This window comes from Streptomyces sp. NRRL S-378 (assembly GCF_000720645.1).
Lineage (GTDB): Bacteria > Actinomycetota > Actinomycetes > Streptomycetales > Streptomycetaceae > Streptomyces.
Genome location: NZ_JOBX01000032.1, coordinates 1 through 98,090, shown reverse-complemented (window position 1 = coordinate 98,090; position 98,090 = coordinate 1). Strand labels below are relative to the sequence as shown.

At 72.3% G+C, this 98,090-nt stretch carries 83 protein-coding genes, 1 tRNA gene, 1 other RNA gene, 1 pseudogene and 1 riboswitch; of the genes and pseudogenes, 27 read left to right on the top strand and 59 right to left on the bottom strand.

Features of this window, described 5'->3' with window-relative positions:
* Positions 1 to 462: 462 nt before the first annotated feature.
* From IH80_RS0122590 to IH80_RS0122575, 4 genes are all read right to left on the bottom strand, one after another.
* Positions 463 to 1,122 (bottom strand): DUF1707 SHOCT-like domain-containing protein, encoded by a 660-nt coding sequence (locus IH80_RS0122590; RefSeq protein ID WP_030962829.1) that lies wholly within the window; start codon positions 1,120 to 1,122, stop codon positions 463 to 465.
* Positions 1,123 to 1,307: 185 nt separating this feature from the next.
* Positions 1,308 to 2,282 (bottom strand): ABC transporter ATP-binding protein, encoded by a 975-nt coding sequence (locus IH80_RS0122585; RefSeq protein WP_420708829.1) that lies wholly within the window; start codon positions 2,280 to 2,282, stop codon positions 1,308 to 1,310.
* 3 nt (positions 2,283 to 2,285) lie between these two features.
* On the bottom strand, positions 2,286 to 3,188 hold the full coding sequence (locus IH80_RS0122580; protein ID WP_420708828.1) for an ABC transporter permease: 903 nt from the start codon (positions 3,186 to 3,188) through the stop codon (positions 2,286 to 2,288).
* Positions 3,181 to 3,984: an ABC transporter permease gene (locus IH80_RS0122575; RefSeq protein ID WP_030962825.1), complete on the bottom strand. Its 804-nt coding sequence runs from the start codon at positions 3,982 to 3,984 to the stop codon at positions 3,181 to 3,183. The genes IH80_RS0122580 and IH80_RS0122575 overlap by 8 nt, the downstream gene beginning before the upstream one ends.
* Before the next feature lie 188 nt (positions 3,985 to 4,172).
* On the opposite strand from IH80_RS0122575, the gene IH80_RS0122570 reads away from it, so the two are divergent.
* Positions 4,173 to 6,611 (top strand): transglycosylase domain-containing protein, encoded by a 2,439-nt coding sequence (locus IH80_RS0122570; RefSeq protein ID WP_078906692.1) that lies wholly within the window; start codon positions 4,173 to 4,175, stop codon positions 6,609 to 6,611.
* 8 nt (positions 6,612 to 6,619) lie between these two features.
* Here the strand turns inward: IH80_RS0122570 and IH80_RS0122565 are convergent, their stop codons facing one another.
* The 3 genes from IH80_RS0122565 to IH80_RS0122555 all read right to left on the bottom strand — a co-directional run bounded on the left by IH80_RS0122565 (position 6,620) and on the right by IH80_RS0122555 (position 7,800).
* Positions 6,620 to 6,940 (bottom strand): DMT family transporter, encoded by a 321-nt coding sequence (locus tag IH80_RS0122565; protein ID WP_030158619.1) that lies wholly within the window; start codon positions 6,938 to 6,940, stop codon positions 6,620 to 6,622.
* Positions 6,941 to 6,971: 31 nt separating this feature from the next.
* A riboswitch (guanidine-III (ykkC-III) riboswitch) is annotated at positions 6,972 to 7,041 on the bottom strand.
* 53 nt (positions 7,042 to 7,094) lie between these two features.
* Positions 7,095 to 7,436, bottom strand: coding sequence for a GroES family chaperonin (locus IH80_RS0122560; protein ID WP_030852162.1), 342 nt, complete (start codon positions 7,434 to 7,436; stop codon positions 7,095 to 7,097).
* 43 nt (positions 7,437 to 7,479) lie between these two features.
* Positions 7,480 to 7,800, bottom strand: coding sequence for a DUF3618 domain-containing protein (locus IH80_RS0122555; protein WP_030962822.1), 321 nt, complete (start codon positions 7,798 to 7,800; stop codon positions 7,480 to 7,482).
* Between the two features lie 110 nt (positions 7,801 to 7,910).
* Between IH80_RS0122555 and bcp the strand changes: the two genes are divergently transcribed.
* The 3 genes from bcp to IH80_RS0122540 all read left to right on the top strand — a co-directional run bounded on the left by bcp (position 7,911) and on the right by IH80_RS0122540 (position 9,046).
* Positions 7,911 to 8,378, top strand: coding sequence for a thioredoxin-dependent thiol peroxidase (gene bcp, locus IH80_RS0122550; protein WP_030962821.1), 468 nt, complete (start codon positions 7,911 to 7,913; stop codon positions 8,376 to 8,378).
* 435 nt (positions 8,379 to 8,813) lie between these two features.
* Positions 8,814 to 8,960 (top strand): HNH endonuclease, encoded by a 147-nt coding sequence (locus tag IH80_RS46150; RefSeq protein WP_234432345.1) that lies wholly within the window; start codon positions 8,814 to 8,816, stop codon positions 8,958 to 8,960.
* A gap of 11 nt (positions 8,961 to 8,971) precedes the next feature.
* A tRNA-Leu gene (locus tag IH80_RS0122540) sits at positions 8,972 to 9,046 on the top strand.
* Between the two features lie 56 nt (positions 9,047 to 9,102).
* Here the strand turns inward: IH80_RS0122540 and rdgB are convergent.
* The 4 genes from rdgB to IH80_RS0122520 all read right to left on the bottom strand — a co-directional run bounded on the left by rdgB (position 9,103) and on the right by IH80_RS0122520 (position 11,412).
* Positions 9,103 to 9,717, bottom strand: a complete 615-nt coding sequence (gene rdgB, locus IH80_RS0122535; protein WP_030962820.1) for an RdgB/HAM1 family non-canonical purine NTP pyrophosphatase — start codon at positions 9,715 to 9,717, stop codon at positions 9,103 to 9,105.
* 7 nt (positions 9,718 to 9,724) lie between these two features.
* A complete protein-coding gene (locus IH80_RS0122530; protein ID WP_030962817.1) occupies positions 9,725 to 10,105 on the bottom strand; it encodes a hypothetical protein in 381 nt (126 codons plus the stop codon).
* Positions 10,106 to 10,301: 196 nt separating this feature from the next.
* A complete protein-coding gene (rph, locus tag IH80_RS0122525; RefSeq protein ID WP_030962816.1) occupies positions 10,302 to 11,027 on the bottom strand; it encodes a ribonuclease PH in 726 nt (241 codons plus the stop codon).
* A gap of 151 nt (positions 11,028 to 11,178) precedes the next feature.
* Positions 11,179 to 11,412: a glucose PTS transporter subunit EIIB gene (locus IH80_RS0122520; RefSeq protein WP_030662640.1), complete on the bottom strand. Its 234-nt coding sequence runs from the start codon at positions 11,410 to 11,412 to the stop codon at positions 11,179 to 11,181.
* A 229-nt stretch (positions 11,413 to 11,641) separates the two neighbouring features.
* Here IH80_RS0122520 and IH80_RS0122515 point away from each other — a divergent pair, with 229 nt between their 5' ends.
* Positions 11,642 to 12,937: a PTS transporter subunit EIIC gene (locus IH80_RS0122515; RefSeq protein WP_030962815.1), complete on the top strand. Its 1,296-nt coding sequence runs from the start codon at positions 11,642 to 11,644 to the stop codon at positions 12,935 to 12,937.
* Positions 12,938 to 13,203: 266 nt separating this feature from the next.
* Positions 13,204 to 14,478 carry a PTS transporter subunit EIIC gene (locus tag IH80_RS0122510; protein ID WP_030962814.1) on the top strand — a complete coding sequence of 425 codons (1,275 nt, stop codon included), beginning with the start codon at positions 13,204 to 13,206 and terminating at the stop codon, positions 14,476 to 14,478.
* 91 nt (positions 14,479 to 14,569) lie between these two features.
* Here the strand turns inward: IH80_RS0122510 and IH80_RS0122505 are convergent, their stop codons facing one another.
* Positions 14,570 to 15,322: an MBL fold metallo-hydrolase gene (locus tag IH80_RS0122505; RefSeq protein WP_030962812.1), complete on the bottom strand. Its 753-nt coding sequence runs from the start codon at positions 15,320 to 15,322 to the stop codon at positions 14,570 to 14,572.
* Between the two features lie 195 nt (positions 15,323 to 15,517).
* Between IH80_RS0122505 and IH80_RS0122500 the strand changes: the two genes are divergently transcribed.
* Both IH80_RS0122500 and IH80_RS0122495 read left to right on the top strand, forming a co-directional pair.
* Entirely contained in the window at positions 15,518 to 15,937 is a 420-nt protein-coding gene (locus IH80_RS0122500; protein ID WP_030962811.1) for a hypothetical protein, read from the top strand.
* Positions 15,937 to 16,290 (top strand): DUF488 domain-containing protein, encoded by a 354-nt coding sequence (locus IH80_RS0122495; RefSeq protein ID WP_030962810.1) that lies wholly within the window; start codon positions 15,937 to 15,939, stop codon positions 16,288 to 16,290. Before IH80_RS0122500 ends, IH80_RS0122495 begins: the two co-directional genes overlap by 1 nt.
* A gap of 163 nt (positions 16,291 to 16,453) precedes the next feature.
* Here the strand turns inward: IH80_RS0122495 and IH80_RS0122490 are convergent, their stop codons facing one another.
* The 7 genes from IH80_RS0122490 to clpS form a co-directional block, all read right to left on the bottom strand.
* On the bottom strand, positions 16,454 to 17,404 hold the full coding sequence (locus IH80_RS0122490; RefSeq protein WP_030962809.1) for a PLP-dependent cysteine synthase family protein: 951 nt from the start codon (positions 17,402 to 17,404) through the stop codon (positions 16,454 to 16,456).
* On the bottom strand, positions 17,404 to 17,682 hold the full coding sequence (locus IH80_RS0122485) for a MoaD/ThiS family protein (RefSeq protein ID WP_030662661.1): 279 nt from the start codon (positions 17,680 to 17,682) through the stop codon (positions 17,404 to 17,406). Before IH80_RS0122485 ends, IH80_RS0122490 begins: the two co-directional genes overlap by 1 nt.
* 96 nt (positions 17,683 to 17,778) lie before the next feature.
* Positions 17,779 to 17,886, bottom strand: coding sequence for a putative leader peptide (locus tag IH80_RS47180; RefSeq protein WP_310941867.1), 108 nt, complete (start codon positions 17,884 to 17,886; stop codon positions 17,779 to 17,781).
* Between the two features lie 77 nt (positions 17,887 to 17,963).
* The gene (locus tag IH80_RS0122475) at positions 17,964 to 18,386 is read right to left on the bottom strand and encodes a Mov34/MPN/PAD-1 family protein (RefSeq protein WP_030962807.1); all 423 of its coding nucleotides are present in this window, start codon (positions 18,384 to 18,386) and stop codon (positions 17,964 to 17,966) included.
* 122 nt (positions 18,387 to 18,508) lie between these two features.
* Entirely contained in the window at positions 18,509 to 19,948 is a 1,440-nt protein-coding gene (locus IH80_RS0122470) for an amino acid permease (protein WP_030962805.1), read from the bottom strand.
* 318 nt (positions 19,949 to 20,266) lie between these two features.
* The gene (locus tag IH80_RS0122465; protein WP_030962804.1) at positions 20,267 to 20,878 is read right to left on the bottom strand and encodes a DUF2017 domain-containing protein; all 612 of its coding nucleotides are present in this window, start codon (positions 20,876 to 20,878) and stop codon (positions 20,267 to 20,269) included.
* Positions 20,878 to 21,192 (bottom strand): ATP-dependent Clp protease adapter ClpS, encoded by a 315-nt coding sequence (clpS, locus tag IH80_RS0122460; RefSeq protein WP_030852121.1) that lies wholly within the window; start codon positions 21,190 to 21,192, stop codon positions 20,878 to 20,880. The genes IH80_RS0122465 and clpS overlap by 1 nt, the downstream gene beginning before the upstream one ends.
* A gap of 80 nt (positions 21,193 to 21,272) precedes the next feature.
* Between clpS and IH80_RS0122455 the strand changes: the two are divergent.
* Positions 21,273 to 22,589 (top strand): annotated as a pseudogene (locus IH80_RS0122455) (nicotinate phosphoribosyltransferase); the annotation flags it as partial.
* A gap of 275 nt (positions 22,590 to 22,864) precedes the next feature.
* Positions 22,865 to 23,464: a nicotinamidase gene (locus IH80_RS0122450; protein ID WP_030962801.1), complete on the top strand. Its 600-nt coding sequence runs from the start codon at positions 22,865 to 22,867 to the stop codon at positions 23,462 to 23,464.
* A gap of 49 nt (positions 23,465 to 23,513) precedes the next feature.
* On the opposite strand, the gene IH80_RS0122445 is transcribed toward IH80_RS0122450, so the two are convergent.
* Both IH80_RS0122445 and IH80_RS0122440 read right to left on the bottom strand, forming a co-directional pair.
* A complete protein-coding gene (locus IH80_RS0122445) occupies positions 23,514 to 23,816 on the bottom strand; it encodes a hypothetical protein (RefSeq protein ID WP_030825287.1) in 303 nt (100 codons plus the stop codon).
* Positions 23,817 to 23,932: 116 nt separating this feature from the next.
* On the bottom strand, positions 23,933 to 26,284 hold the full coding sequence (locus tag IH80_RS0122440; RefSeq protein WP_051809769.1) for an immune inhibitor A domain-containing protein: 2,352 nt from the start codon (positions 26,282 to 26,284) through the stop codon (positions 23,933 to 23,935).
* Positions 26,285 to 26,758: 474 nt separating this feature from the next.
* Here IH80_RS0122440 and IH80_RS0122435 point away from each other — a divergent pair, with 474 nt between their 5' ends.
* Entirely contained in the window at positions 26,759 to 27,046 is a 288-nt protein-coding gene (locus IH80_RS0122435; protein ID WP_030962795.1) for a hypothetical protein, read from the top strand.
* Between the two features lie 83 nt (positions 27,047 to 27,129).
* Here the strand turns inward: IH80_RS0122435 and IH80_RS0122430 are convergent, their stop codons facing one another.
* On the bottom strand, positions 27,130 to 27,864 hold the full coding sequence (locus IH80_RS0122430) for an RDD family protein (protein WP_030962794.1): 735 nt from the start codon (positions 27,862 to 27,864) through the stop codon (positions 27,130 to 27,132).
* Positions 27,865 to 27,929: 65 nt separating this feature from the next.
* Complete coding sequence (locus IH80_RS0122425; protein ID WP_030962793.1) at positions 27,930 to 29,366, bottom strand: RDD family protein; 1,437 nt, start codon at positions 29,364 to 29,366, stop codon at positions 27,930 to 27,932.
* A 258-nt stretch (positions 29,367 to 29,624) separates the two neighbouring features.
* Between IH80_RS0122425 and IH80_RS0122420 the strand changes: the two genes are divergently transcribed.
* Positions 29,625 to 30,104 carry an SsgA family sporulation/cell division regulator gene (locus IH80_RS0122420; protein ID WP_030962792.1) on the top strand — a complete coding sequence of 160 codons (480 nt, stop codon included), beginning with the start codon at positions 29,625 to 29,627 and terminating at the stop codon, positions 30,102 to 30,104.
* Positions 30,105 to 30,352: 248 nt separating this feature from the next.
* On the opposite strand, the gene IH80_RS0122415 is transcribed toward IH80_RS0122420, so the two are convergent.
* Positions 30,353 to 31,744, bottom strand: coding sequence for an FAD-binding oxidoreductase (locus tag IH80_RS0122415; RefSeq protein WP_030962790.1), 1,392 nt, complete (start codon positions 31,742 to 31,744; stop codon positions 30,353 to 30,355).
* Positions 31,745 to 31,840: 96 nt separating this feature from the next.
* Here IH80_RS0122415 and IH80_RS0122410 point away from each other — a divergent pair, with 96 nt between their 5' ends.
* Positions 31,841 to 33,334 carry a tetratricopeptide repeat protein gene (locus tag IH80_RS0122410; RefSeq protein WP_234432343.1) on the top strand — a complete coding sequence of 498 codons (1,494 nt, stop codon included), beginning with the start codon at positions 31,841 to 31,843 and terminating at the stop codon, positions 33,332 to 33,334.
* Between the two features lie 370 nt (positions 33,335 to 33,704).
* Here IH80_RS0122410 and hppD read toward each other — a convergent pair whose 3' ends face one another.
* Complete coding sequence (hppD, locus tag IH80_RS0122405) at positions 33,705 to 34,859, bottom strand: 4-hydroxyphenylpyruvate dioxygenase (RefSeq protein WP_030962788.1); 1,155 nt, start codon at positions 34,857 to 34,859, stop codon at positions 33,705 to 33,707.
* Positions 34,860 to 35,000: 141 nt separating this feature from the next.
* Between hppD and IH80_RS0122400 the strand changes: the two genes are divergently transcribed.
* The 3 genes from IH80_RS0122400 to IH80_RS0122390 all read left to right on the top strand — a co-directional run bounded on the left by IH80_RS0122400 (position 35,001) and on the right by IH80_RS0122390 (position 37,569).
* Positions 35,001 to 35,480 carry an Lrp/AsnC family transcriptional regulator gene (locus IH80_RS0122400; RefSeq protein ID WP_030962787.1) on the top strand — a complete coding sequence of 160 codons (480 nt, stop codon included), beginning with the start codon at positions 35,001 to 35,003 and terminating at the stop codon, positions 35,478 to 35,480.
* An 86-nt stretch (positions 35,481 to 35,566) separates the two neighbouring features.
* Positions 35,567 to 36,277, top strand: coding sequence for a helix-turn-helix domain-containing protein (locus IH80_RS0122395; RefSeq protein ID WP_078906691.1), 711 nt, complete (start codon positions 35,567 to 35,569; stop codon positions 36,275 to 36,277).
* Positions 36,274 to 37,569, top strand: a complete 1,296-nt coding sequence (locus tag IH80_RS0122390) for an MFS transporter (RefSeq protein ID WP_030962784.1) — start codon at positions 36,274 to 36,276, stop codon at positions 37,567 to 37,569. Before IH80_RS0122395 ends, IH80_RS0122390 begins: the two co-directional genes overlap by 4 nt.
* Here IH80_RS0122390 and IH80_RS0122385 read toward each other — a convergent pair.
* From IH80_RS0122385 to IH80_RS0122315, 15 genes are all read right to left on the bottom strand, one after another.
* Entirely contained in the window at positions 37,499 to 38,296 is a 798-nt protein-coding gene (locus IH80_RS0122385) for a S16 family serine protease (RefSeq protein ID WP_078906690.1), read from the bottom strand. The genes IH80_RS0122390 and IH80_RS0122385 overlap by 71 nt on opposite strands.
* A 191-nt stretch (positions 38,297 to 38,487) precedes the next feature.
* Positions 38,488 to 39,129 (bottom strand): IclR family transcriptional regulator, encoded by a 642-nt coding sequence (locus IH80_RS0122380; protein ID WP_030662724.1) that lies wholly within the window; start codon positions 39,127 to 39,129, stop codon positions 38,488 to 38,490.
* Between the two features lie 393 nt (positions 39,130 to 39,522).
* Positions 39,523 to 41,307 carry a DEAD/DEAH box helicase gene (locus tag IH80_RS0122375; RefSeq protein ID WP_030962781.1) on the bottom strand — a complete coding sequence of 595 codons (1,785 nt, stop codon included), beginning with the start codon at positions 41,305 to 41,307 and terminating at the stop codon, positions 39,523 to 39,525.
* A 245-nt stretch (positions 41,308 to 41,552) separates the two neighbouring features.
* Positions 41,553 to 41,948 (bottom strand): type II toxin-antitoxin system death-on-curing family toxin, encoded by a 396-nt coding sequence (locus tag IH80_RS0122370; protein ID WP_030962780.1) that lies wholly within the window; start codon positions 41,946 to 41,948, stop codon positions 41,553 to 41,555.
* Positions 41,945 to 42,145: a hypothetical protein gene (locus IH80_RS0122365; RefSeq protein ID WP_030962778.1), complete on the bottom strand. Its 201-nt coding sequence runs from the start codon at positions 42,143 to 42,145 to the stop codon at positions 41,945 to 41,947. The genes IH80_RS0122370 and IH80_RS0122365 overlap by 4 nt, the downstream gene beginning before the upstream one ends.
* 58 nt (positions 42,146 to 42,203) lie before the next feature.
* Positions 42,204 to 43,655, bottom strand: coding sequence for an MFS transporter (locus tag IH80_RS0122360; protein ID WP_030962777.1), 1,452 nt, complete (start codon positions 43,653 to 43,655; stop codon positions 42,204 to 42,206).
* A gap of 771 nt (positions 43,656 to 44,426) precedes the next feature.
* Complete coding sequence (gene mycP / locus IH80_RS0122355; protein ID WP_030962776.1) at positions 44,427 to 45,602, bottom strand: type VII secretion-associated serine protease mycosin; 1,176 nt, start codon at positions 45,600 to 45,602, stop codon at positions 44,427 to 44,429.
* A 21-nt stretch (positions 45,603 to 45,623) separates the two neighbouring features.
* Complete coding sequence (locus IH80_RS0122350; RefSeq protein ID WP_051809758.1) at positions 45,624 to 47,087, bottom strand: hypothetical protein; 1,464 nt, start codon at positions 47,085 to 47,087, stop codon at positions 45,624 to 45,626.
* Positions 47,087 to 47,584 carry a hypothetical protein gene (locus IH80_RS0122345; protein ID WP_234432342.1) on the bottom strand — a complete coding sequence of 166 codons (498 nt, stop codon included), beginning with the start codon at positions 47,582 to 47,584 and terminating at the stop codon, positions 47,087 to 47,089. Before IH80_RS0122345 ends, IH80_RS0122350 begins: the two co-directional genes overlap by 1 nt.
* Positions 47,585 to 47,752: 168 nt before the next feature.
* Positions 47,753 to 50,044 carry a xanthine dehydrogenase family protein molybdopterin-binding subunit gene (locus tag IH80_RS0122340; protein ID WP_051809762.1) on the bottom strand — a complete coding sequence of 764 codons (2,292 nt, stop codon included), beginning with the start codon at positions 50,042 to 50,044 and terminating at the stop codon, positions 47,753 to 47,755.
* 50 nt (positions 50,045 to 50,094) lie between these two features.
* Positions 50,095 to 52,251 carry a 2Fe-2S iron-sulfur cluster-binding protein gene (locus tag IH80_RS0122335; RefSeq protein ID WP_051809755.1) on the bottom strand — a complete coding sequence of 719 codons (2,157 nt, stop codon included), beginning with the start codon at positions 52,249 to 52,251 and terminating at the stop codon, positions 50,095 to 50,097.
* On the bottom strand, positions 52,248 to 53,165 hold the full coding sequence (locus IH80_RS0122330) for an FAD binding domain-containing protein (RefSeq protein ID WP_078906689.1): 918 nt from the start codon (positions 53,163 to 53,165) through the stop codon (positions 52,248 to 52,250). The genes IH80_RS0122335 and IH80_RS0122330 overlap by 4 nt, the downstream gene beginning before the upstream one ends.
* A 304-nt stretch (positions 53,166 to 53,469) precedes the next feature.
* Complete coding sequence (locus tag IH80_RS0122325) at positions 53,470 to 55,128, bottom strand: beta-N-acetylhexosaminidase (protein ID WP_030962767.1); 1,659 nt, start codon at positions 55,126 to 55,128, stop codon at positions 53,470 to 53,472.
* 165 nt (positions 55,129 to 55,293) lie between these two features.
* On the bottom strand, positions 55,294 to 55,578 hold the full coding sequence (locus tag IH80_RS0122320) for a DUF3039 domain-containing protein (RefSeq protein WP_030010729.1): 285 nt from the start codon (positions 55,576 to 55,578) through the stop codon (positions 55,294 to 55,296).
* A 28-nt stretch (positions 55,579 to 55,606) separates the two neighbouring features.
* Complete coding sequence (locus IH80_RS0122315) at positions 55,607 to 56,167, bottom strand: YqgE/AlgH family protein (RefSeq protein WP_030962765.1); 561 nt, start codon at positions 56,165 to 56,167, stop codon at positions 55,607 to 55,609.
* Positions 56,168 to 56,429: 262 nt separating this feature from the next.
* Here IH80_RS0122315 and murA point away from each other — a divergent pair, with 262 nt between their 5' ends.
* Positions 56,430 to 57,773: a UDP-N-acetylglucosamine 1-carboxyvinyltransferase gene (gene murA, locus IH80_RS0122310; protein WP_030771691.1), complete on the top strand. Its 1,344-nt coding sequence runs from the start codon at positions 56,430 to 56,432 to the stop codon at positions 57,771 to 57,773.
* Positions 57,774 to 58,122: 349 nt separating this feature from the next.
* Here the strand turns inward: murA and IH80_RS0122305 are convergent, their stop codons facing one another.
* From IH80_RS0122305 to IH80_RS0122270, 8 genes are all read right to left on the bottom strand, one after another.
* Entirely contained in the window at positions 58,123 to 58,404 is a 282-nt protein-coding gene (locus IH80_RS0122305; RefSeq protein ID WP_007264399.1) for an HU family DNA-binding protein, read from the bottom strand.
* Positions 58,405 to 58,704: 300 nt separating this feature from the next.
* The gene (locus tag IH80_RS0122300) at positions 58,705 to 60,141 is read right to left on the bottom strand and encodes an NAD-dependent malic enzyme (protein ID WP_030847449.1); all 1,437 of its coding nucleotides are present in this window, start codon (positions 60,139 to 60,141) and stop codon (positions 58,705 to 58,707) included.
* 450 nt (positions 60,142 to 60,591) lie between these two features.
* Positions 60,592 to 62,910, bottom strand: a complete 2,319-nt coding sequence (locus IH80_RS0122295; RefSeq protein WP_030962763.1) for a HelD family protein — start codon at positions 62,908 to 62,910, stop codon at positions 60,592 to 60,594.
* A gap of 103 nt (positions 62,911 to 63,013) precedes the next feature.
* Positions 63,014 to 63,574 (bottom strand): CGNR zinc finger domain-containing protein, encoded by a 561-nt coding sequence (locus tag IH80_RS0122290; RefSeq protein ID WP_030962762.1) that lies wholly within the window; start codon positions 63,572 to 63,574, stop codon positions 63,014 to 63,016.
* A 160-nt stretch (positions 63,575 to 63,734) separates the two neighbouring features.
* Positions 63,735 to 64,283 carry a GNAT family N-acetyltransferase gene (locus IH80_RS0122285; RefSeq protein ID WP_030962761.1) on the bottom strand — a complete coding sequence of 183 codons (549 nt, stop codon included), beginning with the start codon at positions 64,281 to 64,283 and terminating at the stop codon, positions 63,735 to 63,737.
* Positions 64,284 to 64,292: 9 nt separating this feature from the next.
* Positions 64,293 to 65,474, bottom strand: coding sequence for a uroporphyrinogen-III synthase (locus IH80_RS0122280; RefSeq protein WP_030962759.1), 1,182 nt, complete (start codon positions 65,472 to 65,474; stop codon positions 64,293 to 64,295).
* A gap of 95 nt (positions 65,475 to 65,569) precedes the next feature.
* Entirely contained in the window at positions 65,570 to 66,937 is a 1,368-nt protein-coding gene (locus IH80_RS0122275) for an MFS transporter (RefSeq protein ID WP_030962758.1), read from the bottom strand.
* Between the two features lie 97 nt (positions 66,938 to 67,034).
* A complete protein-coding gene (locus IH80_RS0122270) occupies positions 67,035 to 68,018 on the bottom strand; it encodes a LysR family transcriptional regulator (protein ID WP_030962757.1) in 984 nt (327 codons plus the stop codon).
* Positions 68,019 to 68,105: 87 nt separating this feature from the next.
* Between IH80_RS0122270 and IH80_RS0122265 the strand changes: the two genes are divergently transcribed.
* Both IH80_RS0122265 and IH80_RS40985 read left to right on the top strand, forming a co-directional pair.
* Positions 68,106 to 69,461 carry an MFS transporter gene (locus tag IH80_RS0122265; protein WP_234432341.1) on the top strand — a complete coding sequence of 452 codons (1,356 nt, stop codon included), beginning with the start codon at positions 68,106 to 68,108 and terminating at the stop codon, positions 69,459 to 69,461.
* A 49-nt stretch (positions 69,462 to 69,510) separates the two neighbouring features.
* Positions 69,511 to 70,701 (top strand): SH3 domain-containing protein, encoded by a 1,191-nt coding sequence (locus tag IH80_RS40985; protein WP_158943580.1) that lies wholly within the window; start codon positions 69,511 to 69,513, stop codon positions 70,699 to 70,701.
* Positions 70,702 to 70,877: 176 nt separating this feature from the next.
* On the opposite strand, the gene ssrA is transcribed toward IH80_RS40985, so the two are convergent.
* From ssrA to ftsE, 5 genes are all read right to left on the bottom strand, one after another.
* Positions 70,878 to 71,266: a transfer-messenger RNA gene (gene ssrA, locus IH80_RS41515) on the bottom strand.
* A gap of 82 nt (positions 71,267 to 71,348) precedes the next feature.
* Positions 71,349 to 71,834, bottom strand: coding sequence for an SsrA-binding protein SmpB (smpB, locus tag IH80_RS0122255; protein WP_030962751.1), 486 nt, complete (start codon positions 71,832 to 71,834; stop codon positions 71,349 to 71,351).
* An 18-nt stretch (positions 71,835 to 71,852) separates the two neighbouring features.
* Complete coding sequence (locus tag IH80_RS0122250) at positions 71,853 to 73,031, bottom strand: S41 family peptidase (protein WP_030962750.1); 1,179 nt, start codon at positions 73,029 to 73,031, stop codon at positions 71,853 to 71,855.
* A 67-nt stretch (positions 73,032 to 73,098) separates the two neighbouring features.
* Entirely contained in the window at positions 73,099 to 74,052 is a 954-nt protein-coding gene (gene ftsX / locus IH80_RS0122245; RefSeq protein WP_030962749.1) for a permease-like cell division protein FtsX, read from the bottom strand.
* Positions 74,053 to 74,067: 15 nt separating this feature from the next.
* Positions 74,068 to 74,757, bottom strand: coding sequence for a cell division ATP-binding protein FtsE (ftsE, locus tag IH80_RS0122240; RefSeq protein ID WP_030011324.1), 690 nt, complete (start codon positions 74,755 to 74,757; stop codon positions 74,068 to 74,070).
* Positions 74,758 to 74,993: 236 nt separating this feature from the next.
* Here ftsE and IH80_RS0122235 point away from each other — a divergent pair, with 236 nt between their 5' ends.
* Entirely contained in the window at positions 74,994 to 75,185 is a 192-nt protein-coding gene (locus IH80_RS0122235; RefSeq protein ID WP_030662818.1) for a hypothetical protein, read from the top strand.
* Between the two features lie 136 nt (positions 75,186 to 75,321).
* Here IH80_RS0122235 and prfB read toward each other — a convergent pair whose 3' ends face one another.
* Positions 75,322 to 76,431 (bottom strand): peptide chain release factor 2, encoded by a 1,110-nt coding sequence (prfB, locus tag IH80_RS0122230; protein WP_030962748.1) that lies wholly within the window; start codon positions 76,429 to 76,431, stop codon positions 75,322 to 75,324.
* A gap of 313 nt (positions 76,432 to 76,744) precedes the next feature.
* On the opposite strand from prfB, the gene IH80_RS0122225 reads away from it, so the two are divergent.
* Entirely contained in the window at positions 76,745 to 77,746 is a 1,002-nt protein-coding gene (locus IH80_RS0122225; protein WP_030962747.1) for an isopenicillin N synthase family dioxygenase, read from the top strand.
* A 105-nt stretch (positions 77,747 to 77,851) separates the two neighbouring features.
* Here IH80_RS0122225 and IH80_RS0122220 read toward each other — a convergent pair whose 3' ends face one another.
* Positions 77,852 to 79,102: a serine/threonine-protein kinase gene (locus IH80_RS0122220; protein ID WP_030962745.1), complete on the bottom strand. Its 1,251-nt coding sequence runs from the start codon at positions 79,100 to 79,102 to the stop codon at positions 77,852 to 77,854.
* 159 nt (positions 79,103 to 79,261) lie between these two features.
* Positions 79,262 to 81,022 (bottom strand): serine/threonine-protein kinase, encoded by a 1,761-nt coding sequence (locus IH80_RS0122215; protein WP_030962743.1) that lies wholly within the window; start codon positions 81,020 to 81,022, stop codon positions 79,262 to 79,264.
* Positions 81,023 to 81,458: 436 nt separating this feature from the next.
* Between IH80_RS0122215 and IH80_RS0122205 the strand changes: the two genes are divergently transcribed.
* The 5 genes from IH80_RS0122205 (at position 81,459) to IH80_RS0122185 (ending at position 90,607) form a co-directional block, all read left to right on the top strand.
* Positions 81,459 to 84,497, top strand: a complete 3,039-nt coding sequence (locus tag IH80_RS0122205; RefSeq protein ID WP_030962742.1) for an FHA domain-containing protein — start codon at positions 81,459 to 81,461, stop codon at positions 84,495 to 84,497.
* Positions 84,498 to 84,603: 106 nt separating this feature from the next.
* Positions 84,604 to 85,962 carry an ABC transporter substrate-binding protein gene (locus IH80_RS0122200; RefSeq protein ID WP_051809750.1) on the top strand — a complete coding sequence of 453 codons (1,359 nt, stop codon included), beginning with the start codon at positions 84,604 to 84,606 and terminating at the stop codon, positions 85,960 to 85,962.
* Between the two features lie 4 nt (positions 85,963 to 85,966).
* Positions 85,967 to 87,283 (top strand): carbohydrate ABC transporter permease, encoded by a 1,317-nt coding sequence (locus IH80_RS0122195; RefSeq protein ID WP_051809748.1) that lies wholly within the window; start codon positions 85,967 to 85,969, stop codon positions 87,281 to 87,283.
* Positions 87,280 to 88,206: a carbohydrate ABC transporter permease gene (locus IH80_RS0122190; RefSeq protein WP_030962738.1), complete on the top strand. Its 927-nt coding sequence runs from the start codon at positions 87,280 to 87,282 to the stop codon at positions 88,204 to 88,206. The genes IH80_RS0122195 and IH80_RS0122190 overlap by 4 nt, the downstream gene beginning before the upstream one ends.
* 133 nt (positions 88,207 to 88,339) lie before the next feature.
* Positions 88,340 to 90,607, top strand: coding sequence for a bifunctional glycosyltransferase/CDP-glycerol:glycerophosphate glycerophosphotransferase (locus tag IH80_RS0122185; protein WP_030962737.1), 2,268 nt, complete (start codon positions 88,340 to 88,342; stop codon positions 90,605 to 90,607).
* Positions 90,608 to 92,420: 1,813 nt separating this feature from the next.
* Here the strand turns inward: IH80_RS0122185 and IH80_RS0122165 are convergent.
* Both IH80_RS0122165 and IH80_RS42575 read right to left on the bottom strand, forming a co-directional pair.
* On the bottom strand, positions 92,421 to 96,530 hold the full coding sequence (locus IH80_RS0122165) for a trypsin-like peptidase domain-containing protein (RefSeq protein ID WP_037880778.1): 4,110 nt from the start codon (positions 96,528 to 96,530) through the stop codon (positions 92,421 to 92,423).
* 37 nt (positions 96,531 to 96,567) lie between these two features.
* Positions 96,568 to 96,957 (bottom strand): CU044_2847 family protein, encoded by a 390-nt coding sequence (locus tag IH80_RS42575; RefSeq protein ID WP_234432340.1) that lies wholly within the window; start codon positions 96,955 to 96,957, stop codon positions 96,568 to 96,570.
* Positions 96,958 to 97,190: 233 nt separating this feature from the next.
* On the opposite strand from IH80_RS42575, the gene IH80_RS0122155 reads away from it, so the two are divergent.
* The gene (locus tag IH80_RS0122155) at positions 97,191 to 97,433 is read left to right on the top strand and encodes a hypothetical protein (RefSeq protein WP_158943578.1); all 243 of its coding nucleotides are present in this window, start codon (positions 97,191 to 97,193) and stop codon (positions 97,431 to 97,433) included.
* A gap of 141 nt (positions 97,434 to 97,574) precedes the next feature.
* Here the strand turns inward: IH80_RS0122155 and IH80_RS44885 are convergent, their stop codons facing one another.
* Positions 97,575 to 97,745, bottom strand: coding sequence for a hypothetical protein (locus tag IH80_RS44885; protein ID WP_158943576.1), 171 nt, complete (start codon positions 97,743 to 97,745; stop codon positions 97,575 to 97,577).
* Positions 97,746 to 98,090 lie beyond the last annotated feature (345 nt).

Here is a 98,090-nt window from a genome sequence, read left to right as displayed (position 1 = left end):
CCCCGCAGGACGAGCGCGCAACCAGGGTCGCCTCATCACGACAAAGCCGCACGCGCCGAGCCGAGGAGACACTCCGCCGGGGCACCGCCCCACACCCATCACCCCCGCCCAACCGCAACCATGGCCACCCCCGGCGGGAGCCGCAGGGCACCCCCGCCCCGCAGGAACAGCTCCTATCGCCGAGCCCGCGCAGCGACCCGGCCGAGGAGACACTCCGCCGGGGCACCGCCCCACACCCCATCACCCCCGCCCAACCGCAACCATGGCCACCCCCGGCAGGAGCCACAGGACACCACCGCCCCGCCGGAACCGTGGCCACCCCCGGCAGGAGCCACAGGACACCACCGCCCCGCCGGAACCGTGGCCACCCCCGGCGGGAGCCACAGGGCACCCCCGCCCAGCCGCAACCCTGGCACGCCCGGCGGGAGCCCAGCCACACCGCCGAGCCGCGCAGCGGGAGCGTCACGGATCCTTGCGGAGGGACAAGCCGCCCCGTGGGGGCTTGGGGTGCTTGATCTTGATTTCCACGCCGCCCCAGAAGGCGAAGCCCGTCACCACCACCCGCGGAGCGCCCGGCTCCGTCGGGCCCGGGCTGTCGCGCTGGTCGAAGGCGCCCATGAAGCCGAAGCCCCGCACGTCCACGTCCACCCCCGGCGGCACCGTGATCTCGATGCCGCCCATGATCGCGACGCAGTTGATCACCACCTCGCGCTGCGCGAAGTCCGCCTCGCGCAGGTCCAGCTCCCCGCCGCCCCAGAACGCCACCGCGTCGAAGCGGGCCGGGACCGTCCAGCGGCCCTTGCGCTGGAAGCCCGACATCACCGCGACGGCCAGCGACGACGAGCCCGTCCCGCCGATCCGGCCCGGCCAGGCGGCAGCCCCGGCTGCCGCCGCCGCGGGCGGCGCGGCCGCCGGGCCGGTGGCCGCCGGCAGGTCCGCCGTCAGCGGTTCCAGCTGCGCGTACGTACGGGACTTGTACGCCGCCTCCAGCCGCTCCTCGAACTCCTCCATGTCGAGCCGGCCCTCGGCGACGGCGTCGCGCAGACGCTCCACCACCCGGTCCCGGTCGGCATCCGACGCCCTCAACTCCGGCAACGGCTTCTCCGGCCGCTCGTCACTCATGCGCACCAGACTATGCACGCACGCGCGGGAGTTGTATGGTCCGGCCCCTGAGACCGTCCCCCACCGAACCCTGAGACCACCCCCGAGCCGCGCCCGAACCCTGCGACCACCCCCCGAGCCGCGCCCGAGCCGCGCCCGAGCCGCCCCCGAGCCGCGCCCGAGCCGCCGCCGCGCGCGGCCCCCGCTCAGTCCCGCCCCGCGTACATCCGTGCGATCACGTCCTCGATGTCCGGCTCCCGCACCGAAAGGTCCACCAGCGGGTACTCCGCCGCCACCGCCGACACCAGCGGCGCGGCCGACTGCCCCGCCGGGAACGCCAGCCACTGCCTGGGCCCCTCCACCTTCACCACCCTCGCCCCCGGCACGCTGATCGGCGCCACCTCCCGCTCCAGGTCCACCACCAGCGTCCGCTCGCTCTCCCCCGCCGACCCCGCCGCGTGCAGCCCGCCCAGCGCCCCGTCGTACATCAGCCGCCCGTGGTCGATGACCATCACCCGCTCGCAGAGCTGCTCGATGTCCTGGAGGTCGTGGGTGGTCAGCAGCACCGTCGTGCCGCGCTCCTCGTTCAACTGCCGCAGGAAGCCCCGTACCTTCGCCTTGCTCACCACGTCGAGCCCGATCGTCGGCTCGTCCAGGTACAGCACGTCGGGATCGTGCAGCAGCGCCGCCGCGATGTCGCCGCGCATCCGCTGCCCGAGCGACAGCTGGCGCACCGGCACGTCGAGCAGTTCGGCCAGGTCCAGGCGGTCCACGCACCGCTCAAGATTCTCCTCGAACCGCGCCCTCGGTACCCGGTACATCCGCCGCATCAGCCCGTACGAGTCCTTCAGCGGCAGGTCCCACCACAGCGTGGTGCGCTGGCCGAACACCACGCCGATCCGGTGCGCGAGCCGCACCCGCTCCCGCGCCGGGTCGATGCCCGCGACCCGCAGCCGGCCGCCGCTCGGGTTCAGGATGCCGGTCAGCATCTTGATCGTGGTCGACTTGCCGGCCCCGTTGGGCCCGATGTAGCCGACCATCTCGCCCCGCGCGACCGTGAAGCTGATCCCGTCCACTGCCCTGACCTGGCGTTTCTCCCGGCGCATCAGGCCCACTCGGCGCCGTACGTCAAAGACCTTCTCGACCCCGTCCAGCGAGATCAGCGCATCAACGTCCACCACGGCTCAGCTCCCCGTACTCCGGTACGAACGGACTCCCGCGCGCCAGGCCAGCGACGCGGGCACGAACACCACGAGGGCCACCAGCGGGCTCAGGAACGCGACCCACCCCGGCAGTCCCAGCGGATCGGGCCGCCCCAGCACGTACAGCGCGGGCAGCCAGTTGACGAAGGCCAGCGGGACGATGAAGGTCACCCCGCGCAGCAGCTCCGTCGCGAAGACCGTCGGCGGGTACTGCAGCATCGTGCAGCCGCCGTAGGTGAAGGAGTTCTGGACCTCCGCCGCGTCCCCGGCGACGAACTGGAAGGCGGCCCCGGCCACCATCACCGCCGCGAAGATCGCCGCACCGGACAGCAGCATCACGGGCACCAGCAAGGCCTTCCCGGCCGTCCAGTCCACCTCCAGCGACCAGAGCGCCCAGCCCAGCACCCCCAGCCCCTGCACGACCCGGCCCAGTCGGCGCAGCGCGAAGCGATCGGCCGCGACCTGCACCAGCAGCGGGACCGGACGCACCAGCATGGTGTCGAGCGAGCCGTCGCGGATCCGGGCGCCGATCCGGTCGGTGTTCCCCAGCAGCAGGTCCGCCAGTCCCAGGGACGCCGAACAGGAGCCGTACAGCAGGGCGATTTCGGGCAGCGTGAAGCCGCCGAGGACGTCCACGTGCGAGAACATGATGGAGATCGCGACGAAGTCCAGCAGCGTGATCGCCGCGTTCCCCACCGTCGACAGGACGAAGGAGGTCCGGTACGTCATCGTCGACCGGATCCACATGGCCACGATCAGGCCGTAGCCGCGCAGCCCCTCCCGGACCCGGCCGCGAGCCCGCGGCACCTCCGGACCGGTGAGCTCCCGCTCCCGCAGCGTCTCGGCCGGCCCGGCCGTCCCTGCCCTCCCGGTCGCCTCAGCCACCCTGGACCACCACCTTCCGCGTCGCCGCCGACTGCAACAGCCGCCCGGCGCCCAGCAGTACGAGGACCCAGCCGGCCTGGAAGCCCAGCGCGCCGACCGCGTCCCCGGCTCCCGAGTGCACGCCCAGCAGCACGTCCATCGGCACCTGGAGCATGGCCGCCCAGGGCAGTACGCGCACGAACTCGCCGAAGGCGCCGGGGAAGACGGTCAGGGGCAGCAGCATCCCCGAGAAGAAGATCGAGACGACGGTCGCCATCAGGTTGATCCCGGACCCGTCCATCAGCCAGAAGGCCAGCAGCCCCAGCAGGTAGCGCACGGCGAAGCTGACCACCAGACCGAGCACGACGGAGACCAGGAACAGCAGCCACCGCCACGGGTCCGAGGGCAGCGCCAGCTGGAAGGCCAGCGCCCCCGCCACGAGCGGGACCAGCCCGCGCCCCAGCAGTTGGAAGGCGGACCTGCCCAGGTCGGCCGCGAGCCACCACATCTGCAGGTCCGCGGGCCGGTAGAGGTCGACGGCGATGTCGCCGGTGCGGACCCGCTCCTGGATCTCCTCCTGGAACCCGCCGCCGATGAACGCCCCGGCCGCCAGCAGCGACTGGCTCACCCAGACGAAGGTCAGGGCCTGGGCCCGGTCGTAGCCGCCGAGCCCCGGGCGCTGGTCCCACAAGGCGGCGTACGTGAACGCGACGATGAACCCGAACACGGTATTGGTGAACACGCCCGCCGCGGTCGCCGCGCCGTAGGTGGCGTATCGCCGGAACCCGCCGGCCGCGACCGCCGCGTAGAGGCGCACTCTCTGGCGCACCGTATCCCCTCCGTTTTCCACGTCGTTCCTACGTCGGCCAAAGCGCGCGAGCTTAGTGCGGAGGGGCGAGCCACGCGACCGATTTACCCCTGTCCGGGGCGGTGGTCACCGGCCATCGGGTAGACACCATGAGGTACAGAAGTGGATATTTCGAACAGCGTCGAGGAGTCCTGGAGATGAGCGACCAGTCACCACCCGCGGGCTGGACCCCTCGCGACCCGGACACCCCGCCCGACGATCCCGCCGGTGCCGGTGGACCCTCCGGTGCCGGCGGACCGGGAGGACCCGGCGGGCCCGGCGGGAACGCCCGCCGCAGGCGGACCGCCCGACGGCGCCTCCTCCCCACCTGGCGCATGGTCCTCGGCGCCGTTCTGCTCCTGGCCCTCCTGATCGGCGGCGGCCTGGTGGCCGGCTACCTGCTGGTCGACATCCCGCCGGCCAACGCCGCCGCGACCGCGCAGTCCAACGTCTACCTCTACTCCGACGGCTCCCAGATCGCCCGCGACGGCGAGGTCAACCGCGTCAACGTGCCCCTCTCGCAGATCCCGCTGACCGTCCAGGAGGCCGTACTGGCCGCGGAGGACCGGGACTTCTACTCCGAACGGGCGGTGGACCCCAAGGCGATGGTCCGCGCCGCCTGGAACACGGCCACCGGCAAGGGCACCCAGTCCGGCTCGACGATCACCCAGCAGTACGTCAAGAACTACTACTTGGGCCAGGAACAGACGATCAAACGCAAGGCCAAGGAGTTCTTCATCGCGATCAAACTCGGCCGCGAGAAGTCCAAGGCGTACATCCTCGAGGGCTACCTGAACACCAGCTACTTCGGCCGCAGCGCCTACGGCATCCAGGCCGCGTCCCAGGCGTACTACGGCAAGGACGTCGGCAACCTCACCACCGCCGAGGGCGCCTACCTCGCCACCCTGCTCAACTCCCCCAGCGCGTTCGACGTCGTCTCCCACCCGCAGAGCCGCACCCGCGCCCTCGCCCGCTGGAACTACGTCCTCGACGGCATGCTCAAGAAGGGCTGGCTGCCCGCCGCCGAACGCGCGACCACCCGCTTCCCCGAGCCCGGCAAGGTCCGGGCCGCCGCCGGCCTCTCCGGCCAGCGCGGCTACCTCGTCGAAGCGATCAAGGAGTTCATCCTCGACCGCGAGATCCTCGACGACAAGACCCTCGCCGAGGGCGGCTACCACATCACGACCACCATCGACCGCCGCCGCCAGGCCGACTTCGTCGCAGCCGTCGAGGACCAGATGCTCGGCAAGCTCGACCCCGACGCACGCAAGGCGGACCGGGTGGTCCGGGCCGGCGGAGTCTCCATCGACCCGGCCACCGGCAAGGTCGTCGCCATGTACGGCGGGGTCGACTACACCAGGCAGTACGTGAACAACGCGACCCGGCACGACTACCAGGTCGCCTCCACCTTCAAGCCGTTCGTCTTCGCGGCCGCCGTCGAGAACGGCTCCCGCACCCAGGACGGCCGTCGGATCACCCCCCACACCGTCTACAACGGCGACAACGAACGACCCGTCGTCGGCGGCCGGATCCGCTTCGCCCCGGAGAACGAGGGACAGATCTCCTACGGGAACATCACCGTCACCACCGCCACCGACCTCTCCGTGAACGCCGTCTACGCGCAGATGGCCGTCGACGTCGGCACCGCCAGGGTCAAGAAGACCGCCATCGACCTCGGCATCCCCGAGGACACCCCGAACTTCGTGGTCGGCCCGGCCATGGCGCTCGGCACCCTCCAGGCCAGCGTCCTCGACATGACCCAGGCCTACGCGACCCTCGCCGACCACGGCCGCCGCACCCCGTACACCTTCCTGGAGGAGATCGCGAAGGGCGGCGACAAGATCGCCCTGCCCGAGCGCCACTCCGTCCAGGCCATCAGCCGCGAGGCCGCCGACACCACCACGTCCATGCTGGTCAGCGTCGTGGACAACGGCACCGGTACGGCGGCCCTCACCGCCGGCCACCCGGCCGCGGGCAAGACCGGCACCGGTGAACTGGACCGCTCGGCGTGGTTCGCGGCCTACACCCCGAACCTCGTCACGGTGGTCGCCATGATGGGCCAGGACCCCGACACCGGCACCCTGGAGTCGCTGTACGGGGCGCTCGGCGAGTCCCGCATCGGCGGTGGCGGCTACCCGGCCCGGATCTGGGCCGCGTACACGAAGACCGCGCTGGAGGGAACCGACCCCGTGGACTTCGAACTCGACCTCCAGCCGGGCGCCGCGCAGCACCCGCCGCCGCCCTCCACGCAGTCGGACCCGCCGCAGGAGACGCCGGGCGACGGCACCCCGTCCCCTCCCCGGCGGCCGACCCCGCCGTCCGGCGGCCAGGACTCCGGCGGACAGGACTCCGGCGGCCGCACGCAGGACGGCCGGGACAACGGGGGCCAGAACGGCGGGGGCGGCGACGACGGCGGCCGCACGCAGGGCGGCCGGGACCCCGGAGGCCGGACCCAGGGCGGCCAGGACGACGGCGGCACCAGCCAGGGCGACGAGGGCGGCACCACCACGGGCACCCAGGGCGGGGCCGGTTCGGGCGGCTGGGACGGCGGCGGGGTCTTCGGGGGCCCGCGCCCGCCGTCCGCGTTCCTGGAGTAGCCGCAGACTCAGTGACCGGAGGTCGCCTTCAGCCCCACCACGGCGACCAGCAGCAGGCAGATGAAGAAGATCCGGGCGGCGGTGACGGGCTCACCCAGCACCGCCATACCGAGCACGGCCGCACCGGCGGCACCGATGCCCACCCACACCCCGTACGCGGTGCCGATGGGCAGGGTCTTCGCGGCGTAGGACAGCAGCACCATGCTCGCCACGATCCCGGCCCCCGTGAACACACTGGGCCACAGCCGGGTGAAGCCCTCGGTGAACTTCATGCCGATCGACCAGCCGACTTCGAGCAGACCGGCGACGAGAAGAAGAACCCAGGCCATGACGGCACCTCCGAGACATCGAGCGATACGGGGTGCGTCGTCTTTGCGTACCCGGTACGGCGCGTCTCGTCGGGTTCTCACCCACCGTAGCAAAGGACAGCGAAAAGGGCCGGTGACCCGGGCCACCAGCCCTTGCGCGCAGCCATCGGTCCGGTCAGAGGTACAGCCCGGTGGAGTCGTCCGACCCCTCCAGCCGCTCCGCGGCCACGGCGTGCAGGTCCCGCTCGCGCATCAGCACGTACGTCGCACCGCGCACCTCGACCTCGGCACGGTCCTCGGGGTCGTACAGCACCCGGTCCCCGGGCTCGACGGTCCGGACGTTCTGTCCGACCGCGACGACCTCGGCCCAGGCCAGCCGCTTGCCCACGGCGGCCGTCGCCGGGATGAGGATGCCGCCGCCGGAGCGCCGCTCGCCCTCGGGCAGGTCGGACTTCACGAGCACGCGGTCGTGCAGCATGCGGATGGGCAGCTTGTCGTGGGTGGTGTTCTCGCTCACGCCACGAACCTACCTGCCCGCGCCCGTCCCGTACCGCGCAGGGTCATCCGCGCTTGTGGCGCGCCGAGACGAGGAGCAGCCCGACCAGACCGGCCGCGACCAGCGCCACGGGCACGATGCGCTCCAGACGCGGGCTGCCGTCCGGGTGGCGCAGGCCGTCCCGCACGTCCGTCACGACGCGGTTCACCGTGGCGAACGCCCGCCCCGCGGTCTGGTCGACGGTCGAGGCGACCCGGGCCCGCGCGTCCCCGATGATCGTCTGCGGGTGCATGCGCACGCCGATCTCGTCGAGCGTCTCGGCGAGCTGCTCGCGGCGGCGGACGATGTCCGCCTCGATCTGTGCGGGGGTCCTGGCTTCCGACACCGCGCTGCCTCCGTCGTCGTGGTCGTGATCGTGTGGGGGCGTAGTCCGCCGTGAACAGTCTGTCAGCTTAGTCTCGTGACGTACCGATCCCCTCCCGAGGAGACTGTCAGATGAGCGAGCGACTGCAGCCGGGCGACACCGCCCCCGCCTTCACCCTGCCCGACGCGGACGGCAACGAGGTCTCGCTCGCCGACCACAAGGGCCGCAAGGTCATCGTCTATTTCTACCCCGCCGCCCTGACGCCGGGCTGCACGAAGCAGGCGTGCGACTTCACGGACAACCTGGACGCCCTGGCCACGGCCGGCTACGACGTCATCGGCGTCTCCCCCGACAAGCCGGAGAAGCTCGCGAAGTTCCGGGAGAAGGAACACCTGAAGGTCACCCTGGTCGGCGACCCGGAGAAGGAGACGCTGGCGGCGTACGGGGCGTTCGGCGAGAAGAAGCTCTACGGCAAGACGGTCACGGGCGTCATCCGCTCGACGGTGGTCGTGGACGAGGAGGGCAAGGTCGAGCACGCCTTCTACAACGTGAAGGCGACGGGCCACGTAGCCAAGATCATCAAGGACCTGGGCATCTGACCCCTGCCCCCGTCCTCCCGGAGCGGGCCGCCCCTGACCAGGGGCGGCCCGCTCCGGTTATCGGACGAACCAACACACATCCATAAGGGATCCCCACGCGGACATCGCACCTGCTGTCGCGGAGTCGGAGAGCAGGGCAGCGTCATGCGCGCCCTCGGCCTCCATCCGTTCGACGGAGCCGCGCGCGCCAGAGCACGGCGAAGCATCGAGGAGTACGGCCTGTCGACCGACCACTTCACCGGTCAGGGCCACACCGTCGGCAGCCGCTCTCCTGCACGCCGGTCCGCCGGAGAGATCCTCAGGCGGCTCGAGACCGGTTCCTCACGTACCAAGACGGCGACACTCCGCCGGGCCCTGGATGACGTCGGAGTTCCTCACGTCTGCGCGGAGTGCGGCATCGGGGACATCTGACGGGGCCGACGACTCGTCCTTGAGATCGACCACGTCAACGGCGACAGGCTGGACAACCGCCTGTCGAACCTTCGCCATTTGTGCCCGTCGTGCCACAGCCGGACTCCGAGCTTCGCCAAGCGATCGGGGAAGGCCATCCCTTCGCAACGAACTGCCCTCCACGACCAGTAAGGTGGTCGCACGGGTCCGTACCCCAGCTGGCTAGAGGGCGCCGGTTTAGGTCCGGTGTGTCGTGGGTTCGAGTCCCACCGGGCCCACGACGAAGGGGCGGTATTCCTCCTGCGGGGAACACCGCCCTTCGGCGTATCCGGGGTCAGGGCAGCAGGGCTCGGATGAAGGGGACCAGGGCTCGGAAGGCCTGGCCGCGGTGGGAGATGGCGTTCTTCTCGGCCGCGGTGAGTTCCGCGCAGGTGCGGGTCTCGCCCAGGGGCTGGAGGATCGGGTCGTAGCCGAAGCCGCCCGTGCCCGAGGGGGTGTGGCGCAGGGTGCCCAGGAGGCGGCCCTCCACGACGCGTTCGGTGCCGTCCGGCAGGGCCAGGGCCGCCGCGCAGAAGAAGTGGGCGCTGCGGTTCTCGTCGGCGATGTCGCCGAGCTGCGCCAACAGCAGCTCCAGGTTGGCCCGGTCGTCGCCGTGGCGGCCGGCCCAGCGCGCGGAGAAGATGCCGGGGGCGCCGTTCAGGACGTCCACGCACAGGCCGGAGTCGTCGGCGACCGCCGGGAGGCCGGTGGCCTGGGCCAGGGCGTGGGCCTTGAGGAGGGCGTTCTCGGCGAAGGTGACGCCGGTCTCCTTGACGTCGGGGATCTCCGGGTACGCGTCCGCGCCGACCAGCCCGTGGGGCAGGCCGGCGTCGGCGAGGATGGCGCGCAGTTCGGAGACTTTGCCCGCGTTGCGGGTCGCGAGGATCAGGCGGCTGGGCGTCGAGGTCATGCCCTCATTATCCCGGGGTGCAGACCTTGGAGATCTCGCTCGCCGCGTCCGCGACCGGCTGGATGTCCGGGACGGTGTTGCCGCTGTCGATGGCGGTGCGGACGTTCTTGACGGCCGTGTTCATCGAGTCGATGGCCTTGCCGAGGTCGGCGTTGTCCGTCTGGTCGCCGATCTTCTTGAGGTTGGTCTCGATCTGGTCGAGTGCGTTCTTGGCGTCCTGGGGGCTGTTGCCCGCCTGGGAGACGGCCTGCTGGAGGTCGTTGGCGCCGTCCGTGATGGCGACCGCCGTGTTCGCGCAGTCCATCGCCGTGGAGATGGCGTCGCAGGCGGTGAGGGCCGGGACGGTCAGGACGGCTGCCACGGCTACTGCCGCTATGCGGAGCTTCATGCGGTTCTCCCGAGTGGACGTGTACGAGTACGTGGGCGGACGGCGGCGGACATGGGCGGGCGCACGGTGGTGTCACCGTGCGCCCGCGCCCAGGTCCCCGCGCCCGTTGCCCGTAGGGACGCCGGGCGGTGTCCGGCGGTTGCCGACGGGGGCCGACGGGTGCTGACGACTGCCGGCAGTTGCCGACGGGTGCCGACTACAGGCCGAGCGCGCCCCGCTGGATGGCTTCGAGGTCCGCGCAGCCGCCGGCGGCGAGGTCGAGGAGGGCGTTCAGTTCCTTGCGGTCGAAGGGCTCGCCCTCGGCGGTGCCCTGGACCTCGACGAAGCGGCCGTCGCCGGTGCAGACCACGTTCATGTCGGTCTCGGCGCGCACGTCCTCCTCGTAGCAGAGGTCGAGGAGCGGGACGCCGTCGACGATGCCGACGCTGACGGCGGCGACGGTTCCGGTGAGGGGCTTGCGGCCGGCCTTGATCAGCTTCTTCTGCTGGCCCCAGGCGACGGCGTCGGCGAGGGCGACGTAGGCGCCGGTGATGGCGGCGGTGCGGGTGCCGCCGTCGGCCTGGAGGACGTCGCAGTCCAGGACGATGGTGTTCTCGCCGAGGGCCTTGTAGTCGATGACGGCGCGCAGCGAGCGGCCGATGAGGCGGGAGATCTCGTGGGTGCGGCCGCCGATCTTGCCGCGGACGGATTCGCGGTCGCCGCGGGTGTTGGTGGAGCGCGGCAGCATCGAGTACTCGGAGGTGACCCAGCCCTCGCCGCTGCCCTTGCGCCAGCGCGGGACGCCTTCGGTGAAGGAGGCGGTGCAGAAGACCTTGGTGTCTCCGAAGGAGATGAGGACGGAGCCCTCGGCGTGCTTGCTCCATCCGCGTTCGATGGTGACCGGGCGGAGCTGTTCGGGCGTACGGCCGTCGATGCGAGACATGTTTCCGAGCCTAGTGGGTGGCGGGGTGGTGTCCTGCCGGTCGGGCCGGATCGGGACACCCCTGCGCGAAGACCCCGTCCGGGGTGCGGGACGGGGTCTTCGGGAGCTCGGTTTCGTTCGGGCCGAGCGGCCCGGACTCAGGGAGTCCGGATCACATCATGTCTTCGATGTCGGCGGCGATCGGGTCGGCGTCGGTGCCGATGACGACCTGGACCGCGGTGCCCATCCGGACGACGCCGTGGGCGCCGGCGGCCTTGAGGGCGGCTTCGTCGACGAGGTCGGGGTTGATGACCTCGGTGCGCAGGCGGGTGATGCAGCCCTCGACCTCTTCGATGTTCTCGATGCCGCCGAGCCCGGCGACGATCTTCTCAGCCTTGGTGGCCATGTGTTTCTCCCTGAGTGATACGAAGAACGAGTCTCAGCGGCCGGAACCTGGAGCCCTCCGCACGGCCCGCTTTGTCACGGTAACGCACGGTTGGCCCATCTACGCGAGCGCGTGTCCGGTCCCTGTCGAATGATGACGATCAGCAGCAACCTGCCCACAACTGGTCTACACCAGTGTGCACGCAACTGCTGCCGCTTCCAAAAATCCGGGGCCGGTCAGGGAGACGCCGATGAGTGCGAGCAGCGCCGCCGCAGTACCGCGACCGTCGCGGCGCAACACCCTTTACCAGGGGCTGCAGAAGATGGGGCGGAGCCTGCAGCTGCCCATCGCGGTCCTGCCGGCGGCCGGCATCCTGAACCGGCTGGGGCTGATCGACGCCGAGGGCACCGGTGTGTGGCCCCAGATCGCCAAGGTCATGGCCGCCGCGGGTGGCGCGCTGCTCAACGCGGACCTCGGTCTGCCGCTCCTGTTCTGTGTCGGCGTCGCGATCGGGATGGCCAAGAAGGCGGACGGCTCGACGGCGCTGGCGGCGGTGGCCGGCTTCCTCGTCTACCGCAGTGTGCTGCGCGCGTTCCCCGTGCCCTGCCCGGACGGCACGAAGGACGTGGGGGGCGGCTGCCTGGGGCCGGACGACACCTTCGCCCAATACACCTTCCAGAACCCGGGGGTGTTCGGCGGCATCGTCATGGGCCTGCTGGCCGCCTGGTTCTGGCAGCGCTACCACCGGGTGAAGCTGGTGGACTGGCTCGGCTTCTTCAACGGCCGCCGGCTCGTCCCGATCATCATGGCCTTCGTGGCGATCGCGTTCGCCGCGCTCTGCCTCTGGGTCTGGCCGCCGATCGGTGCCGCGCTGGAGGCCTTCTCCGACTGGCTGGTGGGCCTGGACTACTGGGGTGCGGGAATCTTCGGCATCGCGAACCGCGCGCTGCTGGTGATCGGCCTGCACCAGTTCCTGAACGTGCCGGTGTGGTTCCAGTTCGGCAGTTACACCAAGCCCAACGGCGAGGTGGTGCACGGCGACATCAACATGTTCCTCAGCGGCGACCCGGATGCGGGCCTGTTCCTGACCGGTTTCTTCCCGATCATGATGTTCGCCCTGCCGGCGGCGGCCCTGGCGATCACGCACTGCGCGAAGCCCCAGCGGCGCAAGGAGGTCGGCGGGCTGATGCTGTCGGTGGCGCTGACCTCGTTCGTCACCGGGATCACCGAACCGCTGGAGTACTCCTTCCTCTTCGTCGCGCCGGCGCTGTACGCGGTGCACGCGGTGCTGACGGGCGTGTCCATGGCGGTGACGTGGGCGTTCGGCGTCCATGACGGCTTCAGCTTCTCGGCGGGTCTGATCGACTACGTCATCAACTGGGGGCTGGCCACCAAGCCCTGGCTGATCATTCCTATCGGACTGGGCTTCGCCGTCGTCTATTACGCGGTCTTCCGCTTCGCGATCACGAAGTTCGACATCCCCACTCCGGGCCGGGAGTCGGACGAGGAGATCGAGGCGATGCAGGCCGAGAACACCAAGGCCTGAGGGCGCTTCGGAACAGGGCCCCGACCCGCCCGTCAAGGGCCCTCGGATCACGATCCGGGGGCCTTTCGCACGCCCCGTCACATGTGACCCAGGCCACAGGAAAACGAAGGTTCCTTATCTATCCCTCACCGTGCTACAACTGGTCTACACCACGATTGGTGTAGACCACGACCGCTTCCCCCGGCGGCGTGTTCCCCCCTTTCTGAGACGTCGCCGTCCCCCAGGCTCCAGGCCCCTTGGCGGCGCCTTGCTCCCCGGAGGAAGTTATGAGTACGGCTACTGACGCCGCTGCGCCGCCCGCCAAGAAGCGAGGAGCGGGCCTGATCCAGGGTCTGCAGAAGGTCGGCCGCAGCCTCCAGCTGCCCATCGCCGTCCTGCCCGCCGCCGGCATCCTGATGCGTCTCGGCCAGCCGGACGTCTTCGGCAAGGACGGCCTCGGCTGGGGCAAGGTCGCCACGGTGTTCGCCACCGCCGGTGACGCCGTCTTCGCGAACCTGCCGCTGCTGTTCTGCATCGGTGTGGCCATCGGCTTCGCCAAGAAGGCGGACGGTTCCACGGCGCTCGCCGCGCTCGTCGGCTTCCTCGTCTACAAGAACGTCCTCACCGCCTTCCCGGTGACCGAGGCCGTCATCAACACGACCGAGAACAAGGGTGTCGACGTCGCCGCGACGTACAACAACCCGGGTGTTCTCGGCGGCATCGTCATGGGTCTGCTCGCCGCGGTCCTGTGGCAGCGCTACCACCGCACCAAGCTGGTGGACTGGCTCGGCTTCTTCAACGGCCGTCGGCTCGTCCCGATCATCATGGCCTTCGTCGGTGTCTTCGCCGGTGTGTTCTTCGGTCTGGTCTGGGAGCCGATCGGCGAGGTCATCTCCAACTTCGGTGAGTGGATGACCGGCCTGGGCGCCGCGGGCGCCGGTGTCTTCGGTGCCATCAACCGTGCGCTGATCCCGATCGGCATGCACCAGTTCGTCAACACCGTCGCCTGGTTCCAGATCGGTGACTTCACCAACGCCGCCGGCGAGGTCGTCCACGGTGACCTGAACCGCTTCTTCGCCGGTGACCCGGACGCCGGTCTGTTCATGACGGGCTTCTTCCCGATCATGATGTTCGGCCTCCCGGCCGCCGCCCTGGCCATCGCGCACACCGCCCGCCCGGAGCGCCGCAAGGCCGTCACCGGCATGATGGTCTCGCTCGCGCTCACCTCGTTCGTCACCGGTGTCACCGAGCCCATCGAGTTCTCCTTCATGTTCATCGCGCCGGTGCTGTACGCGATCCACGCGATCCTGACCGCCCTCTCCATGGCGATCACCTGGGCGCTCGGGGTCCACGCGGGCTTCACCTTCTCCGCGGGTCTGATCGACCTCGGCCTCGGCTGGAGCAAGGCGACCAACCCCTGGATGATCATCCCGATCGGTCTGGTCTTCGGAGCCGTCTACTACTTCGGGTTCCGCTTCGCGATCACCAAGTTCAACCTCCCCACGCCGGGCCGCGAGTCCGACGAGGAGCTGGCCGAGATGGAGAAGGCCGAGGCCAAGTAGGCCCCGCACCATCGCCGAAGCCCCCGCTCTCCCTTCCGGGAGGGCGGGGGCTTCTTCGTACTGCAGCGCGGTGGGGCGGTGTTGCGGGTGCTCAGACCTCGTAGACCGCGCCCGCGTACGCCAGGTCGACCGGGCCGTCGTAGACCGCGCGGGCGTCGGCGAGGTTCTGCGCGGGGTCCGTCCACGGCGGGATGTGGGTGAGGACGAGCCGCCCGACGCCGCCGGCGTGCGCGTACTCGCCGGCCTCGCGGCCGTTGAGGTGGAGGTCCGGGATGTCCTCCTTGCCGTGCGTGAAGGACGCCTCGCACAGGAAGAGGTCGACGCCCTCGGCGAGCCGGCCCAGCTCGGGGCAGGCGCCGGTGTCCCCGGAGTACGTGAGCGAGCGGCCGCCGTGCTCGACGCGGATGGCGTACGACTCGACGGGGTGCGCGACCCGCTCGGTGCGGACCTGGAAGGGGCCGATCTCGAAGGACCCCGGCTTCAGGGTGCGGAAGTCGAAGACCTCGCTCATCGACCGCTCGTCCGGGACGTCGTCGTAGGCCGTGGTCAGGCGCTTCTCGGTGCCCTCGGGACCGAAGACGGGGATGGTGCCGCAACGGCCGCCCTCATGGCGGTAGAAGCGGGCGACGAAGTACGCGCACATGTCGATGCAGTGATCGGCGTGCAGATGGCTCAGGAAGATCGCGTCGAGGTCGTAGAGCCCGCAGTGGCGCTGGAGATCGCCGAGGGCGCCGTTGCCCATGTCGAGCAGCAGCCGGAAGCCGTCGGCCTCGACGAGGTAGCTCGAACAGGCCGATTCCGCGGACGGGAACGACCCCGAACAGCCGACGACGGTGAGCTTCATGGAGCGTGAACCTCCGTGGACGGTCCGTGGACGGAATGCGGGCCGTGCGTGGGTCGAGCGTAAGGCGCGAAACGTCCGGTCGCTCCTCCGCGGCAGGCCGTTGTGGGGGGAATCACCTGCGCTGTCACCCGGGGGAGCGACGGTGGGCTCGGACGTTGCCGTGCCGGGGCCTTCCCGCACGGCTACGGTCGAAACATGGACACGTCCTGGTGGCCCGCCGTGGCCGCGGTCGTGGCCCTGGCATTGGTGATGCTGATCGCCGGGGGGCGCCTGGGCGTCCCCCGCCGCCCCCCGCCCGCGCACGGCACCGGCCGGCCGCCGCACCCGCAGCCCGGTGAACTGTGGACCCTGGCGGACGGCCGGACCTGCCTGGTCCTGGGAGTGGGCCCGGTACGCGAGCACCGGGCGCGGGTCGCGTGGATCACCGCGAAGTACCACGACCGGCGGGCCGGGGTGATCCCGCTGCCCCCGGGGACGGTGGGGGCGCAGGGGCGGGCGGCCTTCCTGGAGGCGGACCGGCCCGACGAGGTGTCGCTGTGGGACTTCCGGACGCGGCTGGGGATGCTGGACCCCGCGATCTGGGACGAGGTCAAGGGACTGGGAGGCGGTCGGTGATGCCGGAGATCCGCTTGCGGCGCGTGTACGACCCGCCGGAGCCGGAGACGGACGGGCTGCGGGTCCTCGTGGACCGGCTCTGGCCGCGGGGCCTGTCGAAGGCGGCGGCGGAGGTGGACGAGTGGCCGAAGGCGGTCACTCCGTCGACGGAGCTGCGCAAGTGGTTCCACGACGGGGGCTCGGCCGGTGAGTTCCGGCAGCGGTACGAGGCGGAGCTGGCGGAGCCGGAGGCGGTGGCGGAGCTGGATCGCCTGCGCGGGCTGGCCGGGGGTGGACCGGTGACCCTGCTGACTGCCGTCAAGGACCCGGGCTCCAGCCACGCCGCCGTCCTGGCGGAACACCTTTCGGGCTGACCGGCCCGGCCGCTGCGCGGAGCTCCTCCCCGCCCCGCCCTGCGCGGAGCTCCGCCCCGCCCTTCCGCGCCGTCCCGGGCTCCGCCCGGACCCGGTCCTCGAACGCCGGACGGGCTGGAATTCGAGCCCGGGGGCGTTCGAGGCGCCGGGTCAGCGGTGTGGGCTAGGCCCAGAGCTGGCCCTGGAGGACTTCGATGGCTTCCTCCGTGGTCGCCGCGGTGTAGACGCCGGTCGAGAGGTACTTCCAGCCGCCGTCGGCCACGACGAAGACGATGTCGGCGCTCTCGCCCGCGGCCACCGCCTTGCGGCCGACACCGATCGCCGCGTGCAGGGCGGCGCCCGTGGAGACGCCCGCGAAGATGCCCTCCTGCTGGAGCAGCTCCCGCGTACGGGTGACCGCGTCGGAGGATCCCACCGAGTAGCGGGTGGTGAGCACGGAGGCGTCGTACAGCTCGGGGACGAAGCCCTCGTCCAGGTTGCGCAGGCCGTACACGAGGTCGTCGTAGCGCGGCTCGGCCGCGACGATCTTCACTCCGGGGACGTGCTCGCGCAGGTAGCGCCCGACGCCCATCAGGGTGCCGGTGGTGCCCAGGCCGGCCACGAAGTGGGTGATCGACGGGAGGTCGGCGAGGATTTCCGGGCCGGTGGTGGCGTAGTGCGCGCCCGCGTTGTCGGGGTTGCCGTACTGGTAGAGCATCACCCAGTCCGGGTGCTCCGCGGCCAGTTCCTTGGCCACCCGGACTGCGGTGTTGGAGCCGCCGGCGGCCGGCGACGAGATGATCTCGGCTCCCCACATGGCCAGCAGGTCGCGCCGCTCCTGGCTGGTGTTCTCCGGCATCACGCACACGATGCGGTAGCCCTTGAGCTTGGCCGCCATCGCCAGGGAGATGCCGGTGTTGCCCGAGGTGGGCTCCAGGATGGTGCAGCCGGGTCGGAGCCGGCCGTCCTTCTCGGCCTGCTCGACCATGTGGAGCGCGGGGCGGTCCTTGATCGAGCCGGTCGGGTTGCGGTCCTCGAGCTTGGCCCAGATCCGGACGTCGTCCGAGGGCGAGAGCCGGGGCAGCCGGACGAGCGGCGTGTTGCCGACCGCGGCCAGGGGGGAGTCGTAGCGCATTACTTCGATCCGCCGGCCACGGCCGGGAGGATGGTGACGTTGTCGCCGTCCTTGAGGGCGGTGGAGATGCCGTCGAGGAAGCGGACGTCCTCGTCGTTGAGGTAGACGTTCACGAAGCGGCGCAGCTGGCCGCCGTCGACGATGCGCTCCTCGATGCCCTTGTGCCGGGTCTCCAGGTCCGCGAAGAGGTCGGCGAGCGTGGCGCCCTCACCGTTCACGGCCTTCTCGCCGTCGGTGTAGGTGCGGAGGATGGTGGGGATGCGGACCTCGATGGCCATGGCTGGGCTCCAGTCGTCAGGGCGTGGGCGTGGCAAGTGTGCGTGGGAAAACGGGCGCGCGTTCGTGCGGGCCCCCGCGCGAGAGGGCTCTGGTGCTCAGGCGGCAGGACAGATGGCGCTGGCGAGGCGGCACAGGTCGACGTGCAGCCGGGCCACGAGCAGCAGCCTGCCGGGCGTCTCGATGCTCACGTCGTGGGGAACCATGCGGTCATGTTAACGATTCCCGGTCCCCGGTTTGGAGTGTGATCCCGCATCGTGGACGCCATCTGCTCACATGGTGGTCAGTAGGCTGCTACGACCTGCACTTCTTCCTCGGTGATCACGCCGTCGACGATCCGGTACGAGCGGAACTGGAAGTCTCCGAGCCCGTCCTTGTCGGCCGTCGAGACCAGCACGTAGTGGGCTCCGGGCTCGTTCGCGTACGTGACGTCGGTGCGCGAGGGGTAGGCCTCGGTGGCGGTGTGCGAGTGGTAGACGATCACCGGCTCCTCGTCGCGGTCGTCCATCTCGCGGTAGAGCTTCAGGAGGTCCTTCGAGTCGAACTCGTAGAACGTGGGCGAGCGGGCCGCGTTGAGCATCGGGATGAACCGCTCGGGGCGGCCGGTGCCCGCCGGGCCGGCCACGACACCGCACGCCTCGTCGGGGTGGTCCTGGCGGGCGTGCTCGACGATCCGGTCGTACAGGGCCTGGGTGAGGGTCAGCATGAGCGACAGGATAAGCAGACGGGCCCTCCCGTACCGAGGAGTGGTACGGAAGGGCCCGCATGGTGGACAGGGTGTCCACGGGAGCAGGGCCCCCGGCCGCGGCAGGCGGCCGGGAACCGCTGCTAGGAGGCCTTGGTGAAGGCCGCGCCGCGCGGGTCGCGGTTCTTCATCACCAGGTAGGAGACGCCCAGGACGGCGCCCCACAGCGGCGCGCAGTACAGCGAGACGCGCGCGTCCTTGTCGGCGCCCATCATCACGATGACCATGCCGATGAAGGCCAGGGCGAACCAGCTCGTGTACGGGGCGCCGGGCGCCTTGAACTTCGAGCCGGGCAGCTCGCCGCGGTCGGCCTTGGCCCGGTAGCGGATCTGGCAGACCAGGATCATGATCCAGGCCCACATGCCGGAGATGGTGGCGAAGGAGACGACGTAGTCGAAGGCCTTGCCGGGGGCGACGTAGTTGATCCAGACGCCCACGAGCATCAGCGCGGCGGAGAAGGTGGTGCCGATGAGCGGGGTGCCGCTCTTGGTGAGCCGGGTGAAGACCTTCGGGCCCTGACCGTTGAGCGCGAGGTCGCGCAGCATGCGGCCGGTGGAGTACATGCCGGAGTTGCAGGAGGACAGGGCGGCGGTCAGGACGACGAAGTTGACGATCGCGGCGCCGACGCCCAGGCCCATGCGCTCGAAGGCGGCGACGAAGGGCGAGACGCCCGGCTGGAAGTGCGTCCACGGGACGACCGAGAGGATCATGATGAGCGCGCCGACGTAGAAGACGGCGATGCGCCACGGCACGGTGTTGATGGCCTTGGGCAGGGTCTTCTCGGGGTCCTTGGACTCGCCGGCGGTGACGCCGACCAGCTCGACCGCGAGGAAGGCGAACATCACGATCTGCAGGGTCATCAGCGTGCCGCCGATGCCCTTGGGGAAGAAGCCGCCGTCGTTCCAGAGGTTGGCGACGGTGGCGGTCTCGGCGGCGTCGGAGAAACCGATGGTGAGGATGCCGGCGCAGATCAGGATCATGCCGACGATGGCGGTGACCTTGACCATGGAGAACCAGAACTCCAGCTCACCGAAGAGCTTCACGGAGATCAGGTTGGCGCCGTAGAGGATGACCGTGAAGATCAGCGCGTAGGCCCACTGCGGGAAGCTGTCGTGGGTCCAGTACGCCATGTACTGCGCGGCGGCGGTGACCTCGGTGATGCCCGTGACCACCCAGAACAGCCAGTACGTCCAGCCGGTGACGTAGCCCCAGAACGGGCCCAGGAACTCGCGGGCGTAGTCCGAGAAGGAACCGGAGACGGGCCGGTACATGAGCAGCTCGCCCAGGGCCCGCATGATGAAGAAGATGACCAGGCCCGCGATCGCGTACGCCAGGATCAGGCTGGGGCCGGCCTTCGAGATCGCCTTGCCGGCGCCCAGGAAGAGGCCGGTGCCGATGGCTCCGCCGATCGCGATCATCTGGATCTGGCGGGCGCCGAGCGTGCGGTGGTACCCCTCGCCGCCGTCGCCCTGAGTGCCCTCGCCGGGCGTGTTGCCGTGCTGCTCGACCTGCACTGAGGTCATGTCTGGTGCGCCTTTCTCCACGCCGACCCGCGCCTTCATTGGCTGCGGATCGGGTCCTCGATCCCCCCGGATACGGATGGAGTTGCACGCCGGCGGTCTGCCGGTTCAAGCGGGCCGGGAGACATGGGTGGCGTCCCGTCGGCGGTCGTGAAGATTTATCACGTGCTTACGGCCGCCCGAGGGGGAGAAATGTGGTGCACAGCATCAAAATTTCCGGACAAACTTCTGTGATCATGACAGATCACCGCATGGCGGTGATCTGATCGTTATCCGGATTTGAGGATCCGCTGAGCGAACACCGTTCCCTCTTGAGGTTCCTCAGAGGGTTTCGATCAAGGATTCCTGGAGTCCGCCGAGCCACAGGTACGCCATCACCATGGGCTTGCGCGGGTCGTCGTCCGGCAGCCGGAAGAGGGCCGCACTCTCGTCGTCCTCGGTGATGTCGAGCCGGGCGGCGAGGGTCAGGCGCAGGTCGTTGAGCCCGCCCAGCCAGCGCAACGGCAGCTCACCGGTCAGTTCCAGCACGGCGGCCCCGTCGGCGGCCGGGGTGAGCGCGTCGAGGCTGCGCACGAGGGCGAGGGCGTCGTCGCGCTTGCGGGCGCGCAGGTCGTTCTCGGTGTAGCGGCGGAACTCCGCCGACCGGGCCCTGGTCTCGGCCGGGTCCACGCCCTCGTCGCCCGCGCCGTCCGGGGAGCCGTAGGCGTCGGGGAAGAGCCGGGCCAGCGCCGGGTCGGACGGGGGCTCGGTGGGGCCTTCGGCGAACAGCGCGGCGAGGGGATCGGCGTCCTCGGCGGGCTCGGGTTCGCCGGGACCGATCAGCTCCAGCATCTGGACCGCCAGGGAGCGCAGGATGGAGATCTCGATCTCGTCCAGCGCGATGGCGGCGCCGCCGTCCTTGAGGGACTCGAACATCCCGGTGGACCGGCCCATCAGGTGCGGTCCTGGGAGAGGGTCGCCCACAGGCCGTAGCCGTGCATGGCCTGCACGTCGCGCTCCATTTCCTCGCGGGTGCCGCTCGAGACGACCGCCCGCCCCTTGTGATGGACGTCGAGCATCAGCTTGTGCGCCACGTCCTTCGAGTATCCGAAGTACGCCTGGAACACGTACGCCACGTAGCTCATGAGGTTGACCGGGTCGTTGTGCACCAGGGTCACCCAGGGAACGTCAGGTTCCGGGACCGCGAAGGTCTCTTCGGCCGACTCAGTGCGTTCGATCTCAATGGGAGCAACACTCACTCGTCCCATGCTGCCACCGTGACGGGCCCGTTGCACAAACGGGACCCACATCTCGTCACTTTGACGAAATGTGCGCTAGCATCGCCGCCATGAACCCTGCGGACCTGGGCCTGCCGGTGGACGTGCCGTCGACAGCGCTCTTCACGGACCATTACGAGCTCACGATGTTGCAGGCCGCCCTGGCCAACGGCACCGCCGACCGCCGCTCGGTCTTCGAGGTGTTCACCCGGCGGCTCCCCGAGGGGCGCCGCTACGGGGTGGTCGCGGGGACCGGCCGGGTGCTGGACGCGGTGGAGAACTTCCGCTTCGACAGCGCGGTGCTGGAGTTCCTGCGCGAGCGGGCCGTCGTCGACATGCGGACGCTGGACTGGCTGGCCTCGTACCGCTTCTCCGGCGACATCTGGGGCTACCCCGAGGGCGAGGTCTACTTCCCCGGCTCTCCGGTCCTGCGGGTGGAGGGCAGCTTCGCCGAGTGCGTGCTGCTGGAGACGGTGATCCTGTCGATCCTGAACCACGACTCGGCGATCGCCGCGGCCGCCTCCCGGATGTCCTCGGCGGCCGGGGACCGGCCGCTGATCGAGATGGGCGCCCGGCGCACGCACGAGCTGGCGGCCGTGGCCGCGTCGCGGGCCGCGTACGTGGGCGGCTTCACCTCCACCTCGGACCTGGCGGCCGGCTTCCGGTACGGGATCCCCACCGTCGGCACCAGCGCGCACGCCTTCACCCTGGTCCACGACAGCGAGCGGGACGCCTTCACGGCGCAGGTGGCCTCCCTGGGCCGCGGCACCACGCTCCTGGTGGACACGTACGACGTGGCCGAGGCCGTGCGCACCGCCGTCGAGGTGGCGGGCACCGACCTGGGAGCCGTGCGGATCGACTCCGGGGACCTGCTGCTGGTGGCCCACCGGGTGCGCCAGCAGCTGGACGAGCTGGGGGCGACCTCGACGAAGATCGTCGTCACCTCGGACCTGGACGAGTACGCCATCGCCTCGCTGGCGGCCGCTCCGGTGGACGCGTACGGCGTGGGCACGCAGCTGGTCACCGGCAGCGGCCACCCGACGTGCTCGATGGTCTACAAGCTGGTGGCGCGTGCCACCTCGGCGGACCCGAAGGCGGCACTGGTCCCGGTGGCCAAGAAGTCCACGGGCGGCAAGACGTCCATCGGCGGCCGCAAGTGGGCGGCGCGGCGGCGGGACGCCGACGGGGTGGCGGAGGCGGAGGTGATCGGCGTGGGCCCGGTTCCGTCGGCCCTGGCCGACCGGCAGCTGCTGACGCACCTGGTCAAGGCCGGCGAGGTGGTCGCCCGCGAGCCGCTGGAGACGGCCCGCGACCGCCACCGCGCGGCGCGCGCGGGTCTGCCGCTGTCGGCGACCCAGCTGTCGAGGCGGAGGGCCGCGGCTCGTACTGGACGTACGTGCGCGGTCCGACAACGCGGCGAGGTGCCGTGCCGGGCGTCGCGACCCGGTGAACTGTCCGGTCACAGCACTAGCCCTGCGGGCGCCCGGCAGGAGGGGCGGGGGCTCCCCACCCGGACCCCCGCGCCCCCCTCTCCCCCGGCCACCGCTGGGAGGCGCCCGTGCCGAGGCTCCGTGTGAGCCCCCGTTTCGGGAAGGGGCGGGGTGGGGGAAGAGCCTCCCGCAGGGCCCGCCGCAGCACACCATCAAGCCGAAGGGCACGCGAAATGCACCGCGCACTGATCGTCGTCGACGTACAGAACGACTTCTGCGAGGGCGGCAGCCTCGCGGTCACCGGCGGAGCCGACGTCGCCGCCGCCATCACCGAGCTGATCGGGCAGGCCACCGCCGGGTACCGGCACGTCGTCGCCACCCGCGACCACCACATCGACCCGGGTACGCACTTCGCGCACCCGCCGGCCGAGCCGGACTACGAGACCTCATGGCCGGTGCACTGCGTGGCCGGCACCGAGGGGGTCGGGTTCCACCCGAACTTCGCGCCCGCCGTGGCCTCGGGTGCGGTCGCCGCCGTCTTCGACAAGGGCGCGTACGAGGCCGCCTACAGCGGCTTCGAGGGCGCGGACGAGAACGGCGAGGGCCTCGCCGCCTGGCTGCGGGAGCGGCACGTCGGCGAGGTCGACGTGGTCGGCATCGCCACCGACCACTGCGTGAGGGCCACTGCCCTCGACGCCGCCCGCGCGGGCTTCACCACGCGCGTCCTGCTGGACCTGACGGCGGCCGTGGCCCCGCAGACCACCGAGCGGGCCCTGGAGGAGCTCCGCGCGGCCGGTGTGACCCTCGTGGGCACGACCCGGCCCCGGTCCTAGAACGCCGGGGACCCGGCCGCGCCGCGGTCCCTCTCGCCCGCCCCGGGGTCTACGTGCCCAGCAGGGCCCGGATCGGGTGCCAGAGCTCCTGGGCCCGGTCGGGTGCGCCGCGCCACAGCAGGCCGTCCGGATGGTGCAGGACGGCCGTCACCTCGTCGGGTGTGGGCGGCTGTGCGTTGCCCCGCAGGTACACCGCCCGCATCCCGAGGTTCCGCAGCCTGGTCAGGGCGCGGGCCCGGTTCGCGGCGTGCACCAGCACGCGGACATTTCCGCCCTCACCGGACGGCCTCGGCAGCGTGAGCGCAACGACCACGCTGCCGCCTGGCAATCTGACGAAACCTCCACCGGGCATGTCTGTCATCTCCCCCGTCAATAAGAACCTCGTACCGGGGCATCTAAACGCGATCGGCCGCCGCCCGCTAGAGGGCGACGGCCGATCACGCTTTGACCTGCAGCTTTACCGAAAAACTACTTCGAGGGGCCGACCTCGACGGTCATGACCTCACCGTCGTAGGTCTCCTTCAGGATCTTGATCTTGGTGTTGGTGTCAGTGACCTTCACCGATCCGGTCGGGTTCTCGTCGTAGTAGTACTTGCCCTTACGGTCGTCGAAGACGAGGTTCGCGGGCTTCGGCTTCAGGAACAGCTCCTCGCCGTTCTTGTGCAGCGTGAAGGCGTCCGTCGAGTACGCGCTGAAGGTGGCGTCGTACGGCTGGATCTTGTTGCGCAGCAGCGTGCCGTCGGCCCACTTCATGGGCTTGGCGTTGGCGTCGATCGGAAGGATCAGGCCCTGGCCCGGGTGCTGGCTGGTGTTGTTGTCCTTCTGGCTGGTGTCCCACTGCCAGATGAGCAGACCGTCCTGGTACGGGTAGTGCTCGACCCAGTCCGGACGGGTGTTGCCGAAGCCGAAGTTGTACGGGCCCACCTTGAGGGTGGAGTCGTACGAGACGTAGCGGCGGTTCTCGGCCAGGTAGTACTGCGCGTACTCCTTGGTGAAGCTGGCACCGATCCGGGAGAAGCCCTTGCCGGTCCAGCCGTTGTCGCCGTTCTCGGCGCCGTCGGTGAACAGCGCGGAGCCGTCCGCGGTGATGGTGAGGGCGTCGGCCGTGAAGCCCTTGCCGCCCGCGCCGCCGTCCGTCTGGTAGCGGAAGCGGAGGTCGACCTTCTTGCCCGCGTAGGCGTCGAGCGAGAAGTTCAGGTTCTTCCAGGCGCCCGAGACACCGGTGAGCGACGGGCTGCCGGCGGCGTCGACCGGGATGGCCGTGCCGTCGGCGGTGCCGGCGAGGGCGGTCCAGTTGGCGCCGCCGTCCGTGGACACCTCGGTGTAGAGGTAGTCGTAGTCGGCCTCGATGTCCCACCAGCCCTTGAGGGACAGCGCGGCGGAGGACTTGCCCGTCAGGTCGACGGAGCGGGTCAGGGTGTTCTTGAGGTCGTCACCCATGTTGCTCCACCACTGGGTGGAACCCTCGGCGGGCGCGACGACGTCCGTCTGCACCTTCTTCTTCGGCAGCTCGACGACCAGGGCCTGCTTGTCCTTGGTGTTGAACTCCGCCACACCGAGCTTGTGGGTGGACTTCGTCGCGGCCTTGGCCGTGTCGTAGTTCAGCCAGCCCAGCTGGAGCTTGTCCCAGGCGGTCATGTCGCCCGGCATGTCGCCTATGGAGTCCTTGCCGGTGCCGAGCCAGGAGCCGGCCGACATCAGGGACCAGAAGCCGACGCCGTTCTCGCCGCCACCGGAGGTGTCGTAGAGGTCGGGCAGCCCGAGGTCGTGGCCGTACTCGTGGGCGAAGACGCCGAGGCCGCCGTTCTCGGGCTGCATCGTGTAGTCGCCGACCCAGATGCCGGAGTTGCCGATCTGGGTGCCGCCGGCCTTGTTGTTGTCCGGGCCGGTCTTGCCCGCGGAGGTGCCGTAGGCGTACCAGCGGTGCGCCCACAGGGCGTCGGGGCCCTGCACGCCGCCGCCGGCCGACTCGTCCTCGCCCGCGTGGACGATCTGGAAGTGGTCGATGTAGCCGTCGGGCTCGTTGAAGTTGCCGTCGCCGTCGAAGTCGTAGCGGTCCCACAGGTCGTACTGGGCCAGCTTCGCCTTGATCTCGGCGTCGGTCTTCCCGGCCTTCTTCTGGGCCTCGACCCACGCCGTGACGCCGTCCTTGACGGTGTCCCAGACGTTGGAGCAGTTGCTCTGGCCGCAGAAGTTGGAGCCGTAGCGGGCCTCGTTGTACGGGACCTTGACCCAGTCGGCGACCTCACCCTCGACCGAGTAGCGGCCCGAGGAGGTCTTCTCGTAGTACGTCTTCAGGGAGTGCTTGCCCTCGCCGGTGGCGAAGTACAGGTCCTGGAAGTACTGACGGCTGAAGTCCTTGCGCCAGGCGGTGCTGTTGTCCTTGGCGCGGTCGGGCTGGGCGATCGTGTTGTGCAGCGGACCGGGGGTGCCGCCGTACTTCGGAACGGCCGGCTTGGGGCCGGGGCCGTCCGGGTCGTGCATGGTGGTGGAGTCGACCTGGTCACCGAACTCGACGAGGATCGTGAAGATCTTGTCGGTCTTCTCGCGGCCGAGCTCGACGTACTTCTTGTCGTCCAGCTTGACGACCTTGGAGGCGCCGCGCTGCTCGACGCCCTTCTTGCCCTGGAGGACCTGGTCCAGGGCGGCCTTGCGCTGCTGGGCCTGCTGCTCGCTGAACGGGCCCTTGAGGTCGTGCTCGACGACCTTGGCAGGAGTGGTCGGGTCCTGCCGGTCGGCCACCGGGGCGGCCGGGGCCTTGCCCTCGGCCTGGGCCGCGGTGACGGTGAAGAAGGTGGCGCTGGTCGCGCAGGCGGCCATGGTCACGGTGACGGCGGCAGCGCGGATCGCACGCCGTCGGGCGGAATTGCTGGTCACTTGATGTGTTCCCCTCCCGCGGCCGCAACGTCTGAGTTCGGAACTTCTCCATAGGAGTGGGGGGTTCCGCGCGGCGCGCGTCTCAAGTGACGACATTTGACCGGAGAGACGCGAGAAAAGACAGACCTTGACTTGAACCTTACAACTGCACTATGCGGTCAGGGAGTTCCGCTATCCGGACGTTCTGCTGCCATACGGGGCGAAGGGCCCTTCCCGACCCCGGAACGGGTCCGTAGCGTCCCCTTTCTCCCCCCTGCAGGGCGTGAGAAATGACCCCGTGCGCCCCCTGTGCTCCGGCACCGTGTGTTAGGTCACGCTTACCGGCGGGCCTCCCCGGGCATCCCGTCATGGAGTCACTTGACGCGCGAAGTTGGTTGAGCCGACTCCCCCTCCCCCTCACCGAGGACGGATATCGCCATGCCGCGTCCGACTGCCGCACAGCTCGCGTACGGGTCCGCCACGGTCATCGTGTCGACGATCGCCATGCTGCTGCTCTCGCAGACGAGCACCGGGCTCGGCGTCGCGGTCATCTCCGCCGCCGCGCTCGCCCTGGGCCTGCTCGTCGCCCTCACCGTGCCCGTTCCGAAGCGCCACGGCCGCCACGCGGCGCGTACGGGTGCCTCCGCGTCCGCCGCGGAGGCGACGCCGGGCGCCCGGCCCGCCGGACCGCGGACGGCCTCGGCCGAACACCCCGTCCACCACTGACCCTCCTCCCTCGGCGCGGGCACGACGCGACGCGGGCGGCCTCCCTCGGGGGGAGGCCGCCCGCGTCGCTCACCTGCCCGTGACTAGGTCGCCTGGACCACCACGGTCTTGGCGGCCTTGTCGTGCAGGCCCTGCTTGTAGGGCTTGTCGACGAGGATCGAGATGATCAGCGCGATCGGCCACAGGCAGAAGCAGCAGATCAGCGTCGGCAACCAGAGCACGGCGGCCCGGGTCAGGGCCGCGCCGGACTGCGGCACGGTGCCGTCGTTGAGCATGGCGACGCGCAGGCCCATCGCCTTCTTGCCGATCGTGCGGCCGTCCTTCTTGGTGAACCACCAGTCGTAGCCGACGTACGCGACGATCGAGATGAGGGTCATCACCAGCCCGCTGCCGCTGTACGACTTGGTGAAGACCTCGCTGACGTCCTCGCCCCGGTCGGTCTCGACCGTGTAGCGGTTCGCGCCGAAGGCCAGCTGGATGAGGAACAGCGGGACGGCGACGATCACCACGTCGATGACGCGCGCCGCGAGCCGCTTGCCGAAGTCGGCGAGCGGGGGCATGCCGGCCAGCGGGTCGGGCATGCCGTAGCCGCCGCTGCCGCCGTACGGGTCGCCTCCGCCGCCGTACGGGGGCGGAGGGGGCGGGTAGCCCCCGCCGCCGGAGCCCGGGCCTCCCGGGGGCGGAGGGGGCGGGCCGCCGCTCCCGGGCGGCGGCGGCCCGTACGGCGAACCGCCCGACGGGGGCGTCGGCTCCTGGGGCTTCTTGAGGAACGGGTCTTCCTCGGGCGGCTGGCCCGGCGGCGGCTGGTCGGTACTCATGGCCCGAGTCGAACCCGGGTCCGGCTCCCCCGCAACGGGACCGCGTCCGTTCGGGGGGATGCCCCCTAGCGGGCCACGTACGTACCGGCGGCCTTGTCGTGCCAGGCCTGTCGGCGCGGGCGGTTCACGAGGCACCACAGGCTGCCGGGCAGGCCCAGGAAGGCGTACACGAGCCAGCGGCGCAGGGCCGCGCCGAAGGACGGCGGGCGCAGGGTCGCGGTGGCCAGCACCCGGACGCCCAGCAGCTTCTTGCCCGGGGTGCGCCCCCAGCGGGCGGTGGGCAGCACCTCGTAGAGGACGCCGAAGAGGAGGACGGCCCCGAAGACCATGCCGAGGCTGCCGGCGATGGTCGAATCGAGCAGCCAGACGGTGGTGGTGCGGCCGCTCGCCCGGGCGGCGTCCACCTTGGCCCGGACGTGGGCCTCGGCCCCGGGCAGGAGGGGCCGGGCCACGGTGGCGGCGACGGCGCCGAACACGAGGGAGTCCAGGGTCCGGGCGAGGAGCCGGCGCACCAGCCCGGCCGGGCGCACGGCCCGTTCGGCCATCCGCTCGAACACGGCTCTGGACGTGGCGGCGCGGTCGGTACGGGCACCCGTACCGGCCTCCTCCGGTCCGCGCGGCTCCCGTCCCGCGGGCGCCGGCGCCGGCTCCGCCCGGGCGGCGTCCGCGGCGGGCAGCGGATCCTTCGGACGGACCCCGGCGGGCCGGGGCTCCCACACCTCGGAGTCGGCGGCGGGAGCGGCCGCGCGCGCGGGGCCGGTTGCGGGAGTCGCCTCGGGCCAGGAGGAGGTGACCCCGGTGGGGCCGGTGCCGCCCGCTCCGGGGGCGTCGGGCCATGCCGGGGCGGCGGGGGCCGCGGGGGCCGCGGGGGCATGCGCGGCCGGGGAGCGCGCCGACAGGATGCCCGGGGAGGCCTGCGCGGGGAGCCGCGCGGGCGCGGCCGCGTCGGACGGCGTACGGGCCAGGGAGATCCCTGCGGGCCGGGCCTGGGGCTGCCCGGGGGCCGGGGTCGGCTCCGGGTCCGGTTCGGGCGCCGGAGCCGGTGCGGGGCGGGGCGCGGGCTCCGGTTCCGCCTCCGCTTCCTTGGGGCTGCCCCATGACACCCGGCGGTCGCGCGGCCCGCCGAAGCCGGCCTGGTGCAGGGGATCGGCCTGCCAGGCGGGGGCCGGCGCCTGCGCGGCCGCGGGTTCCGGCCCGGGGCCGGGTTCCGGCAGCGCCTCGGTCACGGAGGTCTCGTCCAGGAACACCGGTCCCGTCTCCTCGGCGCGGGGGACGGCGGGCGCGGCGACGGGAGCGGGAGCGGGGGCGGGGAGCGGGCGGACCGGAGCGGGGGCGGGCACGGGGACGGGCGTGGGGACGGGTGCGGGCGCCGCCGGGGCAGGGCGGCTCGTGCCCGGGACCCAGGCCGCGCCGTTCCAGTACCTGATGTACCCCGGGATGGACGGATCCGGGTAGTAGCCCTCGCGGGCCGCGTGCTCGCCGTCACCAGGGGAGGCCGTCATGTCCCCAACTCCGATCGTGGCTTGAGGCTTGTGCAAGGGGAGGACCATAGCCAAGAACCGTGGCCCGACAGGTCCGGTAACGGGAGAATCCAAGCCATTGAGCGAACGTCACCCCCCACGGTGGTTTTCAGTCAGCCGACAAGATTCGGCCAATCTCGCGCTCCTCGTCGAAAGTCGCGTCATACCGGGGCACACGGATGCTCTCCGCAGGTGTGGGGCGCCATCAGGCCCCATCGCACCGACCGAAGCGAGGCCGTCATGCACCACCCCGTCATCGAGCGCGAGCTGGAACTGAAGCTGGTCCTTTCCCCAGAGCGCAGCATCCCCGTCCCGGCGCGCCTGCTCTACCTCACGGAAGACCCGTACGCCGTCCACATCACCTTCCACACCGGCTCCAGCACCCCGGTCCACTGGACCTTCGCCCGCGAGCTGCTCGTCGAGGGGGTGTTCCGCCCGTGCGGTCACGGCGACGTCCGGATCTGGCCCACGAAGGTCGACAACGAGGCCGTGCTCTGCATGGCGCTCAGCTCCCCCGACGGGGACGCCCTCCTGGAGGCGCCCTCCCTCGCCGTGTCGGCCTGGCTGGAGCGGACCCTGCGCGTCGTGCCGCCCGGCAGCGAGTCCGAGCGGCTCGGCCTGGAGGCGGCGCTGGCCGAGCTGCTCACACCGACCCCGGCCGACGACCTGTGGCTGCGCGATCCGTGGCCGTCGGACGAGCCGGCGGACGGGGACCTGTGATGACGCACGGTCCCCGGACCCCGGGCGGGCGCCGCAGGCCGGGCGGCCGCCGGCCCGGGGGGCACCTCCGCCTCATACGGTCGGAAGAGCCCGCCCGCGTCCTGGAAGAGCCCGCCCGCGTCCTGGAGGAGCCCGCCCGCGTCCCGGAGGAACTCACCCGGGTCGCGGAGGAACTCCCTTGGCTCCCGCGGGAATTCGCCCTGACGCCGGAGGCATCGGCCCGCGTCTCGGAGGAACTCACCCGGATCTCAGAAGAGCTTGCCCGGGTTGAGGATCCCCAGTGGATCGAAAGCCTGCTTGACGGAGCGCTGCATCTCCAGTCCGACCGGGCCGAGTTCACGCGCGAGCCATTCCTTCTTCAGGACGCCTACGCCGTGTTCGCCGGTGATGGTGCCACCGAGGGAGAGGCCGAGCGCCATGATCTCGCCGAAGGACTCGCGGGCCCGCCGCGTCTCGTCCTCGTCGGCGGGGTCGAAGCAGACGATCGGATGGGTGTTGCCGTCCCCGGCGTGCGCGCAGACGCCGATGAGCAGGTCCTGGGCGCGGGCGATGGCAGCGGTCCCGTCGAGCATCTCGCCGAGCCGCGAGCGCGGCACGCACACGTCGTCGATCATCGTGGCGGGCCGGAGGGCCTCCAGCGCGGGGAAGGCCGTCCGGCGGGCCTGGAGCAGCAGTTCCGACTCCGCCTCGTCCTCGGCGGGTACGACGGCGGTGGCTCCTGCGGCGGTGCAGAGCTCCGCCACGGCGGCGAGGTCCTGGGCGGCGTGCGGGGTGTCGAAGGCGGCGAGCAGCAGGGCCTCGGTGGCCTCGGGCAGGCCCATCCTGGCGAGGGCGTTGACGGCGTGGACGGTCGTACGGTCCATCAGCTCCAGCAGCGAGGGGGTCAGACCCGCCTCCATGACGGCGCAGACCGCCTCGCAGGCGGCGGCGACGGAGGGGAACTCCGCGGCCAGGACCAGTTGCCGGGGCGGCGCCGGTTTGAGGGCGAGGACGGCCTGGACGACGATGCCGAGGCTGCCTTCGGAGCCGACGAAGAGCCGGGTGAGGTCGTATCCGGCGACTCCTTTGGCGGTGCGCCGGCCGGTGCGGAGCAGCCGCCCGTCCGCGAGGACGACGTCGAGGCCGAGCACGTACTCGGCGGTGACGCCGTACTTGACGCAGCACAGGCCGCCCGAGGCGGTGCCGATGTTGCCGCCGATGGTGCACTGTTCCCAGCTGGAGGGGTCGGGAGGGTAGTACAGGCCCCGTTCGGCGACGGCACGTGAGAGGACGGCGTTGACGACGCCCGGTTCGACGACGGCGATCCGGTCGACGGTGCTGATCTCCAGGATCCGGTCCATCTTGACCAGGGACAGCACGATGCAGCCGTCGGAGGCGTTGGCGCCGCCCGACAGGCCCGTCCGGGCGCCCTGCGGGACCACGGGGATCCGCAGGGCGGTGGCGGTGCGCATGACGTGCTGGACCTGTTCGACGGTCCGGGGCAGGACGACGACCGCCGGGGTGCCGGCGGCGCAGAAGCTGGCCATGTCGGTGGCGTAGGAGGCGGTCACCTGGGGGTCGGTGAGGAGGGCCTCGGCGGGGAGCCCTTCGAGGAGGCTCGCGCGCAGACGTGCGGACAGGTCGGAGAGGTCATCATCCATGGGGCCAGCGTGGCAGCCGGGGCCATCGGTGTGAACACGCCCGCGCACGTCTTCGGACATCTCGGCGCGCTCTTCATATTGACGCACAGTGACCCCATGGACCGTATCGACGAGGATTCGCAGACGCCGGCGCCGCCCGTGACCTTCACCGGCCGCAAGACGCTCGTGGCCGCCGGGGTGGCGGTGGTCCTGATCGCCGGGGCCCTGTTGATCCGGCCGGCCCGGACCGGTGACGACGCGCGCCCGCCGGGGCCGAGCGAACGCGCCGCTTCGGCGGTGGGCATGGGTGCGCCCGCTTCGGCGACGGACGTGGTGGCGCTGGTGGCGGACCGGGAGAGGTGGGTCGCGGCGCACGCCGACGACGACGCCTCGTGGGCGGTCCTCGGCTCCGCCTATCTCGAACAGGCCCGGCGGACCGCGGATTCGGCCTGGTACCCGAAGGCGGAGAAGGCCCTCAAGCGGTCGCTGGAGGTGCGTCCGGCGGAGAAGGGCAACTTCGAGGCCATGACGGGCATGGGCGCGCTGGCCAATGCCCGGCGGGACTTCGGCACGGCCAGGAAGTGGGGCGAGCTGGTACGGGCGCAGTCGCCGAAGCGGTGGACGGCGTACCCGGTGCTGGTGGACGCGTACACGGGGCTGGGCGACTACAAGGGCGCGCAGAAGGCGATGGAGCGGCTGCTGGAGTTGCGGCCGGGGCTGGTGGCGCACGTCCGGGCCTCGCAGGTGTACCGGGACCGCGGCTGGCGCGAGGACGCGGTGGTGTCGATGGAGGCGGCGGCGGCCTCGGCGAAGTCCCCGGCGGAGAAGGCGTACGCGTTGTTCCGGCTCGGGGAGCTGTCCTGGGAGCGGGGCGACGCGGCGGAGGCGCTGCGGCAGTACGAGGGGGCGCTGCGGACGGATCCGGCTCAGGGGGAGGCCCTGGCGGGCCGGGCCCGGGCGCTGGGGGCGCTGGGGCGCGGCGGGGAGGCGGTGCGGGACTACCGGATGGCGCTGGGGCGGACCCCGGTGCCGCAGCTGGCGCGGGAGCTGGGTGAGCTGCTGGAGTCGCTGGGGCGGGCGCAGGAGGCGCGCGAGCAGTACGCCGCACTGACGACGATGGCGGCCCGGGACGGTGCGAACGGGGTGGACGAGGACGTGGTCCTGGGCCTGTACGAGGCGGACCACGGTGATCCGGCGGCGGCGGTGCGGCGGCTGTCGCAGGAGTGGGAGCGGCACAAGAGCATGCAGGCCGCGGACGCCCTGGGGTGGGCGCTGCACCGGGCGGGCGACCACACGGCGGCTCTGGAGTACGCGAAGAAGGCCACGGAGCCGGGGCTGCGCAATGCGGACTTCGCCTACCACCGGGCGATGATCGAGCGGGCGCTCGGCGACGAGGCGGGGGCGCGGCGGCACCTGCAGGAGGCGCTGCGGACGAACCCGCACTTCTCGCCGGTGCGGGGGCCGCTGGCGAAGGAGGCGCTGGCGTCGATCGGCCAGCCGCCGCCGGGCGGCCCCGAGCACCTGCAGCCGGTCACGCCGTGGGTCGAGCCGGAACTCCCGAAGCCGAACCCCCAGCCGAAGCCGTCCCCGTCCGCGTCGCCCCGCCGCTGACGGTTCGCACCGGGCCGGCCGGGCGCCCTCGGCCGCCGGACCGGTGCCCAGCGGGCAGCCGCTCGCCCGCGCGGCGGCACGTCCTCACGGCCATGCCGGGCGCAGCCCGGCATGGCACGGCGCAGCCGCAGGTCGCGGCCCGGCGGGGCTGGGTGCACTCCTGTCGGTCCGGCGGTCCGGCGGTCCGGCGGTCCGGCGGTCCGGCGGTCCGCCGTGGGGCCGCGCGTGCGGCCCGGTGCGCGGGCGGGCGCCGCGCCGGCCCACTCCCCTCCGGAGGGCACCACGCGGCGGCGTGTCCGTACGCGCACCGGGCCGACGGCAGCCCGAGGCCCCCGGCCGGGGCCGGGGGCCTGAAGGCACGCGTGCGGCCTCAGAGGTTGCCGCGCTTCTCCTGCTCGCGCTCGATGGCCTCGAACAGCGCCTTGAAGTTGCCCTTGCCGAAGCCCATCGAGCCGTGTCGCTCGATGATCTCGAAGAAGACGGTCGGGCGGTCCTGCACCGGCTTGGTGAAGATCTGCAGCAGGTAGCCGTCCTCGTCGCGGTCGGCGAGGATCTTCAGCTCGCGCAGCTCGTCGATCGGCACGCGGGTGTCGCCGACCCACTCGCCGAGCGTGTCGTAGTAGGTGTCCGGGACGGACAGGAACTGCACGCCCGCCGCCCGCATGGAGCGGACCGTGGAGACGATGTCGTTCGAGGCCAGGGCGATGTGCTGGACGCCGGGGCCGTTGTAGAACTCCAGGTACTCGTCGATCTGCGACTTCTTCTTCGCGATCGCCGGCTCGTTGATCGGGAACTTCACCTTCTTGGTGCCGTCCGCGACCACCTTGGACATCAGCGCCGAGTACTCGGTCGCGATGTCGTCGCCCACGAACTCCTTCATGTTCGTGAAGCCCATGACCTTGTTGTAGAAGGCGACCCACTCGTTCATCCGGCCGAGTTCCACGTTGCCGACGCAGTGGTCGATGGCCTGGAAGGTGCGCTTGGCCGGGCCCTCGACCATCGGCTCGACTGCCACGTAGCCCGGCAGGTAGGGGCCGGTGTAGTCGCCGCGCTCCACCAGCGTGTGACGGGTCTGGCCGTACGTCGCGATCGCGGCCAGCACGACCGTGCCGTGCTCGTCCTTGACCTCGTACGGCTCGTCCAGGCCGCGGGCGCCCTGCTCGACGGCGTACGCGTACGCCGCGCGGACGTCGGGGACCTCGATGGCGAGGTCGATCACGCCGTCGCCGTGCTCGGTGACGTGCTCGGCGAGGAAGCGGCCGTGGTCGGTCGTCGCCTTGATGACCGAGGTCAGCACGAAGCGGGCGGAGCCGTTGGTCAGGACGTAGCTGGCCGTCTCACGGCTGCCGTTCTCCGGTCCCGAGTAGGCGACGAGCTTCATGCCGAAGGCGGTCGAGTAGTAGTGCGCGGCCTGCTTGGCGTTGCCGACGGCGAAGACGACCGCGTCCATGCCCTTGACCGGGAAGGGGTCGGCCTCACGCGCCGTGTGCGGGGTGGTTTCGAGGTTCGCCAGAGACTCAGTCATGAGCGCAGAGTCCCGCCGATCCACAAGCTGCGCAATAGTTTCCTGAATGACTGTACAAAGTGCACAGTGACGTCGGAGGATGGCTGAAACATCTGTGCACTATGACCACCCACGAGCACGCGTGGGCACCCGGAGGCGTCCATGGGCATCGACGAACTCGACGGCCGGCTCATCGTCCTGCTCGCCCGCGAGCCCCGGATCGGGGTGCTGGAGGCCTCGCGCCGGCTGGGCGTGGCCCGCGGGACGGTGCAGGCGCGCCTGGACCGGCTGCAGTCCAGCGGGGTCATCCGCGGGTTCGGCCCGCAGGTCGATCCGACGGCGCTCGGGTATCCGGTGACCGCGTTCGCCACGCTGGAGATCAAGCAGGGGCAGGGGGCCGACGTACGGGCGCACCTGGACGGGGTCCCGGAGGTGCTGGAGCTGCACACCACCACCGGGCACGGCGACATGCTGTGCCGGCTGGTGGCCCGCTCGAACGCCGATCTCCAGCGGGTGATCGACCGCGTCGTCGGCTTCGACGGGATCGTCCGGGCCTCGACGGCGATCGTGATGGAGAACCCGGTGCCCTTCCGGATCATCCCGCTGGTGGAGCAGGCCGCGGAGGACGACAACCGGGCCTGAACGCACGCGCGTTGGACCCGGACTTCCGAAGAAGAGGTTGCAAAGAAACCCTTGCACAGGTTTCTTTGCAACTCTACGGTGGGGTCATGCCCGAGAACAGCGAACACAGCGAACACTTAGAGCCAGCAAGGCCGTTGGAGCCCCGGCAGCCCGTGCGGCCGGACGTCCGCTCCCTCGACGCCCGCTCCCTGCGCGGCCTCGCCCACCCCCTGCGCATGCGCCTGCTGGCCACGCTGCGCCAGGACGGCCCCGCGACCGCCTCCCGGCTGGCCGAGCGCCTCGGCGAGTCCAGCGGCGCCACCAGCTACCACCTGCGCCAGCTCGCCGCGCACGGCTTCGTCGAGGACGCACCGGAACGCGGCAAGGGCCGCGAGCGCTGGTGGCGGGCCGCCCACGAGGGCACCCGCTTCGACGAGACGCTGGTCGACGACGGCGACGAGACCACGCGCGCCGCTGCGGACGTCTTCCTGCGCCAGATCGCCGCGACGCACGCGCAGGAGGTCGACACCTGGCTGGCCTCCTCGCACACCTGGTCCCCGCAGTGGCGGACCGGCTCCGACTTCAGCGACTTCACGCTCCGGCTGACCGCCGCGCAGACCGACGAACTGGTCCACAAGCTGCACGACGTGATCAACGGCTACCGCGACGTGCCCGCCGAGGAGGGCACGGAGACGGTCCGCTTCCACACGCACGCCCTCCCGCGCCGCACCCGTGAGCTGCCGGGCGGCGCCGACCACCGCAACGCCGACCACCGCAACGCCGACCACCGCAACGCCGAACGAGCCGGCGCCGAATGAGCCGGCGCCCGCTGGCCGCCGTCCTGGCCGCCAACACCGTCTCCATCGCCGGCAGTTCGCTCACCCTGATCGGCGTCCCGTGGTTCGTGCTCCAGACCACGGGCAGCGCCGGCCGGGCCGGGGTCGTCGCCTTCTGCGCCACCCTGCCCGTCATCGTGGCCGCCCTGGTGGGCGGACCAGTCATCGACCGGCTCGGCCGCCGCCGGGTCTCAGCCGTCTCCGACCTGATCTGCGGCCTGTCCGTCGGCGCGATCCCGCTGCTGCACCACCTGGGCGTGCTGGAGTTCTGGATGCTGTGCGCGCTCATGGCCGTCGGCGGGCTCGTGCACACCCCCGGGCTGACCGCCCGGGGCGTGCTCCTGCCGAACCTCGCCGAGCACGCCGGCACCACCCTCTCGCGGGCCGCCAGCCTCTACGACGCGGTCTCGCGCGGAGCACGGATGGTCGGGGCCGCGGTGGCCGGCGTACTGATCGCGGCGTTCGGCGCCGAGACCGTCCTGCTGCTGGACGCGGCCACCTTCGGGATCTCGGCGCTGCTCGTCCTCGCGTTCCTGCGCGGGGTCCCGGCCGCCGAGCCGCAACGGGCCGCGGGCAAGGTCTCGTTCACCGCCTACCGCGCCGAACTCGCCGAGGGCTGGGCCTTCCTGACCCGCTCCCGGCTGCTGCTGGGCATCACGGCGATGGTCATGATGACCAACGGCCTGGACCAGGGCTGGTCCTCGGTCCTGCTGCCCGTGCACGGCCGGGACGTCCTCGGCGGCGCCACCACGATCGGCCTGATGATCTCCCTCTTCGGCGGCTTCGCCCTGCTGGGCGCCCTGCTCTACGGGGTGTGGGGCGAGCGCTTCCCGCGCCGCGCGGTGTTCGCGGCGGCCTTCCTGCTCTCCGGAGCGACCCGGTACGTGGTGGCCGCCCTCACCGACACGACGCTGCCGCTCGCGGTGACGATGGCGCTGGCCGGTCTGGGCGTGGGCGTGCTGAACCCGATCCTGTCCACGGTCATGTACGAGCGGGTCCCGGAGGAACTGCGCAGCCGGGTCGCGGGAGTGACCACCGCGGGCTGTGAGCTGACCATGCCGATGGGCGGCCTGGCGGCGGGCCTGCTCGTCGACGGCCTCGGGGTGGGGACGGCGCTGCTGCTCTTCGGCGGCACGTACCTGCTCACGACGCTCGCGCCGATGGTCTTCCCGGCGTGGCGCGCGATGGACGGGGGCCCGGACCTCAGCAGGACGGGGCGGACTCTCCCCGGTTCAGCGCACGAAGAGCGTTCACCGCATCCGTCAGCGAAGTGACGGGGACGAGCTGCAGCCCCTCGGGCAGCTCCGACTGCGCGTCCGCGCACTCGTCCTTCGGTACGAGGAACACACTGGCCCCGTCCCGCCGCGCGGCCTGGGTCTTCAGGGCCACCCCGCCGACGGCGCCGACCTTGCCGTCGGCGGTGATGGTGCCCGTGCCGGCGATGTTGCGTCCGCCGGTGAGGTCGCCGCCGCGGCCGTCGCCGTCGAGCTTGTCGATGATGCCGAGGGAGAAGAGGAGCCCGGCGCTCGGGCCGCCGACGTCGGCGAGGTTGAGGTCGACCTTCACGTCCTTGGGGTCCTTGTGGAGGAAGCCGAGGGCGGCGACGGCGGCGGCCGACTGCGACCTGGCCATTTCCTCCAGATTGTGCTTCTCGATCTCCTCGTCGCTTCCGCCCGACGAGTAGACCGCCTCCCGCGGCATGACCGCCTGATCGGTCTTGAACCAGTGGCCGACGAGCTCGTGCAGCGTCATCGTCGAGGACGGCCCGGTGGCGCGGATGGTGGTCATCCGCAGCTGGCCCTTGGTGTCCCGGACCGGGGCCCCCGAGACGGTGATGACGGGCTTGCCCTGGTCGGACCCCAGCACGTCGGCCGTGAGCCCGGGTACGGCGACCACGAAGGGCAGCGGCGCGAGGGCCGCCGCGGCGAACAGCCCGAGCACGGGCACGGCGCAGACGGCCAGGGCGGCGGGACGCGGCAGACGAGTCAGACGAGAAAGCACCCGCCCAATCTATCCGCCCCACCCCGCCGGCCCCACGCACCGTCCAGCCCCGCCGCGCTCCCAGCCCCTCCGGCGTTCGAGGCGCGGGGGCCGGGGGCGGAGCCCCGCAACGGGGCCCGGGGGCGGAGCCCCGCAACGGCGCCGCAGCCGGGTACGGGCCCGGGCACGCCCGGATCCGCCGAGCCCGCGGCCTAGCGGAGGGCGTCGGCGACCTCACGCGCCGCGTCGACCACCCGCGGCCCGACCCGCTCCGGCACGGCGTCGGCGAGCATGACCACGCCGACGCTCCCCTCCAGCCCGCTGATGCCCACCAGCGGCGCCGCGGCCCCACTGGCACCCGCTTCGAGCTCGCCGTGGGTCAGCGTGTATCCCGGCTCGATGAGGGAGCCCTGACGGGCGGCCAGAATGGCCCGCCCGGCGGCACCCCGGTCCAGCGGGTGACGGAAGCCGGCCCGGTAGGCCACGTGGTAGTCCGTCCAGGTCGGCTCCACGACGGCGACGGCGAGCGCTTCGGTGCCGTCGACGAGGGTCAGGTGCGCGGTGGCGCCTATGTCCTCGGCCAGGGACCGCAGCGCGGGCAGGGCCGCCTCGCGCACGAGGGGGTGGACCTGTCGGCCCAGCCGCAGCACCCCGAGCCCGACCCGCGCCCGGCCGCCGAGGTCACGGCGGACCAGGGCGTGCTGTTCGAGCGTGGCGAGGAGCCGGTAGACGACCGTGCGGTTGACGCCGAGGCGGTTGGAGAGTTCGGTGACGGTCAGACCGTGGTCGGTGTCGGCGAGCAGTTTGAGGACTCTGAGCCCTCTGTCGAGCGTCTGGGAGGTTTCCGCGGTCACGACGCCTCTCCCTCTTTCGGTGAGCGGCGGTGACTCTCGGGGTGGCGCGCGCCGGTCCCACGGCGGCGCACAGGAGAGGCCGCCGGTAGCGGCCATTGCACCGGCTGCGCTCCCGCGGCGGCGCTGCCACGGTGCGTTCGATGCGGGGAATGTAGCGAGCAGGTCCGCTCAGCGGAAGGGCTCGTCCAGAATCCGGGCGCGTGCTACCTGTTTGTGCCGTTTCCTGATCGGGTCAAGTGTCGTTTCGTGACAACGATTCACACGGCCGCGGAAACGACGGAACGAGAACGGGGTCCGTGCGAACCTCCGCACGGACCCCGTCCCACGTTCTGGGCGAAGTCACCGAACACACCACACTCGCGGCACTCCCGGCACTCCACCCACTCCCGGCACTCACCTCATACGGGTGGCCCACTCCTGGACCTTCTTGATGCGCTCGCGGATCTGCCCCGCCGTCGCCTCCGCGCTCGGCGGCCCGCCGCAGACGCGGCGCAGCTCCGTGTGGATCACCCCGTGCGGCTTCCCGCTCTGGTGGACGTACGCGCCCACCATCGTGTTGAGCGACTTGCGCAGCTCCAGCAGTTCCTTGTGGGAAACCACGGGCCGCCGGTCGGCCGGCAGCTCCAGCAGGTCCGCCTCGGCGTCCGGCTTGCGCCGGCTGTGCGCGATCTGCCGGGACTGCCGCTTCTGCAGCAGCATCTGCACCTGGTCGGGCTCCAGCAGGCCGGGGATGCCGAGGTAGTCCTGCTCCTCCTCGCTGCCCGGGTGCGCCTGCATGCCGAACTCGGCCCCGTCGTAGAGCACCCGGTCGAAGACGGCGTCGGACTCCAGCGCCTCGAAGGACATCTGCTCGTCCTCGCCGGTGTCCTCGTCCTCCTGCCGGTTCGCCTCGTCCATCTCCTTCTCGGACTCGGCGTACGGATCCTCCTCGCCCTGCTTCTTCGGCTTGTCGAGCACGTGGTCGCGCTCGACCTCCATCTCGTTGGCGAAGCCGAGGAGGTAGGGGATGGTCGGAAGGAACACGGAGGCCGTCTCGCCGCGCCTGCGCGAACGCACGAAACGTCCGACGGCCTGGGCGAAGAACAGCGGGGTGGAGATCGTGGTCGCGTACACGCCGACCGCGAGACGCGGTACGTCGACGCCCTCGGACACCATGCGGACCGCGACCATCCAGCGGTCGTCGTTCGCGCTGAAGGTGTCGATGTTCTTCGACGCCCCGGTGTCGTCGGAGAGCACCAGGGTCGGCTTCGTCCCGGTGATCTCCCGGATGAGCTTGGCGTACGCGCGCGCCGAGTCCTGGTCGGAGGCGATGACGAGGCCCCCCGCGTCGGGGATGCCCTTGCGGACCTCCGTGAGGCGCTGGTCGGCGGCGCGCAGCACGTTGGGCATCCAGTCGCCGCGCGGGTCCAGGGCGGTGCGCCAGGCCTGCGAGATGGCGTCCTTGGTCATCGGCTCGCCGAGCCGCGCCGCGATCTCGTCGCCGGCCTTGGTCCGCCAGCGCATGTTGCCGCTGTAGGAGAGGAAGATGACCGGCCGGACGACGCCGTCGCCGAGCGCGTTGCCGTAGCCGTAGGTGTAGTCGGCGGAGGACCGCCGGATCCCGTCGTTGCCCTCTTCGTAGGTGACGAACGGGATGGGGTTGGTGTCGGACCGGAAGGGCGTACCGGTCAGCGCGAGCCGCCGGGTCGCCGGGTCGAACGCCTCCAGGCAGGCCTCGCCCCAGGACTTCGAGTCACCGGCGTGGTGGATCTCGTCGAGGATCACCAGGGTCTTGCGCTGCTCGCAGCGGTTGCGGTGGAGCATCGGTCGCACGCCGACACCGGCGTAGGTGACGGCGACGCCGTGGTAGTCCTTGCTGAGCGGGCCGGCCGAGTACTCGGGGTCCAGCCGGATGCCTATCCGGGCCGCCGCCTCCGCCCACTGCTTCTTCAGGTGTTCGGTGGGCGCGACGACGGTCACCTGCTGCACCACGTGGTGGTGCAGCAGCCAGGAGGCGAGGGTGAGGGCGAAGGTGGTCTTGCCTGCGCCGGGGGTCGCGACGGCGAGGAAGTCCCGGGGCTGGTTCTGGATGTAGCGGTCCAGCGCTCCCTGCTGCCAGGCACGCAGCTTGCTGGCGGTGCCCCACGGGGCACGGCCGGGGAAGGCGGGTGAGAGGTGGTGGGAGGCGGTAGTAGTCACGGTCTCCGGTTCGTGCTCTCGGCGGCGGTCGTACGTAGGACAACCGGGCCACCCTACCGGGGCGGGCCCGCCCCTGGCGGAGGGACAGGCCCGTGACCTCGGGCGGTGCGGCGAGCGTCACACGAAGCCGTCGTGTGACGCCGTCCCGCCGCCCCGCGCGACGCCGTCACATGGCACCGCGTGGTGCCGGCACCTGGGACCGCGCAACGCCGTCACATGGCACCGCGTGGTGCCGCGCGGCGCCGTCACAGGGAGCGCAGCCGCCCGGCGATCCGCGCGATCTCCGTCTCGTGGCCCGCCGCCACGTCGATGACCAGGTCGTGGGCGAGCTCCTGGTCCGCGTCGGCGAGGTCGACCCCGTTGACCGCGAGGAAGGTCGCGGCCGCCAGCCACGCGGTGCGCTTGTTGCCGTCGACGAGGGGGTGGTTCGTGGCGATGCCGTGGAGCAGCGCGGCAGCCTGTTCGTACGGGTCCACGTACGCCGGGGTCCCGAACATGCGCGCACGGGGCCGGTGCACCGCCGACTCCAGCAGGCCCGGGGCGCGCAGCTCGACGGGCTGGTCCCGGGCCAGGCAGGCGTGGCGGGCGAGGTCCAGGACCTCGGCGAGCGTGAGGTGCCGGCGGGCTTGGGTGGTGTTCACCGGCCGAGCCTCCGCAGGAGGGGGGCGTGCCGGTCGGCGATCCGCCCGGCCGCTTCGGCGACCTTCTCCCGCTCGGCCCGCAGGTGGGCCCGTACGGCCTCCAGTACGACGTCCTCGGGGGTGCGCCCGGTGGCGTCGGCCAGGTCGCCCAGCTCCGCCCGCTCGACGCCGGACAGCCCGATGGTGAGCTCGTTCATGGCCGAAACGTAGCCGCCGGGCCGGGGACTCGGCACCAGGGTTTTTCGTGGGCTCGGCTCAGCCCTTCGCGGGCTCCAGCCGGGTCGCGACCCACGCCCCCACCAGCGCCACGCACGCCATCGGCAGGAACACGACGGCGAAGGCGGCGGGGTGCGAGGCGCCGCCCGCCCCGCCCGCGGTCACCGCGTGGGCGGCGCCGACCGCGCCGCCGCCGAGCGCGGCGAAGGCGGCGCCGCCGGCGGCCAGCAGGACGACGTTCGCGAGCGCGTCGGAGATCTGCAGGGCGGCGGAGTTGGCGCCGACCTCCTGCGGGGCGGACAGCTTCAGCAGCAGCACGCTCGTGGAGCCGATCACCAGGCCCATGCCGAGGCATCCCACGGCCCAGGCCAGCGCCAGCGTCCAGACGGGCACGGACTCGATGAGCACGGCGGGCGCGGCCGCGATGGCCAGTGCCACCAGCACCATGCCGATCACCATCAGCCGCTCCCGGTAGGGGGCCGTCCGCCCCTGCGACTGCACCCACGAGCCGCCGGCCCAGGTCACCCCGCCCAGCGCGAGGGAGAAACCGGCCATGGTCGGGCTCAGCCCCCGCTGGGTGACCAGCATCAGCGGTACGAAGCTCTCGGCCGCGATGAACGACCCCGCGGCGACCCCGCGCAGCAGCACCACCGACGGCAGCCCGCGCCGGGCCAGGTACGTCCCGCGGGGCAGCAGCCCGAGCACGGCCGGCACCAGCAGGGCCGCGCCGGCGATGCCCGGCAGGAGCGAGAGCCAGCGCAGGTCCTGGGCGGCGTACTGGAGCAGGCCCGCACCCACGGAGATCATGAGCGCCAGCCGGATCCTCCGCCGGTCGACGGCCCGGGGCTCGCCGCCCACGGGGCCGGAGGCGGTGCGGCGGATGGCGGGCAGCGCGACGACGAGCGGTACGACGACGAGCACGGGTATGCCGAGGAACACCCACCGCCAGCCGAGGTGCTCGGTGACCGTGCCGGAGGCCAGCGGCCCGACGATGGAGGGGACGACCCAGCTGGCGGCGAAGGCGGCCATGATCGCGGGCCGCAGCCGCTCCTCGTAGGCCCGGCTGACGACGACGTACAGCGCGACGATGACCAGCCCGCCGCCGAGGCCCTGCACGGCGCGGCCGATGACGAACACCCACATGGCGCCGGCGGTCCCGGAGACCACGAGCCCCGAGGCGAACGCGGCGATCCCCGCGGTCAGCGGCTTGAGCGGCCCCTGCCGGTCGGCCCACTGCCCGGACAGGACCATGCCGAAGAGGCTGGTCGTGAAGTAGGCGGAAAAGGCGAAGGCGTAGAGCCCGATCCCGTCGAGCTCGCGGGCGGCGACGGGCATGGCCGTACCGACGGCGGTCGCCTCGAAGGCGATGAGGAAGACGACGGAGATGATCCCGATGCTGAGCGTCCGGTACGCGGGCCCCATGACCCCGCCCCCGGGCGGGGGCGGGAGGGGTGCGGTTCTCTGGGGCACGCGGGGTTCGAGGGCGCTCATCGCCCCAGCGTAAGGTGCACAGCCCGGTTTCGACCCTGTCCGTTCGGCGGATCCCCGCCTCGGCCCCGGGTCCTAGGACCACCGCGGTCCACGCACCGGTGAACGCGGCATGCCGACCCTGTTGCAGCCGGTCCACGCACCGGTGAACGCAGCATGCCAACCCTGTTGCAGCTGGCCCCCTCGCCTTCCCCGGCTCGCGGCCGCCCGCGTACGGTCGGGGACATCACCCCGGCCATGCGCCCGGGCTCCGGACCACGGCCGCGGGCGAAGCCCGGCCTGGGGCAGGCGCACCCCCCGGCCGGGCGCCGCCCTTCCCGCCTCGGCCAGGCGCCGCACCGGGTCTGCTGCCGCGCCGCCCCCTTGAGCTTCTTCATCAGAGCGGCGAAAGCCGGGCGACGCTCCTCCTGCTCGACCCCGTCCGGCACGGCATCGATCGAGGCCACGCCCCACCGCACCCGGCCCTCCTGGACGCTGTTGGCCTTGAGCAGGGCGGCCCCGCTCGCGAACCCCTCCCTACGGCCCGGGCGTTGGTGAGGGCCCCGGCGGCCTCGACGTTAGCGGTGGCGGCGGTACTCGCCGTCGGCCTGGAGGGGGTGTGCAGCCTGCCCGCCCCGGAGCCGACGGCGCCGATCCGGTCCTGGTCGAGCGCGAGGTCGGGGCCGCCGCCTCCGGGGGGCGGGGGCCTGGTTGAGCCGCATGGCGGCGTGGGAGGTGGCCGTGGCGCGAACCGCCGACCATCTCCGAGCAGGAACCGGTCGGATCAGGGGCGGGTCAACGGTTGCGGCGTACGACGACCGCGGTCACGGCCCCACCGATGAGCACACACGCCCCGAGCCCGAGCCCCACCCAGAGCAGGGAGCTGCCGCCCTTCTTCTCTTCGGCGGCCTGGGGGGCGGGCGCGGACGGCGTCGCCGCCCCGGGCGAGGCGGGCTTGGCCCCAGCCGCCTGGGACGCGGCGGCCAGATCGGGCAGCGGGTACACGTCGGCCGGCCCGGGATCCCCGGGCGTCTGCAACGCGATCCGGGGCCGGACCACGCCGTAGCCGACGTAGTCATTGCGCTGCGACCCGTCGACGGGCTTCCCGGCGGTGTTCAGCAGTACGCGCAGCACCTGGTTGTTGGTCCACTCTGGGTGGGCGGACCAGAGCAGGGCGGCAGAGGCGGAGGCGAGGGCAGTAGCGTCACTCGTGCCGTGGGTTTTGCAGACCCCAGTCTTGCCCTTGCAAGCCGTAACGATGTCCATGCCGGGTGCAGCCAAATCCACCTGGGGGCCATGCTGCGACTCGTTTGTAGGCTCGCCCTTGGAGTCCACTGCCCCGGCGCCTACCACGCCAGGAGTTCCTGCAGGGTAGAGAAGCTCGTTGGTCGAATTGCCGTAGTTGCCTACACCAGCAAAGATCAGCTTCCCTTTGGAGAGGGCGTACTTAACCGCTGCCGCCCGTTCCAAATCGTTCTCTGGCTTGCCGCCAGTGGCCAGGGAGATGTTGATGACCTTGGCCTCCGAGTCTGCCGCGTACCGGATGGCTTCGACCATGGACGGCGTCGATGCCGCTTCCAGCATGTCTGGGATGCGGATAGGGAGGATCTTGACGCCCGGTGCGAGGCCATACGCACCATCACCCGTCGGGTGCTTCCCCGTAGCCGCGATCATTGCGGATACACCAGTGCCGTGGCCGAAGTAGTCGTTGTCCCGACCCGTTTCGGCGTCACCTACGGGGAAGGCCTTTCCGGGAAGAACCTGACCTTCGAGCTCCGGAACCTGGTTTACCCCGGTATCAATCACCGCCACGGTGATGCCCTTGCCCGTACTGATCTTCCAGATCTCATCGGCCTTCATCGCGTCGAGATGCCACTGCTGCGATCGAATGGTCTCCGCATGGGCCGGGGTCGCGGCGACCCCGGCCAGCAAGAGGCCCACCAGGGCCGCGGTTGCCTTGCGCGTGTGCATCCCGTACAACGTCCGTTCTGCTCAGTCGATCACGGGCGGGGCAACACGACGGTTGCCCTGCCAGGTCTCTTCGTCCTCGGTCAGGTAGTCGGGACGTTCGCCCCCCTGGTTCTCCCCACGCTTGCCCGGAGTCTGCACCCCTGCGCCCGCGTGGCCCACGGGACCGACACCGTTGCGGACGAGGCCGGAACCGCCCTGGGTGAACGGCTGGCCCGCCGTGATCGGACGACCAGCCGCACCGGTCTGACGCCCGGCCATGACGCCGCCCGGCTCCGTGGCCACTCGACGGCCGACTGGGAGCCCTGCCTGGGCGCCGCCGTAGTGGCCGCCGGCGCCGTGGCCCATACCGCCACCCATGGGGCGACCGGCCTGAGTGCCTTCACCGATGACCGTGCCGCGCGGGATGCCGGAGATCGGTCCGGTGGACGTCACCGGACGGCCGCCCGTGATGCCGGCGTCACGCGGGAGCAGGCCAGGCGTGCCGATGACCTTGCCACCAGGGGGAACGCCAGGGCCACCCAATCCCGGGTACGGGCCGATGCCGGGGCCGGTACCGAAGGGGCCGGGCGCCTTCAGGCCGCCGACGGGCGGGACGGCCACAGGCGGCACGAAGGGGCCGGGGGTGGGTCCGACAGGACCTGTGGTCGGTGGGAGACCGGGCGTGGTTGTCACCGGCGGCGCGGTCGGAGGCGGAAGAGTGCCAACGCTGTCGAGGTCCACGTCCACTTCGCGATCGGGGATCGACGGAACGGAAACCGACGGGACCGTGTTGTCCGGCCTTGGCTGGTTCCCGGGCATTGAGTCCGACCCGCTCGACCGCGAACCGTTGTCCGAGCTCGTTGGAGTGTACGAGGAACCAGACGATGCGGCTCCTCCGCCGGGCCCCCCGCCAGACCTTTGCACGTCCTGCGAGTCATAGACAGCAGGCGGCACCAGAACCGGCGGCGGCGGCGGAAGCCTCGGGGCTTCCGCCTTGCCCATCTGCACCGCGGACTGGTCGTACGCCCCGGCCAGCTTGTTCATCGCGTCCACGGCTCGCGCGTGGTCGCCGCTCAGCTTCGACCAGGCCTCCTGGCCCAGCTTCACCGCATCCGGGTCGTTGTGGTACTCGCGGGACGTCGCCAGGTTCTCCCTGAGCTTCGCGTCCGCAGCAGCGTCGTACGGGGGGAAGTTCCCCGCGCCGTCCTTGGACGGCTTGACCTCGCGCATGACCTGCGCCGCTTCGGCCATGTACTTGCCGCCGACCTTGCTGTATTTGGCCAGTTCCAGCGTGGCGCTGCCCGCGCGGCTCACCCAGTCCTGGAACGCCGTGGCAGCTTCACCCTCCCAGCCCTTGACCTTGTGGTCCTTGAGCTTGGTGCCGATCTGCTCGATCGTCGTGGCGGCCTCGGTGAGCTTCGTACCCAGCGCCGCGACCTTCGTCGGATCGAGCGACTCGATCATCGCGTGCAGCTGTGCGTGCGTGTAACCCTCGAAGTCCGTCATCAGATGACACCACCCTTCGGCTTCGGGCTGTCGCTCTTCTTCTCCGCGTCGGGGCCACGATCCCGGCCGTACTCGTCTTCGGCCTGCTTGGCGATGACGACCATGCGCCGCTTCTGCTCCTCGTCCACCTCGGCGTAGCCGCCGCCCGCGGACAGGACCGCGATGCCCAGGGCCTCGATCAGCTCCGCCAGCCCCTTCGACAGCGTCTGCAGCTCCGAGTGGACGGTCTTGTACGCCCCGTACAGCTTGTCCGCCTCCGGAAAGCCCTGCCCCAGGGCGCCCGTCGGCAGCGTGCCGTCGGCCAGTTTGTTGTGGTGCGCCGGGGATTCCTGAAGCTTGGTCAGGAGGCCGTCCACAAGGGACTTGTAGCCCTTCAGGTCGTCGTACTCGACCCGCAGGGCCGCAGCCCGCGCCTGCGCGTCCGCCTGGGCCCTGATCGACGCCGCGACGTCCCCCGACAGGCCTACCGCCAGAATCCCGCCGTTGTCCTCTGCCACGTTGGCCTCCCCGACTCCCCGTCTCCCCGCGGGCGCGGCGCTCCGCGCCGCCCCCCGTCCCCGTTCGCACCCGTTCGCACGTGCGCGCGCACCATCTCGTCGATCACTCTAGCGACCGGCACCGACAGCCCCAAGTCCGGGGTTGCACGTGCAATGCGGGTCACACGGTCACGAGTTGGGCGCGGCCACCGCCGCCGACGGGCGGATCGGGAGCCTGTTGACCGGGCGGCCCGTCGCCGCGCGGACCGCCGAGGCGATCGCCGCCGGGGTCGTCACCACCGGGACCGCGCTCGCCGCCTTCGCGCCGAACGGGGCCACCACGTCGCGCTCCTCGACCAGTTTGACGATGCGGACCGTCGGGGCGTCCAGCGCGGTCGGCAGGGCGTAGCCCGTCAGGTCGGGGTGGCGGACCAGGCCGGCGACGGTGCGGAGGTTCTCCGTCAGGGCCGCGCCCACGCCCTGGGTGACGCCCGCTTCGATACGGGCCTCGAGCTGGCGGGGGTTGAGGATCCGGCCCACGTCCTGGGCCACCGCGAGTTCCACCACCCGTACGGAGCCCAGCTCGATGTCCACGTCCACCACCGCGCGGACCGCGCAGAAGGCGAGGCCCACGAACGCGTCGCCCTGGCCGTCCGCGTCCAGCGGTTCCGTCGGGTGGGGGCGGCACTGGGCGGTCGCCCAGAGTTCCTTGCCCGCCATGGCCTCCGCGACCGACATCGAGAACGCGCCGTCGTACGACGTGATCCGGCCGTCCTGGATCTGCAGGAGTTCCGTCGACATGCCCAGCTTGTGCGCCATGGGCTGCAGCAGCTGGGTGCGGACCATCTTGGCGGCCCGCTCCACCGCGCCGCCCGACACCCAGGTGTGGCGGCCGTGCGCCGCTGGGCCGGCCGGGGGCTGGTCGGTGTCCACCGGGGCCACCGCCACCTCGTCGACGCCCAGCACCTCCTGGACGATCTGGCGGGCCAGGGTGCCGAAGCCCTGGCCGGTGTCGACCGCCGCGCAGATGACGGTGGCCGCGCCGCCCACCACCTTCACGGTGGCGGTGGAGACCTCGTCGGTCCCCTCCGCGCCGAGCATGTGCACCATGCCGACGCCGTAGCCGACGCCGCGCCGCACCGCGCCGGGCTCGCCCGCGCCCTCCGGGCCGCCGGGCAGCAGCCACTCGTCCTCGGGAGCGTCCTTCGGGAGGGCGGGCAGTTCGAAGTCCCGGACCGAGCGCAGGAGTTCGGCCACCGGGGCCGGGCAGGTGACCGTCTGGCCGGTCGGCAGGAGGTCCCCCGTGGCCAGGACGTTGCGCATGCGCAGTTCCGCGCCGTCGATGCCGAGGGCGGCCGCGAGCTTGTCCATCTGGCCCTCGTACGCGGCGCAGACCTGCATCGCGCCCTCGCCGCGGACGTGGCCGGACGGCGGGTTGTTGGTGCGCACCACCCAGCCCTCTACGAAGGCGTGCGGGACGACGTACGGGCCGCAGGCGAAGGCCACCGCCGCCGCCAGGGATTCGGCGGAGGCGTCGGCGTACGCGCCCGCGTCCATCAGGATCTGCGCCTCGACCTTGACCAGACGGCCCTCGGCGTCCGCGTGGTGGCGGTAGCGCAGCAGGGTCGGGTGGCGGTGGGTGTGGCCGAGGAAGGACTCCTCGCGGGTGGCGGCCAGCTTCACCGGGCAGCCGGTGCGCAGCGCGAGCAGGCCGAGCGGGAGCTGGAAGGCGGCGTCCTCGCGGTCGGCCGTGGCGCCCGGCACGCCGGTGACGACGACGCGCACCCGGTCCGGTTCCAGGCCGAAGCAGGCGGCGGCCAGGTCGCGGTCGGTGTGCGGGTCGGTGGAGGCGGTGTAGAGCTCGACGCCCCCGTCGGGGCGGGGCACGGCCAGCCCGGCCTCGGCGCCGATGGGGGCCGGGTCCTGGCGGCCGATCCGGTACAGGCCCTCGACGACGACCTCGCCGGTGGCTTCCGGGTCGCCGTAGCGCAGCGGGATGTGCCGGATCAGGTTGCCGTCGGGGTGCAGGGCGGGGGCGCCGAAGGCCTGCTCGGGGTCGGTGACCGGGTCGAGCAGCTCGTACTCGACGGCGATCGCGGCCGCGGCGAGCCGGGCCGTGTCGGGGTGGTCGGCGGCGACGGCGGCGATGGGCTCGCCGTGGTGGCGCACGACGTCGTGCGCGAACACCGGCCGGTCCGCGATGCGGCGGCCGTGCGTGGTGGCGCCGGGTACGTCGGCGTGGGTGACGACGGCGCGTACGCCGGGCATCTCCGCGGCCGCCGTGGTGTCGATGGAGAGGATCCGGGCGTGGGCGTGCGGGGAGCGCAGCACGGCGGCCCACAGGAGGCCCTCGGCCCACAGGTCGGCGGCGTAGGGGAAGGTGCCCTCGGTCTTGGCGCGGGTGTCGGTGGCCTCGACGGAGGCGCCGATGCCGCGCGGTACCTGCTGTTCGGAGGTCTCGGGCCCCGGTGCGGCGGCCATGGCCGTCACCGTGGTGTTCACCGTCGTCGCGGTCGCCGCGTCCTGCCCGCTCACGCCGTGCCTCCGTGGTGGATGCCGCCCTCGCCGGGCGCTGCCTGGTGCGGGATGCGCGGCTCCGCCGCCGCCTCGCCCTGCGCCTGCCCGTGGCCGTGCCCCTGTGCCTGCGCCTGGAGCTGTGCCGCGTCCGCGGAGGCCGACGCCTCCCGCCCGGCCACGACCTCGCGCACGGCCTCGACGACCCCCGCGTAGCCGGAGCACCGGCAGAGGTTGCCGCACAGCGCCTGACGGGTTTCCAGCTCGCTGGGGGCGTGGTTGCCCTCCAGCAGGTCGTGGATGGTCATGGCCATGCCGGGCACGCAGAACCCGCATTGCACCGCGCCCGACCTGCACAACGCCTGCTGGACGTCCGAGAGTTCCCCGCCCGTCGCGAGACCCTCGACGGTGCGGACCTCGCTGCCGGCGGCCGTGGCCGCCGGAACCAGGCAGGAGGCGACGAGCCGTCCGTCGACCTGTACGGCGCAGGCTCCGCACTCGCCCTGCGAGCAGCCGTCCTTGGCGCCGGCCAGGCCGAGGCGCTCGCGCAGCACGTAGAGGAGCGACTCCCCGATCCAGGCCCCGGTGACGGGGCGGTCGGCGCCGTTGACGCGCAGGACGTAGGAGGCGTGGGGGTGCTCGTGGTGGACGACGGCCGCGGCGCGGTCGTCTTCCTCGTACGCCGGCACCTCCGCCGGGATCCCTTCCCCGGTGTCCTCGGCCGGGAGCTCCGCCGCACCGTCGGCCGTGTCCGCGGTCGGCGCGGGTCCGTCCGGGATCTCGGCGGGGGTCGGGGCGGCCTCGGCGGACGCCTGCCCTTCGGTGGCGGCCCGGTCCGGTGCGGGCGCGGCACCCGGTTCCGCGAGGCCGCGGCGGTCCGCCGGGGCGGACTCCGCCTGGGGGGCCCGGCCGAAGGCGGCGAAGCCGTGCCCGTCCGTGTCCGCGGGGTCCGCGGGATGCGCGGGGTCCGCGGGGCGCTCTGCGTTGACGTGACCGATATGCCCCGCATGCTCGGTGTGGCCCGCATGGCCGGTGTGACCCGCATGCCCGGTGTGGCCCGTGTGGCCCGTGTGCCCGAAGTGGTCGGGGCGCGCACCGTGTTCGGAGCGTTCGGCGTGTTCGGCGTGCTCCGCGTGCTCCGCGTCCGCCCCGTGTTCGGCGTGGCCTGCGTACACGGGCTGCGCCGGGTGCTCCGGCTCCGCGGCGTCCGCGGCCGGCTCGTGCGCCGCGGCTGCCGGGTGCGGCCGCTCCCCCGCGGGCGCGGTCGCCGCCGGTCCGCGCGCGGCCTCGATGTCGTGCGGTGCCTGGTGGTGTGCGGGCTCGGCCTCCTGGAGCGCGGTGCCCACGCCGGGGCCGCCCAGCACCCGCGGCCCGCGGCCCGCGGCGCCCACACCGGGTCCGCCGAGCAGGCGTCCGGCGGCGTGCGCCGTGGCGGTGGCGGCGGCGGCCGAAGCTGCGGCGGCCTCGTCCGTGCCCGGCAGGACGCCCGCGTCCTGGCCGGGGTCCGGGTCGGCGGCGGGCTGCTGCGTCAGGTACGCCCACGGGGCCGGGGCGCCGCCCGGCAGGGTTGCCGGGGCCTGGCTCCAGTCCGCGTCCAGGCCACTGCCCGTGCGGAAGTCGCCCTGCTGCGCGAAGTCGGGCACGGCCCACTGGCCGGTCGTCGACGGTGCCTCCTCGGGCTCGTGCACCGCCTCGGGGAAGCGCCACTCCGCCGTCGCACCCGGATCGTGCTCGGGCTCGGGCTCCGGCTCCGCCTCGGCGAACGCGGCCGCCACCGACGCCGGGATGGGGATCGAAGCGGGGATCGGACCGCCCACGGAACCACCCATGGAACCGCCCACGGAACCGGACCCGGACCCGGAACCCGTGCCGAGCCCGGAACCGGACGGATCGGCGCCGCCCGCCTCCGGCCACTGCGCCGGGATCGCCCACGTGCCCGTGGCCGCCGGGTCCGTACTGGCCGAGCCCAGCGGCACGATCATCGGCGGCGGCACGTAGCCGTGTCCGGGTGCCGCGAGCGGCTCGCCCGTGCCGAGCGCGTCCAGCATGTCCTGCGGCAGTTTCACGAAGGCCGTGGCGTCCGAGTCGTACTCGCCGCCCTGCGGGACCGGTTCCCAGCCCCAGCCCGCCGTGCCGTTCCCCTGGGTCACGTTCTCGTTCTCGTTCTCGCTCATGAGCTCAGCGCCCTCCCGAGGGCCCTCCGTGCCAGTACGGCCACCGTCCGCCGCAGGTGCAGTACGCCGGGAGCCACCGGTTCCCCCTGGTCGGGGACGCAGGCGGCCGCGACGTACTCGCCGAAGGCCTCCAGCGCCTCGGGGGCCAGGCTCCGCCCGCCGTCCCAGTCGATCAGCGAGGCCACCCACTGCTCGGCCTCCAGCGGCCGCAGCGGCATCGGGGCCACCGCGCCGATGGCGCAGCGCACGCCCCGGCGCGCCGGGTCCAGTACGAGCCCCACGGACGCCACCGCGCGCCCGGGTCCCGTGCGCCCGGTGGCCTTGAGGAACACCTGCGGGGCGTGCAGCAGCGGCACCCGTACGAAGCCGATGAGCTCACCGGGCCGCAGCATCTCCCGCCCGGCCAGCAGGTGCGAGACCGGGATCTCGCGCTGCCCGCCCGGGCCGACGATGACGAGTACGGCCTCCAGCGCGGCCAGCACGGGCAGCGCGTCCCCGGTGGGCGCGGCGGTGGCGATGTTCCCGCCGAGGGTGCCGGCGTTGCGGATCTGCGGGGGGCCGGCGGCGCGCGCGGCGGCCGCGAGCGCGGGGATCAGCGCGGCGAAGTCCGGACGCCCCATCCGGGCGTGGGTGAGGCCCGCGCCGAGCAGCGCGTGACCGTCCTGGTACTGCCAGCCGCGGATCTCGTTGATCCGGCCCAGGCCGACCAGCGCGGCGGGCCGCAGCAGCCCGGCGTTGACCGCGGCCATGAGGTCGGTGCCGCCCGCGACGGGAACGGCGGCGGGCATGGCGGTGAGCGCCGCGACGGCCTCGTCGAGCGAGGCCGGCAGCGTCACGGACTGCGCCGCCTGCTGCCCCTGAGCCCCCTGAGGTGAATCAGGTGCGTGCGGTGCGTGCGGTGCGTGCGTGGTCAACCCAGCTGCCCCTTCCCGATGTCCCGGTCCTGGCGCTCACGCCTGTCCGCCGTACGGTACGTGCTCACCGCCGGGACGTGGCAACTCTGGCACATCTTCCGGGCCGCCCGGCGCGAGGGTCTCCCCGTACCGCCACCGTCGCGCGCGGTGTCCCGTACGGGGTGGAGAGCCCCGTGGCACCGCCTTCGACGGCCCTCCTCCCGTATTGCCCGGTTTTCCCCGTATAGCGGGAAATCCAGCGAGAGTTCCGTACCCGTTCCCTTTCCGTTCAGGCCGGCCCCGGGCCGGCCCGCGTGCCCCCGTGTCACACGTTCGGGGGCGCGCCCTCGACGGGACGCCCGAGCACCCCCGGCCGCCGCTGCCAGGGCAACGGGCCGCCGGGCGGCCGGTAGCCGACGCCCAGGGCGTCCAACCGCGGGTAGTGCGCGGCCATCCGCTCCTCGAACCACGCGAAGTCGCGCTCCTCGGGCGCCGGCTGCCGCGACCACACCACCTCCGCGAAGGCCGCCAGCCGCGGGAACACCTGGTAGTCGACCCGGCCCTGGTCCTCCGTCACCTCGGTCCACATGTTGGCCTGCGCGCCCAGCACATGGGCCACCGCCTCCGGAGACAGCTGCGGCGGCACCGGCTCGAAGCGGTAGACGTCCTCCAGCGAGCGCACGTACCCGATGGGCATCGGCTCGTCCGGACCGCCCGCCTGACGGTGGTCCAGGTACACCTGTTGCTCGGGGCACATCACCACGTCGTGGCCGGCCTCGGCGGCGGCGATCCCGCCCGCGCAGCCGCGCCACGAAGACACGGCGGCGCCCGGCGCGAGCCCGCCCTCCAGGATCTCGTCCCACCCGATCAGCCGCCGCCCGCGCTCGGCGAGCCAGCCGTCGAAGTGCCGGATGAACCAGGACTGCAGCCCGTCCTCGCCGTCCACGCCCAGCTCCCGGATCCGCTCCTGCGCGGCCGGGGAGGCCTTCCACTGCGTCTTGGGGCACTCGTCGCCGCCCACGTGCACGAAGGGCGAGACCTCCGCCGGGAACAGCTCCAGCAGCTCCTCGAAGACCCCCTCGTAGAAGCGCAGCACGGCGTCGGTCGGGGCGAGGACGTTCTCGCAGATCCCCCAGTCGTCCCAGACGCCGAGGGCCGCCGTGTCGACCACGTCGGTGTTGCCCAGCTCCGGGTACGCGGCGATCGCGGCCTGCGAGTGCCCCGGTACGTCGATCTCCGGGACCACCCGGACGTGCCGCTCGGCGGCGTACGCGACGATCTCGCGGACGTCGTCCTGGGTGTAGAAGCCGCCGTGCGGGGTCTCGTCCCACAGCGGCGAGGCCCGGTGGCCGCGGCGGCTGCGCGCCCGCCAGCCGCCGACCCCGGTCAGCCTCGGGTACCGCCGGATCTCGATCCGCCAGCCCTGGTCGTCGGTCAGGTGCAGGTGGAGCACGTTGAGCTTGTGGGCGGCGAGCAGGTCGATGTAGCGCAGCACGCCGTCCTTGGGCATGAAGTGCCGGGCGACGTCGAGCATCATCCCGCGCCAGCCGAAGCGGGGGCCGTCCACGACGCCGGCGTACGGCAGGCTCCACGTGCGGCCGGGCAGCGGCGCCTTGCGGTACGCGTCGGGCCCGAGCAGCTGGCGCAGGGTCTGGGCGCCCCAGAAGAGTCCGGCCGCCGTCGCGCCCGTCAGCTCCGCCCCGGCCTCGCCGACGTCGATGCGGTACGACTCCGGCCCGCGGTCCCCCGCGACGTCCGGGTCGATCCGCAGCCGCAGCTCCGCGACCGCGCCGGAGCCGGTCCCCGCGGGGGGCAGCGCCCAGCCGGTGGCCGCCCCCAGCTCCCGCCGCATCCAGCGGGCGACGGATCCGGTGCCGGGCCCGGCGTCGAGGGCGGGCTCGGGGCCGAACGCGAAGCGGCGCCCGCCCTCGTCGAGGAGTACGACCCGGGGTGCGGGGATCAGGCCCGCGCGGATCAGGTCCATGCGTCACAGCCCTTCGCGGCAGCGGTTGCGCCCTGCGCAACACACGTTCCGCCGGGTGCTCGTGGCGCCGACCCTAACGCGCCCCGCAGGCACGGCAAAGGCCCCCGGACGCACGGTGGTGCGCCGGGGGCCCGGTCCCGCGAAAGGCGTGTGAGCGGGCTCGGACTACTTGTCCTTGCCGCCCTTGTCCTTGTCCCCGCCGGGGCCCATGGACTCGTAGATCTCCTTGCACATGGGGCAGACCGGGTACTTCTTCGGGTCCCGGCCCGGTACCCAGACCTTGCCGCAGAGCGCGACGACGGGGGTCCCGTCGAGCGCGCTCGCCATGATCTTGTCCTTCTGGACGTAGTGGGCGAAGCGCTCGTGGTCGCCGTCACCGTGCGACACCTGCGGCGTCGGCTCTACGAGGGTCCCCGTGCCAGTCCCGCGCTCGGGCTCAAGAGTGCTCATGGACCCAGGGTACTTAACCCCGCGCCAGTCAGTTGAGCGACGGGTCGTCCGGATAGGTGGCGACCATCGCGAGTTCGCTGCGCTGGCGGCGCAGCACCGACCGCCACAACCGCTCCGGATCCGGCGACGACACGTCTCCGGGCTCCGACTCGACCACGTACCAGGCGCCCTCGCCCAGCTCCTGCTCCAGCTGGCCCGGCCCCCAGCCGGAGTAACCGGCGAAGATGCGCAGGCCCCCCAGCGCCGGGGCCAGCAGCTCCGGCGGCGTCTCCAGGTCGACCAGCCCGATCGCGCCGTGCACCCGGCGCCAGCCGAGCGGCCCCTCCTCGCCCGGGACGACGGCGAGCCCCAGGGCCGAGTCCAGCGCCACCGGCCCGCCCTGGAACACCACGCCAGGGGCTCCGGCCAGCGGCGCCCAGGGCAGCAGGACGTCACCGACGCCCACCGGGGTCGGCCGGTTGAGGACCACGCCGAGGGAGCCCTGCTCGTCGTGGTCGAGCAGGAGCACCACCGCGCGGTCGAAGTTCGGATCCGCGAGGGCGGGGGTGGCCACGAGCAGCCGCCCTGTGAGGGAGGACACCTCGGTCATGCCGCCATGATCCCGCACAACCGCCCTTCGCGGGGAGCGGGCGGACAGATCGGATCGCTCGCAGCTCAGGGCGCACGGCGTCAGCGAGGAGCGCGTACGGACGAACGGGGCGGAACGCAACACTCCGCCATGCGGTGGATACGGAGGGTGTTGTGCCGAATTCATGACAGTCCTACGGCCACGTCGGCCTTACGAACAAGGGGGTGATGGCCCTTACCCTTTTCCCTGGTCCCCTGCCCACCCTCTCCGGAACGCGAGATTCATGACCGGCATCAGTGACGATGTACTGCTTGTCCACGGCGGTACCCCGCTCGAGGGCGAGATCCGTGTCCGCGGTGCGAAGAACCTCGTGCCCAAGGCCATGGTCGCCGCTCTGCTCGGCAGCGAACCCAGCCGGCTGCGCAACGTTCCCGACATCCGTGACGTGCGTGTCGTGCGCGGGCTGCTCCAGCTGCACGGGGTGACGGTCCGTCCCGGCGAGGAGCCGGGCGAGCTCGTGCTCGACCCCACCCACGTCGAGAGCGCGAACGTCGCGGACATCGACGCCCACGCGGGCTCTTCGCGCATCCCGATCCTCTTCTGCGGGCCCCTGCTGCACCGTCTCGGCCACGCCTTCATCCCGGGCCTCGGCGGCTGCGACATCGGCGGCCGGCCGATCGACTTCCACTTCGACGTGCTCCGCCAGTTCGGCGCGACCATCGAGAAGCGCGAGGGCGGCCAGTACCTGGAGGCCCCGCAGCGGCTGCGCGGCTGCAAGATCCGCCTGCCCTACCCCTCCGTCGGCTCGACCGAGCAGGTGCTGCTGACGGCCGTCCTGGCCGAGGGCGTCACCGAGCTCAGCAACGCCGCCGTGGAGCCGGAGATCGAGGACCTCATCTGCGTGCTGCAGAAGATGGGCGCCATCATCTCCATGGACACCGACCGCACCATCCGGATCACCGGTGTGGAGCGGCTCGGCGGCTACAACCACAAGGCCCTCCCGGACCGCCTGGAGGCCGCCTCCTGGGCTTCCGCGGCGCTCGCCACCGGCGGCAACATCTACGTGCGCGGCGCCCAGCAGCGTTCGATGATGACCTTCCTGAACACGTACCGGAAGGTGGGCGGCGCCTTCGAGATCGACGACGACGGCATCCGCTTCTGGCACCCGGGCGGCCCGCTCAACGCCATCGCGCTGGAGACGGACGTGCACCCCGGCTTCCAGACCGACTGGCAGCAGCCGCTCGTGGTGGCCCTGACGCAGGCCTCCGGCCTCTCGATCGTCCACGAGACGGTCTACGAGTCCCGGCTCGGCTTCACCTCGGCGCTCAACCAGATGGGTGCTCACATCCAGCTGTACCGCGAGTGCCTGGGCGGCTCGGCCTGCCGTTTCGGCCAGCGCAACTTCCTGCACTCGGCGGTCGTCTCCGGCCCGACCAAGCTGCAGGGCGCCGACCTGGTCATCCCCGACCTGCGCGGCGGGTTCTCGTACCTGATCGCGGCGCTGGCCGCCGAGGGCACCTCGCGGGTCCACGGCATCGACCTGATCAACCGCGGCTACGAGAACTTCATGGAGAAGCTCGTCGAGCTCGGTGCGAAGGTCGAGCTGCCGGGCGGCGACCTCGTCTAGCCCGTCCGTCCGTACGCCCGTACGGACATCGAAGCCCCCCGGGCCCCGCAAGGGCCCGGGGGGCTTTCGCATGCGCTGCCGGGTCCCCTGCGGACCGGGGAGGGCCCTGACGGGCCGTGACGGGCCCTGACGGGGCCTCACAGGGCCGGGCCGGGGCCCCGCGGGCCGGGCGAGGCGGCGCCTGCCCTCGGTGCGCCGGCGCCGGGCCCGGCGCCGGCGCACCGAGGGCAGGCGAAAGGGCGGCCACCCCGCCCGGGGTGGCCGCCCTTCACCGTTCTGCGTACTGCTGCTGCATGCAGCCGTGCTCGACGTCCCGAGGGCCTGCCGGCCCCCGGCGCCGGGGCAGGACTTACTTGCCCTTGGCGGCTTCCTTGAGCTTGGAGCCCGCGGAGACCTTCACGCTGTAGCCGGCCGGGATCTGGATGGGGTCGCCGGTCTGCGGGTTGCGCGCGGTGCGAGCGGCACGGTGGGTGCGCTCGAAGGTCAGGAAGCCGGGGATGGTGACCTTCTCGTCGCCCTTGGCGACAATCTCGCCGACGGTCTCGGCGAGCGCGGCCAGAACGGCGTCGGCGTCCTTGCGGGTCACCTCGGCGCGCTCGGACAGAGCGGCCACCAGCTCACTGCGGTTCATGTTGTACTCCCGTGTTCAACTTGCCTTAGAGGCGTGAGATCGAAGCCGATGCTGCCAGGGCCCTAGGACAGTCCCCGGACCCGGGTCTGAACGTCAGACCCTCTCGCCCGGTTACGCATCCTGCCCCCACCAGCGGCGGGAAAGCCAATCCGGCACCCGCCGGGGTCACACGAAAAGCGCCACAGTCACGCCCCGGTGACGCTCCGTCCGCACCCGTGGGATGCGAACAGCGGAGCTCGTTGGCATCCCCGCAACCCTAGAGGCGGCCCCGCGGGCCCGCATCTCGCGACGCGCCGGGGATCAGGGAGCCGTGAGGCCCGTCACAGGCCCGTTCTGCGCGGCCGAGGCGGCCTTGCGGACGGCGCCGGCCACCGCGCCGGCGACCTTGTCGTTGAACACCGACGGGATGATGTAGTTCGCGTTCAGCTCGTCCTCGCCGACGACGTCGGCCAGCGCGGTCGCGGCGGCGAGCATCATGCTGGTGTTCACCGTGCGGGACTGCGCGTCCAGCAGACCGCGGAAGACGCCGGGGAAGACCAGCACGTTGTTGATCTGGTTCGGGAAGTCGGAGCGGCCGGTGGCCACCACGGCGGCCGTCTGGCGGGCCACGGCCGGGTCGACCTCGGGGTCCGGGTTCGCGAGCGCGAACACGATGGCACCCTCCGCCATGGCGGCGACGTCCTCGCCGGACAGCACGTTCGGGGCCGAGACGCCGATGAACACGTCGGCGCCGACCACGGCCTCCTTCAGAGTGCCCGTGTAGCCCTCGGGGTTGGTGTTGTCGGCGATCCAGCGCAGCGGGGAGTCAGCGGCCGCGTCGACGAGGTCGGGGCGGCCCGCGTGCACGACACCGTGGATGTCGGCGCTGACGGCGTTCTTCACACCCGCCGCGAGGAGCAGCTTGAGGATGGCCGTACCGGCCGCGCCGGCGCCCGACATGACGACCTTGACGTCCTCAACTGCCTTGCCCACCACGCGCAGTGCGTTGGTGAGGGCCGCGAGCACGACGATCGCGGTGCCGTGCTGGTCGTCGTGGAAGACGGGGATGTCGAGGGCCTCGCGCAGCCGGGCCTCGATCTCGAAGCAGCGCGGCGCGGAGATGTCCTCCAGGTTGATGCCGGCGAAGCCCGGGGCGATGGCCTTGACGATGGCGACGATCTCGTCGGAATCCTGGGTGTCGAGGCAGATCGGCCAGGCGTCGATGCCGGCGAAGCGCTTGAAGAGGGCCGCCTTGCCCTCCATGACGGGCAGCGCGGCCATCGGGCCGATGTTGCCCAGGCCCAGCACGGCCGAACCGTCCGTCACGACTGCGACGGAGTTGCGCTTGATGGTCAGGCGGCGCGCGTCCTCGGGGTTCTCGGCGATGGCGGTGCACACGCGGGCGACGCCCGGGGTGTAGATCATCGAGAGGTCGTCACGGTTGCGGATGGGGTGCTTCGACGACATCTCGATCTTGCCGCCGAGGTGCATCAGGAACGTACGGTCGGAGACCTTGCCGAGGCTGACGCCCTCGATGCCGCGCAGCTTCTCCACGATCTCGTCGGCGTGCGCGGTGGAGGTCGCGGCGATGGTGACGTCGATCCGCAGCTTCTCGTGGCCCGAGGCGGTGACGTCGAGACCGGTGACCGACCCTCCGGAGGACTCCACGGCGGTGGTGAGCTGGGAGACCGCGGTTCCGCTCGCGGGCACTTCCAGGCGGACCGTCATCGAATACGAGACGCTGGGCGCCGTTGCCATGGCCGTGTTTCCTCTTCTGTCCCTGGTTCGCTTAACACACAGGGCCCACGCTCCACAGCAGGTGCGGCAGGACCTGTTGTCCGATCGTCCCACCTACCAGCCGGTACAAGGTAACCAGCTACAAAATTCGGAAAGACTCTTCCACCATACGAGATATGAGGGGGGTTCGGAAGGGTGGGGTCATACGAAACAGGTCCGCGCCCCCCACAGGTGGAGGGCGCGGACCTGGTTCTTCATACGTCTATGACACCGACCCGCCATGCTCGCCTCGCGGCAAGTGGTCGCTCTGAGCGACGAAGGTTGGGCCCGGGGGCTTGGATCGAATCGGTGCCGTACCCAGGCTAACAAAGGATCGCCGATTGTGATCCCCCTGGTCGCGGTCGGTTCCCGGGACCACGCGCCTGGCCGCGGACCATCCGGCCGTACGCGGCCCCGAGCGGGCCCCGGCCCCTACGGCAGCAGCAGCTCGGGCACCCCGTCCGCGTCCGGCTTGTCCGCTTCGGCCGCGACCACCGTCAGCTGCTGCGTGGCACGCGTCAGCGCCACGTACAGCACCCGCAGGCCCGCCGGGGACTCGTCCGCGATCTCCGCCGGGGAGACGACCACCGTGGCGTCGTACTCCAGGCCCTTGGCCTCCAGACTGCCCAGTGCCACCGCCCGTTCGCCCAGGTCGGCGAGCCAGCCCGCGGCCTCCGCACGCCGGTCCATGGCCACGACCACACCGACGGTGCCGTCCACCTGCTCCAGCAGCCGCCGCGTCTCCTCCCGCACCACGGCGCCCAGCTCCCCGTCGGCAGCCGTGAACCGCGGCTCCAGCCCCGTGGAGCGCACGGCCGACGGCGGCTCCATGCCGGGCATCGCCCGGCGCAGCACCCGGGAGGCGACCTCGGCGACCTCGGCCGGGTTGCGGTAGTTGACCGTGAGCGTGAAGCGCCGGCGCGGCCGGGACCCCAGCGCCTCGTCGCGGGCGGCCGCCGCCTCCTCCGGATCCGTCCAGGAGGACTGCGCCGGGTCGCCGACGACCGTCCACGTGCCGTGCCGGCCCCGGCGGCCCACCATCCGCCACTGCATCGGCGTCAGGTCCTGGGCCTCGTCCACGATGACGTGTGCGTACTCGGTGCGTTCCGCAGCGAGCCGCTCGGCCCGCTCCCACTGGGTCTCCTCGCGGGTCGGCATCAGCTCCTCCAGCCCGCTGAGCTGGTCGAGCGGGTCCATCTCCCGCTTCCGCTTCGGCCGCGCGGGGGCGCCGAGGAGCTGCTGGAGCTCGTCGAGCAGCGCCACGTCGTGCACCGACAGGGGGCCCTTGCCGTCCGGACCCACCCGGCGCAGCGAACGGGCCAGCTGGCGGGTCTCGCGCGGGTTGAGGTCCCGGCGCGACCAGCGGCCGAGCTTGCGCTCGTCGGCCATCGCGGCGAGCACCCGGCGCGGGGTCAGCTCGGGCCACCAGGCGTTCAGGAAACCGATGAAGTCGTCCTCGGTGGAGATGTCCTCGTCGAACGCGGACCGCAGCTCGGCGGCGAGCTCCGGGTCGCTGTGCCGGCCGGCGGCGCCGGTCTTCGCGTACAGGGCGTCCAGCAGCAGCTTGCGGGCGCGCGGACGCAGCAGGTTCACGGGCGCGGTGCCGCCGAGCACGTTCTGCCGGATCCGGTTCAGCTCGTCGGCCTCCAGCTCCTGGCGGTGGCCGAAGGCCACCACGCGCAGCCGGTCGGGCGCCGGGCCCCGGTCGTCGCCGAGCTCCAGGGTGCCGCGCACGGCCTTGCGCAGGACCTTGAGCATCCGGGACGAGCCCTTGATCCGGGCCACGGCCGGGTCGTCGTACGTGGTCGCCTCGGCGCCGTCGACCAGCGAACCGAGCGCCCGGATGGCGACCTGGCCCTCCTCGCCGAGGGAGGGCAGCACGCCCTCGGTGTACGCGACGAGCAGCGGGGTCGGGGAGACGATGAGGATGCCGCCGGAGTAGCGGCGGCGGTCCTGGTACAGCAGGTAGGCGGCGCGGTGCAGGGCGACGGCGGTCTTGCCGGTGCCGGGACCGCCCGCGACCTCGGCGACGGAGGCGGCGGGGGCCCGGATGACCAGGTCCTGCTCGGCCTGGATGGAGGACACGATGTCGCGCATGGAGTGCGTACGGGCCCGCCCGAGCGCGGCCATGAGCGCGCCGTCACCGATGGCGGGGAGCTCACGGCCGTCGAGGAAGGCGGTGACCTCGGGGCGCATCAGGTCGTCCTCGACACCGAGCACCTTGCGGCCCTTGGAGCGGATGACGCGGCGGCGCACGACACGTCCCGGCTCCTTGGGCGTGGAGCGGTAGAAGGGCGCGGCGGCCGGCGCACGCCAGTCGATGACCAGCGGCGCGTAGTCGGAGTCCAGGACTCCTATGCGGCCGATGTGCAGGGTCTCGGCGATGTCGGCCGTGAGGTCCTCGCGGATCGCCGCGTCGGCGGGCTCGACGGAGGTGTACGCGCCGTCCGGCCCGCGCTCCCCGTCCTTGCCGAGCACCAGGTCGATGCGGCCGAAGAGGAAGTCCTCGAACTCGTTGTTCAGCCGGTTCAGGTGGATGCCCGCCCGGAAGACCTGCGCGTCGCGCTCGGCCAGGGCTCCGGGCGTACCGACCTGGCCGCGCTGCGCGGCGTCGTTCATGAGGAACTCCGCCTCGTGGATCTTCTCCTCGAGGCGTCGGTACACCTGGTCGAGATGCGTCTGCTCGACCGCGATCTCCCGATCGCGGACGGAATCCGCCGTGCTGTCGACAGCGGCATCCTGCGCGGCCACCAAGGCCCCCTTCTGACGTGCATGGGCGACCGTCAACCGTACGCGAACCGGCCCCCTGTCCGCACGCCCGTTCCGCAACGGGTCTCGCTCAGTGGTACGCCGACTACCGGGATCCGGACGCCAGGAGCCGTCGGCGGTGGCGGGCGACGCGTTCGCGGTTGCCGCACAGCTCGCTGGAGCACCACCGGCGGCGGTGGCCGCGGGAGGTGTCCAGGTAGACGCGGGTGCAGCCGTCGCCCGCGCAGGCCCGCAGGAGGGCGCGGTCACCGGGGTCGGTGAGCAGCTCGACGGCGTCGCGGGCCACCGCCGCGAGCAGCGCACCGCATTCCACGCCGCCGCACAACTCCCGCACGAGGTGCCCTTCCTGGTCCCGTACGGCGCACAGACCCGGGGGTGGTCCGGCGGCCAGCGCGTTGACCCGGGCCAGGGCGTCCTCGTCGGGCCCGCCCCCGGCCAGTTCCGCCCGTACGAGGGTCTCCACGTCGGCGCGCAGTGCGCGGAAGGCCGCGGCCCAGTCGGCGCCCACCCGGGCCAGCGGTGTCCGGTCGGGCACGAGCCCTGCCCCGGCGAGCCACAGCCGCAGTCCGTCGCCGTCCGGGATCCCCTCGTGGGGGGTGAAAGTGGCCACCAGGTCCAGGCAGACCCGCCCGGAATCGAACCGCATGCCCGTCACCGCCTCGCGTCGTGGGGCGCCTCCCCAGAGTGCCCGTACGCTGCCCGCTGGGGAAGCCCCCGAACCGGTGGGTCCGCCACAGGCCCCGCTCCTCGAACGCCGGAGGGGCTGGACGTGCCGGGCGGGGCCGGGATGCGGCAGTGCGCCCCGCTCAGGGGGCCGGCGGGTCGTCGTGGAGGATGCGCTGGAAGAGGCGGTGGTCGCGCCAGGCGCCGTTGATGTGGAGGTAGCGCGGCGCGAGTCCGTACTGCTCGAAGCCCGCCTTCGCCAGCACCCGCTGCGAGGCCGTGTTGTCGACCAGGGTCCCGGCCTCGACCCGGTGCAGCCCCACCTCGTCACGGGCGATCCGGCAGACCTCCTGGGCGCCGGCCGTGGCCAGCCCCTTGCCCCGGCAGGCCTCGTCGACCCAGTAGCCGAGGCCGCCGCTGCTCAGCGGTCCGTGCTGGATGTTGCCGAGGTTGATGGTCCCCAGCGGGGTGCCGCTCGCGAGGTCCACGAACACGAACGGCAGCAGCCGGCCGGCGTCCCGGGACTCCAGCTGCTGCCCGATCCGCTCCCGCTGCCCCCGCTCCGTGTAGAAGGAGTCGGGCCGGAACGGCTCGAACGGCGCCATGTTCACCCGGTTCCGCGCGAACGCCTCGGCCAGTGCGGCGGCGTCGTCCAGCGCGACGCCCCTCATCTCCACCCCGTCAATGATCATCCCGGCACGCTAGCCCAGGACTCCCCTGGCCGTCACCGCGGCGTCCTGCGGGAGCTCCCCGTACTTCTCCTCGCCGCCCGCGTCCAGCGACAGCCGGTACCCGCGCTTGACCACCGTCTGGATGAGGCCCGGCGCCCCGAGCGCCGCCCTCAGCCGGGCCATGGCCGTCTCCACGGCGTGCTCGTCGCGCCCCGCGCCCGGCAGCGCCCGCAGCAGTTCCGCGCGGGCCACCACCCATCCGGGGCGCCGGGACAGGGCCCGCAGCAGGGCCATCCCGGCCGGGGGAACCGGCCGCAGTTCCTTGTCGACGAGGACCGCGTGGCCCCGGATCTCCAGCCGGTGCCCGGCCACCGGCAGCACCCGGGCCCGGCCGGGCAGCTCCCGGCACAGCAGTTGCACCAGCGGGCCGAGCCGGAACCGTTCGGGCTGCACGGTGTCCACGCCGAGCGCCTGGAGCGGCAGCGCCGTCACCGGCCCGACGCACGCGGTCAGCGGCCCGCCGCCGCGCAGCGCGTCCAGTACGGCCTCCCGCATCCCCCGCTCCTCGGCCCGGGACAGCAGCGAGGCCGCCGCGGGGGCCGAGGTGAAACTGACGGCGTCCACCCCGCCGCCGACGACGGCGTCCAGCAGCCGGTCCAGCGGGGCGAGGTCCTCCGGGGCCATCCACCGGTACACCGGGACGACCACCACGTCGGCCCCGCCGGCCCGCAGCGCCTCGACGAAGCCGGGCAGCGGCTCGCCGTGCAGCTGGAGCGCGATCCGCCGGCCGTCGACCCCGGCCGCCAGCAGCCGGTCCAGTACCTCGGCGAGCGATTCCGACTCCGGGGACCACTCCTCCACGAGCCCGGCGGCCCGGATGGCTCCCTTGACCTTCGGCCCGCGCGCGAGCAGTTCGGTGGAGCGCAGCGTCTCCAGCAGCTGTTCGCCGATCCCCCACCCGTCGGCGGCCTCGACCCAGCCGCGGAAGCCGATCGCGGTGGTGGCGACGACCACGTCCGGCGGGCAGCCGATCAGTTCCTTGGTGGCGGCCAGCAGTTCACTGTCGTCGGCGAGCGGCACGATCCGCAGCGCGGGCGCGTGCAGCACCGCCGCCCCGCGCCGCCGCAGCAGGGCGATGAGCTCGTCCGCCCGCCGGGCGGCGGTGACCCCGACGGTGAATCCCGCGAGCGGGCCGGTGTTCCTGTCGTCCATCGTGACCTGCCTACTGACGCATGGGGGGGCGGTACGGGTGGACCGAGCCTGCCAACTCGGCGTGTCGGACTCGGTTCACCCGTATTTCGCCCCGGTTACACCGACGTGAGCTGCGGTTTCGCCGGGGCCTCGGCCGCCTCGACCGTCACTGCCGCCGGGCGGCGAAGGTATACCGCCCAGGTCACCGCGCAGCACAGCGCGTAGAAGCCGAGGAAGGTGACGAAGGCGGTCGTGCCGGACCCGGAGGTGCGGAACGCCTCCCGGAAGACCAGGTTGATGCCCAGCCCGCCGAGCGCGCCGATCGCGCCGATGAGCCCCATGGAGGCGCCGGAGAGCCGCCGCCCGTACGCCGCGGCGCTCTCGCCGCTCATACCGCGGGCCAGCGCCTTCGCCTGGAAGATGCCAGGGATCATCTTGTACGTCGAGCCGTTGCCGAGCCCGCTCAGGACGAACAGGGCCACGAACCCGACGAGGAAGACCGGCAGCGAGGAGCGCTGTGAGGCGAGCACGACCACTCCGGTCGCCGCGGCCATCGCCAGGAACGTGCCCAGGGTGATGCGGGCCCCGCCGAAGCGGTCGGCCAGCGCCCCGCCCACCGGCCGGATCAGCGAGCCGAGCAGCGGTCCGATGAAGGTCAGCGAGGCCGCCTGGAGCGGGGTGCGCCCGAACTGGGTCTGGAGGACGAGGCCGAAGGCGAAGCTGTAGCCGATGAAGGACCCGAACGTCCCCACGTAGAGGAACGCCATGATCCAGGTGTGCGCGTCCTTCAGGGCCTCGCGGACCGCACCGGTGTCGTTGCGCACCGGTGCCAGGTTGTCCATCCGTACGGCCGCCAGCACCGCGGCGAGCACGATCAGCGGGATGTAGGCGCCCAGCAGCAGCCGCGGGTGGCCGGCCCCGGCGGTGGCGATGACGAGCAGGCCGGCCAGCTGGACCACGGGCACGCCGATGTTGCCGCCGCCCGCGTTCAGGCCGAGCGCCCAGCCCTTCTTCCGGAGCGGGAAAAAGGCGTTGATGTTGGTCATGGAGGACGCGAAGTTGCCGCCGCCCACCCCCGTGAGGGCGGCGACGAGCAGGAAGGTCCCGTAGGAGGTGCCCGGTTCCATGACGACGATCGCGGCGACCGTCGGGGCGAGCAGCAGCAGTGCGCTGAGGACGGTCCAGTTCCGGCCGCCGAAGCGGGCGACGGCGAAGGTGTACGGCACCCGCACGAAGGCGCCCACACAGGTCGCCGTCGCGATCAGGAAGAACTTTCCGGCCGGGTCGATGCCGTACTCGGGGCCCATGAAGAGGACCATCACGGACCAGAGGGACCAGATGGAGAATCCGATGTGCTCGGAGAGCACGGAGTACAGCAGGTTGCGGCGGGCGACCCGCTCCCCGGTCTCTTTCCAGAAGGTTTCGTCCTCGGGATCCCACTGCTCGATCCAGCGGCCCCGCTTGCGCGGTGCGGTTCCGGTCATCACACGCCTCCACAGCTGTCGCGTCCGTGGAACCGACCGTAGGAAGGGCGCGTTTCGGCCCCGGTCCCCACCGGATGACCGCCGGGAAACCTTGCTCTCACCCGCCGCCCGGGCGGTGTGTGAGCGGGGCCGGCAGCCAGCTCCCGGCCGGGGGCCGGAGCCAGCCCCGCTCGGCCGCCAGGCCGTCGGCCGCGGCGTGCAGGGCGTCCAGTCCGGGGTGGCTGAAACCCTTGCGCCACACCATGGACAGCGGTGACAGCGGCACCGGGTCGGTCAGCGGCAGCTTCACGCACCCCGGCATGTCCAGGAACCCCACGGTCGCCAGCACCGGGTTGCCGGTCTTGACCATGACCCGGCGGAACTCCTCCTTGCCGATCGCGACCGGCGCGGGCGGCGCCATGAGGATCCCCCGTCCGGCGAACAGCTCGCGCGCCAGCCCCGTCCACTCCAGGGTCCGCGGGTTTCCGGCGCCCGCGTACACGGTCTCCCCGGCCAGCGCGTCGAGCGGTACGGATTCCCCCGCGGCCAGGGCGTGCCCCTCGGGCAGCAGCACGGCGAGCGGCTCGTACCGTACGGGCCGCTGCGCGAGCGGGGCCCGCAGCGCGGGGTCGAGGCCGTCGGCGTACCCGAAGGCGACGTCGAGCCGGCCGGCCGCGACCTCGGCGGCGGCGTGGGTGAGTCCGCTCTCGAAGCGGGCCATCAGCTCGCAGTCCGGGGCGAGTTCGCGGGCCCGTTCCAGCACGGTGCGCGCGGTGCCGGGGCCGTCGGTGTTCAGGTCGACGAGGAGCGGCCGGGGTGCCGCGCCGGCCGCGGCCCCGGCGGCGAAGGCGTCCGTCAGCTCCTCGTGGGCGCGCAGCACGCGCCGGGCCAGGGGCAGCAGGCGCTGCCCGTCGGCGGTCAGCTCGACGGCACGGGTGGTGCGGACGAACAGCGCCGCCGCCAAGGTCTGTTCGAGCCGCCGGACGTCCCGGCTCAGCGCCTGCTGGGCGACGTACAGGCGGGCGGCGGCACGGGTGAAGTGCAGCTCCTCGGCAACGGCGACGAACCCGCGCAGCAGCCGGGGTTCCACATCACGGGGCATCACCCCCGGAGACTAACAACAGGAACGGGTGAATGGCTTCGGAACAGGTGTTGGACGGTGCACCCCGCCCCGGCCGAGGGTGGGTCCATGCCCCTCACGACCGTCACCGGCAGCACCCTCGTCCTCACCGCCACCGACACCGCCCCCGGCAGCGCCACCGTCCCCGGCGCCGGCGCCGTTCGTGACGCCGTTCGCGACGCCGCCCCCGCCGCCCGGGCCCGTACCGCAGGGCGGGCACCCGGCCCCTACCGCCGGCTGTTCGCGGTGCCCGGCGCCCGGGGCTTCACCGCCGGCAACCTCATCGCCCGCCTCCCGATGGGCATGTTCGGGGTCAGCGCGGTCATGATGATCGCCGGCCAGCGGGGCTCGTACGCGCTCGCCGGTGCGGTCACGGCCACCGGGCTGGCGGCCACGGCGGTGGTGGCGCCCTGGACCGCCCGCCTGATCGACCGCCACGGCCAGGCCCGGATCGCCGTACCGGCCACCCTGATCGCGGTCCTCGGCTCGCTGTCCCTGATTGCGTGCGTCCGTACCGGCGCTCCCGCCTGGACGCTCTTCGCCTCGTACGCGGCGACCGCCACGACCCCCAACATCGGGGGCATGTCCCGCGCGCGCTGGACGCACCTGCTGCGCGACTCCCCCGCCGCCCACCACACGGCGATGTCCTTCGAGCAGGCCGCGGACGAGCTGTGCTACATGCTGGGACCGGTGCTGGCGGCCTTCCTGTGCGGAGCCGTGTTCCCCGAGGCGGGCACCCTCGCCGGGGCGGCCCTGCTGCTCACCGGCATGCTGGTCTTCACCTCCTGCCGCGCCACCCAGCCCCCCGTGACGTCGACGCCGCGGCAGGGCTCACCGCTGCGGGCGCTGGGCCCGCTGCTGCCGCTCTTCCTCGTCACGGGCGTGGTCTTCGGCTCGATGGAGGTCGCCTCGATCGCCTACCTCGACGTCCAGGGCCTGGGCGCCGCCTCCGGCCTGGTCCTGGCCCTCCAGGCGGCGGGCTCGTGCGCGGCCGGCCTGCTCTACGGCACCCTGCGCGCCCGCTCGTTGAAAGCGTGCGTGTGCGTCCTGGCCGTCCTGATGACCCTCCCCTGGGCCGCGGCGGCCACCGGCTCCGTGACCGCCCTGGCCTGCGCCCTCCTGCTGGCCGGCATGGCCACGGCGCCGACGATGGTCTCGGCGATGTCGCAGGTCCACGCCCGTATCCCCGAGGGGCGGCTCAACGAGGGCATGACCTTGGCGGTCACCGCCATCTTCGCTGGGATAGCGGCCGGTTCGGCGAGCGCCGGCTGGGTCGTGGAGGGGCCGGGCCCGGTCGCCGCGTACGCGGTGCCGGCGGCGGCCGCGCTGGTCGCCCTGGCGATCGCCCTGACAGGGCGATCGATCCGGCGCCCGAGTGATCATTCCCGCGTGGTACGCACGGCCACCGCCGGGGATCCGCAATAACTGGGGGTGCTCCCCCCTCAGCACCCTTCCCTTTGTGCAGGAACCACCCGTGCCTGCTCACCGTTCCGTGCCCGCCGCCCTGTTCGTCGCAGCCGTCACCGCCGCCTGCCTCGCGCCGACGGTCCCCGCCTCCGCCGACTCGGCGGACATCCGCTTCCACCAGCCCTATGTGCCCTCCATCGCCCCCGGGGCCACGGGCCGCGTCGTCATCGCGGCCCGGGGCGGGGCGGAGCCGGTCGTCAGCGGCACCTTCCGCATCACCGCTCCGGAGCGCACGACCTTCCCCGAGACCCGCTTCTACTGGAACGGCACCCGCACGGCGGCGCCGTGCACACGGTCGTCCGACGCGCGCCTGCTGACCTGCGAGGCCGGAACCCGCGCCGGCTTCCGCTTCGCGGCGCAGGAGCAGACCCAACTGTCCGTGGCGGTACGGGTGGACGCCGACGCCCCCCGGGGCACGACGCTGACCGGCGGCGAGTGGGCGACGGACGTGGACGCACCGGCCCTGTTCGCCGTGGCCACCCCGCTGTCGGGCCCCCAGGGTGACAAGGGGGACAAGGGAGACGACGGCAAGCCCGGAAAGCCCGGGAACCACGGCAAGCCCGGAAAGCCCGGCCCCAAGGGCGACAAGGGGGACAAGGGAGACCGCGGCGAGCCCGGCCCGAAGGGCGAGAAGGGCGACACCGGCAAGCGCGGCCCGAAGGGCCACGACGGCCCGCGCGGACCGCAGGGCGAGCCGGGTCCCGCGAACGGCCCGAAGGGAGACACGGGTCCCGCGGGTCCGCAGGGCCCGAAGGGCGACACCGGCAAGCAGGGCCCGAAGGGCCACGACGGCAGGCCCGGCCGGGACGGCAAGCAGGGCCCCGCCGGCCCCCAGGGCCCGAAGGGTCACCCCGGCAAGCCCGGCCCGGCGGGCCCGCAGGGCCCCAAGGGCCCGAAGGGCGACACCGGGAAGCCCGGCAAGCCCGGCGACTGCAAGTGCGGCGGCAAGGGCAAGGACCACCACGAGCACCCCAGGGCCAAGATCGTCTCACCCGGTAAGGGCCTCGGCGTCCGCTCCGGCCCCGGCACGCGGTACGCGCAGAAGGGCAAGATCAAGACCGGCTCGGTCGTCGCCCTCCAGTGCAAGGTCAACGGCCAGAAGGTCGACGGCAACTCGATCTGGTACAAGCTCGCCGACGGCAGCGGCTGGATCGCCGCCCGCTACGCCCTGAACCTCAACAAGGTCCCGTTCTGCTGATCCCCGCCCCCGCCCGACCCGGGCCCCGGCCGCACGGCCGGGGCCCGTTGCCGTACCCCACCCCCGCGCACCGGCCTCCCTCCGGTTGACGCCCCGGATGCCGACCGGCGCCGGTGGCGCGGGAAAGCCGAAGGCCCCGCAACCGAGGGGCTGCGGGGCCTTCGCCCACATGGGATGAGTGGAGATGGCGGGAATCGAACCCGCGTCCAACGGTGCAGAAGCAGGGCTTCTCCGAGCGCAGTCCGCTGCGCTTTTCTCGGCCCCGGAGATCACACGGACAAGTCTCCGACGGGCTCAGTCACTGTTTGATTTCCCTCCGACCCCCGTGACCGGGGTTAGAGGTTTAGATCCCTAGTTGACGCCAGGATCCGGACCGGGACCACTTCCGGGCTGACGCTCCTCACAGAGGCTTCAGCTCACTGTTATTAGGCAGCGAGGGTGAAGCGGGAGTTATCGCTCTTGGAGTTGGCGATTATTTTTTGCGACATGTGGTTAGCGAGATCATTGCCGCTTCCTCGGCTCGCTTCCCCTGCATCGACATCCGCTGTCGAAACCGATCATCCCCATGTTCTTTTAACAATGTGCTCCACCCCGGGGGGTGGTGCTGACGCCATGGTACGCGAAGTGGACCACCGCGTGCCAGGTGATTAAACCGTGCCGCGCTGCTTGCGACGGATGGCCGAGATCACCCGGTTCGTCTCGCGGGTGTCCTGCTTCTCCCGCATCGTCTGCCGCTTGTCGTACTCCTTCTTGCCCTTCGCCAGCGCGATCTCGACCTTCGCCCGGCCGTCCTTGAAGTACAGGGAGAGGGGCACGATCGTGTGGCCCGACTCGTCGGCCTTGCGCTCCAGCTTGTCGATCTCCTCGCGGTGCATGAGGAGCTTGCGCTTGCGCCGGGCGCTGTGGTTCGTCCACGTGCCCTGGCTGTACTCCGGCACGTGCACGTTGTAGAGCCAGGCCTCCCGGCTCTCCACCGACACGAAGCCGTCCACCAGCGAGGCCCGGCCCTGGCGCAGGGACTTCACCTCGGTACCGGTGAGCACGAGACCGCACTCGTAGGTGTCGATGATCGCGTAGTCGTGCCGCGCCTTCTTGTTCTGGGCGATCAGCTTGCGCCCTTTTTCCTTAGCCATAGTGCGGTCATTTTCGCACTACGGACCCACCCCGAGGCCACCCAATACCGTGACGGCCCGCTCCTCGGCCCGTTCGCCGGCCGGGACGTCCGGGGTGATGCCGCTGCCGTCGAGGCTGCGGCCCGCCGGCGTGCGGTACGTGCCCACCGTCAGCTCGGCCACCGAGCCGTCCGGGAGCTCGGTCGGCATCTGCACCGAGCCCTTGCCGAAGGTCCGGCTGCCCACGGCCACCGCCCGGCCCCGGTCCTGGAGCGCGCCCGTCACCAGCTCGGCGGCGCTCATCGTGCCGCCGTCGACGAGGGCCACCAGCGGCCGGGTCGTGTCCCCGCCCGGCGCCGCGTTCAGCACGCGCTGCTCGCCCCGTACGTCGTAGGTCGCCACGAGCCCGCCGTCCAGGAAGGCGGAGGCGGCCGTGACCGCTTCGGCGACCAGCCCGCCGCGGTTGCCGCGCAGGTCGAGCATGACCCCGCCGCCGGGCGGGGCCGCGCGGACGGCCGCCCTGACCCGATCGCCGGAACCGCGGGTGAAGGAGGTCACCTTGATGACGGTGACGTCGCCGGCGAGTCGCCGCACGGTCACCGGCTCGGTGTGCAGCCGCTCGCGCACCACGGTCTCGGTGAGGTCGGCGCCGTCCCGGCTGAGGTTCAGCACGACGGGGGTCCCGGCGGCGCCGCGGAGCAGGGCGACCACGTCGGCCACGGCCAGCCCGGTCACCCCGTGGCCGTCGACGCTCAGCAGGCGGTCCCCGGCGCGCAGGCCGGCCCGCGCGGCGGGGCCGCCGGGCTCGACATCGTCGACCGTGATCATGCCGTCCTGGGCGCGCACGGCCCAGACCCCGACACCGGTCCAGTGCCCGTCGAGGCCCTCGGCGAAGGCGGCGTACTCGCCCCGGTCGTAGACCGTGCCCCAGCGGTCGCCGCTGCGGCTGACCACTTCCTGCGCGGCCTTCTTGCCGGACTTGCCCTCGGCGACGGCCTCGGCGGCGGCGCGGGCGACCGCCTCGCGGTCGGCGGTGCCCTCCGGGCGCGCGGCCCCGGGCCCGGGTGCGTCCGTACGGGCCACGACCGCGGCACCGTCCGCACGGTCCCAGCAGCCGGTGAACGCGCCGACGGCGACGACCGCGGCGAACGTTAACGTCAAAACGGCCCCGCGACGTGGGTCGCGGGGCCGGAGACAGAAGGCGGGCAGACCCGGCATGGCGCCGAGTCTAGGACAAGCCCCGTGCCGGTACGGATGGTTGACCGGACCGCTTGCGGGGCGCTTGTCACACCTTCAGGTACTTGCGCAGGGCGATGAAGGCGGCCATGGAAGGCATCAGGAGGCCGATGAACAGCACGTACGGGAGCTTGGCCAGCACCGATCCCCAGCCCATGAAGTCGATGAGCTGGATCTTCTCGCGCAGGCCCACGCCGTGGTCGATCACGAAGTACTGGCCGGAGACGAGCATGGCGCAGGCGAAGAGCGCGCCGATGAGCCCGGCGACGGCGGCCTCCATGATGAAGGGGACCTGGATGTAGAAGCTGGAGGCACCCACGAGCCGCATGATCCCGGTCTCCCGCCTGCGGCTGAACGCCGAGACGCGCACGGTGTTGACGATCAGGAGCAGCGCCACGACCAGCATGATCAGCATGATGCCGATGGCGGCCATGTTGAGGTAGTTCAGGATCCGGAACAGGTCGTCGATCGCCTGGCGCTGGTCGTCGACGGTGTGGATGCCGTCCCGGCCCGCGAAGGCGGAGGTGACCACCTTGTACTTCTCCGGGTCCTTCAGCTTGACCCGGAAGGACTCCTGCATCTGGTCCGGGGTGATGGAGGAGGCGAGGGCCGTGTTGCCGAACCGCTCCTGGTAGTGCTTGTAGGCCTCGTCCGCCGATTCGTAGGCGACGGACTTCACCAGGGACATCTGCTTGAGCTCGGCCTCGATCTGCTTCTTCTGGTCCTCGGTGACCGCGCCCTTGGCGCAGGTGGCCACGCCCGGGGTGCCGTTCTTGGCGGCGGCCTCGCCCGCCTCCTGGGCGTCCTGCTTGTTGCAGAGGTAGAGCGTGACGTTGGCCTTGTCGTACCAGAAGCCCTTCATCTTGCTGACCTGCTCGCTCATGAGCAGGGAGCCGCCGAACAGGGCCAGCGACAGGGCCACGGAGATGATGACCGCGAAGGTCATGGTGAGATTGCGGCGGAGGCCGACGCCGATCTCGGACATGACGAACTGGGCGCGCATGACTCTGGGGGCCTTTCAGTGCTGGTAGCCGTAGACGCCGCGCGACTGGTCGCGCACGAGTCGGCCCTGTTCGAGTTCGATGACGCGCTTGCGCATCTGGTCGACGATCTGCTGGTCGTGCGTCGCCATGATCACGGTGGTGCCGGTCCGGTTGATCCGGTCCAGCAGCTTCATGATCCCGACGGAGGTCTGGGGGTCGAGGTTGCCGGTGGGCTCGTCCGCGATCAGCAGCGCCGGGCGGTTGACGAAGGCGCGGGCGATGGCCACGCGCTGCTGCTCACCGCCGGAGAGCTCGCCGGGCATGCGCTCTTCCTTCCCGCCCAGGCCGACGAGTTCGAGGACCTGCGGGACGGCCTTGCGGATCTCGCCCCTCGGCTTGCCGATGACCTCCTGGGCGAAGGCCACGTTCTCGGCGACCGTCTTGTTGGGCAGCAGGCGGAAGTCCTGGAAGACGGTCCCCAGCTGGCGCCGCATCTGCGGGACCTTCCAGTTGGAGAGCTTGGCGAGGTCCTTGCCGAGGACGTGCACCTGGCCGTGGCTGGCCCGCTCCTCGCGCAGGATGAGACGCAGGAAGGTGGACTTGCCGGAGCCGGACGAGCCGACCAGGAAGACGAACTCGCCCTTCGCGATGTCGAGGGAGACTTCTCTGAGTGCGGGGCGGCTCTGCTTCGGGTAGGACTTGGAGACGCTGTCGAATCGGATCACGGGTGCACCATGGTCGCCGGGAGTAGGTGTGCGTGACCATACGCGAACGGGCGCGAGGTGTGGACCCGGCATCCGGAGTTGTCCGCTTTGTCCCATCGTCCTGGAGGGTCCGGACCGCGATTGCCCGGACGGGCCGCGCCGAATGTCGGCGGAGCTGGCACAGTGGTAGGGGGAACGCTCCGGTTCCCCGCGCCGTTAGGCAAGAAGGACGACCGAGGGGACGAGAGGAGGAGCGCATGACATATGACCGGCTCGTGTGCGCGAACTGCGCCGCACCCGTCAGCCAGGGCCGCTGCCCTGTGTGCCGGGCGAACCGGGAGCGCCTCCAGCAGGAGGGCCCCTTCTCCGGCCTGAACCCCGTGGCTCTCATCGTGCTCATGGTGGTGCTGGTGGCAGCTCTGGTGCTGGTGGCCCAGCAGACCGCCTAGGAGGCACTGTCCGGCGGGATCCGGCGCCGGTACTCGTCGGTGCCCGCGCCGCGTACCGATCACATGCAGCGGAAGGGCCCGGACACCTCAGGTGTCCGGGCCCTTCCCGCGTCCTGTGCGTGCGCGCGTGCGCGCCTTACGCGGTCTGCTCCTGCTGCTTGCGCCAGCGGATTCCGGCCTCAAGGAAGCCGTCGATCTCGCCGTCGAGGACCGCCTGCGGGTTGCCGACCTCGAACTCCGTGCGCAGGTCCTTGACCATCTGGTACGGGTGCAGGACGTAGGAGCGCATCTGGTTGCCCCAGGAGCTGCCGCCGTCCTTGAGGGCGTCCATCCTGGCCTGCTCCTCCTGGCGCCGCCGCTCCAGCAGCTTGGCCTGGAGGACGTTCATGGCGCTGGCCTTGTTCTGGATCTGCGAGCGCTCGTTCTGGCAGGAGACGACGATGCCGGTCGGGATGTGCGTGATGCGCACGGCCGAGTCGGTCGTGTTCACGCCCTGGCCGCCGGGGCCGGAGGCGCGGTACACGTCGACGCGCAGCTCGGACTCGTCGATCTCGACGTGGTCGCTGGTCTCGACGACCGGGAGGACCTCGACGCCGGCGAAGGAGGTCTGGCGGCGGCCCTGGTTGTCGAAGGGCGAGATGCGCACCAGGCGGTGGGTGCCCTGCTCGACGGAGAGGGTGCCGTAGGCGTACGGGGCCTTGACGACGAAGGTGGTCGACTTGATGCCGGCCTCTTCCGCGTACGAGGTCTCGTAGATCTCCGTGGAGTAGCCGTGGCGCTCGGCCCAGCGCAGGTACATGCGCTGGAGGCGCTCGGCGAAGTCGGAGGCGTCGACGCCGCCGGCCTCGGCACGGATGTTGACCAGGGCCTCGCGCTCGGCGTACTCGCCGGAGAGCAGGGTCCGGACCTCCATCTCGTCCAGCGCCTTGCGCACGGACGCCAGCTCGGTCTCGGCCTCGGCGAGGGTGTCCGCGTCGTCCATCTCCTGGGCGAGCTCGAACAGCACCCCGAGGTCGTCGATGCGCCCGCGCAGGGTCTCGGCCTTCCGGACCTCTGCCTGGAGGTGCGAAAGCTTGCTCGTGATCTTCTGGGCGGCTTCCGGGTCGTCCCACAGGGACGGCGCGGCGGCCTGCTCCTCGAGCACGGCGATATCTGCCCTCAGCTTGTCGAGGTCCAGGACGGCCTCGATCGACCCCATGGTCGAGGAGAGGGACTTCAGCTCTTCGGAAACATCGACGACTGCCACGGGTCCAGCGTAGCCGGTCCGCGGGCAAGCCCGTCCGGGCAGGCCGGATCACCCGTTCTGATGAAGGCTCGCACGGGCGTACGCTCACCGTATGACCGTTCACCTCGTCAAGCGCCGCCATGTGGACTTCATGCGCGTCACGACGACGAGTTGTCTGCCGCCGGACCGAACCCAAGCCTGATCCACACCGATCCGACTTGGTCCTGTACGCGAGCCAAGCGGCCCCGGCGCCACCCCTGCCGGCGGCCCCACCCCACCCGCACCCCTCCACCTCTGGGGAACAGGACCCCGTGACATCCGAAACGGAGCCGTCATGCCGTCCGCGCACTCTCTCCCCGTCCTGGACCTCTCCCAGGCCGACGACCCGGCCCAGCGGGCCGAATTCCTGAAGAAGCTGCACGCAGCAGCCAGGGACACCGGTTTCCTGCACCTGACCGGGCACGGCGTCACCGCCGCCGAGAGCGCCCGCATCCTGGAGGTCACCCGGGCCTTCTTCGCCCTCCCGGAGGCCGACCGGCTCGCCGTGAGCAACCTGAACTCCCCGCACTTCCGCGGCTACACCCGCATCGGCCACGAACTGACCGGCGGCGCCTCCGACTGGCGCGACCAGCTGGACGTGGGCGCGGAGCGCCCGGCGCCGGAGGTGGGCCCCGGCGACCCGCCGTACCTGTGGCTGGAGGGCCCGAACCAGTGGCCGGCCGCCCTCCCCGAGCTCCGTACGGTGGTCCTCGACTGGCAGTCCCGCCTGGCGGCCGTGGCGCACCGCCTCCTGCAGGAGCTGCTGGTCTCGATCGGCGCCCCGGCCGACTTCTTCGACGAGGCCTTCGCCGACCGCCCCCACCTGCACACCAAGCTGATCCGCTACCCGGGGTCGGCCCCCTCCGGGGCCGACCAGGGGGTCGGGGCGCACAAGGACTACGGCTTCCTCACGCTGCTGCTGCAGGACTCGGTGGGCGGCCTCCAGGTGGTCCGGGACGGCGGCTACGTGGACGTGCCGCCGATGCCGGGGGCCTTCGTGGTGAACCTGGGCGAACTGCTGGAGATCGCGACCGAGGGCTACCTGACGGCGACCGACCACCGGGTGGTCAGCCCGCCCGGTGCGGTGGAGCGGTTCTCGGTGCCGTTCTTCTACAACCCGCGGCTGGACGCCGTGATCGACACCGTCCCGGGCGACTACCTGCGCTCGGCCCCCGGGGTCGCGCACGACGCGTCGAACCCGCTGCACGCCGAGTACGGCCGCAACGAGCTGAAGGGCTGGGTCCGCGCCCACCCGGCCGTCGCGCGGCGCTGGCACCCGGAACTGGCCGCGGCCTAGCCCCTCCCGGGCCGGGCTGGTTCCAGACCGGCCCCGGAGTCGAGGACCGGGGTTTCGGGGCGCGGGGGTTCGGGGGCAGGGCCCCCGACCGCGGCGACGCCACGGCTACGGGTGGCGGGGGCCCGACTGCTTGTTGTCCTGCCGGGGCTCCGGCTCGTCGCCCCCGGACAGGGCCAGCCAGCTGCCCAGGCCGACCGCGGCGGCCAGGGCCACCGCCACCGCGGACAGGGTCAGCCGCCGCTTGCGGGCGGCCTCGGCGCGGTGCCGGGCCGAGCCGGGCCGGTGCCCGCCGGCCGGGCGCGGCACGCGGGCCGTGCCCAGCGCCCCGCCCGCCAGCTCGTCCGGCCCCGGCACCCGCATCGAGGTGTGGGTGTCCCGGTTGGAGTCGGTCGCCGACCCCGGCACCAGGGGGACCACGCTCCGCCGTCGCACCGGATCGGCGGAGGGCTCCTCCGGGGCGGCGGGTTCCGGCTCCGCGTCGTCGGGCTCGTCCACGTCCAGCGGCGGCATCCCGGCCAGCATCGGCAGCAGGTCGCGCAGCCGGACCGACAGCTCGGAGGCCCGCAGCCGCGAGGCCGGGGCCTTGGCCAGGCACTGCACGACGAGCTGCCACAGCTCGTCCGGGATCCCGGGCAGCGGGACGACCGTCTCGGTGACGTGCCGCCGCAGGACCGCGCCCGGGTGGCCCCCGCCGAAGGGCGTGAATCCGGCCAGCAGCTCGTACAGGACGGTGGCCAGGGCGTATATGTCGACGGCCGCGCGCGGGGGCAGGCCCTCGACGATCTCCGGCGCCAGGTAGTCCGGGGTGCCGATGATGCGCGTCGTCGGTGCGGTGGCACGGCCCGCGGGGGCCCGCCGGGGGGAGTCGATCAGCTTGGCAACGCCGAAGTCGGTCAGCAGGGCGGGGTGCGAACCGCCCGGGCCGAGCGGGCCCTGCATGTCCAGCAGGACGTTCTCCGGCTTGACGTCGCGGTGGACGACCCCGGCCGCGTGCGCCGCGGCCAGCGCGTCGGCCACGTCCGCGACGATCGCCACGGCCGCCTCGGGCGCCAGCCTGCGCTCGCGGTCGAGCCGCGTGCGCAGGTCCGTGCCGCGGACGAGGTCCATGACGAGGGCGAGGTCGTTGCCGTCCACGACGAGGTCGCGGACGGAGACGACGTGCGGATGGTCCAGGCCGAGCAGGGCGCTGCGCTCCTGGACGAAGCGTCCGACCAGTTCCTGGTCGGACGCGAGGTCCTCGCGCAGGAGTTTGACGGCGACGGGCCCGTCGGGCCCCTCGCCCAGCCACACCGTGCCCGCGCTGCCGCGCCCCAGGATCTGGTGCGCGGTGTACCGGCTGCCGATCTTCCGTGCCACGACTGCTCCCTCAGTGGCTGGCGTACGCCCCAAAGCTACGCGGCCCGGCGGGCTCCGGAGGCCAGCAGGGGGCCCGATTCGCGACGACCTTCGCTTCTGGGGGCGAAATCACGCCCTGGATGTCGACAAATCCACGAAGTCGTCGCTACGGACCCCGTCTCAGGGGTTGGCGGGGCCGGAGGAGCCCGAGCTCGCCGAGTCCCCGATCGTGGTGACCCAGTCGACGACTCCGGAGCCCCAGGCCCAGACCTGGTCCCACCATCCCTTGCCGGTGCCGACCCATTCCTGGAGCGGGGTGAGCTCCCAGATCAGCCAGCCCGCCACGAAGAACACCAGGATCAGCACCAGGCAGCCCTTGAGGCAGCCGAGGCCGGGGATCCGCACGGGGTTGGCGCTGCGGCGGCGCGGCTCGCGCGGCTCCCGGGGGGCCGGCGGCTGCGGCGGGGCCTGCTGGGGCTGCTGCGGCTGGCGGTACTGGGGCTGTTGCGGCTGCTGGTACTGCTGGGGCTGGCGCTGCTGCGGCTGGTAGTGCTGCGGCGGCGGGGGCGGGGGCGCGTACTGCTGCTGCGGAGGCTGCTGCGGCTGGCGGTACTGCGGCTGCTGGGGCTGCTGGTACTGCTGCTGCGGCGGTCCCTGCCGGTACTGCGGAGGCTGCTGGGGCCGGTGCTGCGGCGGCGGGGGCGCCTGGCGCTGCGGGCGGCGGCGCAGCGGGTCGTCCTCCGGGTCGAGGTACTGGATCTGCGTCTGCTCGTTGCGGTCCCGGGCGGCCCGCATCTGGGTCTGCCACGGGTGCGGCGCGTCCGGCTGCTGCACGGGCGGCATGACCGAGGTCGGGTCGGCCCCGGCCCCCGCGGTGCTCGGCAGCACCGAGGTGGCGTCGGCCGCGCCGACCGGCGGCATGACGCTGGTCATCGCGTTCGGGTCGTAGGCGCCCGCCGGGGAGCCCGCTCCGGACGGCAGCACCTGGGTGGGGTCCGCGGCGCCGGGTGTCTCGGGGACCGGGGCGGGCGAGGGGTCGGGCGCGAGGAGGGCGCCCACGCCGAGCGCGGCTTCCACGTCGGCGGCCGAGGAGTGCACGCCGATGCCGGCGGCCACCACGCGCAGGGCGCGGGCCAGGCTCAGCGCGCTGGGCCGCTCGTTCGGCTCCTTGCGCAGGCAGCGCTCGACGACCGTCCAGAGCGGCTCGGGCACGGTCGAGGGGCGCTGCGGCTCCTCGCTGAGGTGGCGGTGGAGCACTTCGAGCGCGGTGCCCCCGGCGAACGGCGGGCGGCCGGTGAGCAGCTCGTAGAGGAGGATGCCGGCGCCGTAGATGTCGACGGCGGAGGTCTGGGGCCGGCCCTCGGCGGACTCGGGGGCGACGTAGGCCGGAGTGCCGACGAACTCGTGGGTGCGGGTCAGCCCCGGCGAGTCGGCGAGGCGGGCGATGCCGAAGTCGGTCAGCATCGGCTTCATCTGGCCGCCGCGCTCGTCGAGGAGCACGTTGGCGGGCTTCAGGTCGCGGTGCACGACGCCGTCGGCGTGGCTCGCGGCGAGCGCGTCGGCGATCTGGGCGGTCAGCAGGCTCGCGGCGACCGGCGTGAAGGGGCCGTTCTCGCGCAGGTACCGGTGCAGGTCCGGACCGTCGATCAGGTCCATGACCAGGGCGAGCAGGTCGCCCTCGACGACGAGGTCGCGGGTGCGCACGATGTTGGAGTGCGTCAGGCGCAGCAGGACCGAGCGCTCGCGCAGGAAGCGCATGACGATGTCCGCGTCCTGGGCCAGCTCCTCCTTGAGGACCTTGATGGCCACGGTCTCGCCGGGCTGTCCCGCGACGGCCGCCTCCGCACCGGCGGTCTCCCTCTGGCGGGCGCGCCAGACGGTACCCGTGGCGCCGCGCCCGAGCGGCTCCTCGAGCAGGTATTTACTGCCGACTGGCCGCACGTCTCGCGCTCCCCTGCTGTCGTCTGCTGTGGTCGATCCGTCGAGTGGTTTTTCCGGCCCACTCTAGGGGGTGTCCCCCGGGAAGACGCGGGTCCCCGGAGGTTGGTTGCCGCACGTATGTACGGAGGGTGACGTTTTCGGGGTATGCCGGAGGCGATTTTCACCTTGTTTCCCCCGCTCGCGGTCCGGATTGGACCGGGCCCCGGCGCACCCCGCCACAGATCAAGATCATTTCTTGCCGGGTGCCGGGCGTGTTGTCCGCGACAGGTGCGAGGATGCACCCGTACGGAACGGCACGGGACGGGAGCCGCGCCTTCCGGGCAGACCTGACCGGACGACGCGTCCGTGCCGGGCGGGGGCGATCGGGCAGTCATGTCACGGGGTCCCCTGCCGGGCGCACACACCGCGCACCGCGCAGAAGGGACCGCTGACGGCGATGCAGATCCGGCTGACCGTCCTCGGGTCGCGCAGCGGCCACCAGGCCGCGACCGCCCCGGCGAGCTGTGACGTGCTCGTCACCGCGCCCGTCGGTACCGCGCTGGCCGCGGTCGCCTCCGGGCTCGCGGCCACCGTCGGCGGCCCCGACACCGGGGGCACGGTCGTGCTGTACGCGGGCTCCGAGCGCCTCGACCTCCAGCGGCGGGTGCTGGGCGAGCCGCCGCTGGTGGACGGCGCGGTGCTGGCGCTCCACGCGCCGATGCCGGACGTGCTGCCCGAGGACGGTCTCGGCGCACCCCAGCTGCACGTCGTGGCCGGACCCGACGCGGGCGGGGTGCACCTGCTGCACGGCGGGCAGATCCGGGTGGGCCGGTCCGGCGACGCCGACGTCCCGCTGGACGACCCCGACGTCTCCCGGATGCACTGCGCGGTGACGGTGGTCCACGACGGCCGGGTCGCGGTGGCCGATCTGAACTCGACGAACGGCACCACCCTCGACGGCTCCCCGGTCGGGGCCCAGCCGGTCGCCCTGCCCCCGGGGGCCCTGCTGCGGGTCGGCGAGTCCACCCTGCGGCTGGCGCCCGCGGGCACGCCCTCGCTGCCGGTGACCCCGGACCAGGAGGGCCACCTGGCCCTCGCCGCACCCGCCGCCGACGGCCCCGCGGGTGCCTTCCCCGACGCCCCCGGCACGGCGGCGGGCGCCCGCGGCCCGGCCGGCCCCGGGGCGTACGCCCCGCCCGCGCCGGCCGCCGCCCCCGGCACGGCGGCGGGCGCCTCCGACACGCCCGCGGGGGCCGCCCGGCCCTCCGCAGGGGCCGGCGTGGCCCACCCGGAACCCCCCGGCCCCTCCGGCGCCCCCGACGCGGCCGGACCGGACGGTGCCGGGCCCGGCTCCGGCCGCCGCAAGGGCCTCGGTGCGTGGGCCCGCAAGTGGGTGCGCGGCGAGGACGCCGTGGAGGCCCTGCCGGAGACCGTGGTCACCGCCGCCGCACCCCACCCCGACGACCCGGCCGCGCTGCTGCTGGCCGCGATGGGGCCCACCGGGCGCCTGTGGTCCCGTACGTCCGGGCGGGCCGGCCGTGACGCGCTGCTGGAGGTCGGGCTCGGCGCCGGGAGCCGGGTGTCCCTGCCCGCCGTCGGCGCCCTCGGCATCGCCGGCCCGCGGCCCCGGCTGTCCGGGGCCGCCCGCTGGGTGGTCGCCCAGCTCGCAGGGCTGCACGCACCCGGACAGCTGGAGATCGTGCTCGTCAGCGCCGACCGGGCCCGTCCGCTCGCCGACCGGCGGCGCGACTGGGGCTGGCTGGGCTGGCTGCCCCACGTTCGGCCCGCGCACGGCCAGGACTGCCGCCTGCTCCTCGCCTACGACCGCGACCAGGCCGCCGCCCGCACGGCCGAGCTGACCCGGCGCCTCGACGACGGCCCGCTCGGCGCGCACTGGGCGAGCGCCCCCGCCGAACAGGTCCGCGAGGCGGCCGACGCCCACTCGGGCCCGTACACGCTCCTCGTCCTGGACGGCGACCCCGGCACCGGCGCGCTGCGCGACATCACCGGCCGGCTCGCCTCGCACGGCCCCGCCGCCGGGATCCACGTCCTGGCGCTCGCCGAGGCCCCGGCCGCCACCCCCGCCTCCCCCGTCTCCGACACCTACGAGACCGCCTGTGCGGCCGTCCCGGCCTTCCGGGACTGCGGTGCCGTCGCCCTCCTCAGCGGGGACGTGGCCACGGCCGTACGGACCTTCGAGGTCCGGGGCGGCCGGCCGGTCCCCTCCGGCGCCACGGCCGTCTCCGACGCCGTCTCCACGGCCTGGGCCGAGCGGTTCGCCCGCGCGCTGGCGCCCCTGCGGCCCACCGACGGCAGTGCCGGCGGGCCGAGCCGTCCCACGGCCGCCACCCTGCCGGCCACGGCCCGGCTGCTGGACGAGCTGGGTCTGGCCCGGGCCACTCCGGCCTCCCTGATGGCCCGCTGGGCGGCCGCCACCGACCAGGGGCAGGGCCAGGGCGGCCTGGCCGAGATCGTGCTGGGCAGCGGACGGCGCGGCCCCGTCGGCACCGAGCTGGTCCACGACGGCCCGCACCTGATCGTCGAGGGACCCGCCGGGAGCGGGCGGACCGAGCTGCTGCGGTCGGTGGCCGCGTCGCTGTCCGCGGGCGCCCGGCCCGACCGGCTCGGGCTGGTCCTCCTCGACGGGGCCGGCGGCGAGCGCGGCGACGGACTGCTGCCCTGCACCGAGCTCCCCCACGTCTCCGCCCACCTGGTCGCCTCCGATCCGCTGCGCATGCGGGAGTTCGCGCAGGCGCTGGGCGCGGAGCTCAAGCGGCGCGCCGAGCTGCTGGACGGCGTGCCCTTCGCCGAGTGGCACGCCCAGCGCGAGGTGTCCGGCCGGATGGTGGCGCCCCGCCGGCCCGCCCCGGGCGAGGTCCGCGGCGACGGCGGCCCGGCCGCCGGCCGGCCCGGCCAGGGCGAGCCCGTACGGACGGGGACGCTCCGGCTGCGCGCCGCGGCCACCCGTACGGATCCGGTCGGCCCGAGCCCGCTGCCCCGCCTGGTGGTGCTGGTGGACGACCTCGACGCGCTGGTCGCGCCCGGGCTGGGCAGTGCCGGCCGCCCCGCCGCCGGTTCGGTGGTCCGGGCGCTGGAGGCGGTGGCCCGGGACGGCGCCCGGCTCGGCGTGCACCTGGTGGCGAGCACCTCCCGCCCGGACCGCACGGCCGACACCGGTCCGGCCCGGATGGCGGCCCTGCGGGTGGAGCTGGAGGCGCCGGACCAGCCGGGGCCCGGCCGCGGCGTGCTGCGCTTCGCGGACGGCCGTACGGTCCCGTTCCAGGCCGGCCGGGTCACCGGGCGGATCCCCCGGACGGCGACCCTGCGGCCGACGGTGGTCCCCGTGGAGTGGGAGCGGATGGGCGATCCGCCGGCCCGCAGGCCGGTGCGCGAGCTGGGCAACGGACCGACCGACCTCGCGCTGCTGGCGAGCGCCCTGGACCGGGCCGCGCACCTGGTCTCGGCGATACCCGTGCTGTTCCCGCCGGCTCCCTGAGTCAGCCCGGCCTCGCGCCCGTCACCACGACGCGGTATTGCGGGGCCGCGCGGGTCGGCGTAGACCTTGTGGTCCGGGACACACCACGGGTATCGGGGGCAGAGCCATGCGCGAGCACGGAACGAGCCGTACGCATCTCAGGTGGGCGGCGCTGGCCGCGGCGGGCGCACTCGCGCTGACCGCGTGCGGCGGCGACGCCGAGAAGGAGCCCCGGCCGCCCCGGGGCGGCACGGCCTCGCCAGGGGTGCAGTTACCGAGGCTGGACGGCGAGAAGCTCCAGGTCGCGGCGGTCTGGACGGGCCCCGAGCAGGAGAACTTCACCAAGGTCCTCAAGGAGTTCGAGAAGCGGACGGGTGCCACCGTCACCTTCGTCCCGGCCCAGGACCCCATCGTCACCTTCCTCGGCACGAAGATCGCCGGCGGGGCCCCGCCGGACGTGGCGCTGCTGCCGCAGGTCGGAGCGCTGGTCTCGGCGGTGCAGAACAAGTGGGCGCAGCCGGTGGGCCCGGAGGCGCAGGCGCAGCTGGACAAGAACTACTCGGCGGGCTGGAAGTCGCTGGGCGCGGTCGGCGGCACCCAGTACGGCGTCTACTACAAGGCCGCCAACAAGTCGCTGATCTGGTACAACGCGAAGGCGTTCGAGGCGGCGGGCGTCACACCGCCGACGACCTGGAAGGAACTGATCACCGCGGCGGACACCCTGTCGGCTTCGGGCACCCCGGCGGTCTCGGTCGCGGGCGCGGACGGCTGGACCCTCACGGACTGGTTCGAGAACATCTACCTCTCCCAGTCGGGCCCGGAGAAGTACGACCGGCTGGCCAAGCACGAGATCAAGTGGACCGACGACAGCGTCAAGCAGGCCCTGACCACGCTCGGCGAGCTGTTCGGACGCAAGGACTTCCTGGCGGGCGGCACGAGCGGGGCGCTGGCCACCGAGTTCCCGAAGTCGGTGACGCAGACCTTCACGGGCGGCGACCGGCCGGCGGCCGCGATGGTCTTCGAGGGCGACTTCGTCGCGGTGAACATCGCGCAGACCGAGGCGAAGATCGGCGAGGACGCCCTCGTCTTCCCCTTCCCGGCGGTCGGCGCGAAGCCGCCGGTGGTCTCGGGCGGTGACGTGGCCGTCGCGCTGAAGCCGTCGAAGGGCGCGCAGGCGCTGCTGACCTTCCTGGCGTCGCCGGACGCGGCCCAGATCCAGGCCCGCGAGGGCGGTTTCCTCTCCCCCAACAAGTCGGTCGACCCGGCGGTCTACCCGAACGACATCCAGCGCGGCATCGCCAGGTCGCTGATCGCCGCGGGCGACGACTTCCGCTTCGACATGTCGGACCAGGCACCCGCGGCCTTCGGCGGTACCCCGGGTGCGGGCGAGTGGAAGGCGCTGCAGGACTTCCTGGCCAACCCCTCCGACGTGGCGGGCACCCAGGCGAAACTGGAGGCGGACGCGGCCAAGGCCTACGGGAACTGATCCCGTGACGGCCTCCGCCGCGCACGGCCCGTCCGCCGAGGCACGGCGCCGCCGCCTGGTGGCGGCGGCGTTCCTCCTGCCGGCCCTCGTGCTGCTCGGCGCGCTCGTCGTGCAGCCGATCGGCTACTCCCTCTACCGCAGCTTCTTCGACCGCTCCGGCGACGTGTTCGTCGGCGGCGACAACTACCGGGAGATCTTCGCCGACGACGGCATCCGCACCGCCCTGACGAACACGGCGGTGTGGGTGGTGCTCGCCCCGGCCACGGCCACCGCACTCGGGCTGATCTTCGCGGTGCTCACCGAACGGGTGCGCTGGGGAACGGCGTTCAAGCTGCTGGTGTTCATGCCGATGGCGATCTCGATGCTGGCGGCGGGCATCATCTTCCGGCTCGTCTACGACCACGACCCCGACCGGGGCGTCGCCAACGCGGTCTGGGTCGGCGTCCACGACACCTTCGCGCAGTCCTCGGCCTTCCCCAAGGCCCGGCCGGGCCGTGACTCGCCGCTGGCGGACGCGGGCGGGGGCGCCTTCGTGACCCGCAAGCCGGTGCGCACCGGGGTTCCCGTGCTGCTCCCGCTCGTGGGCGTGGCCCCGGAGTCGCTGCCCGGGGGGACCCGTACGGCGGGCACCCCGGCGGCCGTGCCGGGGGAGGTCACCGGCACCGTCTGGCAGGACTTCACCCGGGGCGGGGGCGGCGCGACGAACGTCGTCGACCCGAGCGAGCAGGGCTTCGCCGGCATGCGGATCGAGGCGGTCCGGGACGGCCGGGTCGTCGATGCGGCGACGGCCCGGGCCGACGGCACCTTCACCCTGTCCGCGAAGGCCGACGGGGCCCTGCTGCGGCTGCCCGCAGTGAACTTCCGGGAGGCGTACGGCGGGGTCCAGTGGCTCGGCCCGGCGCTCGTCACCCCGGCTGTCATCGGGGCGTACGTGTGGATGTGGGCCGGGTTCGCGATGGTGCTGATCGGGGCCGGGCTGGCGGCCGTACCGCGCGAACTGCTGGAGGCGGCGCGGGTGGACGGGGCGAACGAGTGGCAGGTGTTCCGGCGGATCACCGTCCCGCTGCTGGCTCCCCTGCTGGCGGTCGTGCTCGTCACGCTCGTCATCAACGTCATGAAGATCTTCGACCTGGTCTTCGTGATCGCGCCCGGCGCGGTCCAGGACGACGCGAACGTGCTGGCGCTCCAGCTGTACCGGACGTCCTTCGGCACCGACGCCGATCCGGGACTGGGCAGCGCCATCGCCGTGCTGCTGCTGGTGCTGGTGATTCCGGTGATGCTCGTGAACATCCGCCGTCTGCGGAAGGAGGGGGCCCGATGACCCGTTCCGACGCCGCCACCGACGCCCACGCGGGGCCGGCCCCGCGGCCGGCTGCAGGGGCCGCGCGCCCCGGGGGCGGCCTGGCCGGGCGGGCCGTCAGCCGGCTGGCCGGCGGGGCCGTGCGCGTCTTCCTGGTCGTGGCGGCGCTCTTCTGGCTGCTGCCCACCCTGGGCCTGCTGGTCTCCTCGCTGGTCTCCCCGACCGATCTCAACGACGGCGGCTGGTGGCAGGTGTTCGGCGCGCCCTCGCGGCTGACCGCCGAGAACTACGAGCGGCTGCTGGCCAACGAGACGATCACCTCCTCGCTGCTGAACACGTTCGCGATCGCGGTGCCGGCGACCCTGCTCGTGCTGGCCCTCGGCGCGTTCGCCGGATACGCCTTCGCCTGGCTGGAGTTCCCCGGCCGGGACTGGCTCTTCCTCGTCGTCGTCGGGCTGCTCGTCGTACCCGTGCAGGTGGCGCTGATCCCGGTCTCGGAACTCTTCGGCACCATCGGGCTGTTCGAGACCACGGCGGGCGTGGTGCTCTTCCACACCGCCTTCGGGCTGCCCTTCGCGGTGTTCCTGCTGCGCAACTTCTTCGCGGAGATCCCGCGCGAGCTGCTGGAGGCGGCCCGCCTCGACGGGGCGGGTGAACTGAGGCTGTTCACCCGAGTGGTGCTGCCGCTGGGCGGCCCGGCGATCGCCTCGCTCGGCATCTTCCAGTTCCTGTGGGTGTGGAACGACATGCTCGTGGCGCTGGTCTTCGCGGACTCGGCGCGTCCGCCGATCACGGTCGCCCTCCAGCAGCAGGTTCGGCAGTTCGGGAACAACATCGACGTGCTGGCGCCCGGCGCGTTCCTGTCGATGGTGGTCCCGCTGGTCGTCTTCTTCGCCTTCCAACGGCAGTTCGTCTCGGGGGTGATGGCCGGCGCGGTCAAGTAGCCCGGTCCCGGGCGGCGTCCCGGCCCGACGTGGGGCGTTGACGCTCCGTAACCCGAATGCCACACGCTGCGTAACCCGATCGCCACGCCGGGGGTTCCAGGGCGACATGCCCGCGCCGACCCCTGGATGTCCCGTGCCCCGGTTCAGCGTCATCGTGCCCGCGTACAAGGTCCAGGCCTATCTCGGGGAGAGTCTGGAGTCGGTCCTGACGCAGTCCTGCCCGGACCTGGAACTGATCGCGGTCGACGACGCCTCCCCCGACGCCTGCGGTTCGATCATCGACGAGTACGCGGCCCGCGACCCGCGGGTGACCGCGTTGCACCTCGCGCACCACCTGGGGCTGGGACCGGCCCGGAACGCGGGCCTGGCCCGGGCCACCGGCGACTACCTGATCTTCCTCGACGGCGACGACACCCTCGTCCCGGGCGCCCTGCAGGCGCTCACCGACCGGTTGAAGGCCACCGGCTCCCCCGACGTCCTGATCTACGACTACGCGCGCGTCTACTGGTCCGGGGAAGTGGTGCGCAACCGGCTCTCGCACCGGCTGTCCGAGGAGGGCCCGGCCAGCTTCCGGCTCGCCGACCGCCCGGCCCTGCTCGCGATGCTGATGGTGGTGTGGAACAAGGCGTACCGCCGTGAGTACGTCGAACGCGAGGGCCTCGCGTTCCCGCCGGGACTGTACGAGGACGTCCCCTGGACCTACCCGGCGCTGCTGGCGGCGGAGTCGGTCGCCGTGCTGGACCGGGTCTGCGTCCACTACCGCCAGCGGCGCACCGGATCGATCCTGACCACCTCCACCCCCCGCCACCTGGAGATCTTCGACCAGTACGACCGGGTCTTCGGCTACCTCGCCGGACGCCCCGAGCTGGAGCGCTGGCGCTCCACCCTGCACCGCCGGATGGCCGAGCACTTCTGCGCCGTCCACGCCGACACGCGCCGCCTCCCGCGCGCCAGCCGGGCCGAGTTCTTCGCCCGCGCCTCCGCCCTGCTGCGCCGCCACCGCGCCCCGGGCGCCCGCAGTTCGCTGCCGCTGTCCCTGTCGCGGACCGACCGGATCCGGCACGCCCTGATGCGGCTGGGCGCCCGGCGCTGCTACCGGCTGCTGTCGGAGCTGCGCTCGGCGGGACTGGCGCTGGGCCGGGCCGCCTCGGCGCTGCGGCGGGGCCTGGGGGAGTCCGCGCTGCGGCTGCACTACCGGATCCAGCGGCTGCTTCCGCTGCGCCCGGAGCTCGCGGTCTTCTCCGCGTACTGGCACGGCGGCTACGCCTGCAACCCGGCGGCGATCGAGGCCAAACTGCGGGAACTGGCGCCCGGGATGCGGACGGCGTGGATCTGCGACCCGGCGCACGCGGCGACGCTCCCGCGGGAGACGGTGGCGCTGCGGCCGGGTTCGGCGGCGTACTGGAGCGCCCTGGCCCGGGCGGGATATCTGGTCACGAACGTCAACTTCGACCGTGCGCTGGTCAAGCGGCCCGGCCAGGTCCTGCTGCAGACGCAGCACGGGACCCCGCTCAAGCGGGTCGGCCTCGACCTCCAGGACCGGCCGGCGGCCACCCCCACCACGGACTTCGCGGGGCTGCTGCGCGGCGCCGACCAGTGGGACTACCTGCTCTCCTCGAACCGGCACTCCACGCTGGTCTGGGAGAAGGCCGTCCCGTCCTCCTACACCACCCTCGAGTACGGCTACCCGCGCAACGACGTCTTCCACCGGGCGACCCGTTCGGACGTGGTGGAGCTGCGCGAGCGGCTGGGGATCCCGGCGGGCTCGACGGCGATCCTGTACGCGCCCACCCACCGCGACTACCGCCGCAGCCGGCCCGACCACCTGGACTTCGAGCGGCTCCTGCAGGAGCTGGGCCCGCGCTTCACGGTGCTCGTCCGCACGCACCTGACGTACGCGGACTCCGACCGCCCGTGGGAGCCCCACCCGCGCCTGCTGGACGTCTCCGCCCACCCCTCGGTGGAGGAGCTCTGCCTGGCCTCCGACGCGCTGGTCACGGACTACTCGTCCCTGATGTTCGACTACGCGGCGCTGGACCGGCCGATCGTGATCCACGCGGACGACTGGGAGGCGTACGAGGCGGCCCGGGGCACGTACTTCGACCTGCGGTCGTGCCCGCCGGGCGCGATCGCCCGCACCCAGGACGAGCTGGTGGACATCTTCACCACGGGCCACTGGCAGGGCTCGCGCTCCGCACAGCTGCGCTCGGCCTTCCGCGCCCGCTTCTGCAGTTACGACGACGGCCACGCGGCGGAGCGCGTGGTCCGCCGGGTCTTCCTGGGCCAGGCGACCCCGGTCCCGCCGATCGTCCCCCTGCCGGACCGCCGCCCGGCCCCCTCGGCCCCGGCCCCGGCCCCGGCGCCCGTCCCGGAGCCGACCCTGGCCCACGTCTGGCCGTAGGCCGAGGAATCAGCCGGGCCGTCCCTCGCAGACCACACGGGGCTTCCGGTGCTGTCACCGAGGGCGAACCGCTGCGCCCACAGGACCTCGGCGAACCGCGTCACGGTCGCCCGCTCAGGACCCTCGGGCCCGGCCTGAGGGCAGCTGATCTCGTCGGGCGGAGCCACCGTCTCGACGACGGCCTCGGACGTCCATACGAGCTTCGGCGGCCTCCAGGCGTTCTACCAGGCGCCGGAGGCGGACCAGCTGTTCGCGACGACGAAGCCGGTCTCCGACCTCGGCCTGAAGCTCAGCTCCGACATGTGGAACAGGCACGGCAACGGATCCCGCTCGACCGGGATCCGGCGGGTCTGGACGCGCTGGACGCGAGTTGAGCCCGCCGACCGCCGACGTGCCAGGGCCGCCCTCGTCGGGACTCCGGGGTCGCATCGGCTCCCGGACCGCCACCCGGCCCCGCTGGTGACGGCGCCGGAACCGGCCCTGGCCCACGCCTGGCCGTAGGGCGAGCCTGCCAGGCCGCCGCGAGGAAGCGGCTGTCCGGTTGCGCCATGACCTCGTCGAGCAGAGCCGTCACATCGGCGGGCAGGCGGCTTACGAGGCCCTCGAGTACGTCACGCGCTGGAGCCGCTCGCGACAGGGACCCGTGGGCGCGCCGGGCGGCAAGGTGTCCGTGCCGACGGTCGCGTCGAGGGAGATGTGGCAGGAGGCGGAGCGGCGCGTGCGCGCGGCCGCGGATCACCTGGGCGCGGGCGGACTGAACCAGGGAGCCGGAGATGTCGCCGCGCTCGGCGACCTGATCGTCATCGCTGCGGTCATCTCGCCGCGCATGGTGCGCGACCGGCTAAAGGACGCGGCGTACGAGTTCGAGCGGGCGGCGCGGGCCGCCGGCGACCGGGCGATGGAGGGTGAGGCGAGCAGGCTCTACCGCGAGTCCAACCAGCTCCTCGCGCGGTCCGCTGCGGCGGTCGGCCGCAATGATGCGGTGGCCGCACTGGGCTTTCTGCTGGCCTTGGTGCAAGCGGTTGAGGCAGCTCGCCGTTGGCACGATGCACAGGAGCACCGTGCCCAGGCCGAGGCTTCCGGGAAAGTGGGACGGCTGCTGCGCCAGGTGGACGAGGTCACCGTCGGCGCGGCCGCGGCCCATGAGTACCAACCACGCCCGAAGCGCACCACGACGCGGCTCCCGACCGGACAGCGCCGAGCCGCCGCACCTGGGGAGCGTCTGATGGCCGGCGTGGTCCAGGAGGCCGTTCCTGAGCATGCTCGGGCGGTGCTTGCCGACCCAGCATGGCCAGCGCCGCGCCTTCGCCGGCTACCACGACCGCGCCGCCGCCTTCGACGAGGAGCTGAACCCGCTGTACGGCATCGGCCTGTAGGCGCGGCCGGGACCTTCCCCGGAGGCAGGCAGCTCTCTTCACATCGGCGACGTAGATTCCGCTTATGGCGCGAAGGGGGTAGAGGTCTACACCTGTTGGGGAGATGAAGCCGCACTCTCGTTGCAAACGATGTGATGCACATCACTTTTTCGCAAATGCTGCATATCGTCGTAAACGGTTGTGGCGTACGCCATAACCGTGCGACTCGGACGCCCGATGGGCTCTGGCCGCCGCAAGTGACCCATCGTGCCGGAGTACCGCAAGGACCCAGGAGGTGGAGTGAGCGGCAGCTCAAGTCGCGCGGTTTCCCCCTCCGGTTGGGTGAGATCTTCTGCGAGCACGCGGCGCCGCAGCACGGTGTGGAGCATGTCCTCGGTGACAACCGGTGGCCGGCCACCGTGCTTACCCAAGTGCCCGCGCTTCCATACCTTGGCGTATCAGCCTGATGGGCAGGCGTGCCCATCAGATTGTCCGGACAGGTAGGACGCCCGTTCGTCTGCGGCCAGATCGCGATGGACGGCCTGGCAGATCTTCCGGATCGCTGCCTCGGGATCGGGAAGGACCGCGTTCCACAGCCGCACGGTGGTGTCCCCGCTGCCGCTGGCGAGGGTGTGCCCGTCGGGGCTGAACGCCAGCGACGTCACTGCGTTGGTGTGGCCGGTGAGGGTGGCGCGGGTCTTTCCGGTGTGTACGTCCCACAGCCGAACCGTGAAGTCGTTGCTGCCGGAGGCGACGCTCCGCCCGTCGTGGCTGAAGGCCACGGAATAGACCTTGGCGGTGTGACCCGTCAGGGGAGCCCTTGCCTTGCCGGTAGCGACGTTCCACAGCCGTACTGTCTTGTCGGTGCTGCCGGTGGCGAGGGTGCTCCCGTCGGGGCTGAACGCCACGGATGTCACCGTGTCTGTGTGGCCGGTCAGTGGGGCCCGGGCTGTTCGAGTGGCGACGTCCCACAGCCACACCGTCTTGTCATCGGCGCCGGCGGCGATGGTTTGGCCGTCGGGGCTGAATGCCACGGACCACAAACCGCTGGTGGCGTCCGGCAGAGTGGCGCGGAGCTTTCCGGTGGCCGCGTCCCACAGTCGCACTTTCTTGTCCCCGCCGGCGGTGGCGAGGGTGTTCCCGTCAGGGCTGAACGCCACGGACAAAACTGTGTTGGGGTGACCGGTGAGTTTGGCCCGCATCTTTCCGGTGGTCAGATCCCACAGCCGGGCCGTGTTGTCGATGCTTCCGCTGGCGAGGGTGCGCTTGTCGCGGCTGAACGCCACGGATGTCACCTGGTCGGTGTGGCCGGGCAGTGGGGCCCGGGGTTTCCTGGTGTCCAGGTCCCACAGCCGTACGGTCTTGTCGGCGCCGCCGGTAGCGAGCGTGTCCCCATCGGGACTGAACGCCACGGACATGATGGGATCACTGTGATCACTGAGGGGGGCGCGGGCAGATCCGCTGGTCAGGTCCCACAACCGCGCCGTCGCGTCCACGCTGCCGGTGGCGAGGCTGCTCCCGTCGGGACTGAACGCCACGGATGTCACCTCGTCGGTATGGCCGCTGAGAACGGCACGGGCCTTCCCCGTTTTCGCGTCCCACAACCGGGCCGTCTTGTCCTCGCCCGCCGTGGCGAGGGTGCTGCCGTCGGGGCTGAAGGCCACCGAGACCTCACGCAGGAGTTGGTCGGACAGTGTGACACGGGGCTTCCCGGTGGTCAGGTCCCATAGCTTCGATGTGTAGTCATGGCTGGTGGTGGCGAGGGTTCTGCCATCGGGGCTGAAGGCCACCGAGAACACGGGATCGGTGTGGCCGATGAGCGCGGCGCGCTCTTCTCCCGATTGCAAGTCCCACAAATGCACCATCGTGTCGGCGCTGCCAGCGGCGAAGGCGGTTCCGTCGGGGCTGAAAGCCACCGACGTCACGGTGTAATCGTCGCTGACGGGGAGTTCGGAGATACCTACTTCCTTGATCACGTCCCAGAAGCGCACGGTGGCGTCGTTGCTGCCGGTGGCGAGGGTGCTGCCGTCGGGGCTGAAGGCCAGCGACGTCACGCCCTGGGTGTGGCCGGTGAGGGTGGCGCGGGATTCCTCTGCGTCCAGGTCCCAGAGCCGCACCGTCTTGTCGTCGCTGCCGGTGGCGAGGGTGCGTCCGTCGGGGCTGAACGCCACGGAGGAGACCTTGTCGGTGTGGCCGGGCAGTGTGGCGCGGAGTTTCCGGGTGGACAGGTTCCACAGCCGGACCGTTGTGTCTTGGCCGGCGGTGGCGAGGGTGCGCTTGTCGGGGCTGAATGCCACCGCCGCGACCTCACCCGTATGGCCCGGCAGGCGCTGCTTCAGTGGCAGGGCTGCCGCGTTTTCCAGGCTGGCGTGGGCTTCAGGGGTGGGGCTGGCGCGGTAGGCCCGGATGGCGAGCAGCGAGGCGAGGTCGGGGTTCGTGTCGATGAGGGTGCCGGACTGGGTAGCGAGCTGTCGGGACAGGGCTGCCTGTCGCTCGTCGACGGCTGTCCGCCACTGCCAAAGTGCGCCTGCCGCGGCGAGGAGCGTGAGGACGAGGAAGGACGCGAGGATGGCGTTGAGGCGCCTGCTGCGTCGGATGACGGCCTGCTGCCGCTGCTCGCTGGCCGTGAGGAAGGCTCTGATGTCGCCTGGCAGGCGCCATTCGCGTGACCAGTCGAGCCCTGCGTCGAGCGCTGCTCCGCTGAGGAGCTCTCCCGGGTCGGATGTCGCCGCCCAGAGGGCTCGCCGCTCACGGGTCCGGTTGAACCATTCATGGAAGAGACGATCCTGGGCGACCCATTCGCGCAGAGTGCCCCACTCACGGATGAGTGCGTCGTGGACCAGTTCGGCCACCGGCTCGCCCGGAGGCGCATCGGGTCCTTCAGGAGAGCGCAGTTGGGTGGTGATGATGCGATGGAGGGTCAGGACGCCGATGACGTCGTCGACGTGCCCGTCGGCCGCATCGTCGGGGTCTGCCGCCAGGTCGCGCAGTTCGTCGAGGGGCACCTGGGCACGTACGGCAGGTACGTTGCGGCTGGGATCCTCCGGGTGCACCAAAGAGGTCAGGATGCGCCGCGCGATCGGGTGTTGCTCGGGAGGCATCCCGTTGAGGGCGTTGTCACACCATGTGGTCAGGCTTCCGCTGACAGCTCCGATGCGCCGGTAGGCCTCGTGCGTGAGGTAGCCGTCCTCCCGCCGGGACCACAGTTGGCTCAGTGCCAGCTCCAGCAGGGGCAGCACCGTGACGGGTGCCTGGCGGGCCATGTCAGGGGTCACGGCCAGGACATCCGTGACGATCTGCTCCACCAGACCCGGCTGGAAGCGGAGTCCCACGTCCTGGGCGGGCAAAGTGATGATGTCGGACAGGTCCTGCTGGCTCAGGGTGCCCGGCACATTCAGGAGACCTGGCATTGCGGTGTCCAGAAGCTCGGGGGCCAGAGCCGCCAGCTGTGGGTAGAAGTCGTCCCGCATGATCAGGATCACGCTCAGCCCGACCGGGGAGCCGACGGCCGCGGTGATCTGTTCCATGGAGGCCAGGCCGTCCTGCCGTTGCCCATGGCCAGGCTGGGTGAACAGCTCTTCGAACTGGTCGATGACCAGGAGAACGCGCTCGTAACCATCCTCCGCCGAGAGCCGTCGGCCGGCAGCGGCGGCGATGCCCTGCGTGATCGCCCCGGGGAGTCCGGCGCCCTCGATCTCCGCCAACAGGTTCTGCCGAGGCCGGGCGATGACGGGCAGCCAGCGGTCGCTGCCGGGCAGCTCACCAGCGGCCAGCGCCTGCAGGACGCCGGCCTGGACCAGGGACGACTTGCCCGAGCCGGAGGGGCCGAGCAGCAGTGTCAGCCGCCGTTGCCCGGCCAGGTTCGCAACCACCTGCCGCACCGCGTCTTTCCGACCTTGAAACCATCGGGCATGTTCTGCGGTGAAGGGCTCCAGTGCCCGATAGGGGCACACCTCTTGCACCGCGAGTTCCGGCACGATCTCCCGCAACGTCTGCGTGGCAGTGACGTAGGCGATCCCTTGCCCCCGTCGGTGGCCGTCGGGGGCGGTGATCTCCGTGAGCATGCCGATGACCAGCCCGGTCACCTGGTCCAGGACCGGCGCGCCGCTGAAGCCGGTGGTGAGATCGTTGGCGTCGGTCAACTGCAGATGGATGCCCCGCTGGGGGGAGGGCGGCAGCAGATCGCCGGCTTCACCGAAGCCGAGGTGCCCCGTCTGCGGGGCCTGTGCAGGGAACCCGTATGAGCGCACCCTGTGGCCGCTGCAGCCGGCCGCAGAGCCCAGCGGCAACGGCTTCAGACCGGGAGGGGTGCTGCTCAGGCGGACGACCGCCACGTCCTCGTCCTCCGAGGCACGCCACAACGCTGTCAGGACAAGCCCGTCCACCCGGGGGGCACCCTCCAGGTGGGGGAAGCACAGCTGTACCTGTGTACCGGGCCCTCCTCCGGCAAGCTCGACGACGTGGGCGCAGGTGACCAGCAGTCCGTCGGCGACCAGGAAGCCGGCCCCGGCGACCTTTCCGTCCGGTCCGAGGACCTGTGCCACGGCAGCGGGCAGGCTCCCCGCCATGCCGCCGTCGGGTGTCTTCGCGGTGCCGGTCATCGGATCAGCCTGCCCCTTTGTCTGGATGAGGAGGACGACCCGTGTGGTCCTTCATCTTCCACGACATGATCACTTTGAGGTGGCAACCCGCTTGGCTCTTGGTGATCACCGCCCCGGCCTGGGCGGCGAGGTCGACACCGAACTCGACCGCGATCTCATCGGGACGGGCCTTGCGCAGTTGGTCGAGTGCGGCGCGAGCCGCCTCCGTGACCGGCGCAAGTGCTTCTTGCAGCGTCCTGGGCAGCTCGCCAATGGCCTCGCCGAGGCGGCCGGCCTTCACCGGTCCCTCCAGCACACCTGCTGGTTCCTCGACCAGAATGTAGCCTCCGCCATCCAGCGGAAGTCGGGTCACCGGTGTCAAGACGGCCTCCTTCTGGGTGCTGCGATGCTGCATGCCTTCCCGCAGGTGGCGACAGGCGGTGAGTACACGGTCCCGTTCTGCGCAGGCACCCCGTCCAGCGTCGTCAACAGCGGACGCCGCCGCATCCTCGCGTAGGCCGCATGCATGAGTGGGTCCGCCGGTTCGGTGGACGAACGCGGCCCTGTCAGGGCGTGGGGACCGCCCGCCCGTACCCATGTACGGCCCGCCGTCAAGGTACGCCGCCGGCAGCTCCAGTGACGCGGCGGGTGCGCGCGCGTTCACGGTGCGCGCGCGACACCGAGGCGTTCAACGCCGCCTTCGCCGCCACCGGCACCGAGGAGGCCCCCGCTGCCCGCAGGCGATGGGCCCAGACCCACCTCGACCAGGCCGAGATCTACGACCAGCTGGCCGCGGCCGAGCCGACCGTCGCCGACGACCACCACACCGACGCCGCCAAACAGCGCGCCATCGCCGCCGAGATCACCCGAGACCAGGAGCGGACCCCATGACCCACGAAACCGACCTCGCCGCGGCCAAGGCCACCCGCCGGGCCTGGGTCTGCAGCTGCGGAGCCGACAACCCTCCGTCGTCCGCGGCTGCGAACGGGCCCCGATTGCACAACCGGCGCCCGTATCCGCAGGTCAAGCGCCTCAGAAGAGTGGGAGGAGCCTGTTCCCGACCACGGTCACGGCGAGCGCGCCCACCCCGCTGGCCGCGCCCAGCGTCGCGCGCCAGAGCAGCACCTTGGCCCGCTTCCGGCGCCGCCGCCCGGGTCCGTCCGGGGCGGAGCGCCGGGGGTTGGCCGCAGTAGGATCAGACATCTCGATTCCTTCTCACGCAGGGGTCGATTCCAGAGAGCCACCATCCGACCTTGAGCTTGCCGGCGACGAGGTCCGGTCGGTGGCTCTCTGCGTTCAACTTACCTGTGTTTACCTGGGTGTTCGGGGCGGCTCTATATACTTTTGTGTGTCAAGGCTTGTCAGCACCTGTGATTCGAAGGTGTTGCGCGGATTGGCAAACCGTGACCGGATCACAAGGGGCGGGTGAGTCCTCCGATCCATCGGCGAAAGCCTGTGAACGTGATGCGTGTCACGCGCGTGTGGGGTGGGGCTTCAGGGTGGGGGGCCGCTCGGGTTGATCGTGCGCTCGCTGCCGCGGGGTGGGTG

Excerpts from the sequence above, each read along its gene's own strand:
- IH80_RS47180 (WP_310941867.1), bottom strand. The coding sequence starts at position 17,886 with ATGGTTCCCCACGACGTGAGCATCGAGACGCCCGGCAGGCTGCTGCTC.
- rph (WP_030962816.1), bottom strand. The coding sequence starts at position 11,027 with ATGTCTCGCATCGACGGCCGTACGCCCGAACAGCTCCGCCCGGTCACC.
- IH80_RS0122280 (WP_030962759.1), bottom strand. The coding sequence starts at position 65,474 with ATGGACGACAGGAACACCGGCCCGCTCGCGGGATTCACCGTCGGGGTC.
- IH80_RS0122305 (WP_007264399.1), bottom strand. The coding sequence starts at position 58,404 with ATGAACCGCAGTGAGCTGGTGGCCGCTCTGTCCGAGCGCGCCGAGGTG.
- IH80_RS0122400 (WP_030962787.1), top strand. The coding sequence starts at position 35,001 with ATGGGCATCGACGAACTCGACGGCCGGCTCATCGTCCTGCTCGCCCGC.
- IH80_RS0122590 (WP_030962829.1), bottom strand. The coding sequence starts at position 1,122 with ATGAGTGACGAGCGGCCGGAGAAGCCGTTGCCGGAGTTGAGGGCGTCG.
- mycP (WP_030962776.1), bottom strand. The coding sequence starts at position 45,602 with ATGCACACGCGCAAGGCAACCGCGGCCCTGGTGGGCCTCTTGCTGGCC.
- IH80_RS0122335 (WP_051809755.1), bottom strand. The coding sequence starts at position 52,251 with ATGAGCGAGAACGAGAACGAGAACGTGACCCAGGGGAACGGCACGGCG.
- IH80_RS0122415 (WP_030962790.1), bottom strand. The coding sequence starts at position 31,744 with ATGGATGATGACCTCTCCGACCTGTCCGCACGTCTGCGCGCGAGCCTC.
- IH80_RS0122420 (WP_030962792.1), top strand. The coding sequence starts at position 29,625 with ATGCACCACCCCGTCATCGAGCGCGAGCTGGAACTGAAGCTGGTCCTT.
- IH80_RS0122365 (WP_030962778.1), bottom strand. The coding sequence starts at position 42,145 with ATGAACGAGCTCACCATCGGGCTGTCCGGCGTCGAGCGGGCGGAGCTG.
- bcp (WP_030962821.1), top strand. The coding sequence starts at position 7,911 with ATGAGCGAGCGACTGCAGCCGGGCGACACCGCCCCCGCCTTCACCCTG.
- IH80_RS0122285 (WP_030962761.1), bottom strand. The coding sequence starts at position 64,283 with ATGATCATTGACGGGGTGGAGATGAGGGGCGTCGCGCTGGACGACGCC.
- IH80_RS0122485 (WP_030662661.1), bottom strand. The coding sequence starts at position 17,682 with ATGGCCATCGAGGTCCGCATCCCCACCATCCTCCGCACCTACACCGAC.
- IH80_RS0122165 (WP_037880778.1), bottom strand. The coding sequence starts at position 96,530 with ATGGCGGGGAGCCTGCCCGCTGCCGTGGCACAGGTCCTCGGACCGGAC.
- IH80_RS42575 (WP_234432340.1), bottom strand. The coding sequence starts at position 96,957 with ATGCAGCATCGCAGCACCCAGAAGGAGGCCGTCTTGACACCGGTGACC.
- IH80_RS0122300 (WP_030847449.1), bottom strand. The coding sequence starts at position 60,141 with ATGGCAACGGCGCCCAGCGTCTCGTATTCGATGACGGTCCGCCTGGAA.
- IH80_RS0122495 (WP_030962810.1), top strand. The coding sequence starts at position 15,937 with ATGCCGGAGATCCGCTTGCGGCGCGTGTACGACCCGCCGGAGCCGGAG.
- smpB (WP_030962751.1), bottom strand. The coding sequence starts at position 71,834 with ATGGCTAAGGAAAAAGGGCGCAAGCTGATCGCCCAGAACAAGAAGGCG.
- IH80_RS0122290 (WP_030962762.1), bottom strand. The coding sequence starts at position 63,574 with ATGCGGTTCGATTCCGGGCGGGTCTGCCTGGACCTGGTGGCCACTTTC.
- clpS (WP_030852121.1), bottom strand. The coding sequence starts at position 21,192 with ATGGGACGAGTGAGTGTTGCTCCCATTGAGATCGAACGCACTGAGTCG.
- IH80_RS0122500 (WP_030962811.1), top strand. The coding sequence starts at position 15,518 with ATGGACACGTCCTGGTGGCCCGCCGTGGCCGCGGTCGTGGCCCTGGCA.
- IH80_RS0122275 (WP_030962758.1), bottom strand. The coding sequence starts at position 66,937 with ATGACCGGAACCGCACCGCGCAAGCGGGGCCGCTGGATCGAGCAGTGG.
- IH80_RS0122470 (WP_030962805.1), bottom strand. The coding sequence starts at position 19,948 with ATGACCTCAGTGCAGGTCGAGCAGCACGGCAACACGCCCGGCGAGGGC.
- IH80_RS0122515 (WP_030962815.1), top strand. The coding sequence starts at position 11,642 with ATGAGTGCGAGCAGCGCCGCCGCAGTACCGCGACCGTCGCGGCGCAAC.
- IH80_RS0122250 (WP_030962750.1), bottom strand. The coding sequence starts at position 73,031 with ATGCCGGGTCTGCCCGCCTTCTGTCTCCGGCCCCGCGACCCACGTCGC.
- IH80_RS0122190 (WP_030962738.1), top strand. The coding sequence starts at position 87,280 with ATGACCCGTTCCGACGCCGCCACCGACGCCCACGCGGGGCCGGCCCCG.
- IH80_RS0122530 (WP_030962817.1), bottom strand. The coding sequence starts at position 10,105 with ATGAAGCTCCGCATAGCGGCAGTAGCCGTGGCAGCCGTCCTGACCGTC.
- IH80_RS0122565 (WP_030158619.1), bottom strand. The coding sequence starts at position 6,940 with ATGGCCTGGGTTCTTCTTCTCGTCGCCGGTCTGCTCGAAGTCGGCTGG.
- hppD (WP_030962788.1), bottom strand. The coding sequence starts at position 34,859 with ATGACTGAGTCTCTGGCGAACCTCGAAACCACCCCGCACACGGCGCGT.
- IH80_RS0122320 (WP_030010729.1), bottom strand. The coding sequence starts at position 55,578 with ATGAGCACTCTTGAGCCCGAGCGCGGGACTGGCACGGGGACCCTCGTA.
- IH80_RS0122570 (WP_078906692.1), top strand. The coding sequence starts at position 4,173 with ATGAGCGACCAGTCACCACCCGCGGGCTGGACCCCTCGCGACCCGGAC.
- IH80_RS0122200 (WP_051809750.1), top strand. The coding sequence starts at position 84,604 with ATGCGCGAGCACGGAACGAGCCGTACGCATCTCAGGTGGGCGGCGCTG.
- IH80_RS0122225 (WP_030962747.1), top strand. The coding sequence starts at position 76,745 with ATGCCGTCCGCGCACTCTCTCCCCGTCCTGGACCTCTCCCAGGCCGAC.
- IH80_RS0122340 (WP_051809762.1), bottom strand. The coding sequence starts at position 50,044 with ATGGCCGCCGCACCGGGGCCCGAGACCTCCGAACAGCAGGTACCGCGC.
- IH80_RS0122410 (WP_234432343.1), top strand. The coding sequence starts at position 31,841 with ATGGACCGTATCGACGAGGATTCGCAGACGCCGGCGCCGCCCGTGACC.
- IH80_RS0122235 (WP_030662818.1), top strand. The coding sequence starts at position 74,994 with ATGACATATGACCGGCTCGTGTGCGCGAACTGCGCCGCACCCGTCAGC.
- IH80_RS0122520 (WP_030662640.1), bottom strand. The coding sequence starts at position 11,412 with ATGGCCACCAAGGCTGAGAAGATCGTCGCCGGGCTCGGCGGCATCGAG.
- IH80_RS0122360 (WP_030962777.1), bottom strand. The coding sequence starts at position 43,655 with ATGAGCGCCCTCGAACCCCGCGTGCCCCAGAGAACCGCACCCCTCCCG.
- IH80_RS0122445 (WP_030825287.1), bottom strand. The coding sequence starts at position 23,816 with ATGCCCGGTGGAGGTTTCGTCAGATTGCCAGGCGGCAGCGTGGTCGTT.
- IH80_RS0122430 (WP_030962794.1), bottom strand. The coding sequence starts at position 27,864 with ATGAGTACCGACCAGCCGCCGCCGGGCCAGCCGCCCGAGGAAGACCCG.
- ftsX (WP_030962749.1), bottom strand. The coding sequence starts at position 74,052 with ATGCGCGCCCAGTTCGTCATGTCCGAGATCGGCGTCGGCCTCCGCCGC.
- IH80_RS0122390 (WP_030962784.1), top strand. The coding sequence starts at position 36,274 with ATGAGCCGGCGCCCGCTGGCCGCCGTCCTGGCCGCCAACACCGTCTCC.
- rdgB (WP_030962820.1), bottom strand. The coding sequence starts at position 9,717 with ATGACCTCGACGCCCAGCCGCCTGATCCTCGCGACCCGCAACGCGGGC.
- IH80_RS0122465 (WP_030962804.1), bottom strand. The coding sequence starts at position 20,878 with ATGGGCCGGTCCACCGGGATGTTCGAGTCCCTCAAGGACGGCGGCGCC.
- IH80_RS0122325 (WP_030962767.1), bottom strand. The coding sequence starts at position 55,128 with ATGGACCTGATCCGCGCGGGCCTGATCCCCGCACCCCGGGTCGTACTC.
- IH80_RS0122350 (WP_051809758.1), bottom strand. The coding sequence starts at position 47,087 with ATGACGGACTTCGAGGGTTACACGCACGCACAGCTGCACGCGATGATC.
- IH80_RS0122315 (WP_030962765.1), bottom strand. The coding sequence starts at position 56,167 with ATGACCGAGGTGTCCTCCCTCACAGGGCGGCTGCTCGTGGCCACCCCC.
- IH80_RS0122395 (WP_078906691.1), top strand. The coding sequence starts at position 35,567 with ATGCCCGAGAACAGCGAACACAGCGAACACTTAGAGCCAGCAAGGCCG.
- IH80_RS0122475 (WP_030962807.1), bottom strand. The coding sequence starts at position 18,386 with ATGCTGACCCTCACCCAGGCCCTGTACGACCGGATCGTCGAGCACGCC.
- IH80_RS0122435 (WP_030962795.1), top strand. The coding sequence starts at position 26,759 with ATGCCGCGTCCGACTGCCGCACAGCTCGCGTACGGGTCCGCCACGGTC.
- IH80_RS44885 (WP_158943576.1), bottom strand. The coding sequence starts at position 97,745 with ATGTCTGATCCTACTGCGGCCAACCCCCGGCGCTCCGCCCCGGACGGA.
- IH80_RS0122440 (WP_051809769.1), bottom strand. The coding sequence starts at position 26,284 with ATGGCCGCCTGCGCGACCAGCGCCACCTTCTTCACCGTCACCGCGGCC.
- IH80_RS0122265 (WP_234432341.1), top strand. The coding sequence starts at position 68,106 with ATGCCCCTCACGACCGTCACCGGCAGCACCCTCGTCCTCACCGCCACC.
- IH80_RS0122505 (WP_030962812.1), bottom strand. The coding sequence starts at position 15,322 with ATGAAGCTCACCGTCGTCGGCTGTTCGGGGTCGTTCCCGTCCGCGGAA.
- murA (WP_030771691.1), top strand. The coding sequence starts at position 56,430 with ATGACCGGCATCAGTGACGATGTACTGCTTGTCCACGGCGGTACCCCG.
- IH80_RS0122450 (WP_030962801.1), top strand. The coding sequence starts at position 22,865 with ATGCACCGCGCACTGATCGTCGTCGACGTACAGAACGACTTCTGCGAG.
- IH80_RS0122425 (WP_030962793.1), bottom strand. The coding sequence starts at position 29,366 with ATGACGGCCTCCCCTGGTGACGGCGAGCACGCGGCCCGCGAGGGCTAC.
- IH80_RS0122205 (WP_030962742.1), top strand. The coding sequence starts at position 81,459 with ATGCAGATCCGGCTGACCGTCCTCGGGTCGCGCAGCGGCCACCAGGCC.
- IH80_RS0122510 (WP_030962814.1), top strand. The coding sequence starts at position 13,204 with ATGAGTACGGCTACTGACGCCGCTGCGCCGCCCGCCAAGAAGCGAGGA.
- IH80_RS0122490 (WP_030962809.1), bottom strand. The coding sequence starts at position 17,404 with ATGCGCTACGACTCCCCCCTGGCCGCGGTCGGCAACACGCCGCTCGTC.
- IH80_RS0122270 (WP_030962757.1), bottom strand. The coding sequence starts at position 68,018 with ATGCCCCGTGATGTGGAACCCCGGCTGCTGCGCGGGTTCGTCGCCGTT.